This is a genomic window from Aquipseudomonas ullengensis (assembly GCF_014174475.1).
Lineage (GTDB): Bacteria > Pseudomonadota > Gammaproteobacteria > Pseudomonadales > Pseudomonadaceae > Aquipseudomonas > Aquipseudomonas ullengensis.
In genome coordinates this window covers 849271-961769 of the sequence record NZ_JACJUD010000001.1, presented here as the reverse complement: position 1 = coordinate 961769, position 112499 = coordinate 849271, and the positions used below count along the sequence as shown (strand labels likewise).

105 protein-coding genes and 1 riboswitch (2 of these 106 only partly in view) are annotated in these 112499 nt (G+C 64.6%); of the genes, 60 read left to right on the top strand and 45 right to left on the bottom strand.

Annotation, left to right across the window (positions count from 1 at the left end):
- The 4 genes from H3H51_RS04305 to H3H51_RS04290 form a co-directional block, all read left to right on the top strand.
- Positions 1–63 carry the final stretch of a siderophore-interacting protein gene (locus tag H3H51_RS04305; protein ID WP_183087771.1) on the top strand. Its footprint begins 723 nt before the window's first position, so only the last 63 of its 786 coding nucleotides appear in the window; its start codon lies off the left edge, out of view; its stop codon occupies positions 61–63.
- A gap of 349 nt (positions 64–412) precedes the next feature.
- A complete protein-coding gene (locus tag H3H51_RS04300) occupies positions 413–793 on the top strand; it encodes a DUF2946 family protein (protein WP_183087770.1) in 381 nt (126 codons plus the stop codon).
- Between the two features lie 91 nt (positions 794–884).
- On the top strand, positions 885–2249 hold the full coding sequence (locus H3H51_RS04295) for a PepSY-associated TM helix domain-containing protein (RefSeq protein WP_183087769.1): 1365 nt from the start codon (positions 885–887) through the stop codon (positions 2247–2249).
- 34 nt (positions 2250–2283) lie between these two features.
- Positions 2284–2754 carry a copper chaperone PCu(A)C gene (locus tag H3H51_RS04290; protein WP_183087768.1) on the top strand — a complete coding sequence of 157 codons (471 nt, stop codon included), beginning with the start codon at positions 2284–2286 and terminating at the stop codon, positions 2752–2754.
- Positions 2755–3114: 360 nt separating this feature from the next.
- Here H3H51_RS04290 and H3H51_RS04285 read toward each other — a convergent pair whose 3' ends face one another.
- Complete coding sequence (locus H3H51_RS04285; protein WP_183087767.1) at positions 3115–3591, bottom strand: acyl-CoA thioesterase; 477 nt, start codon at positions 3589–3591, stop codon at positions 3115–3117.
- 260 nt (positions 3592–3851) lie between these two features.
- On the bottom strand, positions 3852–4829 hold the full coding sequence (locus tag H3H51_RS04280) for an AraC family transcriptional regulator ligand-binding domain-containing protein (protein WP_183087766.1): 978 nt from the start codon (positions 4827–4829) through the stop codon (positions 3852–3854).
- A 70-nt stretch (positions 4830–4899) separates the two neighbouring features.
- Here H3H51_RS04280 and H3H51_RS04275 point away from each other — a divergent pair, with 70 nt between their 5' ends.
- Positions 4900–5757 carry a sterol desaturase family protein gene (locus tag H3H51_RS04275; RefSeq protein ID WP_183087765.1) on the top strand — a complete coding sequence of 286 codons (858 nt, stop codon included), beginning with the start codon at positions 4900–4902 and terminating at the stop codon, positions 5755–5757.
- Positions 5754–6344, top strand: coding sequence for an NADPH-dependent FMN reductase (locus H3H51_RS04270; RefSeq protein ID WP_183087764.1), 591 nt, complete (start codon positions 5754–5756; stop codon positions 6342–6344). Before H3H51_RS04275 ends, H3H51_RS04270 begins: the two co-directional genes overlap by 4 nt.
- Before the next feature lie 154 nt (positions 6345–6498).
- Here the strand turns inward: H3H51_RS04270 and H3H51_RS04265 are convergent, their stop codons facing one another.
- Both H3H51_RS04265 and H3H51_RS04260 read right to left on the bottom strand, forming a co-directional pair.
- Positions 6499–7866: a glutamine synthetase family protein gene (locus tag H3H51_RS04265; RefSeq protein WP_183087763.1), complete on the bottom strand. Its 1368-nt coding sequence runs from the start codon at positions 7864–7866 to the stop codon at positions 6499–6501.
- 105 nt (positions 7867–7971) lie between these two features.
- Positions 7972–9363 carry an aspartate aminotransferase family protein gene (locus H3H51_RS04260; protein ID WP_183087762.1) on the bottom strand — a complete coding sequence of 464 codons (1392 nt, stop codon included), beginning with the start codon at positions 9361–9363 and terminating at the stop codon, positions 7972–7974.
- A gap of 131 nt (positions 9364–9494) precedes the next feature.
- Between H3H51_RS04260 and H3H51_RS04255 the strand changes: the two genes are divergently transcribed.
- The 3 genes from H3H51_RS04255 to H3H51_RS04245 all read left to right on the top strand — a co-directional run bounded on the left by H3H51_RS04255 (position 9495) and on the right by H3H51_RS04245 (position 12971).
- Entirely contained in the window at positions 9495–10256 is a 762-nt protein-coding gene (locus H3H51_RS04255) for an SDR family NAD(P)-dependent oxidoreductase (protein WP_407926462.1), read from the top strand.
- A gap of 120 nt (positions 10257–10376) precedes the next feature.
- A complete protein-coding gene (locus H3H51_RS04250; RefSeq protein WP_183087760.1) occupies positions 10377–11042 on the top strand; it encodes a GntR family transcriptional regulator in 666 nt (221 codons plus the stop codon).
- A gap of 165 nt (positions 11043–11207) precedes the next feature.
- Positions 11208–12971, top strand: coding sequence for a cation:proton antiporter (locus H3H51_RS04245; RefSeq protein WP_183087759.1), 1764 nt, complete (start codon positions 11208–11210; stop codon positions 12969–12971).
- Positions 12972–13056: 85 nt separating this feature from the next.
- Here H3H51_RS04245 and H3H51_RS04240 read toward each other — a convergent pair whose 3' ends face one another.
- The 3 genes from H3H51_RS04240 to H3H51_RS04230 all read right to left on the bottom strand — a co-directional run bounded on the left by H3H51_RS04240 (position 13057) and on the right by H3H51_RS04230 (position 14933).
- On the bottom strand, positions 13057–13464 hold the full coding sequence (locus H3H51_RS04240; RefSeq protein ID WP_183087758.1) for an SMI1/KNR4 family protein: 408 nt from the start codon (positions 13462–13464) through the stop codon (positions 13057–13059).
- Positions 13465–13543: 79 nt separating this feature from the next.
- Complete coding sequence (locus H3H51_RS04235; protein ID WP_183087757.1) at positions 13544–13975, bottom strand: hypothetical protein; 432 nt, start codon at positions 13973–13975, stop codon at positions 13544–13546.
- Between the two features lie 106 nt (positions 13976–14081).
- Entirely contained in the window at positions 14082–14933 is an 852-nt protein-coding gene (locus tag H3H51_RS04230) for a Tim44 domain-containing protein (protein WP_183087756.1), read from the bottom strand.
- Between the two features lie 157 nt (positions 14934–15090).
- Between H3H51_RS04230 and H3H51_RS04225 the strand changes: the two genes are divergently transcribed.
- On the top strand, positions 15091–15732 hold the full coding sequence (locus H3H51_RS04225; RefSeq protein ID WP_183087755.1) for an FMN-binding negative transcriptional regulator: 642 nt from the start codon (positions 15091–15093) through the stop codon (positions 15730–15732).
- A 241-nt stretch (positions 15733–15973) separates the two neighbouring features.
- Here the strand turns inward: H3H51_RS04225 and uvrD are convergent, their stop codons facing one another.
- A complete protein-coding gene (gene uvrD, locus H3H51_RS04220; RefSeq protein WP_183087754.1) occupies positions 15974–18184 on the bottom strand; it encodes a DNA helicase II in 2211 nt (736 codons plus the stop codon).
- A 219-nt stretch (positions 18185–18403) separates the two neighbouring features.
- On the opposite strand from uvrD, the gene H3H51_RS04215 reads away from it, so the two are divergent.
- Complete coding sequence (locus H3H51_RS04215; RefSeq protein WP_235981297.1) at positions 18404–21250, top strand: putative bifunctional diguanylate cyclase/phosphodiesterase; 2847 nt, start codon at positions 18404–18406, stop codon at positions 21248–21250.
- 153 nt (positions 21251–21403) lie between these two features.
- On the opposite strand, the gene H3H51_RS04210 is transcribed toward H3H51_RS04215, so the two are convergent.
- The 9 genes from H3H51_RS04210 to zwf form a co-directional block, all read right to left on the bottom strand.
- Entirely contained in the window at positions 21404–21613 is a 210-nt protein-coding gene (locus tag H3H51_RS04210; protein WP_183087752.1) for a hypothetical protein, read from the bottom strand.
- A gap of 51 nt (positions 21614–21664) precedes the next feature.
- Positions 21665–21976, bottom strand: a complete 312-nt coding sequence (locus H3H51_RS04205; protein WP_183087751.1) for a hypothetical protein — start codon at positions 21974–21976, stop codon at positions 21665–21667.
- A gap of 61 nt (positions 21977–22037) precedes the next feature.
- Entirely contained in the window at positions 22038–22454 is a 417-nt protein-coding gene (locus H3H51_RS04200) for a hypothetical protein (protein ID WP_183087750.1), read from the bottom strand.
- A 53-nt stretch (positions 22455–22507) separates the two neighbouring features.
- Positions 22508–22858, bottom strand: coding sequence for a hypothetical protein (locus H3H51_RS04195; protein WP_220790812.1), 351 nt, complete (start codon positions 22856–22858; stop codon positions 22508–22510).
- An 830-nt stretch (positions 22859–23688) separates the two neighbouring features.
- Positions 23689–28629 carry an RHS repeat-associated core domain-containing protein gene (locus tag H3H51_RS04190; RefSeq protein WP_183087749.1) on the bottom strand — a complete coding sequence of 1647 codons (4941 nt, stop codon included), beginning with the start codon at positions 28627–28629 and terminating at the stop codon, positions 23689–23691.
- The gene (locus H3H51_RS04185) at positions 28626–29369 is read right to left on the bottom strand and encodes a DUF4123 domain-containing protein (RefSeq protein WP_183087748.1); all 744 of its coding nucleotides are present in this window, start codon (positions 29367–29369) and stop codon (positions 28626–28628) included. Before H3H51_RS04185 ends, H3H51_RS04190 begins: the two co-directional genes overlap by 4 nt.
- Positions 29359–31419, bottom strand: a complete 2061-nt coding sequence (gene tssI, locus H3H51_RS04180; RefSeq protein ID WP_183087747.1) for a type VI secretion system Vgr family protein — start codon at positions 31417–31419, stop codon at positions 29359–29361. Before tssI ends, H3H51_RS04185 begins: the two co-directional genes overlap by 11 nt.
- 157 nt (positions 31420–31576) lie before the next feature.
- Positions 31577–32095: an Hcp family type VI secretion system effector gene (locus H3H51_RS04175; RefSeq protein WP_183087746.1), complete on the bottom strand. Its 519-nt coding sequence runs from the start codon at positions 32093–32095 to the stop codon at positions 31577–31579.
- Positions 32096–32374: 279 nt separating this feature from the next.
- Positions 32375–33802, bottom strand: a complete 1428-nt coding sequence (gene zwf / locus H3H51_RS04170; RefSeq protein WP_407926461.1) for a glucose-6-phosphate dehydrogenase — start codon at positions 33800–33802, stop codon at positions 32375–32377.
- A gap of 114 nt (positions 33803–33916) precedes the next feature.
- Between zwf and hexR the strand changes: the two genes are divergently transcribed.
- Together hexR and H3H51_RS04160 are read left to right on the top strand one after the other, a co-directional pair.
- Positions 33917–34795, top strand: a complete 879-nt coding sequence (hexR, locus tag H3H51_RS04165) for a transcriptional regulator HexR (protein WP_183087744.1) — start codon at positions 33917–33919, stop codon at positions 34793–34795.
- A gap of 150 nt (positions 34796–34945) precedes the next feature.
- Positions 34946–35158 (top strand): PA3496 family putative envelope integrity protein, encoded by a 213-nt coding sequence (locus tag H3H51_RS04160; protein WP_183087743.1) that lies wholly within the window; start codon positions 34946–34948, stop codon positions 35156–35158.
- Here H3H51_RS04160 and H3H51_RS04155 read toward each other — a convergent pair.
- Positions 35106–36062 carry a LysR family transcriptional regulator gene (locus tag H3H51_RS04155; RefSeq protein ID WP_407926460.1) on the bottom strand — a complete coding sequence of 319 codons (957 nt, stop codon included), beginning with the start codon at positions 36060–36062 and terminating at the stop codon, positions 35106–35108. The genes H3H51_RS04160 and H3H51_RS04155 overlap by 53 nt on opposite strands.
- A 189-nt stretch (positions 36063–36251) precedes the next feature.
- Between H3H51_RS04155 and H3H51_RS04150 the strand changes: the two genes are divergently transcribed.
- Positions 36252–37667: an acetyl-CoA carboxylase biotin carboxylase subunit gene (locus H3H51_RS04150; protein ID WP_183087742.1), complete on the top strand. Its 1416-nt coding sequence runs from the start codon at positions 36252–36254 to the stop codon at positions 37665–37667.
- 11 nt (positions 37668–37678) lie between these two features.
- The gene (oadA, locus tag H3H51_RS04145; RefSeq protein ID WP_183087741.1) at positions 37679–39487 is read left to right on the top strand and encodes a sodium-extruding oxaloacetate decarboxylase subunit alpha; all 1809 of its coding nucleotides are present in this window, start codon (positions 37679–37681) and stop codon (positions 39485–39487) included.
- Between the two features lie 206 nt (positions 39488–39693).
- Here oadA and H3H51_RS04140 read toward each other — a convergent pair whose 3' ends face one another.
- Entirely contained in the window at positions 39694–39894 is a 201-nt protein-coding gene (locus tag H3H51_RS04140; protein WP_183087740.1) for a DUF1127 domain-containing protein, read from the bottom strand.
- A gap of 390 nt (positions 39895–40284) precedes the next feature.
- Between H3H51_RS04140 and H3H51_RS04135 the strand changes: the two genes are divergently transcribed.
- Both H3H51_RS04135 and H3H51_RS04130 read left to right on the top strand, forming a co-directional pair.
- Complete coding sequence (locus H3H51_RS04135; protein WP_183087739.1) at positions 40285–41322, top strand: threonine aldolase family protein; 1038 nt, start codon at positions 40285–40287, stop codon at positions 41320–41322.
- Between the two features lie 139 nt (positions 41323–41461).
- On the top strand, positions 41462–41899 hold the full coding sequence (locus H3H51_RS04130; protein ID WP_183087738.1) for a CBS domain-containing protein: 438 nt from the start codon (positions 41462–41464) through the stop codon (positions 41897–41899).
- A gap of 48 nt (positions 41900–41947) precedes the next feature.
- On the opposite strand, the gene H3H51_RS04125 is transcribed toward H3H51_RS04130, so the two are convergent.
- The 10 genes from H3H51_RS04125 to H3H51_RS21135 form a co-directional block, all read right to left on the bottom strand.
- Positions 41948–43048, bottom strand: a complete 1101-nt coding sequence (locus H3H51_RS04125; protein ID WP_183087737.1) for a polyamine ABC transporter substrate-binding protein — start codon at positions 43046–43048, stop codon at positions 41948–41950.
- Positions 43049–43072: 24 nt separating this feature from the next.
- Positions 43073–44101, bottom strand: a complete 1029-nt coding sequence (locus H3H51_RS04120; RefSeq protein WP_183087736.1) for a histone deacetylase family protein — start codon at positions 44099–44101, stop codon at positions 43073–43075.
- A gap of 259 nt (positions 44102–44360) precedes the next feature.
- Positions 44361–45353: an AraC family transcriptional regulator gene (locus H3H51_RS04115; protein ID WP_183087735.1), complete on the bottom strand. Its 993-nt coding sequence runs from the start codon at positions 45351–45353 to the stop codon at positions 44361–44363.
- A 113-nt stretch (positions 45354–45466) separates the two neighbouring features.
- Positions 45467–46249: a MetQ/NlpA family ABC transporter substrate-binding protein gene (locus H3H51_RS04110; protein WP_183087734.1), complete on the bottom strand. Its 783-nt coding sequence runs from the start codon at positions 46247–46249 to the stop codon at positions 45467–45469.
- A gap of 103 nt (positions 46250–46352) precedes the next feature.
- The gene (locus tag H3H51_RS04105; protein ID WP_183087733.1) at positions 46353–47033 is read right to left on the bottom strand and encodes a methionine ABC transporter permease; all 681 of its coding nucleotides are present in this window, start codon (positions 47031–47033) and stop codon (positions 46353–46355) included.
- The gene (locus H3H51_RS04100; RefSeq protein WP_183087732.1) at positions 47030–48037 is read right to left on the bottom strand and encodes a methionine ABC transporter ATP-binding protein; all 1008 of its coding nucleotides are present in this window, start codon (positions 48035–48037) and stop codon (positions 47030–47032) included. Before H3H51_RS04100 ends, H3H51_RS04105 begins: the two co-directional genes overlap by 4 nt.
- Before the next feature lie 271 nt (positions 48038–48308).
- Positions 48309–49193, bottom strand: a complete 885-nt coding sequence (locus H3H51_RS04095) for a hypothetical protein (protein WP_183087731.1) — start codon at positions 49191–49193, stop codon at positions 48309–48311.
- Positions 49194–49246: 53 nt separating this feature from the next.
- Positions 49247–50035, bottom strand: a complete 789-nt coding sequence (gene znuB, locus H3H51_RS04090) for a zinc ABC transporter permease subunit ZnuB (RefSeq protein ID WP_183087730.1) — start codon at positions 50033–50035, stop codon at positions 49247–49249.
- A complete protein-coding gene (znuC, locus tag H3H51_RS04085) occupies positions 50035–50826 on the bottom strand; it encodes a zinc ABC transporter ATP-binding protein ZnuC (protein WP_183087729.1) in 792 nt (263 codons plus the stop codon). Before znuC ends, znuB begins: the two co-directional genes overlap by 1 nt.
- Positions 50823–51323 (bottom strand): Fur family transcriptional regulator, encoded by a 501-nt coding sequence (locus tag H3H51_RS21135; protein ID WP_235981273.1) that lies wholly within the window; start codon positions 51321–51323, stop codon positions 50823–50825. Before H3H51_RS21135 ends, znuC begins: the two co-directional genes overlap by 4 nt.
- Positions 51324–51386: 63 nt before the next feature.
- On the opposite strand from H3H51_RS21135, the gene znuA reads away from it, so the two are divergent.
- Positions 51387–52301, top strand: coding sequence for a zinc ABC transporter substrate-binding protein ZnuA (gene znuA, locus H3H51_RS04075; protein WP_407926459.1), 915 nt, complete (start codon positions 51387–51389; stop codon positions 52299–52301).
- A 123-nt stretch (positions 52302–52424) separates the two neighbouring features.
- Here the strand turns inward: znuA and H3H51_RS04070 are convergent, their stop codons facing one another.
- On the bottom strand, positions 52425–53375 hold the full coding sequence (locus H3H51_RS04070; protein ID WP_183087727.1) for a homoserine kinase: 951 nt from the start codon (positions 53373–53375) through the stop codon (positions 52425–52427).
- Positions 53376–53409: 34 nt separating this feature from the next.
- Positions 53410–53697, bottom strand: coding sequence for a DUF2782 domain-containing protein (locus H3H51_RS04065; protein ID WP_183087726.1), 288 nt, complete (start codon positions 53695–53697; stop codon positions 53410–53412).
- 74 nt (positions 53698–53771) lie between these two features.
- Between H3H51_RS04065 and polA the strand changes: the two genes are divergently transcribed.
- A complete protein-coding gene (polA, locus tag H3H51_RS04060) occupies positions 53772–56594 on the top strand; it encodes a DNA polymerase I (RefSeq protein WP_183087725.1) in 2823 nt (940 codons plus the stop codon).
- 301 nt (positions 56595–56895) lie between these two features.
- On the opposite strand, the gene yihA is transcribed toward polA, so the two are convergent.
- Positions 56896–57546, bottom strand: a complete 651-nt coding sequence (gene yihA, locus H3H51_RS04055; protein ID WP_183087724.1) for a ribosome biogenesis GTP-binding protein YihA/YsxC — start codon at positions 57544–57546, stop codon at positions 56896–56898.
- 183 nt (positions 57547–57729) lie between these two features.
- Here yihA and H3H51_RS04050 point away from each other — a divergent pair, with 183 nt between their 5' ends.
- The 3 genes from H3H51_RS04050 (at position 57730) to glsB (ending at position 59784) form a co-directional block, all read left to right on the top strand.
- Complete coding sequence (locus H3H51_RS04050; protein WP_183087723.1) at positions 57730–58023, top strand: c-type cytochrome; 294 nt, start codon at positions 57730–57732, stop codon at positions 58021–58023.
- Positions 58024–58069: 46 nt separating this feature from the next.
- Complete coding sequence (locus tag H3H51_RS04045) at positions 58070–58687, top strand: c-type cytochrome (RefSeq protein WP_183087722.1); 618 nt, start codon at positions 58070–58072, stop codon at positions 58685–58687.
- A 173-nt stretch (positions 58688–58860) separates the two neighbouring features.
- Positions 58861–59784: a glutaminase B gene (gene glsB / locus H3H51_RS04040; RefSeq protein ID WP_183087721.1), complete on the top strand. Its 924-nt coding sequence runs from the start codon at positions 58861–58863 to the stop codon at positions 59782–59784.
- A 108-nt stretch (positions 59785–59892) separates the two neighbouring features.
- Here the strand turns inward: glsB and H3H51_RS04035 are convergent, their stop codons facing one another.
- The 3 genes from H3H51_RS04035 to H3H51_RS04025 form a co-directional block, all read right to left on the bottom strand.
- Positions 59893–60885 carry an asparaginase gene (locus H3H51_RS04035; RefSeq protein ID WP_183087720.1) on the bottom strand — a complete coding sequence of 331 codons (993 nt, stop codon included), beginning with the start codon at positions 60883–60885 and terminating at the stop codon, positions 59893–59895.
- Positions 60886–60889: 4 nt separating this feature from the next.
- Entirely contained in the window at positions 60890–61336 is a 447-nt protein-coding gene (locus H3H51_RS04030; protein WP_183087719.1) for a GNAT family N-acetyltransferase, read from the bottom strand.
- A 103-nt stretch (positions 61337–61439) separates the two neighbouring features.
- The gene (locus H3H51_RS04025; RefSeq protein ID WP_183087718.1) at positions 61440–62885 is read right to left on the bottom strand and encodes an alanine/glycine:cation symporter family protein; all 1446 of its coding nucleotides are present in this window, start codon (positions 62883–62885) and stop codon (positions 61440–61442) included.
- A 191-nt stretch (positions 62886–63076) separates the two neighbouring features.
- Here H3H51_RS04025 and H3H51_RS04020 point away from each other — a divergent pair, with 191 nt between their 5' ends.
- Complete coding sequence (locus tag H3H51_RS04020; RefSeq protein ID WP_183087717.1) at positions 63077–63889, top strand: helix-turn-helix domain-containing protein; 813 nt, start codon at positions 63077–63079, stop codon at positions 63887–63889.
- Positions 63890–63965: 76 nt separating this feature from the next.
- Positions 63966–64673, top strand: a complete 708-nt coding sequence (locus H3H51_RS04015) for a hypothetical protein (protein WP_183087716.1) — start codon at positions 63966–63968, stop codon at positions 64671–64673.
- Between the two features lie 114 nt (positions 64674–64787).
- Here the strand turns inward: H3H51_RS04015 and H3H51_RS04010 are convergent, their stop codons facing one another.
- Entirely contained in the window at positions 64788–66218 is a 1431-nt protein-coding gene (locus tag H3H51_RS04010; RefSeq protein ID WP_183087715.1) for an aspartate ammonia-lyase, read from the bottom strand.
- 233 nt (positions 66219–66451) lie between these two features.
- On the opposite strand from H3H51_RS04010, the gene H3H51_RS04005 reads away from it, so the two are divergent.
- The 5 genes from H3H51_RS04005 to H3H51_RS03985 all read left to right on the top strand — a co-directional run bounded on the left by H3H51_RS04005 (position 66452) and on the right by H3H51_RS03985 (position 70075).
- Positions 66452–67372 (top strand): LysR substrate-binding domain-containing protein, encoded by a 921-nt coding sequence (locus H3H51_RS04005; RefSeq protein ID WP_183087714.1) that lies wholly within the window; start codon positions 66452–66454, stop codon positions 67370–67372.
- A 157-nt stretch (positions 67373–67529) separates the two neighbouring features.
- Positions 67530–68021: a 5-(carboxyamino)imidazole ribonucleotide mutase gene (gene purE / locus H3H51_RS04000; protein ID WP_183087713.1), complete on the top strand. Its 492-nt coding sequence runs from the start codon at positions 67530–67532 to the stop codon at positions 68019–68021.
- 4 nt (positions 68022–68025) lie between these two features.
- A complete protein-coding gene (locus H3H51_RS03995; protein ID WP_183087712.1) occupies positions 68026–69108 on the top strand; it encodes a 5-(carboxyamino)imidazole ribonucleotide synthase in 1083 nt (360 codons plus the stop codon).
- Between the two features lie 103 nt (positions 69109–69211).
- Complete coding sequence (locus H3H51_RS03990) at positions 69212–69457, top strand: GlsB/YeaQ/YmgE family stress response membrane protein (RefSeq protein WP_183087711.1); 246 nt, start codon at positions 69212–69214, stop codon at positions 69455–69457.
- Between the two features lie 78 nt (positions 69458–69535).
- On the top strand, positions 69536–70075 hold the full coding sequence (locus tag H3H51_RS03985) for a DUF3299 domain-containing protein (protein ID WP_183087710.1): 540 nt from the start codon (positions 69536–69538) through the stop codon (positions 70073–70075).
- Between the two features lie 53 nt (positions 70076–70128).
- Here the strand turns inward: H3H51_RS03985 and H3H51_RS03980 are convergent, their stop codons facing one another.
- A complete protein-coding gene (locus H3H51_RS03980) occupies positions 70129–71028 on the bottom strand; it encodes a D-hexose-6-phosphate mutarotase (RefSeq protein WP_183087709.1) in 900 nt (299 codons plus the stop codon).
- A gap of 105 nt (positions 71029–71133) precedes the next feature.
- Positions 71134–71535 (bottom strand): acyl-CoA thioesterase, encoded by a 402-nt coding sequence (locus H3H51_RS03975; RefSeq protein WP_183087708.1) that lies wholly within the window; start codon positions 71533–71535, stop codon positions 71134–71136.
- A gap of 469 nt (positions 71536–72004) precedes the next feature.
- On the opposite strand from H3H51_RS03975, the gene H3H51_RS03970 reads away from it, so the two are divergent.
- Positions 72005–73294, top strand: coding sequence for an MFS transporter (locus tag H3H51_RS03970; RefSeq protein ID WP_183087707.1), 1290 nt, complete (start codon positions 72005–72007; stop codon positions 73292–73294).
- Positions 73295–73388: 94 nt separating this feature from the next.
- Here the strand turns inward: H3H51_RS03970 and H3H51_RS03965 are convergent, their stop codons facing one another.
- Positions 73389–74693: a PQQ-dependent sugar dehydrogenase gene (locus H3H51_RS03965; RefSeq protein WP_183087706.1), complete on the bottom strand. Its 1305-nt coding sequence runs from the start codon at positions 74691–74693 to the stop codon at positions 73389–73391.
- Between the two features lie 153 nt (positions 74694–74846).
- Here H3H51_RS03965 and H3H51_RS03960 point away from each other — a divergent pair, with 153 nt between their 5' ends.
- The 6 genes from H3H51_RS03960 (at position 74847) to H3H51_RS03935 (ending at position 82738) form a co-directional block, all read left to right on the top strand.
- Entirely contained in the window at positions 74847–75812 is a 966-nt protein-coding gene (locus H3H51_RS03960) for a PstS family phosphate ABC transporter substrate-binding protein (protein ID WP_183087705.1), read from the top strand.
- Positions 75813–75987: 175 nt separating this feature from the next.
- Positions 75988–78270: an ABC transporter permease subunit gene (locus tag H3H51_RS03955; RefSeq protein WP_183087704.1), complete on the top strand. Its 2283-nt coding sequence runs from the start codon at positions 75988–75990 to the stop codon at positions 78268–78270.
- 11 nt (positions 78271–78281) lie between these two features.
- Complete coding sequence (gene pstA / locus H3H51_RS03950; protein WP_407926458.1) at positions 78282–79952, top strand: phosphate ABC transporter permease PstA; 1671 nt, start codon at positions 78282–78284, stop codon at positions 79950–79952.
- A gap of 65 nt (positions 79953–80017) precedes the next feature.
- A complete protein-coding gene (gene pstB / locus H3H51_RS03945) occupies positions 80018–80851 on the top strand; it encodes a phosphate ABC transporter ATP-binding protein PstB (protein ID WP_183087703.1) in 834 nt (277 codons plus the stop codon).
- A gap of 130 nt (positions 80852–80981) precedes the next feature.
- The gene (gene phoU / locus H3H51_RS03940) at positions 80982–81710 is read left to right on the top strand and encodes a phosphate signaling complex protein PhoU (protein ID WP_183087702.1); all 729 of its coding nucleotides are present in this window, start codon (positions 80982–80984) and stop codon (positions 81708–81710) included.
- A 122-nt stretch (positions 81711–81832) separates the two neighbouring features.
- Positions 81833–82738, top strand: a complete 906-nt coding sequence (locus tag H3H51_RS03935) for a response regulator (RefSeq protein ID WP_183087701.1) — start codon at positions 81833–81835, stop codon at positions 82736–82738.
- 153 nt (positions 82739–82891) lie between these two features.
- On the opposite strand, the gene H3H51_RS03930 is transcribed toward H3H51_RS03935, so the two are convergent.
- Positions 82892–84385 (bottom strand): acetyl-CoA hydrolase/transferase family protein, encoded by a 1494-nt coding sequence (locus H3H51_RS03930; protein WP_183087700.1) that lies wholly within the window; start codon positions 84383–84385, stop codon positions 82892–82894.
- A gap of 240 nt (positions 84386–84625) precedes the next feature.
- Between H3H51_RS03930 and H3H51_RS03925 the strand changes: the two genes are divergently transcribed.
- The 14 genes from H3H51_RS03925 (at position 84626) to H3H51_RS03860 (ending at position 97908) form a co-directional block, all read left to right on the top strand.
- Positions 84626–85522: a peptidoglycan DD-metalloendopeptidase family protein gene (locus H3H51_RS03925; protein ID WP_183087699.1), complete on the top strand. Its 897-nt coding sequence runs from the start codon at positions 84626–84628 to the stop codon at positions 85520–85522.
- A 69-nt stretch (positions 85523–85591) separates the two neighbouring features.
- Positions 85592–86350 (top strand): substrate-binding periplasmic protein, encoded by a 759-nt coding sequence (locus H3H51_RS03920; RefSeq protein ID WP_183087698.1) that lies wholly within the window; start codon positions 85592–85594, stop codon positions 86348–86350.
- A gap of 151 nt (positions 86351–86501) precedes the next feature.
- Positions 86502–88292: a sensor domain-containing diguanylate cyclase gene (locus H3H51_RS03915; RefSeq protein ID WP_183087697.1), complete on the top strand. Its 1791-nt coding sequence runs from the start codon at positions 86502–86504 to the stop codon at positions 88290–88292.
- Between the two features lie 253 nt (positions 88293–88545).
- Positions 88546–88649, top strand: a riboswitch (guanidine-I (ykkC/yxkD leader).
- 44 nt (positions 88650–88693) lie between these two features.
- Positions 88694–89701: an ABC transporter substrate-binding protein gene (locus H3H51_RS03910; RefSeq protein ID WP_235981272.1), complete on the top strand. Its 1008-nt coding sequence runs from the start codon at positions 88694–88696 to the stop codon at positions 89699–89701.
- A 198-nt stretch (positions 89702–89899) separates the two neighbouring features.
- The gene (locus H3H51_RS03905; RefSeq protein WP_183087696.1) at positions 89900–90922 is read left to right on the top strand and encodes a fatty acid desaturase family protein; all 1023 of its coding nucleotides are present in this window, start codon (positions 89900–89902) and stop codon (positions 90920–90922) included.
- 4 nt (positions 90923–90926) lie between these two features.
- Positions 90927–91700 (top strand): SDR family NAD(P)-dependent oxidoreductase, encoded by a 774-nt coding sequence (locus H3H51_RS03900; RefSeq protein WP_183087695.1) that lies wholly within the window; start codon positions 90927–90929, stop codon positions 91698–91700.
- A complete protein-coding gene (locus H3H51_RS03895) occupies positions 91697–92461 on the top strand; it encodes an SDR family NAD(P)-dependent oxidoreductase (RefSeq protein ID WP_235981271.1) in 765 nt (254 codons plus the stop codon). Before H3H51_RS03900 ends, H3H51_RS03895 begins: the two co-directional genes overlap by 4 nt.
- Entirely contained in the window at positions 92461–93348 is an 888-nt protein-coding gene (locus tag H3H51_RS03890; RefSeq protein WP_183087694.1) for a DMT family transporter, read from the top strand. Before H3H51_RS03895 ends, H3H51_RS03890 begins: the two co-directional genes overlap by 1 nt.
- Positions 93345–94109, top strand: a complete 765-nt coding sequence (locus H3H51_RS03885) for a creatininase (RefSeq protein WP_183087693.1) — start codon at positions 93345–93347, stop codon at positions 94107–94109. The genes H3H51_RS03890 and H3H51_RS03885 overlap by 4 nt, the downstream gene beginning before the upstream one ends.
- Positions 94106–94732 carry a cysteine hydrolase family protein gene (locus H3H51_RS03880; protein WP_328803613.1) on the top strand — a complete coding sequence of 209 codons (627 nt, stop codon included), beginning with the start codon at positions 94106–94108 and terminating at the stop codon, positions 94730–94732. Before H3H51_RS03885 ends, H3H51_RS03880 begins: the two co-directional genes overlap by 4 nt.
- Positions 94732–95493 (top strand): hypothetical protein, encoded by a 762-nt coding sequence (locus H3H51_RS03875; protein WP_183087692.1) that lies wholly within the window; start codon positions 94732–94734, stop codon positions 95491–95493. Before H3H51_RS03880 ends, H3H51_RS03875 begins: the two co-directional genes overlap by 1 nt.
- A complete protein-coding gene (locus H3H51_RS03870; protein WP_183087691.1) occupies positions 95490–96326 on the top strand; it encodes an ABC transporter permease in 837 nt (278 codons plus the stop codon). The genes H3H51_RS03875 and H3H51_RS03870 overlap by 4 nt, the downstream gene beginning before the upstream one ends.
- Positions 96327–96331: 5 nt before the next feature.
- Entirely contained in the window at positions 96332–97174 is an 843-nt protein-coding gene (locus tag H3H51_RS03865) for an ABC transporter ATP-binding protein (protein ID WP_183087690.1), read from the top strand.
- A 350-nt stretch (positions 97175–97524) separates the two neighbouring features.
- Positions 97525–97908: a VOC family protein gene (locus H3H51_RS03860; RefSeq protein ID WP_183087689.1), complete on the top strand. Its 384-nt coding sequence runs from the start codon at positions 97525–97527 to the stop codon at positions 97906–97908.
- Between the two features lie 49 nt (positions 97909–97957).
- On the opposite strand, the gene H3H51_RS03855 is transcribed toward H3H51_RS03860, so the two are convergent.
- Entirely contained in the window at positions 97958–98206 is a 249-nt protein-coding gene (locus H3H51_RS03855; protein ID WP_183087688.1) for a hypothetical protein, read from the bottom strand.
- 345 nt (positions 98207–98551) lie between these two features.
- Between H3H51_RS03855 and H3H51_RS03850 the strand changes: the two genes are divergently transcribed.
- The 5 genes from H3H51_RS03850 to H3H51_RS03830 all read left to right on the top strand — a co-directional run bounded on the left by H3H51_RS03850 (position 98552) and on the right by H3H51_RS03830 (position 102998).
- Entirely contained in the window at positions 98552–99907 is a 1356-nt protein-coding gene (locus H3H51_RS03850; RefSeq protein ID WP_183087687.1) for a flavin-containing monooxygenase, read from the top strand.
- The gene (locus H3H51_RS03845; protein ID WP_183087686.1) at positions 99907–100326 is read left to right on the top strand and encodes a RidA family protein; all 420 of its coding nucleotides are present in this window, start codon (positions 99907–99909) and stop codon (positions 100324–100326) included. The genes H3H51_RS03850 and H3H51_RS03845 overlap by 1 nt, the downstream gene beginning before the upstream one ends.
- A 127-nt stretch (positions 100327–100453) precedes the next feature.
- The gene (locus H3H51_RS03840) at positions 100454–101128 is read left to right on the top strand and encodes a DUF1028 domain-containing protein (protein WP_183087685.1); all 675 of its coding nucleotides are present in this window, start codon (positions 100454–100456) and stop codon (positions 101126–101128) included.
- 81 nt (positions 101129–101209) lie between these two features.
- Complete coding sequence (gene argE / locus H3H51_RS03835) at positions 101210–102367, top strand: acetylornithine deacetylase (RefSeq protein WP_183087684.1); 1158 nt, start codon at positions 101210–101212, stop codon at positions 102365–102367.
- A 79-nt stretch (positions 102368–102446) separates the two neighbouring features.
- Entirely contained in the window at positions 102447–102998 is a 552-nt protein-coding gene (locus H3H51_RS03830) for a YdeI/OmpD-associated family protein (RefSeq protein ID WP_183087683.1), read from the top strand.
- Between the two features lie 31 nt (positions 102999–103029).
- On the opposite strand, the gene H3H51_RS03825 is transcribed toward H3H51_RS03830, so the two are convergent.
- From H3H51_RS03825 to H3H51_RS03815, 3 genes are all read right to left on the bottom strand, one after another.
- Positions 103030–103443 (bottom strand): MAPEG family protein, encoded by a 414-nt coding sequence (locus H3H51_RS03825; protein ID WP_183087682.1) that lies wholly within the window; start codon positions 103441–103443, stop codon positions 103030–103032.
- 91 nt (positions 103444–103534) lie between these two features.
- On the bottom strand, positions 103535–103978 hold the full coding sequence (locus tag H3H51_RS03820) for an MAPEG family protein (protein ID WP_183087681.1): 444 nt from the start codon (positions 103976–103978) through the stop codon (positions 103535–103537).
- A gap of 200 nt (positions 103979–104178) precedes the next feature.
- The gene (locus H3H51_RS03815) at positions 104179–104946 is read right to left on the bottom strand and encodes a DUF2971 domain-containing protein (RefSeq protein WP_183087680.1); all 768 of its coding nucleotides are present in this window, start codon (positions 104944–104946) and stop codon (positions 104179–104181) included.
- A gap of 733 nt (positions 104947–105679) precedes the next feature.
- On the opposite strand from H3H51_RS03815, the gene H3H51_RS03810 reads away from it, so the two are divergent.
- Positions 105680–106606 (top strand): autotransporter outer membrane beta-barrel domain-containing protein, encoded by a 927-nt coding sequence (locus tag H3H51_RS03810; protein WP_220790810.1) that lies wholly within the window; start codon positions 105680–105682, stop codon positions 106604–106606.
- Between the two features lie 97 nt (positions 106607–106703).
- On the opposite strand, the gene H3H51_RS03805 is transcribed toward H3H51_RS03810, so the two are convergent.
- Positions 106704–107624 carry a LysR family transcriptional regulator gene (locus tag H3H51_RS03805; RefSeq protein WP_183087678.1) on the bottom strand — a complete coding sequence of 307 codons (921 nt, stop codon included), beginning with the start codon at positions 107622–107624 and terminating at the stop codon, positions 106704–106706.
- A gap of 412 nt (positions 107625–108036) precedes the next feature.
- Here H3H51_RS03805 and H3H51_RS03800 point away from each other — a divergent pair, with 412 nt between their 5' ends.
- The 4 genes from H3H51_RS03800 to H3H51_RS03785 all read left to right on the top strand — a co-directional run.
- Positions 108037–108837, top strand: coding sequence for a carbon-nitrogen hydrolase family protein (locus tag H3H51_RS03800; RefSeq protein WP_183087677.1), 801 nt, complete (start codon positions 108037–108039; stop codon positions 108835–108837).
- A 419-nt stretch (positions 108838–109256) separates the two neighbouring features.
- Complete coding sequence (locus H3H51_RS03795; protein WP_183087676.1) at positions 109257–110747, top strand: aldehyde dehydrogenase; 1491 nt, start codon at positions 109257–109259, stop codon at positions 110745–110747.
- A 31-nt stretch (positions 110748–110778) separates the two neighbouring features.
- A complete protein-coding gene (locus H3H51_RS03790; RefSeq protein ID WP_183087675.1) occupies positions 110779–112161 on the top strand; it encodes an aspartate aminotransferase family protein in 1383 nt (460 codons plus the stop codon).
- Positions 112162–112448: 287 nt separating this feature from the next.
- Positions 112449–112499 carry the start of an ABC transporter substrate-binding protein gene (locus H3H51_RS03785; RefSeq protein ID WP_183087674.1) on the top strand. It continues 939 nt past the right edge of the window, so 51 of the gene's 990 nt are visible here — the first part of the coding sequence; its start codon is at positions 112449–112451; its stop codon lies off the right edge, out of view.

Below are 112499 nucleotides of genomic sequence, written 5' to 3'. Positions count from 1 at the left end.
GTCAATGAAGACTTCCTCAAGGCCGCCGGTTACTGGAAGCTCGACGACTCCAGCGAGGACTGACCGACCCCGCGTCCTGCCACTTGGCCAATACCCAGGGATTCCTGGGCATTGGCGCGTCATTCAGCAAGCCTGTTTCATCGCACAGACGGGTCAGGTGCAGACATGCCTTGTCTCGACCCTGCGGCGCCTTTGTTTCCACGGCCCGCTGCCATTCCGCGAGGGCGGGCGTTGCCTGTGCCTGTGAGCTGTCGTGCAGCGCGCATGGCCGCATCGCCCACCCACGGGTGAAGTTCGAGGCCAGCCGCCTGCCGTAGCCCGCCTGCGGCGATTGGCAGCAGCGGCTATGCTTCTGCCCGCCATGCCGCTGGTTTAGCATGCGCAGCCTTTTCACTCTTGCCGGGGCCGCTTTTTGACCCATCGCAGACACTCGCAATTCGGCGCACGACTTGGCCTGCTGGCCATGTGGCTGCTGCTCGTCATGCCGTTGCTGTCGCACACTACGCAGGTCGATCAGGCTGGCCTGCCAACCTGGCTGAGCGAGCTGAGTTGCAGCAGCGAACAGGATGCGCAGTCTCACCAGGTGCCGCTGCAACACGACCTGCCCTGGGCCAAGTGCGGTTACTGCACCCTGTTGCTGGGCTCGCCGGCGCTGTCTTCTGCAGCGGTTGCCAGTACCACCTTGCTGCCTTTGGCCGGGGCGCCTAAGCGGGCACTGGCGAGCCGCACGCCACAGCTGGCCAGTCCTTTCCCAGCCGCTCATCCGCGCGCTCCACCGCTGTCCTTGAGTTGACGAGTCTGCCGCTGCGCATGTGCTGCGGCTTTCTGCCCGTTGTGCGCGAGAGCGGCCACGGGTGCCAGATCGTTCAACGCAAGGGGCGCTTATGACCCGCACGGTTTCCTTCTACAACCTGGCCTGGCGCTGGCACTTCTATGCCGGCCTGTTCGTCATTCCGTTCATGATTCTGCTGTCGCTGACCGGGATCATCTACCTGTTCAAACCGCAGCTGGACCCGCTGATGTACCCGCACCTGCTGCAGGTCGAGGCACGGGGCACGCCGCTGTCGGCCGATGCGCAATTGCGGCATCTGCAGCAGGCCTATCCCCAGGCCCAGGTGAGCCAGTACCTGCCGCCGGTGGATGCGCACCGCAGCGCACAGTTCGTCGCCAGCCAGGATGGGCGCACGCTCAATCTGTTTGTCGACCCCTACAGCGGCCAGGTGCTGGGCAGCCAGGATGCCGAGCGCAACCTGCAGGCCATCGCCCGCGCGCTGCATGGCGAATTGATGATCGGCACCCTCGGTGATCGCCTGATGGAGCTGGCCGCCGGCTGGGGCGTGGTGCTGGTGGTGTCCGGCCTGTACCTCTGGTGGCCGCGTGGGCAAGGCAGCGCCGGGGTTCTGTGGCCGCGCTTGAATGCCCGTGGTCGTCTGCTGTGGCGCGACCTGCATGCGGTGACCGGCTTCTGGGGCTCGGCCCTGCTGCTGTTCATGCTGCTCACCGGGATGACCTGGACCGGCTTCTGGGGCGAGAAATTCTCTGGCGCCTGGAACCACTTCCCGGCGGCCATGTGGGACGCGGTGCCGACGTCCGATCAGCAGGCGCGCAGCCTCAACAGTGCGGCCACGCAGACCGTGGCCTGGGCGGTGGAGAACATGCCGCTGCCGGTTTCCGCACATGCCGCGCACCAGGGGCATGTAGCCGCGGCGCCTGTCGCGGTGGCCGAGCGTGTCAGCCTGCAGCAGGTGGTCGACATCGCCCGGGCGCGCGGCGTGGTGCCCGGCTACAGCGTGACCTTGCCGAGCACGGCGGATGGTGTGTACACCGTGGCGATCTTTGCCGATGACCCGCGCAACGACGCCACCCTGCACCTGGATCAGTACAGTGCGGCGGTGCTCGCCGATATCCGCTGGGCCGATTACGGTGGGGTGGCGCGCGCGGTGGAGTCCGGCGTGATGCTGCACGAGGGCAAGATGTTCGGCCTGGCCAACCAGTTGCTGATGCTCGGCGTGTGCCTGCTGATCCTGCTCAGCTCGGTCAGCAGCCTGGTGATCTGGTGGAAGCGTCGTCCGCAAGGCAGCCTCGGCGTGCCGCCGCTGCGTCATGACCTGGCGCTGTGGAAAGGCGGCGTGGCGATCATGTTGGTGCTGGGGGCGTTGTTCCCGCTGGTGGGCGCCTCGCTGCTGCTGATCTGGGTGTTGGACTGGCTGCTGGCGCGCCTGCGTGTGGCCCAGCCGGTGCTGGACTGAGTACCAATTTTTCAACCTGAACGGAGAGTGATCCATGCGTCAGATACTGCTTGCCTGCACCGCCTTGCTGGCCCTGTCCGCCACGGCCCAGGCCCATGAATATCAGGTCGGTTCGCTGCATATCGATCACCCCTGGACCCGTGCGATGCCGCCCGGCGCGCCCACTGGCGCGGCCTACCTGGTGGTGCACAACCGTGGCGAAACCGCCGACCGCCTGCTCGGCGCCGATACGCCGGCCGCGGACAAGGCCGAGGTGCATGAACATGTGCATCAGGACGGGCTGATGAAGATGCGCCAGGTCGAGGGTGGCCTGGCCATTCCGGCGGGCAGCGCAGCGGTGCTGGAGCCGGGCGGCACGCACCTCATGTTGTTCGGCTTGAAGCAGCCCCTGGAAGACGGCACGCGCTTCCCGCTGACCCTGCACTTCGAGAAGGCCGGTGACCTGCAGGTGGAGGTGGCGGTGCAGAAGGACGCTCCGGCTGCGGCCAGCGAACATCAGCACTAAGGGTTGTCTATCCTGTCGTCCTCGCGAACGCGGGGACCCAGAGGGCTTCCGCCGGTTCGGTGACACAGGAACGTACCGAGTGGCTTGTTTCTGGTTCCCCGCCTGCGCGGGGATGACGGGTAAAAAGGTTGGGTGATGCGCTGTAGCGTCAGTCTGTAGGAGCGAGCTCTGCTCGCGAACCGAGGACGCGCAAGAAGCTTCGCGAGCAGAGCTCGCTCCTACGGGGGGAAATCTGCGTGTTCTCACCAGAAAAAACGCCGCGACTCTGCACCTGGAGTCGCGGCGTTTTTCTTACTGTGAACCGCAGTGGGGTTCAGTGGGCCTGGGCCCGATCACGGACGCCAGGGCTGCTGAGGCCACTCAGCTGACCAGCGACTTGTAGCGCTCTTCCAGCTCCTCGCGGATCGCTCGGCGCTGCTTGGCGTGGGTGAAGCGGCGCTGTTCGTCTTCGTCCTTGGGCTGCAGCGGCGGTACCACCAGCGACTGACCGCGATCATCCACCGCGACCATGGTGAAGAAGCAGCTGTTGGTGTGGCGCACCGAGCGTTCGCGGATGTTCTCGGTGACCACCTTGATGCCGATCTCCATCGAGGTGCGGCCGGTGTAGTTGACCGAGGCAAGGAAGGTCACCAGCTCGCCGACGTGGATCGGCTCGCGGAAGATCACCTGGTCCACCGACAAGGTCACCACGTAGCTGCCGGCATAGCGGGCGGCGCATGCATAGGCGACTTCATCGAGGTACTTGAGCAGGGTGCCGCCGTGGACATTGCCGGAAAAATTGGCCATATCCGGGGTCATCAGTACGGTCATCGAGAGCTTGTTGGTTCCGAGTTCCATGGGTTTCTCATAGGCAAATAGGTCGGTGCTGGCATCTGCAGTCCTGCGGTCTGCTTATTCTTATAGGTGCTGCGATCAATCTTCGCTGAGCCAGCCGGGTTGGGCATGCAAGTTTCGTGGCCGCACGGCTATGACGCGCCCAGCCCGGAGAACTGCACGTTTTTCCTGCACGAATACCCAAACAGCGTCGTTACCGCCGGCGTGTCCTGCTCTCTTTCCGTGCCCTGTGCACTGCTGCGGCGCAGTGGATCGCGGAGGGATCAGGCTTCGCCCGGTTGCCAGCGCTTGCGCGCATGCAGGTAGGCGGCGCTGTCGGCATAGCCGAGCTGCGTGGCGATCTGGCTGCGATTCAGGCCTTGCAGTTCCAGGCTCTGCTCCAGCTCGGCACGTACCGCGTCGAGCACTTCGCGAAAACCCAGGCCCTGTTCCTGCAGACGCCGACGCAAGGTGCGCGGGCTCTGGTGCAGCGCGCTGGCGGCTGTTTCCAGGCTGGGTGGGCGGCCGTGCTGGAGGTCGGCACGGATGCTCTGGCCGACCTTGGCCGCCCAGCCATTGAGCTGTTGCAAGCGCGCCAGGCGCCGATCGAGGCTCTCGCACAGCAGTTCTACCAGCACTGGATGGTGTTGCTGCATGGGCAGCGCCAGGCAACGGGCATCCAGGCAGAGGCAGGTGTGTGGGGCGTCGAACTGTGCGCGGCCGAACCAGGGCGTGTACTGCGCGTGGTAGCTCGGCCGAGGGTGCTGGAACTGCGCATCCAGCAGTTGGATCGCGCTGCCAGCGCCCAGGCGCAGCATGCTGATGGCCATCACCGAATAGTGTTCAGTGAGAAAGCGCATCAGCGTGTGCGGCGCATCGATCTGCAGTTCGATGATCAGGCGGTCGCCGTCATGCTGCAGGCGTACCTGCTCCATGTCCGAGGCCAGGCGCGCATAGCGTTGCCAGTTCTGCAGCGCCTCGCCGACGCTGGCGCTGAACTGCGCCAGGTGCAGCAGCACGTGCCAGTCACCCGGGGCGAACTGGGCGAAGAGGTTCAGGCCGATCGCCGGGTCGAGCTCGGCGGCCTGCAGCCACAGCTGCTCCAGGTGCACCAGGCTGTACTCCTGCTGCGGTCGGTGCTGGCTGAGGTAGCGTTGCAGCACCCGGCCCAGAGGGCCGCGATGGTAGCGCTGGGCAGTCGGCGGGGAGGTATCCGCTGACACATTGGCCGCTTCGAGCAAACTATTGTCCGTTTCGCGCATGGTGGCTGTGGTCGGCTTGGCATCTGATACAGGCAACCCGGTAAGCCGGGATCAACAACAAGAGGTTGCCATGAACCCCAGTGCCATCGTCAACAATCCTATTGCCGTGGTTTCACTCATATTCCTCGGTTTTATCCTGCTGGAACTGCTGCTCGGCTGCTTCCGTCAACCGCGTGGCCAGCGTCGCGACGTGCTGATCGAGGTGATCGGTTCCAGCTTGCTGCTGGGGGCGACGTTCCCGCTGATCATGTTCCTCGCCGATAGCGGCCTCGACACCCTGGTGCCCCAGGCGCGTGGTGCCCTGGCTGGCCTGCCGTTCGTGGCCGGCTTTGCCCTGTTCCTGCTGTTCGACGACATGACCCAGTACTGGTGGCATCGCCTCAGCCACAAGGTGCCGTTCCTCTACAACCTGCACCGCGCCCACCACTCGGCGCCGTACATGAGCATCCGCATCGTCTACCGCAACAACAGCTTCTACTACCTGCTGATGCCCGGCATCTGGTTCTCTGCGGCGCTGATCTACCTGGGCCTGGCGCCGGTCTACTACGTCTACCTGATCCTCAAGATGTGCGTGATCTTCGGCGCCCACAGCAGCGTGGCCTGGGACGACAAGCTCTACCGCATCCCGGTCCTGCGCCCGCTGATGTGGCTGCTGGAGCGGACCATCTCCACGCCGTCCACCCACTCCGCCCACCACGGCCTGAATGCCGACGACGGCGTCACCAACTACAAGGGCAACTACGGCAACCTGCTGTTCTTCTGGGACGTGCTGTTCGGCAGCGCCAAGATCACCCGTCGTCGCCCCGCGCAATACGGTATCGAGGACATGGCCCCGGTGAGCTGGCAGAGCGAGCTGTTCTGGCCGCTGGTGCGTGCGCCCAAGGCCGAACCGGCTGCTAGCGATGAACTGAAGGAGCTGGCCCGATGAGCCTGAATATTGCCCTGGTCGCCGGCTCCAGCCGCAGCGACAGCCAGACCGCCAAGGTTGCCGCCTACCTGGCCGCGCGCCTGCAGCAACGCGACGTGCAGACGCAGCTGATCGACCTGGGGCACAGCACTTTGCCGCTGTGGCCGGCGGACGATGGCCACGACCACTGGCCGGCCATGGCCGAGCAACTCAAGCGCGCCGATGCCGTGATCGTGCTCAGCCCGGAATGGAACGGCATGGCCAGCCCGGCGCTGAAGAACTTCTTCCTCTTCGCCGGGCGCCATGAGCTGGCGCACAAGCCGGCGCTGCTGGTGGGAGTGTCGTCGGGGCAGGGCGGCGCTTATCCGCTGTCCGAGCTGCGTGCGTCCAGCTACAAGAATTGCCGCATCTGCTTCATTCCCGAACAGCTGATCGTGCGTCAGGTGGAGGCGGTCATGAATGACGCCGCCGCCGTCGATGCCGATGACCAGCGTATCCGCGAGCGCGCCGACTGGGCGCTGGAAGTGCTGCTGCAGTACGCCGAGGCCCTGCGCGGCCTGCCCCAGCGCATCGATTGGAGCGAGCCGCAGTTTGGCAATGGCATGTGAAAGGGGCGGTCGCCACGGGGCGAATTAAGACCTGGCCCGCACAAGCCTGATCGATTCCATGGGGGTAACGGCTTCGCAGCTTTCCACCCGACCCGGGCCTGCCAGCCCGGTAGGGTGGATAACGCTCGGCTTATCCACCGAGCGCAGTAGCCTCTCACGCGTGGGTCAGATACCAGCGCCAATCCTGCTCACCGACTTCGCCCATGAACTGGCGGAACTCGTTCCATTTGATCGCCAGGAACACCTTGAGGAATTCCTCGCCCAGCGCCTGCTTGGCCCAGGTTGAGTTTTCCAGGGCACGCAGGGCTGTCAGCCAGTCGGTGGGCAGGGTCTCGCGGGCTTGCTCGTAGCCGTTGCCGATGATTTCCTCGCCCGGATCGATCTGGTTCTGGATGCCGTGATGGATGCCGGCAAGGATCGCCGCCGCCGCCAGGTAAGGGTTGGCGTCGGCGCCGCAGATGCGGTGTTCGACGTGCCGGCTGTTGGCCGGGCCGCCCGGTACACGGAACGACACGGTGCGGTTGTTCACCCCCCAACTCTTGGCCAGCGGCGCGTAGCTGTTGGCCTGGAAGCGGCGGAAGGAGTTGGCGTTGGGGCAGAAGATCGCCAGCGAGTCGAGCAGCGTGGCCATCATCCCGCCGATGGCATATTTCAGTAACGGCGTGCCTTGTGGGTCTTCGCTGGCCATCAGGTTGTTGCCCTGTTCATCGGCCAGGCTGACGTGCATATGCAGGCCGCTGCCGGCCAGGTCGCCGAACGGCTTGGCCATGAAACAGGCCTGCAGCCCGTGCTTGTTGGCCACGCCCTTGACCAGGCGCTTGTAGCGGATGCCTTCGTCGATGGCCTGCAGCGCATCGAAGCGGTGCTCCAGGGTCAGCTCGACCTGGCCGGGGGCGTATTCGGAAATCGCCGTGCGCACCGGCAGGCCCTGCACTTCGCAGGCGGCGTAGAGGTCGTCGAGGAATGGCTGCAGCTGCTCCAGCTCGTACACGCCATACACCTGCGGTGCCTGCGGGCGCACGCCGTTGGCTTGCAGCGCCGGCTGCGGGCGGCCGTTGGCGTCGCGCTGTTTATCCAGCAGGTAGAACTCCAGCTCCACGGCCATTACCGGGTGGTAACCGTCGGCCTTGAGCCGGTCGATCACCCGCACCAGGGCGTGGCGCGGATCGGCCGGGCTGGCCGGCAGGCCCTGGGTCGGGTGCATGCTCACCTGCAATTGTCCGGTGGGCGTGGTGCGCCAGGGTTGCAGGGTCAGGCTGCCGGGCAGCGGGTAGGTCCAGCAGTCGGCGTCGGCCACTTCCCAGACCAGGCCGCTCTCTTCCACGTCCTCGCCCTGGATGGTCAGCGCCAGGATCGAGCTGGGCAGCGGTCGGCCGTTCTCGTAGATGGCCAGCAGCTCGTCGCGGTGCAGCAGCTTGCCGCGTGGGATGCCGTTGGCGTCGATCAGCATCAGCTCGATGCTGCGCACTTGCGGGTGGGCGGCGAGGAAATCGCGAGCTTCCTGGGGATTGGCGAATTGCATAGTTGCGGTCTCTGTAGGGTGGATGACGCTTTATCCATCCACCGTGGGAATCGGTTGTCGGTGCGGCATGTTGGTGGATGAAAAGAGCGTCATCCACCCTACAAATCATTCGCGGGCGCCGGGGATGGCCAGCAGCTCGGTCAGGGCCTGGTCGAGCATGCCGATCAGCTTATCCACATCGTCCGCCGTGGTGCTCGGGCAGCACAGGGTCATGTTGTGGAACGGGGTGATCAGGATGCCGCGGTTGATCAGGTACAGGTGCAGGGCCATCTGCAGCTCGTCGTGGAAGGCGGCCTCGGCCTCGGCGCCGGTCTTCGGCGATACCGGACAGAACTGGAACTCGCTACGCGCGCCCAGCTCGGTCACCGACCACTTCAGGTCGTGTTTGCCGATCAGGCTGCGGAAGCCATCGGCCAGGCGCTTGGCCAGCGGCAGCATGTGCGCGTAGGCGGCCGGGGTCATCACCTGTTCCAGGTTGGCGCGCATGCAGTGCATGGCCAGGGCGTTGGCCGACAGGGTAGTGCCCATGCCGCTGTGACCGTGGCCATGGCTGCCTTCACTGGCGCGTTTGCGCGCGGCGGTCATGGCTTCGGCCATCGCCGCGCTGCAGCCGAAGATGCCGCACGGCACGCCGCCGGCAATCGGTTTGCCGACCACGAAGAAGTCCGGGTCGAGGTTCCACAATTTAGTGCAGCCACCCATGTCGGTGGAGATGGTGTGGGTTTCGTCGATGATCAGCAGCGCGCCGTATTTACGCGTCAGCTCGCGGCACTTCTGCATAAAGCCCGGCTCGGGCAGGACCATGCCGATATTGGTCATCGCCGGCTCGCAGAGCAGGGCGCACACATCGCCTTGGGCCAGTGCGGCTTCCAAGGCAGCCACGTCGTTGAACGGGATCGAGCGGCTGTACTGGGTGAGGTCGTAGGCCTGGCCGACCAGGCCGGAGCGCGGCACGGTTTCGCCGTCGATGCAGCGCACCATCACGTCGTCCACGGTGCCGTGGTAGCAGCCGTCGAACACCAGCAGGGTCTTGCGCTCGGTGATCGCGCGGGCCCAGCGCAGTACATAGCGGTTGGAGTCGGTGGCGGTGGCGGTGACCTGCCAGAACGGCAGGCCGAAGCGTGCGGCCAGCAGCTCGCCGCAGACCACCGCGTCCTCGCCCGGCAGCATGGTGGTCAGGCCGTTGTTGCCCTGCTCGGCGATGGCCTTGGCGATCGGGTCCGGCGAGTGGCCGAACATGGTGCCGGTGTCGCCCAGGCAGAAGTCGATGTACTCGTGGCCGTCGACGTCATAGAAGCGTGCGCCCTTGGCGCGTTCGACGAACAGCGGCACCGGCGTCGACCAGTCGGCCATCCAGTGCATCGGCACGCCGCCGTACAGGGAATTGCGTGCGCGCTCAGCCAGGGCCACGGATTTGGGGTTGCGCGCGATGAAGCGCTCCCGCTCGCGGCTGGCGAAGGTTGCTACGGCGGATGGGCTGATGCCACTGGCAGTCATGTTGAACACCTCGTTCGAATTTCTGCACATGCTCTTTTGTGATCACAAATAAGTCAAGTGATGCCTTATAGGCGGTATTCAGGTAGATTTTCCTTAATTTGTGATCACAGGTTGTATGTGCAATGGACAATATGCAGCAAATCGCCCTGATCAGTGGCGCGGGCAGCGACAGCGGCATTGGTATGGCCATCGCCCGTCGCCTGGGTCGCCAGGGCATTCGCGTGCTGCTCACCGCCAGCAGCGCACGGGTCGAGACGCGCGCCGCAGAACTCTGCGCTGAAGGTATTCAAGCACGTGCCTACTCGGCCGACCTGACCGATGAGCAGCAAGTGGCCGAGCTGGTCGCCTGGGCGCAGGCGCAATGGGGGACGATCGACATCCTGGTGAACAACGCCGGCATGGCCATGCAGGGCAGCCCGGAGCCGTTCACCACGTTGGCGAGCATGGACCTGGCCACCTGGAACCTGTCCATCGCGCGCAACCTCGGCACCGCCTTCCTGCTCACCCGCGCCGTGCTGCCCGGCATGCAGGCACGTGGCTACGGGCGCATCGTCAATATCAGTTCCACCACCGGCACCCGCGGCAGCAACCCCGGCGAGGCGGCCTACAGCGCGGCCAAGGCCGGCATGCTCGGCCTGTCCATGGGTCTGGCGCTGGAAGTGGCCAAACAGGGCATCACGGTAAACAGCGTGGCGCCGGGCTGGATCGCCACTGGCTCATCCACCGAGGAAGAGCGGCATGCCGCCGAGTACACGCCCATCGGCCGCGCCGGGCGCCCGGATGAGGTGGCCGCTGCCGTGGCCTTCCTGGCGTCCCGCGAGGCCAGCTACATCACCGGCGAGGTGCTCGTCGTGGATGGCGGTAACTGCCTCATAGAAAACAAGGCTCCGTAAGCCATTAGAATCCCCTGCGCCGCTCTACAGCGGCCCTCTCAGCCAAAGGAATCCTTTATGCGCAACTGCTCGCTGACCCTCGCCCAACTGCCCGCGCCACCGCAACGGGGCTGAACGACCATGGCCGATAATCTGCAGGAACAGCTCTACCAACGAATTCGTGAAGGCCTGCTGGCCGGGCGCTTCCAGCCTGGCGAGCGGCTGAAAATCCGCGACCTGGCCACCGAGTGGGGCACCAGCCCGATGCCGGTGCGTGCCGCGCTGCAGCGCCTGGTGGCCGAGGGCGCGCTGGAAGGCGAGCCGCAGCGCTCGGTGCGCGTGCCGCCGATGACTCGCACGCGCTTCCAGCAGATCTTCCAGGTGCGCCTGAACCTGGAAGGCCTGGCCGTCGAGCTGGCCACGCCGCACCTCGGCCCGCCGGACCTCGACCTGCTGCGCGCCCTGGTGGTACGCATGGAGGCGGCCATCGAGCAGCGCCAGGTGCAGGACTACCTCAGCGCCAACAGCCAGTTCCACCTGCAGCTCTACCGCGCGTGCGGCAACCCGGTGCTGCTGCGTTCGATCGAGTCGCTGTGGCTGCAGGTCGGGCCGTTCTTCAACCGCCTGTTCACCGGGGCGGATTTGTCGCTGCGCCTCAATGACTTTCACGAAGACGCGTTTGCTGCCATCGAGGCCGGCGATGCCAAGGCCGCGCGCCAGTTCATGGAGCAGGACCTGATCTATTTCGCCCAGTTTTTGCTCAATCTGCTGGACCTGGAGGCCGGCGAGGCGCGCCTGCAGCGCTAACTGTTTCCCGATATTGCCGACGCCCGGTCCGCCCATTGCAACTGTTACCCTGTGTGCGCAAAAGCCCGCCGTTGTGGGCTTTCACCGTCCATAGCCAGCCGGCTCATCCGCAGCCAAGCGAGTGCTCGTAGCGATTCGATCAGCAACAACAGGAGACCCCAGGCCATGCATGCCATCAGTTTCATTCAGGATTTGGCAGTGCTCATGTTGGTGGCCGGGGTGGTCACGGTGCTGTTCCATCGCTTCAAGCAGCCGGTCGTGCTCGGCTACATCCTCGCCGGCTTCATCATCGGCCCGCACACCCCGCCGTTCGGCCTGATCCACGACGAAGAAACGATCAAGATCCTCGCCGAGCTGGGGGTGATCTTCCTGATGTTCTGCCTGGGCCTGGAATTCAGCCTGCGCAAACTGTTCAGCGTGGGTGCCACGGCCTTCATCGCCGCCGGGCTGGAAATCGCCCTGATGCTGTGGATCGGCTACGAAATCGGCCAGTTCTTCGGCTGGAGCAACATGGATTCGCTGTTCCTCGGCGGCATCCTGGCGATCTCCTCGACCACCATCATCATCAAGGCGCTGAGCGACCTGAAGATGAAGAACGAGCGCTTCGCCCAGCTGATCTTCGGCGTGCTGATCGTCGAGGACATCCTCGGCATCGGCATCATCGCCCTGCTCTCGGGCATCGCCCTGAGTGGCTCGGTGGAAACCGGCGAGGTGTTCTCCACGGTGGGCAAGCTCAGCCTGTTCATGGTCGTCGCGCTGGTGATCGGCATCCTCCTGGTGCCGCGCCTGCTCGCCTACGTGGCCAAGTTCGAGAGCAACGAGATGCTCCTGGTCACCGTGCTCGGGCTGTGTTTCGGCTTCTGCCTGCTGGTGGCCAAGCTGGAATACAGTATGGTGCTGGGCGCCTTCCTGATCGGCGCGATCATGGCCGAGTCGCGCCAGCTGGTGCAGATCGAGCGGCTCATGGAGCCGGTGCGCGACCTGTTCAGCGCGATCTTCTTTGTCACCATCGGTCTGCTGATCGACCCCACGGTGCTGGTCGAATACGCCGTGCCGATCTTCGTCATCACCGCCGCGGTGATCGTCGGCAAGGTGATTTCCTGCAGCCTCGGCGCCTTCATCGCCGGCAACGACGGACGCACCTCGCTGCGCGTCGGCATGGGCCTGTCGCAGATCGGCGAGTTCTCTTTCATCATCGCCGCGCTGGGCATGACCCTGCAGGTCACCAGTGACTTCCTCTACCCGGTGGCGGTGGCCGTGTCGGCCCTCACCACGCTGAGCACGCCGTACCTGATCCGCGTTGCCGACCCGCTGTCGCAGCGCCTCGCCGGCTGGATGCCGCTGCGTTTCGCGCGGGTCTTCGCGATGTATGGCGACTGGCTGCGCAGCATCCAGCCGCAGGGCCAGAGCGCGCTGCTGATGGCGATGATCCGCAAGATCTTGCTGCAGGTGTTGATCAACCTGGCGCTGGTGGTGGCGATCTTCTTCGGCGGTGCCTACTTCGCCGCGACCCTGGCCGGCTACATGGCGCCCTGGGTGAGCCATGAAAACCTGCAGAAGGCGCTGATCTGGGGCGGGGCACTGCTGCTGTCGCTGCCCTTCCTGATCGCCGCCTACCGCAAGCTCAAGGCCCTGGCCATGCTGCTGGCGGAAATGGCGGTGAGCCCGGAGAAGGCCGGGCGCCACACGGTGCGCGCACGGCGGGTGATTTCCGAGCTGATCCCGCTGCTGGCGCTGGTCGGCATCATGCTGCTGCTGATGGTGCTGTCGGCGAGCATCCTGCCCACCGGCGAGCTGCTGCTGGTGATCGGCCTGGTCGCCGCAGTGGTCATCGTGGTGCTGTGGCGCTGGCTGATCCGCCTGCATTCGCGCCTGCAGATCGCCCTGATGGAAACCCTGGAGCACAGCCAGGATCAGCCGCATCACTAAACCCTACGGCTGCATACAACCGTAGGGCGGGTGCAACCCGCGTGGTTAAACGACGCGGACTGCACTCGTCCTGCGATGTTCGAGCTCAGCTTTCCAGCCAGACGTCCCGTGCCCAGTGCCAGACCGAGTCCCAGACCTCGTCAGTCATTTCGCACTCGTCGCCGTCCCACAGCGCCACCTGGCCTTCCACATCCACCGCGTAGTAGTCGCGGCCGTCCTGGCACAGTGGCACCAGGTCGCGTGGCAGGCCGAGGTCCCAGGCCACCGAGGCGACTTCCGGCAGGTAGGTGTGCGATTGCGGGTCGCTGGCGGTGACCGGCTCCAGGCGGCCGTAGACCACGTCGCTGACCTTGAGCAGGAACTCGCGCAGCTCGAATGGCAGGTGGATCAGCAGCTGTTCCTGGATTTCCACCAGGGTTTCCTCTTCCGGCAGCTCCAGGGGTACCGGCACCGGTTCGTTGAGTTCACGCAGTTGTTCGATGACTTCTTCCACGGTAATGGCTCCGCTGCAGGACTAGATTCGGCATCAGGGTAGACGATGGGGGCGGATTTTTACGCTGACTGGCGGGCGGCTACAAGCCGGCACGGCTCATCAGCCGTGCATCGAGCAGCGCGTGATGGGGAATGGCGGCCTCGTCCAGGTCGCTGAGCAGCGTGCGTTCCTCGCGGCAACTGACCTGCGGCGGCAGGCCGGCGGGGCCGAGCAGGTCGAGCAGCAGCGGCCAGTCCCAGTCTTGCGCATCGCTGATGATCTCGACCTCGGCATAGCCATCGAGGAAGGCGCGCAGCGCCTGTGCAGCCTCGACGCGGCTGCGCCCGTGGCGAGCCAGATCGAGTTGCGGCAGGACGATGCGATGAACGAACTCGGAGCACTCGGCGGGGCTCCAGCCGTCGCTGAGTTCGACATAGAACTCGGCGCCCAGTGGGTCAACCAGGGCCAGGCTGATCAGGCGATAGGAGGGGCTGAGGGTGGTGAATTCGGTGTCGAAATAGAGGCGGTGCATGCGGCGCAATCCGTGCGGCGGGGAGATGCCGCGACTCTAGCAGAGCAAGCGCCCCTTTCGTTGCGAAAGAGGCGCCGTAGAGCGATCCGCGTGACAGCGGTGGCGTTTAGCCGTTCTGCCGGATACCGGCCACCAGCCACGGCTGGTTGTCGCCGTTGCTGCGCTCCATGCGCCAGCTTTCGCTGAAGGCTTCACCCTGGTCGAAGCGCGAGGTCTTGGCCACGCCACGGAAGGTCAGGGTGGCGACGGTCTTGTCGGCCAGCTCGTCGATACCGTCCAGCTGCGCTTCGAGGTCGTCGATGTAGGTGGACTGGAAGCCTTCGCCCAGGTCAGCACGTTCGGCCTTGAGGAAGCTGAGCATCTGCGGGGTGACGAACTCGGCGATCTTGTCCATCTCGGCCGCATCCCAGTGTTGCTGCAGGGCCAGAAAGTGTTCGCGGCCGGCTTCGATGAAGCGCTGCTCGTTGAACCAGCTCGGCGCGTTGATCACACGCGGTGCGGCAGTGGCGCTGGAGCCGCCGAAGATGTTCTGCGGCGCCTGCGGCATTTCACGCTGGTAGGGCGCATGCCCGGCGGCGGCCGGCTGACCCGACTGTGCAGCCTTGCGGGCGGCGATGAAGCGGAAGATCACGAAGGCGATCAGGCCGATGATCAGGAAATCGAAGATCTGCATGCCCTGGAAGCCGTCACCCATGAACATCGAGGCGAGCAGGCCACCGGCGGCGAGGCCGGCCAGCGGACCGAGCCAGCGCGACGCACCGCTGGCAGCCGGACGAGCGGCGGCGGCAGCACCGGCAGCGGCCGGTTGGTTGGCCTTGGGCGCTTCGGCCTGGCGGGTCTGGTGGGTCGGCGTGGAGCCGAAGGATTTGCCCCCGCCCATGCGCTTGGCGGCGCTGGCGTCGAGGCTAACGGTCAGGCCCAGACACAGGACCAGGGCGATGCTGAGAAAACGTTGCATGGAGTGATTTCCGCTTGGGAGAGGTACGCGTGTCATGCTGCCCAGTCGCGCCGGCAAAGACCAGCCGCAGAGTGTTTCCGGATTTATGCACAGCTGTATCTGTTCGTCGCCGCGGCCTTGGGGTACATCTGCCAGGTCACTGCCACCGAGGTGCGCCATGTATATCCCCAAGGCTTTCGCCGTCACCGACCTGGACGCATTGCACGGGTTGATCGAACAGACGCCACTGGCGCTGCTCGTCAGCCAGGGCGAACAGGGCCTACAGGCCAGCCATCTGCCGTTGCTGCTGAAACCGGACGAGGGCGAGTTCGGCACGTTGTACGGCCACTTCGCCCGCGCCAACCCGCAGTGGCGCAGTCTGGCGGCCGGGGCCGAGGTGTTGCTGGTGTTCCAGGGCGCCGATGCCTATATCAGCCCGAGTTTCTACCCGGCCAAGGCCGCGCACGGCAAAGTGGTGCCCACCTGGAACTACCAGGCGGTGCATGCCCATGGGCGGGCGGAGGTCTTCGAGGATCGTGAGCGCCTGCTGGCGCTGGTCAGCGCCCTCAGCGACCGCCACGAGCAGCGCCGTGAGCGACCCTGGGCGGTGAGCGATGCCCCGACCGACTACATCGACAGCATGCTGCGCGCCATCGTCGGTTTCGCCCTGCCGATCAGCCGCATAGAAGGCTCGTTCAAGCTCAGCCAGAACAAGGATGCGGCCAACTTCCAGGGTGTGCAGCAAGGCTTGCAGCAGTCCGAGCGGCCGACCGAGCGGCAGCTGGCGCAGGCCATGGCGGCCCTACCACCCGACGCGTGACCGCTCTTGTAGGAGCCAGCTTGCTGGCGATCCGCTGATCCGCGCTGCACCTAAACACCGAGTCGTTCCCGCGTAGGCGGGAACCCAGTGGGGCCCTCCTGGATTCCCGCCTGCGCGGGAATGACGGGCAACCCCAGTGCGCTCTGATCGCCAGCAAGCACTAGGCGCGCCCCTGGCTCCTACAGGTGTGGGGATACAGCCGTAGGGCGGGTGCAACCTGCAGGTTTCTCCGCCCTACGGATCAGAGCGCTTCCAGCTTGGCGTAGCCGAGCATCAGCCACTTGCTGCCTTCGGCCTCGAAGTTGACCTGCACCCGTGCCTGGGCGCCGCTGCCTTCGAAGTTGAGGATCACCCCGTCGCCGAACAGCGCGTGGCGCACATGCTGGCCGAGACGGAAGCCGGTATCCGGGACTTCGGCGTTGGCGAACATGCTCATGCTGCTGGTGCTGCCGCCACTGCTACTGCCGCTGCCATAAGGGCGGCTGACGCTGTTGCTCAGGCGTACTTCCTGGATCAGCGCCGGCGGAATCTCGCGGACGAAGCGCGACACCTTGTTGTAGGTCTCACTGCCGTACAGGCGGCGGGTCTCGGCGTAGGTCAGCACCAGGTGCTGCATGGCGCGGGTCACGCCGACATAGGCCAGGCGGCGTTCTTCTTCCAGGCGGCCGGGCTCTTCCAGGCTCATCTTGTGCGGGAACAGGCCTTCTTCCATGCCGACCAGGAACACCATGGGGAATTCCAGGCCCTTGGCGCTGTGCAGGGTCATCAGCTGGATGCTGGCCTCGTGCTCGTCGGCCTGGGTGTCGCCGGCTTCCAGCGAGGCGTGGGTGAGGAAGGCCGCCAGCGGCGTCATTTCCTCTTCCTCGTTGTTCTCGAAGTTGCGCGCGGCGCTGACCAGTTCCTCGAGGTTTTCCACCCGCGCCTGGGCCTTCTCGCCTTTCTCGGCCTTATGCCAGGCGATTAGCCCGCTCTGCTCGATGACGGTCTGCGCCATCAGGTGCAGCGGCATGTCCAGCACCTTGGCGGCGAGATTCTCGATCAGCTCGACGAAGGCGGCCAGGGCGCCGGCCGCGCGACCGGGCAGGGCCTTGTTGGCGAGCAGCTGCTGCATCGCCGCCCACATCGACAGCTCGCTGTGGCGCGCGTGCTCGCGGATCGCCTCGATGGTCTTCTCGCCGACGCCGCGGGTCGGCACGTTGATCACCCGCTCCAGCGCGGCATCGTTGTGCCGGCCTTCGAGCAGGCGCAGGTAGGCCACCGCGTTCTTGATCTCGGCGCGCTCGAAGAAGCGCTGGCCGCCGTAGATGCGGTAGGGGATCTTCTCGCGCAGCAGGGCTTCTTCCAGCACCCGTGACTGGGCGTTGGAGCGGTAGAGGATGGCGATTTCGCTGCGCGACAGGCCAGTCTTCAGCGCGCGCTCGATGCTTTCGACCACGTAACGGGCTTCGTCGTGCTCGTTGAAGGCGGCGTACAGGGTCAGCGGCTCGCCGTCGTCGCCGTCGGTCCACAGTTCCTTGCCCAGACGGCCGTTGTTGTTGGCGATCAGGGCGTTGGCGGCCTTGAGGATGCCGGCGGTGGAGCGGTAGTTCTGCTCCAGGCGGATCATCTGCGCGTCGGGGAAGTCGCTGCTGTACTGCTGGATGTTCTCGATCTTGGCGCCGCGCCAGCCGTAGATCGACTGGTCGTCATCGCCGACCACCATCAGGCTCTCGCCGCCCTTGGCGAGGAAGCGCAGCCAGGCGTACTGCACGGCGTTGGTGTCCTGGAACTCGTCGACCAGGATGTGCTTGAAGCGCTGCTGGTAGTGCGCCAGCAAGCCCGGGTTATCCCGCCACAGGTCGAGGGCGCGCAGCAGCAGCTCGGCGAAGTCGATCACCCCGGTGCGTGCGCAGGCCGCTTCGTAGGCCTCGTAGATCTTCAGCATGGTGGCGAGGAACAGGTCGCCGCCGGCCTGGATGTTCTTCGGCCGCAGGCCTTCGTCTTTCTGCCCGTTGATGAACCACTGCGCCTGCTTGGCCGGCCAGCGCTGCTCGTCCAGGCCCAGCTCGCGGATCACCCGCTTGACCAGGCGCTGCTGGTCGTCGGAATCGAGGATCTGGAAGTTCTCGGCCAGCCCGGCTTCCTGCCAGTGCGCACGCAGGATGCGGTGCGCCAGGCCGTGGAAGGTGCCGACCCACATGCCATTGGGGTTCAGGCCGAGCATCTGCTCGATGCGCTGACGCATCTCGGCAGCGGCTTTGTTGGTGAAGGTCACCGACAGGATGCTGTAGGGCGAGGCGTTGATGATCTGGATCAGCCAGGCGATGCGGTGCACCAGCACACGGGTCTTGCCCGAGCCGGCGCCGGCCAGCACCAGCTGGCGGCCGAGCGGGGCGGCCACGGCCTGGCATTGCGCATCGTTGAGGGAGGCGAGGAGAAGTTCTGGGTCGAAAGAGGCGGGATCATTTTGCATCGCGGCATTCTACGGGCCGGGGTAAGGAGCGGCAAACCGTGACCGGATCGAACCGATCGGTCAGTGAACAGTCGTGCTGCCACTGGTCGATAGGGGCGACCAAAAAGCCAGCATAAGGCTTGGGCGAGCCCTCTAGCTCGGGTATGCTCGGGGAAATTTAGGCAAACCATTACAAGAAAATCGCCTATGACCAATCCGCTAAAGGGCTCTGCGGCCGCTATGCCGCAGGACGATTCGCCTGCCATTCGTCAGCAGTTCGCCACCGAGATCGCGGTCGAGCGGACCCGTCTGCTGTATCAGGGCTCCCAGGTCCCCACTTTCTTCATGCTGCTCAGTGCCCTGGCCTGCGCCTGCCTGCTCTGGCACCCGCAGGAAAGCCTGGTGCTGGCCGGCTGGCTGGTGTGGGTGGTGCTGCTGGCCGTGCTGCGGCTGATCCAGATGGCCGCCTTCAACGCCGCGCTGCCGTCGCGCCAGGCCAATCCGCAGTGGCAACGCATGTTCCTGATCGGCGCCGGCGCGTCTGGCCTGACCCTGGCTTTTGCCGCGATCTTCCTGGTGCCGCCGGATAAATTCCTGCAGCAGGCCCTGGTCTACGGGCTGATCGCAGCAGCGATTCTCTCCGCGAGCATGGCCTATGCAGTCAGCCGCGCGGCCTTCCTGGTGTTCTCCCTGCCGTGCCTGCTGCCGGCCATCGCTTACCTGCTATTGAGCGACAACGGGCGCCAGCAGGGCTGGGGTGCATTGGGCCTGATCCTGCTGCTGAGCCTGTGGGTGGTGGCCTGGCAGGTCAATCGGCTGGTGCAGCGCAGCCTGCTGCAACGCTTCCAGAACCAGGCGCTGATCGAGGGCCTGCAACATGCCCGCGAGAGCGCTGAAGGGTTGAATCAGGAGCTCGCTCGCGAAGTGGAACAGCGCCGCCGCGCCGAGCGTGATCTGCGCAAGGCCCATGGCGAGCTGGAAATCCGCGTGGCCCAGCGCACCCTGGAGCTGGATGACACCAGCCACGCCCTGGGCAAGAGCGAGGCGCGCCTGGACCTGGCCCTGCAGGCCAGCGAGCTGGGCCTGTGGGACTGGAACCTGCAGACCGACGAGGTGCACCACAGCCACCTGGAAAGCATCTTCGGTATCAGCCAGGACGAGGTGAAGGGCGTGCTCAGCCACCTCAAGCCGCGCCTGCACCCGGATGATCTCGGCGTGCTGCGCCGCGCGCTGGTCGAGCACCTCAAGGGACGCACGGACGACTACTGCGTCGAATACCGCGTGCGCCATGCCGACGGCCGCTGGCTGTGGGTCGAGGACCGTGGCCGCGCGGTCGAACGCGACGAGCAGGGCCAGGTGCTGCGCATGCTCGGCACCCGCCGCGACATCACCGGGCGCAAGCAGCGTGACGAGCAGCAACGCCTGGCCGCCACGGTGTTCGAGGCCGCCAGCGAAGGCATCGTGATCCTCGATGCCGATTACCTGCTGCTGTCGGTCAACAACGCCTTCAGCGCCGTCACCGGCTACCGCAAGGACGAAGTGCTCGGGCGCAGCGTCGCTACCCTGATCAGCAGCCGTGACGTGCGCCGCCAATACCAGTTGATCCGCCTTGAGCTGGAGCACAGCGACAGCTGGCGCGGGGAAGTCATCGACACGCGCAAAAACGGCGAGCTCTACCCGCAGTGGTTGCAGCTCAACGTGGTGCGCGATACGCGGGGCAAGGTCAGCCATATCGTCGGCTTCTTCTCTGATCTGTCGTCGCGGCGGCAGACCGAGGAGCGCCTGCGCTACCTCTCGCACTATGACGAACTGACCGGCCTGGCCAACCGCACGCTGTTCCGCGAGCGCCTGCACGAAGCCTGCGAGCGTGCGCGCCAGGAGGGCAGCCCTCTGGCCTTGCTACACATCGACCTGGACCGCTTCAAACTGCTCAACGACAGCCTCGGCCATGAAGTCGCCGACCAGCTGTTGCGGCAGATGAGCCGGCGCCTGACCCAGGCCGCCTCCGAGGCGCACACCATCGCGCGGCTGTCCGGCGACGAGTTCGCCATCCTGCTCGACGACTACGGCAGCCTCTCGGGCCTGGCGCGCACCGCCAGCCGCCTGCTGGCCAAGCTGCGCACGCCGATGGATGTCGGCGGCCACGAACTGGTGGTCAGCGCCTCTATCGGCATCAGCCTGTTGCCGGACAACGCGCGAGAAATATCCGCGCTGATCAGCCAGGCCGGCATGGCCATGCAGCACGCCAAACACCTGGGCGGCAACACCTTCCAGTTCTACACCGACAACCTGCAGGCCTGCACCCTGGAGCGCCTGCAACTGGAGAACCAGCTGCGCAAGGCCATCGTCGAGGGTCAGCTGGAGGTCTTCTACCAACCCAAGCTGTGCCTGGCCGACGACAGCCTCAACGCCGCCGAGGCGCTGGTGCGCTGGCGTCATCCGGAGCTGGGCCTGGTGGCGCCAGGTGAGTTCATCCCGCTGGCCGAAGAAACCGGGCTGATCGCGCCAATCGGCGAATTCGTCCTGCGCCAGGCCTGCCTGCAGGCCCGCGAGTGGCAGCTTCAGGGCCTGGCCGACCTGCGGGTGTCGGTCAACCTGTCGGTGCATCAGCTGCGCCAGGGCAACCTGGTGACCCTGGTGCATCAGGTGCTCGACGAAACCGGCCTGCCGTCGCACTTGCTCGAGCTGGAGCTGACCGAGAGCCAGTTGCTGGACAACGTCGAGAACGTCATCACCACCTTCCAGCAGCTGCGCGACATGGGCGTGAAGCTGGCGATCGACGACTTCGGCACTGGCTACTCCTCGCTCAGCTACCTCAAGCGCTTCCCGGTGGACTACGTGAAGATCGACCAGACCTTTATCCGCGACCTGTCGGTAGGCGGCGAAGATGCGGCGATCACCCGCGCGATCATCGCCATGGCCCACAGCCTGGACCTCAAGGTGGTGGCCGAAGGCGTGGAAACCCAGGCGCAGATGGACTTCCTCAAAGCCCAGCGCTGCGACGAGATCCAGGGCTTCCTGCTCAGCCCGCCGGTGCCGGCGGAACAGTTCGCCCAGTTGCTGCGCGAGCATGCGGCGATGTGTTGAGGCGCCGCTGCACGGCATGACTGCGCGCGTTATCTAGCGGGGGTAACTCGCGTAACAGTCTCTGATCACAGGAGAGCTCGCCGCTGGCCTGGCTCGGCGCCTGGAGCTGCACCAGGGGCGGATGCAGGCGCCGGGTCTGGTCCAGTGCCGCCTTCAGCGAGAGGGCGAGCGGATCAGCCAGAGTGCGCCGAGCACCAGGGACAACCCCAGCAGGACCTTGGCGAGAAAGAACAACACACCGACCGCGCCACCGACCTGCCCGCCACCAGTAACCGCACCGGCTACGCCGGCACCGCCGAGCAGGAAGCAGAGAAGCGACAGGGCCAGTGCCGCCAGTGTTGCGATGAGAATGGGGCTTTTCATGGATTCCGTTCCTTGGAAATCGCAAGTGATTCAGGTGGTTTTGCTGTTTCGCTAATAGGCGATGGTTCTGGGCTGACCGATGACGTCAATTAGTTTGTTGAGGAAGTCGTTTTCGTCACTAAAAGTATTCAGGTTCAGAAAATCCAGAAACCACTCGGCATTTAGCTCAACGAAAATATCCTGCCATTTAGCTAATGACGCGCTGTCCTGGCTGACTTCTCCGCCCATAAGGCCATGCCCCTTACCCTCCATGAACAGAAATTCTCTATAGATGGGGTTGTAGCCAATAATTTTTGGCCACGCTGAACTATGGGGTTCGGAAGGGGTGAGGTCTTTTTCTGCAATTACGTAGTAATTCTGCATGGATATTATCGATGATCCCGAGGGGTGGTTTAGCCCCGCTTCGCCAGTTTGAATATTGCAGCTATTTATTGTTGAAATCTTCAGTCATCTTTAATGAGCCATCCCAGTCTGGTGGGGTTTTCCAGTCTGGATTGATTTTTCGGCCTATAGAGACACCAATCAACTCTTGGCCAGTTGTAAAATAAATTCGCCCGGACCAATGAGGGCTGTCTATGAAGCGCATGGTAATTGGTGCATCAGGACTCATATTGGCCATTGCCATGGAAAGCTCTTCAATGCCGAGCACTGAAACCTCTGAGTCAGCGGCTATCTTTCTTTGCAAGCATATTTCATTGTAATAATTGGAGCTGGTCTTGGTGATTGCGTATTCGTTCTTGTAAGTAAACTCTTCTTGCGTCATCTCGCTAATAATTTGTATGTGTTGATGCAGGTAATCTGAAAGGCTTATTGATTTTGATAAAACACCCAATAGATCCATGGTTTATAAATCTCTTGTTTTTCTCGTGTTCTCACATGAAGTTGGGTTATCAATTATTCGCTATTATTTTTAGTTGGTTGATTTTTCTTGAATCTGTGGATCTGTAGCTCGCTTTCGAGCCTGTATCCAATGATGAAATTCGAGATGCTGGTGTTGTTCAAGTCGTACCATCCTGCGGGTACGGTGCCAATATCGCTATTGAAGTTAATCCATTTTGCTTGGGGGTAAGGTCGATCTGGGCTGTAGAGACCGGAGACCATTGCTATATCTTTTGTACACATTTCAAACTCGGGCGAGAGTCCATATATTTCCCCAGATGCTGTTTTTATCAACAATAAATCTGTGCCCTGATTGTAGTTGCTGATAAATGCCTCGGTAACGTAGTATATTTTTTCTATGGTCATAAATCTAAATACCACCTAAGAAATATCCTACATTTGGTTTAAAATGTGTGCCGCTAGGCGGGATCGTTAGGGTTAACGTTTTCCACGGGTAATGCCGTGAGCAGCATGCCTGTGGTGTGTCTGTAAAGTTTAACTTGTACCCCCTTCATATCTTAGGGGGTTGCGGGTTCCGCCTATTTGATTTGTACCTTCTGCCAGCTCCTGATGCTTCAATCCTAACTGCCGGGTTCTCTTTACCGTCAAGTTCCTTGTGAAAGTAGGAAGGAAGAGATTTATTTTCTAGTAGCATGCGATATGGGTTGTCCGCCAATAATTCTGCCCCATTCGCTGCCCTGTAATTGGGCTTTCGGTGAAGTAAATGAATAGGGCGCGTTACTCGAGGGGGCAGTTGAAAGTCGTGGTCTGATTGTTGTTGGATTTGTTATTTATATAGTCTATTCAGATAGTGACTGTATCCATTTCTTGAAGAAATTACGCTGCTCTGTGACGGAGACTTCGCTCTCCACAGAGTCCGGAGTAAATATATTTACTAGGTTGCTCCGTTTTGCTTGGGATCCTAGTGATAGTTCATATGCAATCAATCCGCCCCCCATCTGACTTGACATTCTGGAGGGGTGAACATTGATCTTTGATCCCTTGCATTGAAAAATATAGCCGGGCAATGTTTCGCGTAAATTTAAGAAAGATGAGAATATATCTGCTCCTGTGCCAGTAAACTTTGACCCGTCAGCGAAGGCTACGCTAACTGATGCAGGTTGCTCGGAATAAGTTAGCTCTACTTTTTCTATCTTATTATTGAAGACCACTTCTAGGCTTACGTTTTCCATTTCCTATTTTGCCTTGGGGTTAGGGATTGAGTAGCCAATATAGCTTCCATCGGCGTTCAGCGGTGTAACTCCTAGAATGTCTTTGCTGCCCACGCCGCCAGGAATAGCAATTTCTTTTTCTTCGGGGAATGGCACGGCTTTCCCTAATTCCTTATTTACGTCCCGGCCATCTACTCTCCGAAGTATATAAAGGTATCCTTTCTTTGTCCGGTATGCGGTTCCGAAATCAATTCCCACATCTTTGTCGGTAGATGTGCTTACAAATATGCTGGGGGGAGTTTTGTTGTCATAAACATGTGCGTTCAAATCTTCACTGACTCCTAGAGGTCTAAACCCTTCTTCAAATATAACCTCCGGTTTGCGCGTGTCACCCCTGTATAAATACCCGTTTTCACCTTCAGGTGTGGGTGTGTTTGGAGAACCATCATTTGCTGCTGCATTTTCTAAAGGATCATCAGTAACCCCTCGACTATTTCCATTTACTTCTGGGCAGTTGTTTAGGCCCAGCGGATCCACCCACCCCGTCGGATTAGGCACGTACCGGTAGTTATTGAGCCCACCCGCCAGCTTGATCGGGTCCGGCGTCAGGAACGATCCCGTGCTGGGATTGTAGTAACGGTGGCGGTTGTAGTGCAGGCCGGTTTCGGCGTCGAAATACTGGCCTTGGAAGCGCAGCGGGTTGTCGAGATCGGCGATTTCCAGTTTGGCGACGTTGCCGTAGGCACGGTATTGCGCCGACCAGAGGATTTCACCGGCAGTGCTGGTGAGTTCCAGCGGGGTGCCAAGGTGGTCGAGCTGGTAGTAGAAGGGTTCGGCCGCTGCGCCTTCACCCTGGAGCATGACCAGGGGGCGGAAGGTGCCAGGTTCGTAGATATAGCTGCGGTAGTGCGCCGGGCCGCTCTCGGCGATCAGGCGTTCGCCTTGCCAGAGAAATTCGCTGATCTTGCCGTCGACGACCTTGGCGATGCGTCGGCCGAAGGCGTCGTAGCGGTATTGCACCTGGCTGCCGTTGGGCAGGCTGGCGCCGATCAGGCGGTGCTGACAGTCGTAGCGGTACTCGGTGACCAGCTTCTGCCCGGCGCCCCGGCGTTCACGCACGAGGTTGCCGTAAACGTCGTAGTCGTAGTGGCTATCGCCCTGCATCAGCAGGCGGTTGCCTTTGACGTTGGCCAGGTTGCCGGCGTGGTGGCTGGTCTGCGCCAGCAGGGTACCGGCGGGGTCGTGGGCGAAGCTTTCCGGGATATCGCCGCGCACCGCTACCAGGCGATCCAGCGGGTCGTAGTGGTAGCTTTTGCTGCCCTTGCGGGAGTCGTCGATGCCGGCGAGGTTGCCGTTGGCGTCGTAGCGGTAATGGCGCTGCAGGAGGTCGCGTTGCTCCTGGCGAACACTGTGGGCGAGTAGGCGGCCCTGCTCGTCGTACTGGTATGTGCTGAGCAGCGCGCCTTGCTGGCGGAATTGCTCGCGGCCACCGACGCCGTACTGGTGGGTCGTCAGCGGGTGGCCGTTGAGGTCGATGCCGACGAGGTTGCCGCCAGCCTGGCGGCGATAGTCCAGGCGACTGCCGTCCGGTAGCCGGCAATGGCTGAGCTGGCCGGTGGCGTCGTACTCGTAGCGCAGGGTGCTCCAGCCCTGGTGCTCCTCGATGAGGCGATCCTGCAGGTCGTAGCCGTAGGCCAGCGGCCATTGGCCGTCGTCGACGCTGACCAGGCGGCCGAGGCTGTCGTAGGCGTAGTGGATCTGCTCGCCGTCGGCCAGGGTTTTAACCAGCAAGCGACCGTCGCCGTCGCGCTGGTAGGCGGTGATGCGTTCGCTGCCGTCCTCGGCGTATTCCTTCTTCTCGATCAGATGGCCGTTGAGGTCATAGGCGTAGGCGGTGGTGCGGCCGTCGAAGGCAGTTTCGCGCTGGATCAGGCCGTTGGGGTAGTAATCCAGGCTGTAGTGCTCGCCGCGTTCGTTCTCGATGCCGGTGAGCAGCAGGCGGGCGTTGTCGTAGCGGTAGCGCAGTTGGCTGCCGTCGGGGTTGATGCGGCGGCTGACCAGGTGCAGGCCATCGGCATATTCGTAGCGGGTCACGCGGCCGAGTTCGTCGCGCTCGCCGGTGACCTTGCTGTAGGCGTTGTAGGTGTAGGCGCGGGTAGCGCCACCGGGCAGGGTGAGCTGGTTTAGACGGCCGACGGCATCCCACTGGTAGTGGGTGATGGCGCCGCTCTCGTCCTGACGGGTGATCTGCCGGCCCATGGCGTCGTAGCGGTAGCGGCGCTCGCCGCCATTGGGCAGGCGCTCTTCGATCAGTTGACCTTGTGGGTTCCATGTCAGGCAGTGCTGGCTGCCGTCGGGATGGCGGATATCCAGCAGGCGACCCTGAGTGTCGTAGCGGTAGTGCGTGGTGTGGCCATGCGGGTCGGTTTGTTCGGTAATGTCGCCCTGGTCGTTGCGCTCGTACTTCCACAGCGCCTTGCCACGGCGCACGGTGCGTACGTAGCCATCGAAGTAGCTGAAGTGGGTGGGCTCGTCTTCGGCAGGAATCACCGTTTCCAGGCGGCCGGCCTCGTCGTAGCGGTATTCGGTGATGGCGCCGAGCGGGTTCTTCTCGGCGATCAACTGGCCCTTGTCGTCATAGGCTTTGAGGGTTTCCGCACCGTCCGGATCGACCTGCCGTACCAGACGGGCATTTTCGTCGTGGACGTAGGTTTCCTCACTGCCATCGGCGTTGCGCACAGTGACGCTGCCCTTGTCGTCCCAGGTGTAGCGGGCATCCATCTGGCTGAAGTTGGCCCAGTGATGCACGCAGCGCGCCTGCTTGCCTTCGCCCTGCCATTGCCAGAAGAACGCGGCGCCGCCCGCCAGCTGGCGCTGGAGGATGACGTTGCGGTTGTCGTAGCGGTAGTGCTCCGTCTCGTCCAGGGCGTTGCTGGCTTCGAGCAGCTGGCCGGCTTCGTTGTAGCGATAGCGCACCAGTGTCTGCACCGTTTGCCAGGAGGCTTCTTCGGTGTCGGACGGGCGGCGAACCTGGTAGTCGACGGCGGCGATACGCCGGCCCTCGTAGCGCAGCAGCAGGGCACGGCCGCCGTTGTTGCTGAGGCGGTGCAGACGGCCAACCAGATCGCGACTGAGCTGCAGACGATTGCCGTAGGCATCGCTGATGGCGATCAGGTAACCGCCCTGGGCGTCGCGGCGGAAGTGGTAGAAACGTGGGACCTTGCCGGCTTGCGCGAGGATCAGTTCGGTGGGGTCTTCGCCTAGATAGATGGCGGCCCGCGACAGGCGATTGGTAATTGCCGGGCGCTGCTCGCTGGGTACCGGGAAGGTGGTGCGGCGATTCTCGTGGTCGGTCCAGACCAGGCTGTCGCCTTGCAGATCCAGGCGGTGCGCCAGGCTGTGGCTCCAGCCATAACCCAGGCCGCTATCGATCTCGGCGGCACTGGTGCGGTACAGGCGCGCCCAGGGGAAGGCCAATACGCCGTCCAGTTCACCGTCGGTGAGGGTCAGCAACTCCTCGCCGGTAACCATGGACACCGGGCAGTTGTTGGTGCAGGTCTTGTCGGCATGATCCGCCGGTTTGTCGTTGGGTGTCTTGGCGGGGCTGGAGGCGTCGTCGACATGCTCCACCTGCTTGAGACTGGTGGCGTTCTGTGGCTTGTTGCGGGTGTGTAGCGAGGCGTCCGGCTCAATCTGTCCGGTTCCGCCACTGGGTTTGGTGGCAGGCGTCGAAGGTTTGCCCGGTGCGCTGGCGGCACTGCGCCCAGCAGGCTTGCTCACGCCACCGGAACCTGGCTTGGCCGGAGGTGTAGCACTGGTCGCGGGTGTCGCGGGCTTGATCTCCACGGTGGCCTTGCGCGCTGGCTGCATAGCGCCGCTGCCATGGGCAAGCAGGGGCTTGGAGGCGGTCGCATGGGGGGCCGAGTGGCCCTTGCTGATGTTCATCAGCATGGCGGTGAAGTCTTCGATCAGCTTGAGCACTTTGCCGCCTTTCGCGGCCTTCAGTGCCTTGGTCCCGACGCGTACGGCCAGGCCGATGCCGCCGGTGAGTACGACCCCGAGAAGGATATTCAGCAGCACTTCGCCGCTCAGCTCGGCGAGCACCTCGATGCAGGTCTGTGGCGGCAGCATCTTGATCCAGGCGACGATGGCGGCAATGTAAATCCACATCAGCGGTTCGTCGCTGGCGATCAACAGTGCGTTATGCAGCGCGTCCTTGGAGGCGTTGTAGATGCGCTTGATCTCTTCCTCGGTGAAGAACTTGCGCAGCTTTTCGTAGTTTTCCCGTGGGTGGGCGATCAGGTTGTAGAGGCTCTTGATGTCATCCCACAGGCCCATGATGACCTTGAGAAAGCCCTTCCATGCGGCTTCCATCTGTTGCCGCACGCGCGCGTCCATATTGGCGTTGTTGTGCGTCTGCCAGAGCGGGAGAAAGTCTGTGCTCCACTCGGTTTGCAGCCAGCCTTGCAACTGGCCGATCACGCCCTGGTAGGAGTTGAACAGCGTGTCGACCTGGGCCCGCGTCGGGTTAGGGAAGAAGGTGATCTTGTACTGTTGCCCGGGCTTGCAGTTATCGATGACCTTGATACCGGTCGGGCCGATGGTGGTGTGGATGACCGGCCCCAGCGTGTCGTCATAGGCCCAGCCTTTCTTGACGGGGACCAGTTGCACGGGGGTATTGCCGATGGGCACGAAGCGGGCGGCCTCGAAGCTGTGGATAAGGGTGAGCTTGCCGTTGGCCGGGCAGGTGGCATAGAGGATGGCCGGATCCTTGCCGTCCTTGTCCTGGGTGTCGACCTCATCACCGACCTTGAACTGCTGGTCGGCATCCAGCACGCCGCCGTACCAGGCCTCGGAGATATCGCGGTAGTCCGTCAGGCAGGTCTTGAAGTCCCCGAGGATCTCCTTGATGTCGGGTTGCGTGGCAGTCAGGCTGCCGAATAGGGAACCGATCACAAAGCTCATTGGGTAGCCTCATCTTCCAGATGGGCTATCAGGCGCCCGGTGTAGTTGTCTTCCGTGAGGGCGGTACGACGCACGAAGCGCTCGACCTTTTGCCGCAGGTTGCGTTCCGGTGCGGTGAAATACAGTTCGGCATGCTCTTCCTGCAGCCACTGCATGAGGTTGTCGATGACGGTGCTGGGGTCTGCCGCGGTGAGTGCATCCATCATTGCCTTGGGCACTTCCCACCAGGGGTATTTGCGTGCAGCCGGCAGCGGCGGAAGGCTGATGGCCAAGGCAGTGCCGTTGATCAGGTAGTGGTCGAACACCGGCAGCAGGCCAGTGGCACTACTACCCAGATGCTGCAGGATCGGCAGCAAGTGACGACCGTCCCAGTGGCGGAAGAAGACCTCTGTGCCGTCAGGCATGCGGGCCTGAGTCAGGCTGCGCAGATGATCGAGGACGACCTCTGGGGAATAGGGCGAAGTTGCCAGCCAGCCCCAGTCCTGCAGGGATTCGCTTTCGGCCCAGTCGAGAAAGCTGCTGTTGCTGCCTAGCTCACCCAGATACGGCATCACGTCGTGCCAGCCCTCGTAGGGCGTGCCGCCCCAGATGGGTAGAGGGGCGATGATGGAGTGTTGCTGGTAGTAGGCTTGCAACGGATTGGCGTCGCTGGCGTTGCCTATCACCACATACAGGTGACGGTCAGCGCCGAGGTCTTGCTGGTTCAGCCAGTCGCGCAGGTTTTTGGGCTCAGATCGCACAGGCGCCGTCCTTGCACTTCGCGCATTCTTCGCAGAACGGCGCGTTGCGCTTCAGGGTCTGGACCTGTGCCGGTGTAAGCAGGGCGCCTGCCTTGTCTGTGGCAGCCTGCTGCACTTTGCCGGGCAGTATGGGAGCTGCCCCCGAACCGCTCCCTGGACTGCCTCCCGAGTTGATCTTCACCGTCGCGCCGCTGAGGGTGATGCCGCTGGCATCCAGTTTGACGAAGCTGCCGCCGGCCTTGAGGGTCAGTTCGCTGCCGGCTTCGAGGACGATCTTCAGGCCGGCGTTGAGGTGGATCTCGTTGCCGGCTTCGACGAACTGGCCGGTGCCGATCTTCACGTGCTGGTTGTTGGCCACGCTGAGGTGGTCGTTGGCGCGGATTTCCACCTTGCGGTCGGAGTGGGTGGTGCGGTGTTCCTCGGCCTTCAGTTCGGTGTAGCTGTTGGCTTCGACCGTGTCGTGGCGCTCGTGGCCGATGCGGATCTTCTGGTCGTGCTCGACGTTTTCGTCCCAGTCCTTCTGCGCGTGCAGGTAGATCTGTTCCTGGCCTTTGCGGTCTTCGATGCGCAGTTCGTTGTAGCCGCCACCACCGGGCGAGCTGAGGGTCTTGAACACCGTGCGGGTCTTGTGCGCCGGCAGGTCGTAGGGCACCACATGTTCGGCGTGGTACAGGCAGCCGGTGAGCAGCGGCTGGTCGGGATCACCTTCGAGGAAGGTCACCAGCACTTCCATGCCCACTCGCGGAATGGCGATAGCACCGTAGCGGTCGCCGGCCCAGCTACTGGAGACGCGTAGCCAGCAGCTGGTCTTGTCGTCGGCCTGGCCTTCGCGGTCCCAGTGGAACTGCACTTTCACCCGGCCGTACTGATCGCAGTGGATCTCCTCACCTTTGGGGCCGGTGACCACGGCGCTCTGGCTGCCGAGGATGCGTGGCTTGGGATGTTGCAGGGGCGGGCGGTAGGGAATGTCCCAGGGGGTGGCACTGAAGCGGTTGCGGTAGCCCTGGTGGAAGCCGTCCTCGGCGCCTTCTGTTTCCTTGCGCGCGCCGAGGAAGCTGGTCACCGACTCTTCCAGCACCTGCGGCTGTTTGCCTTCGTGGTGGATCTCGTTGAGCAGCCACAGCTGGTTCCAGTCGCTGCGCGGGTGGCTGGCCAGTTCGAGGAAGTGGCCGCTGAGCAGCAGGGGCTGGTCGCTCTGGCCTTCGGCCAGCTGGTAGTCGGCGCGGTGGCGTTCCAGGCTGCGTTGCGCCAGGTGCTTGCCGCGGGGGCGCTCGGTGAAGCGGCCGGGGTAGTCATAGTCTTCCAGGTCGAGTTTGGCCTCGCCCTTGTGTGCAGCCTCGAGTTGCAGTCGCGGTTTCTCGAAATCGTAGTCACGGCGGGTGACGCGGCTGGTGCGAGTGGCCAGGCGCAGGCCAAAGCGCTTGATCACCGGCTCATCGGCGACCAGGCCGGAGTCCTGCTGATAGGCCACCGGGGCCAGGCGCGGGAAGGCGGTCTGGTCGTCGGCGAAGACCAGCACATGGCCGTCCTGGCTGTGCTGGAAGTGGTAGTGGATGCCTTCTTCCTCGCACAGGCGCTGGATGAAGTGCAGGTCGCTCTCGTCGTATTGCACGCAGTAGTCGCGTTTGGGATAGCTGGCGCCGAGCTGGAAGCGGTAGGCGCCGCGCTGGATGCCGTGTTCTTCCAGAATCATGGCGATGATTTCGGCCACGCTGAGCTGCTGGAAGATGCGCTGGTTGTTGCGATGGGCCAGGTAGGCCAGTTGCGGGCGCAGGACCAGTTGGTAGCGGTTTAGGCGTTTGCCGGATTCGCCGCGTCCCACCTGCTGGATGTAGCCGTGGATGCCGCCGCCCTGGGCGGACAGGGCAAGGAAAGCGCGCTGGTGCAGCAGGCTTTGCAAATCGAGATCAGGCTGTTCGCTGACCAATTCCAGGTTGAACGTGAAGGGCTGGCTGAGGGCTTCATGCCCGGTGAATTCGAGCACCTGTAGATCGTGCGCGACGCCGTCGATGCTCAGGCTGAAATGGGTCTGGTTGGCGGGGGCGAACATCCTTGTTCCTCTTGCCGAAATGGCAGCGGCCAGGAGGCCTGGCCGCTGCGGGTGTTACGGTCTGCTTCCCTGCAGTCCGGTGCATTCTCGACGACTGCGTGGTGCGCTGCGTTGATGCGGGGCGCAAATTTACGCTGTCGCCGAGAGGCGACCGGAGTCAGGCGGAGATCGGCGAGCGCCAGTCGTCGGAGCCCGAAGTGCCAGACACTTCGTGGGTCCAGACGATCTTGCGGTAGGTGAAGTAGACGTCTTCCAGGTGGGTGAAGTGGGCCATGCCCGGGTCCTGGCAGTTGGGCATGCGCGACTGCACGTCGACGATCACCGCGTCTTCCAGTTCGATGGTGTAGTAGTGCTCCTGGGTACCGGTGGAGGAGGTGCGATACCACTCGATGCGGCACTTGTTCAGGCGCTCGCCGGAGGTCAGCGAGTTGAAGATCAGTGGCGAGGATTTGTCGAACACCTTGGTGATCATCAGCGGCTTGTGCACGCGCTGGCCGGTCGGCTGGCCGGACTGCGGGTCACGCGGGATGATCACCTGGTGGTTGAAGGCCTGTACCAGCACCTGGTCTTCATGACCTTCCTGGAAAATGTTGCCGACCGAGTCCTCGGTGAAGGTGCCTGCAGTGATCAGGCCCTGCTTGGTGCCTTCGAGGGTCATATACGCGGGTGTTGGCATGAGTGCGCTCCTTGCTTGGGTCATGGACCGTGTCTGGTCCGGGAGTCAGTGGCTTTTCAATCCGTGTGCCATAAATAAATTATCTTTTAATAACAATAGGTTGGGCCGTTAGTAGGGTGGCGCGGAAGAGGCCCTGCGAAATGCCGCACGGAAAGCTGGGCAACAGCTTGCGCAAGGCTGCGCAGAAAGCTGCGCAGCCGCCTGCGGGGCTTGATTGACGGGGCTCGTCGGGAAGGGCGGGTGTCTTGCGGGGATACAGCTGTGCAGCAACTGGCGCAGTCAGTCCCGCCAGCTGCGGCCTTGCAGTTCCAGCAGGCTCTGCGCCTGTTCCGGGCCATTGCTGCCGGCCGGATAGGGGCGTGGATTCTGGTAGTACTCACGCCAGCCCTTGAGGATCGGGTCGACCCAGGCCCAGGCCGCTTCCACTTCGTCGCGGCGCATGAACAGCGTCGAGTCGCCTTCGATCACATCCAGCAGCAGGCGCTCGTAGGCGTCCCAGCGGCGCTTCTGCGGGAACACCTGTGCCAGGTTGAGATCCAGGTCCATGGGCGTCAGGCGCATGCCCTTGCCCGGACTTTTGCCCATCAGCTGCAGGCTGATGCTTTCTTCCGGCTGCAGGCGGATCACCAGGCGGTTGGCCTGGCTGCTTTCGAACAGGCGGTGCGGCACCGGCTTGAACTGGATGACGATCTCCGAGCTCTTCTTGGCCATGCGCTTGCCGGTGCGCAGGTAGAACGGCACGCCAGCCCAGCGCCAGTTGTCGATCTCCACCTGCAGGGCGGCGAAGGTCTCGGTGTCGCTGTCGTTGTCGACCTGCTTCTCGAAGTAGTAGGCCGGCACTTCCTGGCCGCCGATCTTGCCGGCGGTGTACTGGCCGCGCACGGTCTTGTCCTGCACATCCAGGCCATTGATCGGCTTGAGCGCCTCGAGGATCTTCAGCTTCTCGTTGCGTACCGATTCGGCGTCGAAGCGCACCGGCGCTTCCATGGCCACCAGGCACAGCAGCTGCAACAGGTGGTTCTGCACCATGTCGCGCATGGCACCGGAGTGGTCGTAGTAGGCGCCGCGATTCTCCACGCCGAGTGTTTCGTTGACGCTGATCTGCACATGATCGATATGCCCGGCACGCCAGATCGGCTCGAACAGGGCGTTGGCGAAGCGCAGCGCCATCAGGTTCTGCACCGTCTCCTTGCCCAGGTAGTGGTCGATGCGAAACACCTGGGCTTCGCTGAACACCGCACCGATCGCCGCGTTGATCTCGCGGGCCGACTCCAGCGAATGGCCGATGGGTTTTTCCAGGACGATGCGCGTGTTGTCCCCGGCCAGGCGGGCGATGGCCAGGTTTTCGGTGATGGCTTCGAACAGGTTGGGCGCGGTGGCCAGGTAGTAGATGCGGCCGCGCTGGCTGGCGTCGGCACCCAGGAAGCGCGCCAGGCGGCCAAATTCGGCGCTCTGCGAGGCATCCATGGCGAAGTAGTCGAGGCGTTCGGCGAAGCTGGCCCAGGTGGCGTTGTCGAAATCCTTGCGCGCTACCTGGGCGCGGCAGCGGCGCTCGGCCAGGGCCTGGTACTCGCCGCGGCTGAGCACGTTACGCGCCACCGCCTGGATGCGCATGTCGGCGTGCAGACGGCCGTCACGATGCAGGTGGTAGAGCGCTGGCAGCAGCTTGTGCAGGGCCAGGTCGCCTGTGCCGCCAAAGACCAGCATGTCGCAAGGGGTGTTCAACAAAAGGACTCCGGCGGGGTTTACCTGTGCGGCTGGGACGCTCATGTAGTATAACTACAAGGCCACTACAGCCCGATCATAACCCGAGTCCCTCCTGTGAATCTGCTGCAGCATATCGCCCAGTCCCGTCACCTGCTCCGCAAGTCCGAACTCAAGGTCGCCGACCATGTCCTGCAGGACCCCTCGGCGGTGATGCACAGCTCCATGGCCGACCTGGCCCACGAGGTCGGCATCAGCGAGCCGACCATCGTGCGCTTCTGCCGCGCTATCGGTTGCGGCGGTTTCCAGGACCTCAAGCTGAAGCTGGCGCAGAGCCTGGCGGCGGGGGCCAGCTTCGGCCAGTTCGCCATCCATGAGGATGACTCGGTCACCGACTTCAGCCTGAAGATCTTCGACACCACCCTGCACACCTTGATGGAAGTGCGCGAGCGCCTCGACACCCAGGCCCTGCAGAAGGCGATCAACGCCATTGCCCATGCCCAGCGCATCGAGTTCTACGGCTTTGGTGCATCCGGCGCGGTGGCGGCGGATGCCCAGCACAAGTTCTTCCGTCTGCTGCTGACCGCGGCGGCGTACTCCGACCCGCACATGCAGGCGATGAGCGCGGTGACGCTCAAACCCACCGACGTGGCCATCTGCATTTCCCAGTCGGGGCGCTCCAAGGACCTGCTGATCACCGCCAACCTGGTGCGCGAATCCGGCGCCACGCTGATCACCCTGTGCCCGGGGCAGACGCCTCTGGCCGACCTGTCGACCGTCAACCTGGCCATCGATGTACAGGAAGACACCGAGATCTATACCCCGCTGACCTCGCGCATCGCCCACCTGGTGGTGATTGACGTGCTGGCGATGGGCGTGGCCATGGCGCGCGGTCCGAGCCTGGTCAACCACCTGAAGAGTGTGAAGCGCAGCTTGCGCAGCCTGCGCCTGTCGCCGAAGTCGGTGAAGAACACCGATGAAGGCCGCGCCGACTGAGCCTCCGGTTCCACGAAAAGCCCGCCCTGTGCAGACAGCGCGGGCTTTTTTGTGGCCGTTTGGTCATCGCTTGTTCATCGTCCTGGCACGTAATTGTCGTGTGCCGCGCCCATGCTGGTGCTCCCCGAATCCATTGCTGGGAGACCTGAAATGGCTACTTATCTGGATGAACCCCATTCCGCGAACAAGTCCCGCCGTCAGCAGGAAGACCTGCGCCGCATGCAGTTTCGCCGGGCGATCGAGGATTACTCGGAGCGGCGTCGGCTGAGTGACGAGATCAGCAATTTCCCCGAGCAGCTCGCGGCCGGCATCATGGCTGCGGCGCCACTTGCAGAGCGGCGAAGCGCTCGCCCAATGCACTGATCTGCGCCCGCTCGGTGCGGATGAATTCGAGGAACGCCTGGGCCACCGGCGACAGGCGTTTGCCGCGGGTGTGCACCACGCACCAGCTGCGCTGTAGCGGCAATTCCTCGACCGGCAGTTCGCGCAGCAGGCCGGCGGCCAGCTCCAGGCGCACCGCGTGGCGCGGCAGCAGGGCCAGGCCGAGGCCGGCGATCACCGCCTCCACTTGCGATTCGGTGGAGCCGACTTCCAGGGTCTGGGCGAAGTGCGCGCGCTTCTGGTGGCAATACTCCTCGCAGGCCTTGCGTGTGCCCGAGCCAGCCTCGCGCACCAGCAGCGGGAATGCACCCAGATCCGCCAGGCGCAGCCGCTGCAGCGAGCACAGCGGATGGCTTGGCGGCGCCACGGCGACGATCGGATTGTTGAAGAACGGAAAGAAATCCAGCGCCAGCTCGCTCGGCACCTGCGACATGATCAGCAGGTCGTCGCGGCTCACCGACAGGCGTCGCACCGCCTGCGCATGATTGACCACCACCAGCTGCAGGCTGACCTCCGGATGCTGCGCGCGAAAGGCGGCGAACAGGTGCGGCACCAGGTACTTGGCGCTGGATTCCACTGCCAGGCTGAGCTGACCCTGCAGCGAGCCCTGCAGGTCGGAGAGCTGCATGTCGAGGCTTTCCAGGCGGCCGAAGACATCTTCGCTGGCCTTCAGTAGCACCTCGGCGGCGGGCGTCAGGTAGAGCTTCTTGGCCACGTAATCGAACAGCGGCTGGCCGATCAGCTCTTCCAGCTGGCGAATCTGCAGGCTCACGGCCGGTTGGGTCAGCGCCATTTCTTCTGCCGCGCGGCTGTAGGAACGGCTTTCGCACACCGCGCGAAATACCTGAAGCTGACGAAATGTCATGCGCATCAGTGATTTACGCATGATTGGCACCTGTATGAGCGACTGAAGTAGCTCAACTATAAGTCTTGGCTAATGGCTAACCCAACAAATATTGATTTTGGTTAATCAACGCACGGGCGTAGGGTTAAGCCAAGACCGCCGCGGGCTGTGCGGTCACCCGCCGACCGCTCTGCTGCGGTCGTTTGTTCACGTGATCGAGGAACCAGGCTCGTGATCAAGAAAATCCTGATTGCCAACCGCGGCGAGATTGCCGTCCGCATCGTGCGCGCTTGCGCCGAGATGGGCATCCGCTCGGTGGCGGTCTACTCCGAAGCCGACCGCATGGCCCTGCACGTCAAGCGCGCCGACGAAGCCCACAGCATCGGCGACGATCCGCTGGCCGGCTACCTCAACCCGCGCAAGCTGGTGAACCTGGCCGTGGAGACCGGCTGCGATGCCCTCCACCCGGGTTACGGCTTCCTCTCGGAGAACGCCGAGCTGGCGGATATCTGCGCCGAGCGCGGGATCAAGTTCATCGGCCCGAGCGCCGAAGTGATCCGCCGCATGGGTGACAAGACCGAAGCGCGGCGCAGCATGATCGCCGCCGGCGTGCCCTGCACCCCGGGCACCGAGGGCAACGTGGCGGATGTCGCCGAAGCGCTGCGCGAAGGTGATCGCATCGGCTACCCGGTGATGCTCAAGGCTACCAACGGCGGTGGCGGTCGCGGTATCCGCCGCTGCAACAGCCGCGAGGAACTGGAGCAGGCTTACCCGCGGGTGATCTCCGAGGCGACCAAGGCCTTCGGCCGCGCCGAAGTGTTCCTCGAAAAATGCATCGTCAACCCGAAGCACATCGAGGCGCAGATTCTCGCCGACAGCTTCGGCAATACCGTGCACCTGTACGAGCGCGACTGCTCGATCCAGCGCCGCAACCAGAAGCTGATCGAGATCGCTCCCAGTCCACAGCTGACCCCCGAGCAGCGCGCCTATATCGGCGACCTCGCTGTACGCGCGGCCAAGGCGGTGGGCTACGAGAACGCCGGTACCGTGGAGTTCCTGCTCGCCGAGGGCGAGGTGTACTTCATGGAGATGAACACCCGGGTGCAGGTGGAACACACCATCACCGAGGAAATCACCGGCATCGACATCGTCCGCGAGCAGATCCGCATCGCCTCGGGCCTGGAGCTGTCGATCAAGCAGGAAGACATCCAGTACCGCGGCTTCGCCCTGCAGTTCCGCATCAACGCCGAGGACCCGAAAAACAACTTCCTGCCCTCGTTCGGCAAGATCACCCGTTACTACGCGCCCGGTGGCCCCGGCGTGCGCACCGACACGGCGATCTACACCGGCTACACCATTCCGCCGTACTACGACTCCATGTGCCTCAAGCTGATCGTCTGGGCACTGACCTGGGAAGAGGCGATGGACCGCGGCCTGCGCGCGCTGGACGACATGCGCCTGCAGGGGGTGAAGACCACCGCCGCCTATTACCAGGAAATCCTGCGCAACCCCGAGTTCCGCAGCGGCCAGTTCAACACCAGCTTCGTCGAAGCCCACCCGGAACTGACCAACTATTCGATCAAGCGCAAACCGGACGAGCTGGCCCTGGCCATTGCTGCCGCCATCGCCGCCCACGCCGGCCTGTGAGGAACTGAGAAATGGCTAAGAAAATCACCGTTACCGACACCATCCTGCGCGACGCCCACCAGTCGATCATCGCCACCCGGATGCGCACTGAAGACATGCTCCCCATCTGCGACAAGCTCGACAAGGTCGGCTACTGGTCGCTGGAAGTCTGGGGCGGCGCGACCTTCGACGCCTGCGTGCGCTTCCTCAAGGAAGACCCCTGGGAGCGCCTGCGCCAGCTCAAGGCCGCGCTGCCCAACACCCGCCTGCAGATGCTCCTGCGCGGGCAGAACCTGCTCGGCTACCGCCACTACAGCGACGACGTGGTGCGCGCGTTCGTGGCCAAGGCCGCGGTCAACGGCATCGACGTATTCCGCATCTTCGACGCGATGAACGACGTGCGTAACCTACGCGTCTCCATCGAGGCGGTGAAGGCTGCCGGCAAGCACGCCCAGGGCACCATCAGCTACACCACCAGCCCGGTGCACACGGTCGAGGCCTTTGTGAAGCAGGCCAAGGCCATGCAGGCGATGGGCATCGACTCCATCGCGATCAAGGACATGGCCGGCCTGCTCACGCCGTTCGCCACTGCTGAACTGGTCAAGGCGCTGAAGGCCGAGATCGACCTGCCGGTGTTCGTGCACAGCCACGACACCGCCGGCATGGGTTCGATGTGCCAGCTCAAGGCCATCGAGGCCGGTGCCGACCACATCGACACCGCCATTTCCAGCTTCGCCTGGGGCACCAGCCACCCGGGCACCGAGTCGATGGTCGCCGCCCTGCGTGGCAGCGAATACGACACCGGCCTGGACCTGCCGCTGATCCAGGAAATCGGCATGTACTTCCACGCCGTGCGCAAGAAGTACCACCAGTTCGAGAGCGAGTTCACCGCCGTGGACACCCGCGTGCAGGTCAACCAGGTACCGGGCGGGATGATGTCCAACCTGGCCAACCAGCTGAAGGAACAGGGCGCGCTGAATCGCATCAACGAAGTGTTCGCCGAGATTCCGAAAGTCCGCGAAGACCTCGGCTTCCCGCCGCTGGTGACGCCGACCTCGCAGATCGTTGGCACCCAGGCGGTGTTCAACGTGCTCGCCGGCGAGCGCTACAAGACCATCACCAACGAGGTGAAACTGTACCTGCAGGGCCGTTATGGCCAGGCGCCGGGCAAGGTCAACGAGCAGCTGCGCAAGCAGGCGATCGGCAGCGAGGAAGTCATCGATGTGCGCCCGGCCGACCTGATCCCGCCGGAGCTGGCCAAGCTGCGTGCTGAAGTCGGCAGCCTGGCCAAGTCCGAGGAAGATGTACTGACCTATGCCATGTTCCCGGACATCGGCCGCAAGTTCCTCGAGGAGCGCGCCGCCGGCACCCTGACCCCGGAAGTGCTGCTGCCGATTCCGGAAGCGGGTGGCGTCGCGGCGGTGGGCGGCGAAGGCGTGCCGACCGAGTTCATCATCGACGTGCACGGCGAGAGCTACCGCGTGGACATCACCGGCGTGGGCGTGAAGGGCGACGGCAAGCGCCACTTCTACCTGTCCATCGACGGCATGCCGGAAGAAGTGGTGTTCGAGCCGCTCAACGACTTCGTCAGCGGTGGCGGCAACAAGCGCAAGCAGGCCAGCGCGCCGGGCGATGTCAGCACCACCATGCCGGGCAACATCGTCGATGTGCTGGTGAAAGAAGGCGACAAGGTGAAAGCCGGCCAGGCCGTGTTGATCACCGAGGCGATGAAGATGGAAACCGAAGTGCAGGCGCCGATCGCCGGTACCGTCAAGGCCATCCATGTGGCCAAGGGCGACCGGGTCAATCCGGGCGAAGTATTGGTGGAAATCGACGCCTGATCGGCTAACGAGCAAGTCCCTGTGGGGAGCCGCGAGGCTCCCCTTTTTTATGCCGGCCAACCAGGTCTGGGCAGTCCGTAGGGAGGGTGTAACCCGCGACACGGGCAACGCGGGTTTCACCCGCCCTACTCGTATGCCCTGCGCGCGGATCGCAGGCACAAAAAAGGGAAGCGCTTGGCTTCCCTTTGGGCGGTAACGCAGATGACTCAGCGCCAGAACGGCTTGCTGATTTCCGCTTCACGCTCGTACAGGCTGATGCCGGCGTCGGTCAGCAGGCGCTCGTCGAGGCGGGCCAATTCACGGCGGCTGACGATGCGGCGCTGCCACAGCAGCAGGGTTTCGAGTACGCGTGGGGTGCTCGAGGAGTGGTCTTGAAAGATCAGGTCGGAACTGAGGGTACGTTCCATGGTGGCGCTTCCTTCCGCTTGTGGCGGGATGAGAGGGTGTTCTACTGGAAGGCTATTTTCCTGACTAAGTGGTCGACTTTGTAGGCACAGCTGAGCAAAATTGCCGGGCTATTCATTAGCCTGCTTGGTAACTGTTCTGCTTTTATGCGCACAGCTGTATCTGTCATCAGTGGAAAGTCCTGCTAATTCTCTAACTGCGGGATTAACACCGAGAACTATCTGCCAATCACGGCAGTTTCATGGCGGTACAGTTCTTAAGCTGAGCGGATCACAGCCGATCTGTTTTATGTCGAAAAGCAGACCTTGTCTGTCGTCCTTTCGGCGGCAGCCAGGCCAGCAGGCGGCGTACAGTAACCTCACTCGACCCCTGGGATGCCGAAGGAAATCCACATGACCGACCAGACCCAGCAATTCGCCAGCGACAACTATTCCGGCATCTGCCCGGAAGCCTGGGCCGCCATGGCTGAGGCCAACCAGGGCCATCAGCGCGCCTACGGTGACGACCAGTGGACGGCGCGTGCGTCCGATCATTTCCGCCAGCTGTTCGAAACCGATTGCGAGGTGTTCTTCGCCTTCAACGGCACCGCCGCCAACTCCCTGGCCCTGGCCTCGCTGTGCCAGAGCTACCACAGCGTGATCTGCTCGGAGACCGCCCACGTCGAGACCGACGAATGCGGCGCGCCGGAGTTCTTTTCCAACGGCTCCAAGCTGCTCACCGCGCGCACTGAGAGCGGCAAGCTGACCCCGGATTCGATTCGCGAGATCGCCCTCAAGCGCCAGGACATCCACTACCCGAAACCGCGCGTGGTGACCCTGACCCAGGCCAGTGAAGTCGGCACCGTCTACAGCCCCGAAGAGGTCCGCGCGATCAGCCAGACCTGCAAGGAACTCAACCTCAACCTGCACATGGACGGCGCGCGCTTCTCCAACGCCTGCGCCTCTCTGGGCTGCAGCCCGGCCGAGTTGACCTGGAAAGCCGGGGTCGATGTGCTGTGCTTCGGCGGCACCAAGAACGGCATGGCGGTCGGCGAGGCCATCCTGTTCTTCAACAAGGCCCTGGCCGAGGACTTCGACTACCGCTGCAAGCAGGCCGGCCAGCTGGCCTCGAAGATGCGTTACCTGTCGGCGCCCTGGGTCGGCCTGCTGCAGGACGATGCCTGGCTGCGTTACGCCGGCCACGCCAACCAGTGCGCGCGCCTGCTGGCCGAGCTGGTGGCGGACGTGCCGGGTGTCAGCCTGATGTTCCCGGTACAGGCCAACGGTGTGTTCCTGCAGCTCTCCGAGCCTGCGCTGGAACGCCTGCGCGACTGGGGCTGGCGCTTCTACACCTTCATCGGTGCCGGTGGCGCGCGCTTCATGTGCAGCTGGGATACCGAGGAAGCGCGGGTGCGCGAACTGGCGGCGGACATCCGCCGGGCCATGGCCTGAGCCGGTACTGTGGGGCGGCACGCTGGGTTGAGTGAAAGTTTCAATCGAACCCATGCAATACCCTGCTTGGTCGAGTAGCGCCCACTTGTTCGATCCTTGCCGTCACTGAGCTCACCGCATGATCGAACAAGGGGATTGCATGAAAACCGTGGCACAGATTCTCCAGGCCAAAGCGCACCAACACGTCGTCCACAGCATCGCGCCGGGGGCAACCATGCTGGACGCGCTGCGGGTGATGGCCGAACACAATGTCGGGGCGCTGCTGGTGCTCGACGAGGGGCACCTGCTGGGCATCGTCAGCGAGCGCGATTACGCCCGCAAAGGCGTGCTGCAGGGCCGCTCATCCATCGGGACCCTGGTCAGCGAGATCATGAGCGTGCCGGTGATCAGCGTGTCGCCACGCCAGAGCATCCGCGAGTGCATGACCTTGATGACCGACCGCCACCTGCGCCACCTGCCGGTGCTGGACAACGGCGAACTGCTCGGGCTGCTGTCGATCGGCGACCTGATCAAGGAAACCCTGGCCGAGCAGGATGGGTTGATCCAGCACCTGGAGCAGTACATCCGCGGGGAGTGAGCAAAAAAAGACCGGCCAATTGGCCGGTCTTTTTATTGGCGCGGGGTATCAGTTACCGGTCTTCACCTTGCTCCACGCCCGGGTACGCGCACGTTCGGCGGCACGCGGTAGTGGTTCGAGGGTGTAGAGGGTCTTCAACGCTTCGGCTGTCGGGTAGAGGTTGGGGTTGGTGCGGATCGACTCGGCCACCAGGGCGGTAGCGTCCTTGTTCGGGTTGGGGTAGCCGACGAAGTCGCTGATCGGCGCGATCACCTGCGGCTGCAGGAGGAAGTTGATGAACTCATGGGCTTCCTCGATGTTCTTCGCGTCTTTCGGGATGGCCATCAGGTCGAACCAGATCGGCGCGCCTTCCTTGGGCAGACGCATGTCCACGGTCACGCCGTTCTTCGCCTGCTTGGCGTTGTTGGCGGCCTGGGAGAAGCTGCCGGAGTAGCCGACGGCCACGCAGATCTCGCCGTTGGCGATGTCGCTCATGTACTTGGAGCTGTGGAAGTAGCGCACGTACGGGCGCACCTTGCTCAGCAGCGCTTCGGCCTTGGCATAGTCGGCCGGCTCCTGGCTGTTGGGCGGCAGGCCGAGGTAGTGCAGGGCGATCGGCAGGATCTCCGACGGCGAGTCGAGCAGGGCCACGCCGCACTGCTTGAGCTTGCTGATGTTCTCTTCCTTGAAGATCAGGTCCCAGCTGTTCACCGGGGCATTGTCGCCGAGGGCGGCCTTGACCTTGTCCGGGTTGAAGCCGATCAGCACGGTGCCGTACATGTAGGGCACGGCGAACTGGTTGCCCGGGTCGTTGGCCTCGATCAGCTTCATCAGCTGCGGGTCGAGGTGCTGCCAATTGGGCAGTTTGCTGCGGTCGAGCTTCTGGAACACGCCAGCCTCGACCTGCTTGGCGAGGAACACGTTGGACGGCACCACCAGGTCATAGCCGGAGTTGCCGGTGAGCAGCTTGGCCTCCAGCGCTTCGTTGGTGTCGAAGATGTCGTAGGTCAGCTTGATGCCGCTGTCCTGCTTGAACTTGGTCAGGGTCTCGGGGGTGATGTAGTCGAACCAGTTGTAGACCTTGAGCTCGCGCTCGGCCGCCTGGCTGGCGCCGCTTAACAGGGTGGCGCCGCACAGGGCGGTGGCGATCAGTTGCTGGAGTTTGTTCATTGTTGTTCTCCTGTGCAGGGCGCGTCAGACGCCCTGGAAACCTTCGAGTACGTTGACGGCGTTGATGCCGATTTCCGCCACGGCGTAACCGCCCTCCATGACGAACAGGGTGGGCTTGCCGAGGGCGGCGATGCGCTGGCCCATGCGCAGGTAGTCCGGGCTGTCGAGTTTGAAGCTGGAGATCGGGTCGTCCTTGTAGGTATCGACGCCGAGGGACACCAGCACCACGTCGGCGTCGTAGGCGGCAATGCGCTGGCAGGCGGTGTCCAGGGCGGTGCCCCAGACATCCCAGGCACTGCCGGCGGCCAGTGGCAGGTTGAGGTTGTAGCCCTCGCCCGCGCTGGCACCGGTCTCGTCGGCATAGCCGAGAAAGTGCGGGTACTCGAAGCTCGGGCTGCCGTGGATGTTGGCGACGAACACGTCGGCGCGCTCATAGAAGATCGACTGGGTGCCGTTGCCGTGGTGGTAGTCCACATCGAGGATGGCCACGCGCTTGGCGCCCTGGTCGAGGAAGGCCTGGGCGGCGATGGCGACGTTGTTCAGGTAGCAGTAGCCGCCCATCACGTCGGCACTGGCATGGTGGCCCGGCGGACGGCACAGGGCGAAGGCGCTGCGCGCACCGGCGGCGACTTCACGCTGGGCGGTGAGGGCGACCTGGGCCGAGGTGTACACGGCCTGCCAGGTGCCGGCGGTGATCGGCGCGAAGCAGTCGAAACTGTGGAAACCGTACTGGCCGTAGAGATCGTCCGGACGCTTGGCGCGCATATGGCGGGCCGGGAACACGCCGGGCAGGAAGTCGGCCGTATTGCCCTGGGCGGCCCAGCCGGCCCAGGCCTTCTGCAGGAAATCCAGGTAGTCGGCGCTGTGGATGCGGGCGATCGGCGCCAGGCCGAAGTCCTGCGGCTCGCGGATCTCTCCGAGCTGCTGCGCCTTGACCCGGGCCAACACGTGGTCGGCGCGTTGCGGCATCTCGAAGCAGGGCTGGAATTCGCCGCCGACCATTTCGCCCTGGGCGTGGTGCAGGCGGTGGTCGTCGCTGTAGAGGGTGAGCATCGTGTTGTTCTCCGGACAGGGCGTCTGCCTGCATTGTTGGCAGGCCCGGGCGTGCGGGAGAACGACCGGAATGGCCAAGATGGGATAGATATGGCCAATTTATGCAGGGCATGGCGGCCATATTTCTCTCATTTTCTGCTGTAGCTCGGATCAATCTCAGTGGTGGAAAACGCTGCGCGGTTTTCCACCCTACTCAGGCCTGCGGGCGCCGTAGGGTGGATAACGCTTTGCTTATCCACCAGTGCTAGAGAACGAGCGCTTAACTGCGAAAGCGACTCGGCGGTAACCCACTCCAGCGCTGGAAGGCATGGCGGAAGCTGGCGGTTTCGCTGTAGCCCATGGTTTCGGCGATCAGGTGGATCGGCAGTTCCTGCTCCAGCAATTGCCGGGCGCGTTCGAAGCGTAGTTCGTCGAGCAGGCGCTGGTAGCTGCTGCCGGCTTCCTGCAGGTGGCGGCGCAGGCTGCGGGGTGAGCAGTTGAGCTGGTTGGCCAGGCCTTCCAGGCCCGGCGGGTTGTGCAGTTGCGCGGCAAGCGCCTGGCGGCAGCGGGTCAGCAGGGTCTGACGGCTGACGAACTCGCTGTTCAGGCGCTGGCAGCGCTCGCGCATGTCGCGCTGGGTCACCGCGTCGGCCAGCGGCAGGCGCCGTTGCAGCCAGGCGGCGTCGAAGACGAAGGCGTTGCGCGCGGCATCGAACTGGCGTGGGCAGGCGAAGCTGGCGTGGTACTCGTGCTCGTAGGCTGGCGCGGCATGGCGCAAGTGCGCGGCGCGCAGCTCCAGCGGGCGCCCGAGCAGGTCGTCGCAGACCAGCTTGAGCGAGGCCAGGCAGAACTCGACGTTGAAGGTCTGCAGCTCGGGCAGGTCGCGATAGCCATCGGCGCACAGCCAGACCTGATCATCCTCGCGTTGCAGGCTCAGCTCGAAATAGGTGCCGAGCAGGGCGGGGAACTGCAGTGCCAGCTCCAGCGCATCGCCCAGGGTGGCGCTGGACAGCAAGGCATAGCCGAGCGGGCCGTAGGACGACACATGCATGCGCCGGCCGAGCACCAGGCCGAGCTCGCGGCAATGGGCCAGGGCATTGGCGCACACGCGCATTTCCTGGGCGGTGGTGATGCGGATGTCGGCGCGCTGCAGATCGGCGAGGCGGATGCCGCTGCCGTGCAGCAGCAGGTCGGCGGGCACGCCGCGTTCCTGGCCGATGCAGTCGAGGACCAGGACGATGGTGTGCAGGGTGGTCAGGTGTGAATGCAGCATGGCGCAACGGTGTCAGCAAAGCCCGAGGCAGGCAAGCCCGATGCTGGATCGCAGATGCAGCAAGGGGCGCTTGAGCGCCCCTTGTGCGGTACTACAGGCTGTAGCAGCGGCGATCAGAACGCCGGCACCACGGCGCCTTTGTACTTGTCGTTGATGAAGGCTTTGACTTCGGCACTGTTCAGCGCCTTGGCCAGCTTCTGCAGGGCCGGCTTGTCCTTGTTGGCTTCGGCTACGACCAGGATGTTGACGTAAGGCGAGTCGCTGCCTTCGATGGCCAGGGCATCCTTGGTCGGATTGAGGCCGGCTTCCAGGGCGTAGTTGGTGTTGATCAGCGCCAGGTCGACCTGGGCCAGCACGCGCGGCAGGGTAGCGGCTTCCAGTTCACGCACCTTGATGCCTTTCGGGTTCTCGGCGATGTCCTTGACGGTGGCGGTGATGCCGGCGTCGGCCTTGAGCTTGATCACGCCGGCCTTCTGCAGCAGCAGCAGGGCACGGCCGCCGTTGGTGGCGTCGTTGGGGATGACCACGTTGGCGCCTTGCGGCAGGTCGGCCAGGTTCTTGATCTTGCTCGAGTAGGCGCCGAAGGGCTCGACGTGCACGCCGGCGATGCTCACCAGCTTAGTGCCGCGCGAGGCGTTGAACTCGTTCAGGTACGGCTGGTGCTGGAAGAAGTTGGCATCCAGACGGCCTTCGGCAACCTGTACGTTGGGTTGCACGTAGTCGGTGAAGACCTTGATCTTCAGCTCGACGCCTTCCTTGGCCAGTACCGGTTTGACCACTTCGAGGATCTCGGCGTGCGGCACGGCGGTGGCGGCGACGCTGATGGTCTCGGCGGCCTGGGCGGCAGCGCTGGTCAGGGCGGCCGCAGCGGCCAGGGCAGTCAGCAGTTTTTTCATGGTGCAGCTCCTTGTGGGATTTTGGCGCGGGGTCCCGTGGGTAACGGGTCGCCCGCTGTTCTATGGGGTAGGGCGAATTTAGTCAGTTATTTGCGCGAGCTTTTTATTTCCTAGAAAAATGCACCACCAGCTTGTCGCCGACGGTTTGCAGCACCTGCACCAGGATCAGCAGGAGGATCACGGTGACGGCCATCACGTCCGGCTGGTAGCGCTGGTAGCCATAGCGCACGGCCAGGTCGCCGAGGCCGCCACCGCCGATCAGGCCGCTCATGGCGGTGTACGAGACCAGGGTAATCGCGGTCACGGTGGCAGCGGCGATCAGCCCCGGCAGCGCTTCCGGCAGCAGGGCGCGGAAGATGATCTGCAGGGTGGTCGCGCCCATCGCCTGACTGGCCTCGATGATGCCGCGATCGACTTCGCGCAGGGCGGTTTCCACCAGGCGCGCGAAGAACGGCGTGGCGCCGACCACCAGCGGCGGAATGGCGCCGGCGACGCCCAGCGAGGTGCCGGTGATCAGCACCGTCAGCGGGATCATCAGGATCAGCAGGATCACGAACGGCACCGAGCGCAGCACGTTGACCAGCAGCGACAGCACGCCGTACAGCGCGCGTTGCTCGAACATCTGCCGCGGCCCGGTAAGGAACAGCAGCACGCCCAGCGGCAGGCCGAGCAGCACGGTGAACAGGGTGGCGCCGCCGAGCATGTTGAGGGTGTCGAGGCTGGCGTAGCCGATCTCCGCCCAGTCGACGTTGGGCAGCCAGCGGGCCAGTAGGGACTCGATCATCGCAACACCTCCAGGTGCACGTCGGCGGCCTGGAAGCGCGCCAGCGCGGCGTCGATGTCACCGCCGGTGAGGGCCAGGGTCAGCTGGCCGTAGGGGTTGTCCTTGATGCGGTCGATGCGCCCGGCAAGGATGCTGTAGTCCACCCCGGTCTCGCGGGCCACGGTACCCAGCAGCGGCGCATAGGTGGCTTCGCCCTGGAAGGTCAGGCGCAGGATGCGGCCCTGCACATGGGCAAAGTCGTCGCGTTGTTCGTCTTCGTCGACGTGCTCGTCTTCCTGGACGAAGCGCTTGGTGGTGGCGTGCTGCGGATGCAGGAACACCTGGGCCACCGGGCCCTGCTCGACGATGTGCCCGGCGTCCATCACCGCCACCTGGTCGCAGACCCGGCGAATCACGTCCATCTCGTGGGTGATCAGCACGATGGTCAGCTTCAGCTCGCGATTGATCTCGGCCAGCAGCTTCAGCACCGAGGCAGTGGTCTGCGGGTCGAGGGCGCTGGTGGCCTCGTCGCACAGCAGGATCTTCGGCCGGGTGGCCAGGGCGCGGGCGATGCCGACGCGCTGCTTCTGCCCACCGGAGAGCTGCGCCGGGTATTTGTTGGCGTGTTCGCTGAGGCCGACGCGGGCCAGCAGTTCGGCCACGCGCTGCTCGACCTGGCTGCGCGACAGCTCGCCGCTCAGCTCTAGCGGCATCGCCACGTTGGCGGCGACGGTCTTCGACGACAGCAGGTTGAAGTGCTGGAAGATCATCCCGACCTGGCGACGGAAACGGCGCAGGCCATTGGCGTCGAGGGCGGTAACGTCCTCGCCGTCGACCGTGATGCGGCCGCCGCTGGGTTCTTCCAGGCGGTTGATCAGGCGCAGCAGGGTGCTTTTGCCCGCCCCGGAATGGCCGATCAGGCCGAACACCTGGCCGGCGTCGATGCGCAGGCTGGTGGGCTGCAAGGCGGGCACATCGCGCCCGGCAACCTTGTAGGTCTTGTTGACGTGGTGAAACTCGATCACAGAGCGAACCTTGTGGGTACGTGGGAGCGACTGCCGCAATCCGATGGGCGCGGCGACTCCTTCTAGCCTAGGCGGTTAGCCGAAAGGCGCGCATTTTAGCCGGTTTGTTTATGCGTTCTTAGTCTTTCTTGGCCTGGATTGCTTGCGCGCAGGCATAAACAAGTAGGGCGGGTGCAACCCGCGAAGCTCGGCTACGCGGGTTGCACCCGCCCTACGAATATCGCGGAGCTGGCGAGCTAGAGCCTGGCCGACGCGCAGCAACGGCGAAGGGTCAGCCGTTGCTTTGCGGGCTCAGGACCAGCCGCGGCTCCTGATCCGGCTTGAGCACCGGGGAGAACTGCGGGGTGAAACCGGGTTCGAGCTTCTTGATCCGCGCCGACAGCAGGGCGGCGACGAAGGGGTAGTCCTTGGCCTCGCGCACTTCCAGGCGCACTGCGCAGTTGAAGGCCACCACGTCGGCGGCGACCACGTCGAGCAGCTTGCGCAGGGCGTCGCGGTCCTGGGCGTCGAGCATCGGCATGGGCACGCTGCTGCTGGCGGCGCTGGGGTCGATCAGCTGTGCACGCGGCGCAGCGGGCGCGGCCTTGGCGACTTCCACCGGTTTGGCTGCGGCAGCAGCGGCTTTGGCCTGGGCAGCCTTCTGCGCGGCGGCTTCGCGTGCGGCGGCGGCTTTTTCAGCGGCCAGTTTCTGCTGCTGGGCGCGTTCGGCCTGCTGCTTGGCCAGCACGGCCGGGTCGGGCTGGGCCGGCGCACTGGCAACCGCTTTGGCGGCAACCGGTGCGGCCTGGGTGGCGGCCAGGCTCTGCTCGAACTGGCCTTGCAACGTCGGGGCGGCAGCCATGTACGGCTTGGCCTTGGCCAGGGAGTCGGCGGCGGCAGCGGTGTTTTTTGCGGCCAGCTGCTGCTGGCCCTGCTTCAGGTAGGCGCCGGCCAGCTCGCGCTGATATTGCTCGAGGCGCACATCACTCTTGTCGACGTTCTGCTGCAACGCAGACAGCGCGTGTTCGGCCGCCTGCAGGTTGCCGCTATCGATCTGCGCCGAGACACCGTTGAAGCCTTTGACCAGCTCGTCGGTGGTCCAGTATTCGGCGTGGGCCTGGCCCAGCAGCAGGCTGAGGGCGAGCGTGGCAAACGCGTGCTTGGTGCTGAAATTCATTTTGTGACCCGCTGGTTCTGTGGCGTTTCAGGCTGAGCAAAAAACGGCCAATACTAGCGGGCTCGGCGCGGCAGCACAAAGCTCAGCAGAAAAAGACCGGCGGCGGCCACCACGATGGACGGCCCGGCGGGTGTGTCGTGGAACCAGGAAAGGCTCAAGCCCGTGCCTACCGCGAGCATGCCGAGCAAGCTGCCACCAATCGCCATCTGTTCCGGCGTGCGTGCATGGCGCTGGGCGGCGGCGGCCGGAATGATCAGTAGCGAGGTGATCAGCAGCACGCCGACGATCTTCATCGCCACCGCAATCACCACCGCGATCAGCAGCATCAGTGCCAGGCGTAGGGCCGCCACGGGCAGGCCTTCGACCCGCGCCAGCTCCTCGTGCACGGTGACCGCCAGCAACTGGCGCCACAGCGGCAACAGCAGGGCCAGCACCAGCGCGCTGCCGCCAAGGATCCAGGCCAGGTCGTTACCGCTGACCGCCAGCAGGTCGCCGAACAGGTAGCCCATCAGGTCGATGCGCACGTTGTCCATAAAGCTCAGGACGACGAGCCCTAACGACAGGGTGGTTGGCGCGAGGATGCCGAGCAGGGTGTCCGAGGCCAGCGGCTGACGCTGCTGCAGGGTCACCAACAGCACCGCGAGCAGCAGGCAGCCGGCAGTCACCGCCAGGGTCGGGCTGATGTCGAGGAGAAAACCCAGGGCCACGCCGAGCAGGGCGGCGTGCGACAGGGTATCGCCGAAATAGGCCATGCGCCGCCAGACCACGAAGGAGCCGAGCGGGCCGGCGACCAGGGCCAGGGCCAGGCCGGCAAGCAGTGCGTTGAGCAGGAAATCGGGCATCAGTGTTTGCAACCTGGGCCGTGGACATGGGCCGGACCGTGGATGGTCAGGCCGGGCTGGTCGACCACCGCGCCGTGCAGGTCGTGGCTGTGGTCGTGATGGTGGTGGTAGACGGCCAGGCTCTTGGCGTCCTGGCCGAACAGTTCGACAAAGGCCGGGTCGTTGCTGACCTGTTCCGGGTGGCCCGAGCAGCACACGTGGCGATTCAGGCAAACCACCTGGTCGGTGGTGCTCATCACCAGGTGCAGGTCGTGGGAGACCATCAGCACGCCGCACTGGTGGCGGTCGCGCAGGCGGGTGATCAGGCGGTACAGCTCGGCCTGGCCGGCGACGTCGACGCCTTGGACCGGCTCGTCGAGCACCAGCAGTTCCGGCTCACGCAGCAGGGCGCGGGCCAGCAGCACGCGCTGCAGCTCACCACCGGAGATGCTTTGCAGCGGGCTGTCGATCACCTGTTCGGCGCCGACTTCTTCCAGTGCTGCTTGCGCTGCGGCGCGGTCGACGCCGGGCACCAGGCGCAAGAAGCGCAGCACCGACAGCGGCAGGGTGGCATCGACGTGCAGCTTCTGCGGCATGTAGCCGATGCGCAGGCGCGGCTTGCGCTGCACGTTGCCGCGATCCGGCTTGAGCAGGCCGAGCACGGTACGCACCAGGGTGGTCTTGCCGGCGCCGTTGGGGCCGATCAGGGTGACGATTTCCCCGGGGCGCACGGTCAGCTGCACCTCGTTGAGCACCGCCTGGCCGGCGAAATCGACGCCCACGCCGTCGAGCTGGATCAGCGCCTGGCTCATGCGGCCGTCCGGCAGCCGGCGCACAGGCCGACGATTTCCACGGTCTGGCTTTCCACCACGAAACCGACCTGCTGGGCGCTGTGCACGATGGCGTCGCTGATCGCCGCCTGCTCCAGCTCGATGGCCGTGTGGCAGCTCTTGCAGATGAGGAACTGGCCCTGGTGCAACTCGCCTGGATGAATGCAGCCGATAAAGGCGTTGAGCGAGGCGATGCGGTGTACCAGGCCGTTTTCCAGGAGGAAGTCCAGCGCCCGATAGACGGTCGGCGGCGCGGCGCGGCGGCCGTCTTCCTCGCTGAGCACGCCGAGGATGTCGTAGGCACCCAGCGGCTTGTGGCTGGCCCAGACCAGCTCCAGCACGCGTTTGCGCAGGGCGGTCAGGCGTGTGCCCTGCTTGGCGCAGAGTTGCTCGGCTTCGGCCAGGGCGCTGCTGACGCAGTGCGAATGGTCGTGCGGCAGGCAGGCCAGGGGCGTGGTGGTGGTCAGTGGTTTGAACATGACGAGGACGTCCGGGTGAAGAGACGTTATTCTATAACTCTTTTCCCGCCGAGTGTTGCTGTCGTGTCGCGTCTGTCCGCCCTTGTCCTGCTGTGCCTGTTTTCCCTTTCCGCCCGCGCTGAAGTGCAGGTGCTGACCAGCATCAAGCCGCTGCAGCTGATTGCCGCGGCCGTGCAAGATGGCGTCGGTGCACCGGGTGTGCTGCTGCCGCCGGGGGCTTCACCGCACAACTTCGCCCTGCGCCCGTCCGATGTGCGCCGGGTGCAGAGCGCCGACCTGTTGTATTGGATTGGCCCGGATATGGAGACCTTCCTGCCGCGCGTGCTGGCCAGCCGCCAGGCACCGGCGGTGGCTGTGCAGGGCTTGCCGGGGCTGACCCTGCGTCACTTCGGCGAGGCAGAGAGTGGTGAGGACGAGCATGAGCACGAACATGCCGACCACGACGAACATGACCACGACCACCAGCCCGGCAGCCTCGATGCCCACCTGTGGCTGCTGCCGGCCAACGCGCGAGTGATTGCGGCGAAGATGGCCGCCGACCTGTCCGCTGCCGACCCGGCCAATGCCGCGCGCTACCAGGCCAACCTGCAGGCCTTCGGCCAGCGCCTGGATGCCCTGGATGCACAGCTGAAGACGCGCCTGGCGCCACTGGCCGGCAAGCCGTTCTTCGTCTTCCACGAGGCCTTCGACTACTTCGAGGCGGCCTACGGCCTGCAGCATGCTGGGGTGTTCAGCGTGGCGACCGAAGTGCAGCCCGGCGCGCGGCATGTCGCGGCCATGCGCGAGCGTTTGCAGGAAGCCGGCAATGCCTGTGTATTCAGCGAGCCGCCGCTGCGCCCGCGCCTGGCGCAAACCCTGTCCGACGGGCTACCGGTGAAGCTGGCCGAACTGGACGCCTTGGGCGCTCAGGCGCAGAGCTACGAGCAGTTGCTGGACAACCTGGCCGGCCAACTGGCGGGGTGCCTGGAAGGTCTGTAGGGGTTCTGGATTGATCCCGCGCTGGGCCTGGATGCGTAGGCTGGCGTAGAGCGCAGCGAAACCCAGCGGCTACGCTGGATTTCGGTAAAAAGCACCGCTACCCAGCCTACAAACCTTCACCGTTCAAAGCGCGAAGGGCAGGGCCACCGCTACGTGCTGACGCTGCGCTAACCGGCGCTGGAACTCGTTCGGATCTTTCACCAGCACATCTCGCCCCTGGAAGCGCCGGGCGGCGATTAGTCGCGACAGCCAGAAACGCAGGCAGGCGATGCGCAGCATGGCCGGCCACAGCTCGGCCTCGCGGGTGGTGAAGGGCCGCAGCGCGGCATAGGCGCCGAGCAGGGCGCGGGCGCGGGGCAGGTCGAGGCTGTCGTCGGCCTGCGAGCACCAGTCGTTTAGGGTGATCGCCAGGTCGTAGAGCATCGGCCCGGAGCACGCGTTGTAGAAGTCGATCACCCCGGCCAGCTGGTTGCCGTCGAACAGCGCGTTGTCGCGGAACAGGTCGGCGTGCAGGTTGGCGCGCGGCAGGGCGAGGATGCGGGCTTTCAGTTCGGCCACTTCGTGCAGGCTGTCGCGCAGCAGCGGCAGTTGCTCGTCGTGCAGCTCCAGAGCCAGCATCGGGCCCTCTTCGAGCATCCAGTCGAGGCCACGGTCGCTGCGCCGTTCGAGGATATCGTCACGGGTGGCCAGGTGCAGACGCGCCAGCCAGCTGCCGATTTCCGCGCAATGGTGGGCGTTGGGCTGGCTGACATGCTTGCCGGCCAGGCGCGGTTGCAGAATCGCCGGCTTCTCGGCCAGCTCGCGCAGCGCCTCGCCACTTTGCGTCGGCACCGCGTAGGGCACCGGCAAGCCGGCCTGGTGCAGGCGCTCAAGCAGGCCGATGAAGAACGGCATGTCGGCCCGCGGGCCGCGTTCGACCAAGGTCAGGACGAACTCGCCGCCTTCCAGACTGATGAAGAAGTTGCTGTTCTCGGTGCCGGCGCTGATGCCCTGGAAATCCTTCAGCCGCCCCAGGCCGTAGGGCTGCAGGAAGGCTTCCAGTTCGTGGCGTTCCAGCGGGGTGAAGACCGACATGGCGTGGCGTCCGATGGTCAGAGGGTGGGCAGGCTTACCACTTAAAGATTTCCCAAGCCGGGATCAGCATGTCCGGGTTGTCCGAGCGGATGAAGTTGCCATCGCTGCCGTCGGCGCGCACCAGGAAGTAGGGCTTGCCGTTCTTCGGGGTGACTTTGATCGCGTAGAGGAAGCCGTTCTGGCGGTATTCCTGGATGGTCTTGTCGCCGTCCTGGCGGATGGTTACGTCTGGGTCAGCATCCGGCGCATCGTCGGCGGCGATCGCATACAGCGGGCTGATAGCCAGCAGGCTGGTGAGCAACAGGCGGTTGAGTACGCGCATGGTAACCTTGTCCCTTTGTCGTCAATGGTCGGTTCAGTTTACCCCCGACCCTCAGGAAAAGGTTGATCCTGCGCATGTCTAACGCCCCTCTGGTTCTGGTCGACGGTTCTTCTTACCTGTACCGCGCCTTCCACGCCCTGCCACCGCTGGCTACCTCCAAGGGCCTGCAAACCGGTGCGGTGAAGGGCGTGCTGAACATGCTCAAGAGCCTGCGCAAGCAGTATCCGAACAGCCCCTTCGCGGTGGTCTTCGACGCCAAGGGCGGGACCTTCCGCGATGCCATTTTTGCCGACTACAAGGCCAACCGCCCGCCGATGCCGGACGAGCTGCGCGGCCAGGTCGAGCCGCTGCACGCCAGCGTGCGTGCCCTCGGCTACCCGCTGTTGTGCGTCGAAGGTGTAGAAGCCGATGACGTGATCGGCACCCTGGCCCGGCAGACCGCCGCGCTGGGTCGTGACGTGGTGATCTCCACCGGCGACAAGGACATGGCCCAGCTGGTCTGCCCGCACGTGACCCTGGTCAACACCATGACTGGCAGCGTCTACGACATCGCCGGGGTGAAGGAAAAATTCGGCGTCGGCCCGGAGCTGATCATCGATTACCTGGCGCTGATGGGCGACAAGGTCGACAACATTCCCGGCGTGCCGGGGGTTGGCGAGAAGACGGCGCTGGGCCTGCTGGTGGGCATCGGCGGCGGCCTCGACGTGCTTTACGCCAACCTCGACAAGGTGCCGGAACTGCCGATCCGTGGGGCCAAGACCTTGCCGGCCAAGCTCGCCGAGCACAAGGACATGGCCTACCTGTCCTACGAGCTGGCGACCATCAAGCTCGACGTCGAGCTGGATGTTGGTGTCGATGACCTGCATCCCGGTGAGCCGGATCGCGAGGCGCTGGCCACTCTTTATACCGAGCTGGAATTCAAGAGCTGGCTGGATGACCTGCAGCGTGAGCAGGCGCGCAGCAAACCGGTGGCCAAGGCAGTCGCCAAGCCGGTGGTGAGCACTGGCGGGTTGTTCGATGAGCCCGAACCGGTAGCGGTCGAGCCCCAGGAGCAAGAGCCGGAGCAGCCTGCGGGCAGCGAATCGCGTTACGAAACCGTGCTGGAGCAGGCGCAGTTCGATGCCTGGCTGCAGAAGCTGCAGGCCGCCGAACTGATCGCCTTCGATACCGAAACCACCAGCCTCGATCCGCAGCAGGCCCAGGTGGTTGGCGTGTCTTTCGCCGTCACCGCCGGCGAGGCCGCCTATGTGCCGCTGGCCCACTCCTATATGGGCGTGCCGGCGCAGCTGGACCGCGACGCGGTGCTGCGTGCGCTCAAGCCGCTGCTCGAAGACCCGGCCAAGGCCAAGGTCGGCCAGCACGCCAAGTACGACATGAACGTGCTGGCCAATGCCTCGACGCCGATCATGGTGCAGGGCGTGGCGTTCGACACCATGCTCGAATCCTATGTGCTGGATTCCACCGCCACGCGCCACGACATGGACAGCCTGGCGATGAAATACCTCGACCACAGCACCATCCGTTTCGAGGACATCGCCGGCAAGGGCGCCAAGCAGCTCACTTTCGACCAGATCGCCCTGGAACAGGCCGGCCCTTACGCGGCGGAAGACGCTGATGTGACCCTGCGCCTGCACCAGTGCCTGTGGCAGAAGCTCGAAGCCACGCCGTCGCTGGCCAAGGTGCTGCGCGAGATCGAGATGCCGCTGGTGCCGGTATTGGCGCGTATCGAGCGCCAGGGCGCACTGGTCGACGCCAAGCTGCTCGGCGAGCACAGCGTCGAGCTGGGCGAGCGCCTGGTCGAACTGGAGCGCCAGGCCTTCGCCATCGCCGGCGAGGAATTCAACCTGGGCTCGCCCAAGCAGCTCGGCGCGATCCTCTACGAGAAACTCGGCCTGCCGGTGATCAGCAAGACCGCCACCGGCCAGGCCTCGACCGCCGAAGCGGTGCTGGCCGAACTGGCCGAGCAGGACTACGAGCTGCCCAAGGTGCTGATGCAGTACCGCTCCTTGAGCAAGCTGAAAAGCACCTACACCGACCGCCTGCCGGAGCAGATCAACCCGCGCACCGGGCGCATCCACACCAGCTACCACCAGGCGGTGGCGGCGACCGGGCGGCTGTCTTCGACCGATCCGAACCTGCAGAACATCCCGATCCGCACTGCCGAAGGCCGGCGTATCCGCCAGGCGTTCATCGCGCCCAAGGGCTACAAGCTGATGGCGGCGGACTACTCGCAAATCGAGCTGCGCATCATGGCCCACCTGGCCAAGGACGAAAGCCTGCTGGATGCCTTCCGCCACGGCCGCGACGTACACAAGGCCACCGCGGCCGAAGTGTTCGGCGTGTCTCTCGACCAAGTGACCAATGATCAGCGCCGCAGCGCCAAGGCGATCAACTTCGGCCTGATCTACGGCATGAGCGCCTTCGGCCTGGCCAAGCAGATCGGCTGCGACCGCAAGCAGGCGCAGGCCTATATCGACGTGTATTTCCACCGCTATCCCGGCGTGCTGGCCTATATGGAACGCACCCGCGAGCAGGCTTCGCAGCAAGGTTTTGTCGAGACCCTGTTCGGCCGCCGCCTGTACCTGCCGGATATCCACGCGAAGAACCCGTCGCTGCGCAAGGGCGCCGAACGCACCGCGATCAACGCGCCGATGCAGGGCACCGCGGCGGACATCATGAAGCGCGCCATGATTGCCGTGGACGCCTGGCTGCCGCAGTCCGGCCTGGATGCCAAGGTCATCCTGCAGGTACACGACGAACTGGTGCTGGAGGTGCGCGACGATCAGATCGACGCGCTCAAGGCTGGCCTGCTGCCGCTGATGAGCGGTGCTGCCGAGCTGGATGTGCCGTTGCTGGTCGAGGCGGGAGTAGGCAACAACTGGGATGAGGCGCACTAAGCGCACCACAGGCTGCGGCATAGGGTCGCAGTCGGTCCTGTTTTAGAAGCGTTTAAGCATTAGCGATCAGCTGTTTATCGCAACGCGGTTTAAAAAAATCTGAACTATCTGCCAAAAGCACCGGTCAGAGTTTACGAATGGCAAGCAAGCCCTTCGATGCTCCTATGTGTGTTTAGTGTTGGCAGATATCTGAACCCCGCCCTAGCGGTTCAGAATTGAACCCCGGTCTTCTCCCTCCCCATACGAAGTCCGGGGTTTTTTTTGCCTGCGATTTGCTGCGCGCAAACGCATCAACCCAGTCTTACTCGGCCGACTCCTGGTCTTCCTCTGCTTCCTTGAGCAGCTCCATCCAGCCGGCCAGCACGGCCTGCGCCTCCTCCACGCCCTGACGCTTGGGTGCCGAGAACAGCTGGATGCTGACGTCTGTGCCCCAGCCCTTGTGGATCTCCTGGCGAACCTTGAGCAGGGTGTTTTTGGCCGCGCCGAAGGTCAGCTTGTCGGCCTTGGTTAGCAGGATGTGCAGGCGCATGCCGCTGGCTTGCGACCAGTCGAGCATCATGAGGTCGAACTCGGTCAGCGGATGACGGATATCCATCATCAGCATCAGCCCGACCAGGCTCTCGCGGCTGCTCAGGTAGGCTTCCAGGTGGCGCTGCCAGTGCTGTTTGAGCGGGATCGGCACCTTGGCATAGCCATAACCGGGCAGGTCGACCAGACGGCGATCTTCGTCCAAGGTGAAGAAGTTGAGCAGCTGGGTGCGGCCCGGCGTCTTCGAGGTGCGGGCCAGGCTGGCGTGGGTCAGGGTATTCAGCGCACTGGATTTACCGGCGTTGGAGCGCCCGGCGAAGGCCACTTCGTAGCCTTCGTCCGGCGGGCACTGGTCGACCTTGGCCGCACTGATCATGAACGTAGCCTGTTGGCACAGACCGATGATGGGATTCTTGGGTTGCATGGGGAGGTTCCGGTTGGGGCGGGCGCCGCGTGAGGCGCGGCATGGTGTCGCTTCCGTTTCAGCGTCGCCAGTATATAATGCCGCAGATTTTGTGTGCGCTTTGTCCCGTCCGTTGTTCCGGGAACGCCATATTCAGCTGCGCAATAGAACGCAGATCGTTCCCGACCCTGATGAGGTTGGCCCATGAAGAAAGTATTGGCTGTAGCTGTCGCGTTGTGTGCCTTATCCGGCACGGTACAGGCGGCACAGGATGCAGAAGCGGTCTATGCCAGGTCCTGTTCGGCCTGCCACAATGGACAATTGCCGATGGCGCCCAAACGTGGCGACAAGGCAGCTTGGGAACCGCGACTGGCCAAGGGGACTGATGCCCTGGTACAGAGCGTTACCAACGGTTTGAATGCCATGCCACCTCGTGGCCTGTGCATGGATTGCACTGCCGAGGACTACCAGGCCGTCATCAAGTTGATGAGCGAGTAGTCCCGTAAAAAACTCTTTATACCCCTAGCCGTTATTGGATTAGCTGATGAACAAACTACTCGTGAGCCTGCTGTTGACCCTGGGTGTCTCCGCTGCCGCGCATGCCGCCGACGCGATCGTCGGCGATGCCAAGGCTGGCCAGGCCAAGACCGCCGTGTGCGGTGCCTGCCACGGTCCGGACGGCAACAGTGCCGCGCCGAACTTCCCGAAACTGGCTGGCCAGGGCGAGCGTTACCTGCTCAAGCAGATCCATGACATCAAGGGCGGCAAGCGCCAGGTGCTGGAAATGACCGGCATCCTCGACAACCTGAGTGAGCAGGATATCGCCGATATCGCTGCCTACTTTGCCAGCCAGAAGATGAGCGTTGGCGCTGCCGACCCGAAACTGGTCGACGCCGGTGAAGCGCTGTTCCGCGGTGGCAAGGTCGAACAAGGCATGCCAGCCTGCACCGGTTGCCATTCGCCGAATGGCGCCGGCAACGCCGCTGCCGGCTTCCCGCACCTGGGTGGCCAGCATGCGACCTACGTGGCCAAGCAGCTGACCGACTTCCGCGAAGGCAACCGCAGCAACGACGGCGACACCATGGTCATGCGCGCCATCGCCGCCAAGCTGAGCAACAAGGATGTCGCTGCGGTATCCAGCTACATCCAGGGCCTGCACTAACAGCAGGTTCGCCATCCGGCGGCGCAAGCCGTAGCGGTGGGCAAATAAAAAGGGTGGCCTAGGCCACCCTTTTTCATGCCCGCGAAAAGTCCTGGCGCTGTGATTAGCGGGGCGCCGGCGACGTCTCTTGGCGATGGCCGGACATGTCGTCCGCGATGGCGCTGAGTACCACGATGCAGGCACTGCTAGACGATATTCTCGAACAGGTACGGCCTCTGCTGGGCCAGGGCAAGGTGGCTGATTACATACCTGCGCTGGCCGAGGTGCCGGCCAATCGCCTGGGTATCGCCGTGTTCGGCGTGGATGGCAGCCTGTACACCGCCGGTGAGGCACGGCAGGCGTTTTCCATTCAGAGCATTTCCAAGGTGTTCAGCCTGGTGCAGGCGATTCAGCATTCGGGCGAGGAGATCTGGCAGCGCCTCGGCCACGAGCCATCCGGCCAGCCGTTCAACTCGCTGGTGCAGCTGGAGTTCGAGCGGGGGCGGCCGCGCAACCCGTTCATCAATGCCGGTGCCCTAGTGATTTGCGATATCAACCAGTCGCGCTTCGCTGCGCCGGCGCTGTCCATGCGTGATCTGGCCCGGCGCCTGTCCGGTAATGCCCGCGTGGTGGCAGACGCCAAGGTGGCCGAGTCGGAATACCAGCACCGTGCGCGCAATGCCGCCGCGGCCTACCTGATGCAGGCCTTCGGCAACTTCCACAATGAAGTCGAGACGGTGCTACGCAGCTACTTCCACCACTGCGCCCTGGCCATGAGCTGCGTGGACCTGGCGCGTGCCTGCGGTTTCCTGGCCAACCAGGGGCGCTGCCCGCAGAGCGGCGAGGCGGTGCTGACGCCGCGGCAGACCCAGCAGGTCAACGCCATCATGGCTACCAGCGGGCTGTACGATGAGGCCGGCAACTTCGCCTACCGCGTCGGCCTGCCGGGCAAGAGCGGAGTCGGCGGTGGCATCGTCGCGGTGGTGCCGGGGCGCTTCAGCGTCTGCGTGTGGTCGCCGGAGCTGAACTCCGCCGGCAACTCGCTGGCCGGCATGGCGGCGCTGGAGCTGCTCAGCGAGCGCATCGGCTGGTCGGTGTTCTCGCCGCTGAATGCCTAGTGCCTGGCTTTTGTGGGAGCGGCTTTAGCCGCGATGCCCTTCAGGTTAAACGGCATCGCGGCTAAAGCCGCTCCTACAGGGGGAGACGGCAGGCCTGGGACTTATTCGTTACTCGGCCAGCTCGCCGCACAGGTCGAGGGCGAACAGGCGCTCCACCTCGGCCTGGGACAGGCCCGCGCCGAGCAGGCTGAACAGTTTGCCCAGGGCCGCCTCACGGCCCATGCCGGCGCCGCTGACCAGGCCGGTGGCGGCCAGGGCGCTGCCGGCGGCATACACGCCGAACTCGACATGGCCTTGCGGGCACTGGCTGATCGCCGCCAGCACCACGCCACGGGCGTGGGCTTCGCTCAGTGCGGCGAGGATCGCCGGGTTGTCCGATGGCCCGGTGCCGCTGCCGTAGCATTCCAGCAGCACGCCCTGCACGTCGCTGCTTAGCAGGGCGCGCAATTGTTCGGCAGCCAGGCCGGGGAACAGCGGCTGCACGGCCAGGCGCACCGGTTGGCGCGGCTGGCGGTAGTGCAGGGCGGCCGGTAGCTCGTTCAGGTGGCGGCCGTGGCGCGGGCGCTGATGGTCGGCAAAGGCGTCGAACGCCTCGCTCTTCAGCTTGCTGGCGCAGGCGCCATGCAGCAGTTGGCCATTGAAGTACAGGTGCACACCAGGCGCCACGCCATGGGCCAGCAGCGCCAGGGCGCCGAACAGGTTGGGCCAGGCATCGCTGCCGGCCACGCCAGCGGGCTGCATCGAGCCGGTCAGCACGACCGGCACGTTCAGGCCGAGCAGCAGGAAACTCAGGGCCGCCGCGCTGTAGGCCAGGGTGTCGGTGCCGTGCAGCAGCAGCACGGCATCGCAGCCGTCCTCGTCTACCGCGTGGACGATCGCATCGCGCATCGCCAGCCAGTTGGCCTGGGTCATGTTGGCGCTGTCGAGCGGCGGCAGCAGTTCGCCGAAGCGCCAGGCCGGCACCGGTCGCTCGGGGTGGGCGGCCTGTTCGGCACGCAGGCGCGCTTCGAAGCCGGAGGCCGGAGCCAGGCCCGCCTCGCTCATCTGCATGCCGATGGTGCCGCCGGTATACAGCACCAGCAGCTTTTGGGTCGGATTCATGGGGTCAACCAAACAAGTGACGGTATTGGATAAAGCCGGAGCGGCTGGCAATCCGGTCGTACAGCAGGCGCGCCTGGGCGTTGTCTTCCTGGGTCAGCCAGTGCACGCGGCTGGCGCCGGCGGCCTGGGCGGCGGCATACACATGCTCGATCAGGGCGCGGCCATGGCCACCGCCGCGCACGCCTTCGGCGACGTAGAGGTCCTGCAGGTAGCAGTAGTCGCCGACCGTCCAGCACGAGCGATGGAAGATCCAGTGCACCAGGCCGACGGCCACGCCGTCCTGCCAGGCGATGGCGGCATGCATCGGCTCGTTCGGGTCGAGGAAGCGTTGCCAGGTCACGGCGCTGACCTCGGCCGGAATGTCGCTGTGGTAGAAGCGCTGATAGCCCTGCCATAGCGGCAGCCAGGCGGCGTGATCGGCGGCGGATACGGGGCGGATTTGCAGGGACATCGGCGGCTCCTTGCGCGCAGTTTCGCCCGAGTGTAACGGCGAAACAGCAGCGATTGGGCAAGAAAAAGGGGGCCTAAGCCCCCTCATCCTTGAGTGCGCGGACTCAGCGCTGGTGCGCGGTGTGAGCCAGCTCGGCACGGGCGTCGGCGCTTTCGCCCTTGGCCTTGCTCGGCCAGGCGGCCGGGTCGAGATCCAGGTCGGCATAGGCCTGCGGATCCAGTACCGGCGACTGCACGCCCGCCTTGCGCTGGCTGTCGTAGTCACGCATCAGGCGCAGACCGGTCTTGAACAGCAGGAACACGGCGGCCAGGTTGACCAGGGCCAGCAGGCCCATGGTCACGTCGGCGAAGCCGAACACGGTGGACAGGTCCTGCATCGAGCCCCACAGCACCAGGGCGATCACCAGCACGCGGTAAACCTGCACCAGCCAGCGCTTGCTGCTGAAGAAGCCCAGGGCGTTCTCACCCAGGTAGTAGTTGTACACCAGGGTGGTGAAGACGAAGAGCAGCAGCGCCATGCTGACGAACACGCGGCCCCACTCGCCCACCGAGGCGGCCATGGCCGTCTGGGTCAGGACCACGCCGGCCATTTCGCTGCCTGGCTGGTAGACGCCGGAGAGCAGGATGATCAGCGCGGTGCTGGTGCACACCAGAATGGTGTCGATGAACACGCTGAGCGACTGCACGATGCCTTGGGCGGCCGGGTGCTTGACCTCGGCCACGGCGGCGACGTTCGGCGCGCTGCCCAGACCGGCTTCGTTGGAGAACAGGCCGCGCTTCACGCCCATCAGGATGGCCGCGCCAATACCGCCGGCGAAGGCCGGCTCCAGGCCGAAGGCGCTGCGCACGATCAGGGACAGGGTTTCCGGCACTTCAGAGATGTTCATGCCCAGAACGATCAGCGCCATGCCGATATAGGAGAAGGCCATGATCGGCACCAGCACGTCAGCCATGCTGGCGATGCGCTTGATGCCGCCAAAGATGATCAGGCCGATCACGCAGACCAGCGCCAGGCCGCTGACATAGGTCGGCAGGCCGAAGGTGTCATGCAGCGAGGTGGCCACGGTGTACGACTGCACGGCGTTGAAGCCGAAGCCGAAGGTCACCAGCAGCAGGATCGAGAAGATGATCGCCAACCAGCGCTGACCCAGGCCATGCAGGATGTAGAAGGCTGGGCCGCCACGGTAGGTGCCATCGGCCTCGCGGCGCTTGTACAGCTGCGCCAGGGAGCATTCGAAATAGCTGGTGGCCATGCCGAGCAGGGCCACCAGCCACATCCAGAACACCGCTCCCGGGCCGCCGAGCATGATCGCCACCGCCACACCGGCGATGTTGCCGGCGCCGACGCGGCCGGCCACGGAGAGCATCAGCGCCTGGAACGAGCTGAGCTGGCCCGGCTGGCGCTGGAAGGCTTCGGCGAAGATGCTGAACATGTCGCCGAAGTAACGGAATTGGACGAAACGCGAGCGAATCGAGAAGTACAGGCCGAGACCGACAAGAGCGACGATAAGGACCTTGCTCCAGAGCAGGTCGTTGAGAAGATCAAGCATGGCAGTGCACCTGAGCGGATGGATCTTGTTATAGGGACGGCGGTACTGCGTCGGAACCCTGTCGGGTCTGGGCCACCGAGTGAACTTCAATATGGTTGGACAAGGCATGGCGCGGGGCAATTTCGCGGTTTGCGGCGAAGTGATGCGAGTAGATGCTACAGTTGCATCACTCGCATCATCCTGGCGGCCCCATGTCGGAACATCTCGGCGACAACCTCAAACTGCTCTGCAGCCACTACCGCTCGATTGCCGAGGTGTGCCGCAAGCTGGCGATCAACCGCGCGCAGTTCAACAAGTACCTTAGCGGGCAAAGTCGGCCGACGGCCTACAACCTCAAGCGTATCTGCGACTTCTTCGGTGTCGAGGATTACGAGCTGGGCCAGCCGGCGGAGCAATTTGCCCGTCTGATCGGCGCACGCGGCGCCACGCCGGGCAAGGCCAGCGAAGGCGATCCGCTGCTGGAACTGCTGCAGCCGCTGCGCGACAACGCCGGCAATCTCAGCCGCTACTGCGGTTACTACTTCGAATACTCCAACTGCATGTCGGTGCCGGGCTTCATCCTGCTGTCGCTGGTGCACCTGCGTCAGGAGCGCGGCACCTTCCTGTTCGAGCGCCAGGAGCGTCAGGAGCGGGGGCGCAGCGGCGAGGCCGAGGACTGGGTGCGCTGCCGTTACCTGGGCGCGGCCTTCGCCCTGCAGGATCGTTTGTTCCTGTTGGACTACGAGTCGCTGACCGTCAACGAGATGAGCCAGACCATCCTCATCCCCAGCTTCAAGAGCCGCATCACCCGCCTCAATGGCTTGAAGACCGGCGTCTCCAGCGCCGACGGGCGCAACCCGGCCTGCACCCGGGTGGTGTGGGAGTTTCTGGGCGCGGAGATCAACCGGGTCAACGCCTACCGGCAGATCGGCCTGTACCGCCCGGACGACCCGCGCATCGATGCCGACATCCGCCTGCGCCTGACGGTGGAACCGCTAAAGAACGGCTTGTTCGAGATCGAGTAGCGCCCGGCGAAACTATCCGCGTGGCTGAGGTCGAACGACGAGCCAAGCCGGCCCCTGCATCATGGAGCGATACCCTGTGTCTCACCTTCTCGTAACCAGGACGCCATGGGCGATCCTGCGCATCAGTGCGGCTTTGTTGGCAGCGCTGGCCCTCGTCGGTTGCAGCAGCCTGTCAGGCAAGGGCTACCTGTCTACCGAAAACAGCCAGCCACTGCAGCTGAGCGATGCGGTGGTGCTCAAGCAGGGGCATATGCGCCTGCAGTTCGCCCCAGACCCCTGGTTGCTCGGTCGACTCAAGCTGCATAACGCAACGGCCGATTTCAGCACCTGGGTCTCGGCTGGCGACTATGCCGGCAACTCCTTCTTCATCGACAGCACGGACAGTGGGTTGGCCTACGACATCCAGGCCCGCTGGCGCGAAGTGCAGGCGGAAACCAGCGAGCGAAATGGCCAGGAGAGTTGCACCACTTCTGGCTTCTGCAGCAAGACGGTGAAACGCTTGGATTGCGGCCGCAAGAGCTACCGGGAGGGCTCTGAGGCTTATGGAAAGCATGAGGATGACGACAGCTGCGAGGAAGATTCCGCGCTCGAGACGGGCAACTTTCCCGACTGCCCCGGCACTCGCACAACGCGCCAGCGCTATCAGGTATTCAAGCTGATGGTGACCCTCGACTTCCTTGACCCTTATGCGCAGAAGGCGCCCGTCGCGGTGTTCGACGGTGAGTCGCAGTACCGCGAGCGCCTGCTGGAAACCCTGGATGAGGGGCAATGCGAGGTGCGTTGACAGCCTCGGCAGGTATTCCCGTCAGCGGGTTGCGCCAGGCAAAAAAAGGGATGGCCGAAGCCATCCCTGGAAGGCAAGAGGCGAGGGAGCCTCTCGGTCGATGTTGCGAGCGGATCAGGCCGTGGCGCTGAGCGGCACCAGGCGCGGGGCGATCATGTTTTCCGGGCGCAGGATGTCGGCCAGGGTAGCGTCGTCCAGCAGCTTCTCCTCGCGCACCAGTTCCAGTACGCCGCGGCCGGTTTCCAGCGCCACCTTGGCGATGCGGGTGGCGTTCTCGTAGCCGATGTAGGGGTTGAGTGCGGTGATCAAGCCGATGGAGTTTTCCATCAGCTCGCGGCAGCGCTGTTCGTTGGCGGTGATGCCGTCGATGCACAGCTCGCGCAGCATATCCATGGCGCGGGTGAGCAGGCGGATCGAGTCGAGGATCTTGTAGGCGATCAGCGGCTCCATCACGTTCAGCTGCAACTGGCCACCTTCGGCCGCCATGGTCAGCGCCAGGTCGTTGCCGATGACTTCGAAGGCCACCTGGTTGACCGCTTCCGGGATCACCGGGTTGACCTTGCCCGGCATGATCGAGCTGCCTGGCTGGCGCGCCGGCAGGTTGATTTCGTTGATGCCGGTACGCGGGCCGCTGGAGAGCAGGCGCAGGTCGTTGCACATCTTCGACAGCTTGACCGCGGTGCGCTTGAGCATGCCGGAGAACAGCACGAAGGCGCCCATGTCGGAGGTGGCTTCGATCAGGTCGGCAGCCGGCTTGACCGGGTGGCCGCTGATGATCGCCAGGCGCTCGACGGCCAGTTGCTGGTATTTCGGGTCGGCGTTGATGCCGGTGCCGATCGCCGTGCCGCCCAGGTTCACTTCGGTGAGCAGAGCCGGGGCGAGCATTTTCAGGTGCTGCAGGTCTTCGCCCAGGGTGGTGGCGAAGGCGCGGAATTCCTGGCCGAGGGTCATCGGCACGGCGTCCTGCAGCTGGGTGCGGCCCATCTTCAGCACGTGGCCGAACTCCAGGCCCTTGCTGGCCAGCGACTGGATCAGCTTGTCGAGGGCGTTGAGCAGGCTGTCGTGGCCGAGCAGCAGGCCGACGCGGATGGCGGTCGGGTAGGCGTCGTTGGTCGACTGCGCCATGTTCACGTCGTTGTTCGGGTGCAGGTGCTTGTACTCGCCCTTTTCATGGCCCATGGCTTCCAGGGCGATGTTGGCGATCACCTCGTTGGCGTTCATGTTGGTCGACGTGCCGGCGCCGCCCTGGATCATGTCGACCACGAACTGCTCGTGGAACTCGCCCTGGATGATGCGCGCACAGGCCGTGCTGATCGCCGTGTGCTTGGCGGCGGACAGGTGGCCCAGCTCGCGGTTGGCGTCGGCGGCGGCCTGCTTGACCATCGCCAGGGCGATCACCAGCTTCGGGTAGTGCGACAGCGGTACACCGGAGAGACGAAAATTCTGCACGGCTCGCAGGGTCTGAATGCCGTAATAGGCCTCAGTGGGGACTTCCAGGGTGCCGAGCAGGTCTTTTTCGATGCGCGATGATGCAACAGGGGACATGATGAGAGTCATCTCGTGGGAATACGGCAAGCGCCGCGATGCCCAATAGACTAGGGCTTTGTTCCGTTTGTCGGCCAATGCTGTTAGCGGCTATGGTATGCACGAACGGCATAATGTCGCAGTGACCTGGGGTGAATGTCGCTCGTGCATAATTTCAAACACAAACCGGCCCATGATCATTCCCCGCGTCGCGTGGAAGCTATCGACGTAGGCGGGTAATAAGGGGAGGTCCAATGAATCTGGAAACCAAGTGGCTGGAAGATTTCGTCACCCTGGCCGCCACCCGCAGTTTTTCCCAGGCGGCGCAGAAGCGCTTCGTGACCCAGCCGGCGTTCAGTCGACGCATCCGCAGCCTGGAAGCAGCACTGGGCCTGACCCTGGTCAACCGCTCGCACACGCCGGTGGCGCTGACCGAATCCGGCCAGCTGTTCCTGGTCACGGCGCGCAGCATGGTCGAGCAGCTTGGCGAGGTGGTGCGCCACCTGCACCACCTGGAAGGCCAGCAGGGCGAAGTGCTGCAGATCGCCGCCGCGCACTCGCTGACCCTCGGCTTCTTCCCGGAATGGATCGCCCGCTTGCGCCGCGAAGGCCTGCCGCTGAACACGCGCCTGGTGGCGAGCAACGTCGGCGAGGCGGTACACGCCCTGCGCGAAGGCGCCTGCGACCTGATCCTCGCCTATTACGACCCGGACGCCGCGCTGCAACTGGCGCCGGAGATCTTCCCCTCGTTGCACCTAGGCGCCACCTCGATGTTGCCGGTGTGTGCCGTGGATGAAGAGGGCGCGCCGCTGTTCGACCTCGACGGCGGGCAGAGCGTGCCGCTGCTGGCCTACAGCGCTGGGGCCTTCCTCGGTCGTTCGGTCAACCTGCTGCTGCGTCAGCGCGCGCTGCGTTCCAGCACGGTGTACGAAACGGCGATGGCCGACAGCCTGAAAACCATGGCCATGCAGGGCCTCGGCGTAGCCTGGGTGCCGCGTCTGTCGGTCACCGCCGAACTGGCCCGTGGCGAACTGGCCATCTGCGGTGGCGAACACTGGCAAGTACCGCTGGAGATCCGCCTGTACCGTTGCGAACTGTCGCGCAAAGCAGCAGTGCGCCTGCTCTGGCGTAAGCTCAAGGAGGGCGTGGGGGCGGATGGCGTGACTGCCAGCTGACAAATGGTCACGCCAGGGGCGCGGCATCCCTGCCTTTCCGGTATAATGCGCCGCCTCCAGGCCCCCTGCGGCCTGACCCGCACATAACAAGCCACGCCCAATGCGTGGCTTGTTGGTTTTTGTCGCGCCGACAGGCGCCCAAGCTAGAGGCAAAACGATGAGCGCACTGGTTGGCGTGATCATGGGCTCCAAGTCCGATTGGAGCACCCTCAGTCACACCGCAGACATGCTGGACAAGCTCGGCATTCCGTACGAAGTGAAGGTGGTTTCCGCCCACCGTACTCCGGACCTGCTGTTCCAGTACGCCGAACAGGCCGATGGTCGTGGCATCCAGGTGATCATCGCCGGTGCCGGTGGCGCGGCGCACCTGCCGGGCATGTGTGCAGCCAAGACCCACCTGCCGGTGCTTGGCGTGCCGGTGCAATCGGCCGTGCTGTCGGGCGTCGACTCGCTGCTGTCGATCGTGCAGATGCCCGCCGGCATCCCGGTCGCCACCCTGGCCATCGGCAAGGCCGGTGCGGTCAACGCCGCCCTGCTGGCCGCCAGCATCCTCGGTCACCAGCACCCGCAATTCCACGAGCGTCTGAAGCAGTTCCGCGAAGAACAGACCCAGACCGTGCTCGACAACTCGGACCCGCGCGAGGCCTGATCCCATGAAAATCGGCGTAATCGGTGGCGGCCAACTGGGCCGCATGATGGCCCTGGCGGGCACTCCGCTGGGTATGAGCTTCGCCTTCCTCGACCCGGCGCCGGATGCCTGCGCACAGGCCCTGGGCGAACACATCCGCGCCGATTACAGCGACCAGGCACACCTGCGTCAGTTGGCCGATGAGGTCGATCTGGTGACCTTCGAGTTCGAAAGTGTGCCGGCCGAGACCGTGGCGTTCCTCTCGCAGTTCGTGCCGGTCTACCCGAGCGCGGAAGCTCTGCGCATCGCCCGTGACCGCTGGTTCGAGAAGTCGATGTTCAAGGACCTCGGCATCCCCACTCCGGCTTTCGCCGATATCCAGTCGCAGGCCGACCTCGACGCTGCCGTGGCCGCCATCGGCCTGCCGGCGGTGATGAAGACGCGCACCCTGGGCTACGACGGCAAGGGCCAGAAGGTCCTGCGTGCACCTGCCGATGTAGTCGGCGCCTTTGCCGAACTGGGCAGCGTGCCGTGCATCCTCGAAGGTTTCGTACCGTTCACCGGTGAAGTGTCGCTGGTGGCCGTGCGTGCCCGCGACGGCGAGACGCGCTTCTACCCGCTGGTGCACAACCGCCACGACAGCGGCGTGCTGGCCCTGTCCATCGCCAGCACCGACCACCCGCTGCAGGCCCTGGCCGAAGACTACGTCGGCCGCGTGCTCAAGCAACTGGATTATGTCGGCGTGCTGGCCTTCGAGTTCTTCGAGGTCGACGGCGGCCTCAAGGCCAACGAGATCGCCCCGCGCGTGCACAACTCCGGGCACTGGACCATCGAAGGCGCCGAGTGCAGCCAATTCGAGAACCACCTGCGCGCCGTTGCCGGCCTGCCGCTGGGTTCCACGGCCAAGGTCGGTGAGAGCGCCATGCTCAACTTCCTTGGTGAAGTTCCAGCGGTGGAGAAGGTGGTGGCGATTGCCGACTGCCATCTGCACCACTACGGCAAGGCCTTCAAGGCCGGGCGCAAGGTCGGCCACGCCACCCTGCGCTGCCAGGACATGACAACCCTCAAGGCGCGTATCGCCGAGGTCGAGGCGCTGATCAAGGCCTGAACCGCTGGGCTATGCTCTGGTCAGAACAAGGCGTGCATAAGCACGCCTTGTTCGTTTTAGAGTCTTTGAACGGGTTCTTAGGCCACTTATCAAGGAGCATCGCATGGGCATTATCGGAACCATCTTCATCGGCCTGATCGCTGGCCTGCTGGCGCGCTTCCTCAAACCGGGCGACGACAGCATGGGCTGGATCATGACCATCCTGCTCGGCATCGCCGGTTCGCTGGCCGCGACCTACGGTGGTCAGGCGCTGGGTATCTACCAGGCGGGCGAAGCCGCCGGTTTTATCGGCGCGGTGGTGGGGGCGGTGGTGCTGCTGGTGATCTACAGCCTGGTGAAGAAAAGCTAACGCCCACGCTGCCCGGGGTAGGAACCGGCGGATGTGCCCGGTAGTCTGAATGGCCCGTTTTGCCGAGAGTCCTGCCCCATGCTGCGTTTTATCCTGGTCGCCGTGCTCATGCTCGGCTCCTCCCTGGCCCATGCCGAACTGGCGGAAACCGACTGGCTGGAGCTGATGCCCGCCGAGGACCAGAAAGCCCTCGAGGCCATGCCGGAAATCAGCCACGACAGCCCTGAGGCCGATGGCAACTTCGGCAACCAGGGCGGCTTGAAGCAGCAAGACAAGGATTTGCCCGCGGTGATGTATTCGGCCAGGACCGTGGCCGCGCTGAACGGCAAGGCGATTCGCCTGGGTGGCTATCCGGTGCCGCTGGAAAGCGACGCCAAGGGCCGCAGCACGCTGTTCTTTCTGGTGCCCTATCCGGGTGCCTGCATCCATGTGCCGCCACCGCCGCCGAACCAGATCGTGCTGGTGCGCTACCCCAAGGGCATCGCCCTCGACGACATCTACGCGCCGCTGTGGGTGGAAGGTCCGTTGAAGATCGAGCCGGTCAGCAATGACCTGGCCGACGCCGCCTATGCCCTGGACGCCAGCCTGGTGCGGGCGGTGGAAGAGGATGATCTGTAAGGGCTAGGGCGTGGTGGTCAGCGCGGGGTCACCCGCCCTACGTCAGGCCAGCCCTACGCCGGCTCGCCCCATAGACTGAGCGTGAGGCTGTGGCTGGCGCCCGGCGCCAGTTCCACGCAGTCGTCCCAGACATTCGCCGTCTCGATACACAGCATGCGCTGCCAGGCGTCGTCGGCGAAGTGCGACAGGCGCTGGGCCTTGTCGATCCACGGATTCCACAGCACCGCCGAGCGCGAATCCTGCGCTTCCAGGTGGATGCGCCGTTGCCAGCCGGTATCGTGCAGGGTCACGCGTGGCGGCACGTCGAGGTAGATTCGGTCGGTCTCGCCGGCGAAGCTCAGGGCGCCCTGTTGCGTGCGCTGCTGCCAGTCTTCCAGGGTTTCTATATAGCGGCAGCCGTCCAGCCCCTCGACGCTGACCTGGCGGATGTCGCTGACCGCGAAATAACTGTGCAGCGCCTGGCTCAGGGCCAGCGGCTGGTCGCCCAGGTTGCGGCTGGTCAGTTGCAGCTGCAGGCGCTGGTCAAGGCGAATGCGCAATTGCAGTTCGGCGGCATGCGGCCAGTCGGGCAGGGCATGCTGGCGGCTGTCGAAGCTGAACAGCAGTTCCACTGCGTCGCCGAGGTTGTCGATGCCCTGCAGCTGCCAGTCGAGGCCGCGCACGCCGCCGTGGGCCGGTGCAGTGGCCGGGTTGCCGTGCTGCGCCTGCAGCGCCGCCGGGTTGCGTTGCAGATCCCCAAACCACGGCCAGCACACCGGCACGCCACCGCGTACCGACTGGCCGTGCTGGTAGCCGGCCTGCTCGCTGAGCCAGATCAGCGGTGGCTGGCCGGCGCGCTGGTAATGCAGCACTTGCGCGCCCTGTTGCGCGATCAAGAGCTCGGCGTCACCCAGGTGCACGCGCCAGCAGGTCAGCTGGTCCAGTTCGACTCGTTCGATTTGCGCTTGGCTCATGGCCGGACTCTCCAAAGGCTTTGCCTTATTTGACGCCAGACGCCGGCAAAGGCCAAGCACCAAGAAAAACCCCGACTCGCGGTCGGGGCTCTCTAGAACGGCTATTCAGCGGCGCGGCGGAACAGGGCGGGTGCGCCCGCTGCCGTCGATGGCGACGAACACGAACACCGCTTCGGTGACCTTGCGCCACTCGCTGGACAGCGGGTCGTCGCTCCACACCTCGACCAGCATCTGGATCGAGCTGCGGCCGATTTCCAGGGCCTGGGTATAGAAGGACAGCTGCGCGCCCACGGCCACCGGCACCAGGAAGGCCATGCGGTCGATGGCCACGGTGGCGACGCGGCCGCCAGCGACCTTGCTGGCCATGGCGGTGCCGGCCAGATCCATCTGCGATACCAGCCAGCCGCCATAAATGTCGCCGAAACCATTGGTTTCGCGCGGCAATGCGGTGATCTGCAAGGCGAGGTCGCCTTGCGGTATCGGGTCTTCCTGTTCGAGTTCGATCATGTGGACGGGCCCCGCTCCCAGTTTCTTATGATTAGCCGTGGTCGGTGGGAAACTCTGCAAAAATCTCGCCGCTTAGCCGAGGTTTTTGCACAGTTTCCGCCAGCCCGTTGCCGGGCCGAGCGCAGTATATCGGGCCGAGCGTCATACGACGACCGCCCAGTATCGTAAATCCCTACAACCTAAAAACCGCCTCGAATCTCTTGATCGTCGGCCATGCTGCGTTGAAATAGGACTCGGACTGCTCATTTACACTTCGTAAACTCCGCGTCCTCGTCCTATTTACTCGCTGGCGCTCACCCTTCGGGCCAGCCTACGGCTGTTACTCACGCTGGTCGTTGCGCCTTGCCTGGCTCTAGCTCAAAAGATTCCCGGCAGGTTTTTGGGGAGGCTGCGCGCCAGTCGTGCAATTTGCTATGGTTCCGCGGCTGCCTGCAGCCTCCCGCCAAACTCCCGAATGAAGCCAGACCCGATGCCCGCCGAGCTTTCCAGCAGTGCGCCCGTGGCGCGCCCATTGACCCGCAACGACTTCAAGACCCTCTCGCTGTCCGCCCTGGGCGGTGCGCTGGAGTTTTACGACTTCGTCATCTTCGTGTTCTTCGCCACGGTGGTCGGCAAGCTGTTCTTCCCGGCGGAGATGCCCGAATGGCTGCGCCTGATGCAGACCTTCGGGATTTTCGCCGCCGGCTACCTGGCGCGGCCGCTGGGCGGGGTGATCATGGCGCACTTCGGCGACCTGCTCGGGCGCAAGAAGATGTTCACCCTGAGCATCTTCATGATGGCGGTGCCGACGCTGTTGATGGGCCTGCTGCCGACCTATGCGCAGATCGGCATGGCCGCGCCGATGCTGCTGTTGCTGCTGCGGGTGATCCAGGGCGCGGCGATCGGCGGTGAAGTGCCGGGCGCCTGGGTCTTCGTCGCCGAACACGTACCGGCCCGGCACGTCGGCTTTGCCTGCGGCACGCTGACCTCGGGGCTGACCTTCGGCATCCTGCTCGGCTCGATGATGGCGACCCTGATCAACAGCTTCTACACCCCGGCCGAAGTGCTGGACTGGGCCTGGCGCGTGCCGTTCCTGATTGGCGGGGTGTTCGGCCTGTTTTCCGTGTACCTGCGCCAGTGGCTGCACGAGACACCGATCTTCGCCGAGCTGCAGGAGCGCAAGGCACTGGCCGCCGAGCTGCCGCTGAAGACCGTGCTGCGCGAACACCGCGCGGCGGTGGTGCTGTCGATGCTGCTGACCTGGATGCTTACCGCCGGCATCGTCGTGGTGATCCTGATGACCCCGACCCTGCTGCAAACCCAGTACGGCTTCGCCGCCGCCACGGCGCTGAAGGCCAACAGCCTGGCCATCGTCTGCCTGACTTTCGGCTGCATCGCCTCCGGCTTGCTGGCCGATCGCTTTGGCGCCGGGCGCACCTTTATCGTCGGCAGCCTGGTGCTGGCGGCGCTGTCGTGGAGCTTCTACAGCAACCTCAAGGCACACCCGGACTGGCTGTTCCCGCTGTACGCGCTGACCGGCCTAGCGGTTGGGGTGATCGGCGCGGTGCCCTATGTGATGGTCAAGGCCTTCCCGCCGGTGGTGCGCTTCTCCGGCCTGTCGTTCTCCTACAACCTGGCCTACGCCATCTTCGGCGGCCTGACCCCGATGCTGGTGACCCTGCTGCTCAAGGCCAACCCGCTGGGCCCGGCCTATTACGTCATGGCCCTGTGCGGCCTGGGCCTGGCTGTGGGCCTCTACCTGTTCAGCCAGCGCCGCTGAGCGCACAAGTCGTAGGGTGGATCACGCTTCACCGATCCACCGAGCGGGTCCAGTGGTGGATGAGCAGAGCGTCATCCACCCTACATGAAGCGCTTTACCGCTTTGGCGTGACCCGCCAGACGATGTTGCCGACATCGTCGGTCACCAGCAGGGCGCCCTGGCTGTCCTCGATCACATCCACCGGGCGGCCCAGCGCTTCGCCGTCCGCGCTGAGGAAGCCGGTCAGCACGTCCACCGGCATGCCATCCGGCGTGCCTTCCTTGAACGGCACGAAGATTACCTTGTAGCCACTGTGCGGCTTGCGGTTCCACGAGCCATGCTGGCCGACGAACAGGCCTTCTTGCATGCCCGGCAACGCGCTGTTGCGCACGAAGCGGATACCCAGCGAAGCGGTGTGCGGGCCGAGGGCGTAGTCGGGGACGATGGCCTTGGCCACCAGGTCGGGATTCTGCGGCTGCACGCGCTCGTCCACGTGCTGGCCGTAATAGCTGTAGGGCCAGCCATAGAAGCCGCCGTCCTTGACCGAGGTGATGTAGTCCGGCACCAGGTCGCTGCCGATCTCGTCGCGTTCGTTGACCGCCGTCCACAGCGCGCCGCTGCGTGGCTCCCAATCCAGGCCGTTGGGGTTGCGCAGGCCGCTGGCGAAGATGCGCTTGCTGCCGCTGGCCGGGTCGACTTCCCAGATCGCCGCGCGACCTTCCTCGATGTCCATGCCGTTCTCGCCGACGTTGCTGTTGGAGCCGACGGTGACGTAGAGCTTGTTACCGTCGGGGCTGGCGATGACGTTCTTGGTCCAGTGATGGTTGATCCCGGCGGGCAGCTCGGTGACCAGCGTCGGTGTGCCGCTGATCTGCGTTTGCCCGGCGCTGTAGGGGAAGCGCACCAGCGAATCGGCGTTGGCTATATAGAGGTCATTGCCGACCAGGGCCATGCCGAACGGCGAGTGGAGGTTTTCCACGAAGGTGGTGCGTAGGTCGACCACGCCATCGTGGTTGCTGTCGCGCAGCAGGGTGATGCGGTCGGCGCTGGCCACGCCGGCACCGGCGCGCTCCATGATCTTGCCGGCGATCCAGCCTTTCACGCTGAAACCATCGCCACGCGCCGGCGCGTTGCTTTCGGCCACCAGCACGTCGCCATTGGGCAGCACGTACAGCCAGCGCGGATGGTCGAGGCCCTCGGCGAACACGCTGACCTGGGTGCCGGCTGCGGCCGTGGGTTTGCCGCCGGCGGGCCAGCCCACGGCGCGGGCGATGTTCACCGTCGGCAGCAGGGTCTGGTTTGGCGCCGGCAGTTGCGGGTTGGGCCCGGTGCCGGCCTCCACGCTCAGTGTGGCTTCTTCGGCGGTGGCGGCGCAGGCCAGGGCGAGCAGGGCGAGTGGCAGAAAACGAAGGCGTGTCATCAACAATCTCCCGGTGGGTTTTGCCACAGCATACAAAACTGCAGGCCATGCTGGCCTTTCATCCAATTGTCACAATCCAGTCATAGAGTGGTCATGCGGCCTGCAGATACTTGGGCCCGTTCCATCACAACCCCTTCCTGCTAGGAGCAAGGCATGAAACTCAAGCGTTTGATGGCGGCCCTGACCTTTGTCGCCGCTGGCGTAAGCGCCGCATCTGCGGTGGCTGCTATCGACCCGGCTCTGCCGACGTACCAAAAGACTTCCGGTGTATCGGGTAACCTGTCCAGCGTCGGTTCCGACACCCTGGCCAACCTGATGACCCTGTGGGCAGAGGATTACAAGAAGCTCTACCCGAACGTGAACATCCAGATTCAGGCTGCCGGTTCTTCCACCGCGCCGCCCGCGCTGACCGAAGGCACCGCCAACCTCGGCCCGATGAGCCGTCAGATGAAGGACAACGAGCTGCAGGCCTTCGAGCAGAAGCACGGCTACAAGCCGACTGCCATCCCGGTCGCGATCGACGCCCTGGCCGTGTTCGTGCACAAGGATAACCCGATCAAGCAGCTGACCATGCAGCAGGTCGACGGCATCTTCTCCGCCACCAACCTGTGCGGCGGTAGCAGCATCAAGAGCTGGGGCGACGCCGGTCTGACTGGCGAGTGGGCTGGCAAGCCGATCCAGCTGTTCGGTCGTAACTCGGTATCCGGCACCTACGGCTACTTCAAAGAAGAAGGCCTGTGCAAAGGTGACTTCAAGGCCAACGTCAACGAGCAGCCGGGTTCGGCTTCCGTGGTCCAGTCGATCAGCTCCTCGCTGAACGGCATCGGCTACTCCGGTATCGGCTACAAGACTGCCAGCGTTCGCGCTGTGCCGCTGGTCAACAAGAAAGGCGAAGTCGAAGAAGCCAACGAGAACAACGCCCTGTCCGGCAAGTACCCGCTGGCGCGCTTCCTCTACGTCTACGTGAACAAGGCGCCGAACAAGCCGCTGTCGCCGCTGGAAGCCGAGTTCATCAAGCTGGTCCTGTCCAAGCAAGGCCAGGAAGTGGTGGTCAAGGATGGTTACATCCCGCTGCCGTCCAAGGTTGTCGAGAAAGTGCTGAAAGAAGCCGGCCTGTAACCCCAGGTCTGCCTCGGCGCCGCGGCTACCCGCTGCGGCTGCCGGCCGACACGCCCGCCCTCTTCTGGAGTGGTGGGCGTTGTCATGTCACCCGCCTGTAATCTTTCTGTCACACAAGACGGATAGATTGAAGATCCTGCATATCGAGCGGCCTGTGTCCGCCTGAGATCCCCTCATGAACGATTTGGCCAACAACAGCATGAGCGCTCCTTCGACCAGTAACCGCCTGGACTTCAACACCCCGGCAATGCAACGCAAACGCCGCACTCGTGCCCTCAAGGACCGTCTGGCGCGTTGGTACGTATCGATCGGTGGCCTGGCCGTGCTGGCCGCCATCACCCTGATTTTCTTCTACCTGGTCTACGTCGTGCTGCCGCTGTTCTCCGGCGCCGAACTGGAGGCCCGCGAGGCGCAACAGCCGAGCTGGCTGACCGGGCAGAACGAAGCCTTGCTGCTGGCCGTGGAAGAGCAGAACAAGGTCGCCATGCGCCTGGATCGCAGCGGCCTGGTGCAGTTCTTCAGCCTCAAGGACAGCGCCCCGCTGAACAGCCTCCAGCTGGCGCTGCCGGCCGGTGCCAGCATCGCCTCGGTCAGCCAGGACCAGCCCGGCAGCCGTCGCGTCGCCCTGGGCCTGTCGAACGGCCAGGTGCTGGTGTTCCAGCATGACTACACCGTGAGCTATCCGGACAACGTCAAGACCATCACCCCTTCGCTGAGCTACCCCTTCGGCGCCACGCCGCTGGTGCTCGATGCCCACGGGCATGCGATCGAACACGTGGCGGTCAGCGAGAACGACGACACCCTGCTGATCAGCGCCTCCAGCGGAGCCGAGCTGCAGCTGCTGTCGATCACCCGCGAAGAAAACCTGATGACTGGCGAAACCAGCCTGGACGAGCAACGCATCGTCCTGCCGCAGATCGCCGAACCGATCAAGGCGATGGTCATCGACCCGCGCCAGCAGTGGCTGTTCGTGATCAACGGCAAGGCCACCGCGGATGTCTTCGACCTGCGTGAGAACAGCCTCAACGGCCGCTACAAACTGGCCCACGGCGATGCCGAAGTCAGCACGGTCAGCGCGTTGCTGGGCGGTATTTCGCTGATGGTCGGCGACAGCCAGGGCGGTATCGGCCAGTGGTTCATGGTCCGTGATGCCGACGGCAAGGCGGCCCTGACCCATATTCGCGGCTTCAAGCTGGGTAGCGCGCCGATCACCCAGATCCTTTCCGAAGAGCGCCGCAAGGGCTTCATGGCGCTGGACGCCGACGGTCGCCTGGGCATCTTCCACAGCACTGCGCACCGCACCCTGCTCACTGAAAAGGTCGCCGATGGCGCCGCTGTTGCGGCCCTGTCGCCGCGTGCCAACCGCCTGCTGGTGGAGTCGTCCGGCCAGCTGCAACGCTTCGCCGTGCATAACCCGCACCCGGAAATATCCTGGAGCGCGCTGTGGGGCAAGGTCTGGTACGAGAGCTACGACGAGCCCAAGTACATCTGGCAGTCGACGTCGGCCAACGGCGACTTCGAACCCAAGATGAGCCTGGCGCCGCTGACCTTCGGCACCCTCAAGGCGGCTTTCTACGCCATGCTGCTGGCCGCGCCGCTGGCCATCTGCGCGGCGATCTACACCGCCTACTTCATGGCCCCGAGCATGCGCCGCAAGGTCAAGCCGGTGATCGAGCTGATGGAAGCGCTGCCGACGGTGATCCTCGGCTTCTTCGCCGGCCTGTTCCTCGCACCGTATGTGGAAGGGCATCTACCGGGCATCTTCAGCCTGCTGCTGCTCACGCCGGTCGGCATCCTGCTCGCCGCCTATGGCTGGAGCCGCCTGCCGGAGCGCATCCGCCTGCTGGTACCGGATGGCTGGGAAGCGGCGCTGCTGGTGCCGGTGATCCTGCTGGTCGGTGCCGGTTCGCTGGGCATGAGCGGTTACCTGGAAAACTGGTTCTTCGGTGGCGACATGCGCCTGTGGATCAGCAATGACCTGGGCATCGCCTTCGACCAGCGCAACGCCCTGGTGGTCGGCCTGGCCATGGGTTTCGCGGTGATCCCGAACATCTTCTCGATTGCCGAAGACGCCGTGTTCAGCGTGCCGAAAAGCCTCACCTTCGGCTCCCTGGCCCTCGGTGCCACGCCCTGGCAGACCATGACCCGCGTGGTGCTCCTCACCGCCAGCCCGGGCATCTTCTCGGCGCTGATGATCGGCCTCGGCCGTGCGGTCGGCGAAACCATGATCGTGCTGATGGCCACCGGCAACACGCCGATCATGGACATGAACATCTTCGAAGGCCTGCGCACCCTGGCGGCCAACGTGGCGGTGGAAATGCCCGAGTCGGAAGTCGGCAGCAGCCATTACCGCGTGCTGTTCCTCTCCGCGCTGGTGCTGCTGAGCTTCACCTTCGTCATGAACACGCTGGCGGAAGTGATCCGTACTCGCCTGCGCAAGAAATACGCCTCGCTCTAAGGTAGCTATCCGTGAAACAGCAGAATCTGAAATCCTGGTTCAAGAGCGGCGCCCCCTGGGTGTGGATGACTGCCGGTGGCGTGTCCATCGCAGTGATCATGACCGTTGGCCTGCTGGCCGTGATCGCCACCCGTGGCCTCGGCCACTTCTGGCCGGCCGATGTCATCGAAGCCGACTTCCGCGTACCCGGCGAAGCGCCGCGCGTGGTCGCCGGTGAGCTGGTGCAGAAGGAAGAAGTGCCGCGCGCCCGCTTGGCCGCCGCCGGTTTGCCGGTGGATGTGCAGGGCGGCGAGTTCATGACCCGCGAACTGTTCAAGGTCGGCAACCGCGAGATCTTCGGCGCCGACTTCAACTGGGTGGTCGCCGAGTGGCTGAGCAACCCGCGCCAGCCGGCCAACCTGATGACCATGGAACGCCGCGAGTGGGGCAACTTCTACGGCTACCTGGTCAACGTCAAGGAAGACGGCAAGGTGGTCGCCGAGGGCGATGCCGCCTGGACCGAGCTGCAGCAGCGCACCGCGCGCAACAGCGAGCTGTACGAGGAAATCGAGAGCCTGCAGAAGCGCGACATCGGCCATATCAACCACGGCCTCGAACAGCTGCGCCTGACCAGCCGCAAGCTGGAGCTGGAGAACCGCCTGGACGCTACCGCGCAGGCCGATCTGGCCGCCCAGCGCGCCCAGCTCGATGCCGAGTACCAGGTGCTGGAAGCCAAGCTGACGGCGATCAGCCAGCAGTTCAACCGCGACAGCGTGACCGTGCGTACGGTCGACGGCCGCGAAACCGAAGTCAGCCTGGGCAAGGTGGTCCGCAGCTACCAGCCGAACGCCATGGGCGTGACCGAGAAGCTGGGCTTCTACTTCGCCAAGCTGTGGGAGTTCCTCGCCGACGACCCGCGTGAAGCCAACACCGAGGGCGGCGTATTCCCGGCCATCTTCGGCACCGTGATGATGACCCTGATCATGGCCGTGATCGTCACCCCGTTCGGCGTGCTGGCGGCCATCTACTTGCGCGAATACGCCAAGCAGGGCCCGCTGACCCGGGTCATCCGCATCGCGGTGAACAACCTGGCTGGCGTACCGGCGATCGTCTACGGCGTGTTCGGCCTGGGCTTCTTCGTCTACGTGCTGGGTGGCTCGATCGACCGCCTGTTCTTCGCCGAAGCGGCGCCGGCACCGACCTTCGGCACGCCGGGCCTGCTGTGGGCCTCGCTGACCCTGGCGATTCTCGCCGTGCCGGTGGTGATCGTCGCCACCGAGGAAGGCCTGGCACGTATCCCGCGGGCCCTGCGCGAAGGCTCCCTGGCTCTCGGTGCGACCAAGGCCGAGACCCTGTGGAAGGTGGTGCTGCCAATGGCCAGCCCGGCGATGATGACCGGCATGATCCTCGCCGTGGCACGCGCCGCCGGTGAAGTGGCGCCGCTGATGCTGGTAGGTGTGGTCAAGCTGGCGCCGGCGCTGCCGCTGGACGGCAACTACCCGTACCTGCACCTGGACCAGAAGATCATGCACCTGGGCTTCCATATCTATGACGTCGGCTTCCAGAGCCCCAACGTCGAGGCGGCCCGTCCGCTGGTGTATGCCACCGCGTTCTTGCTGGTGCTGGTGATCGCGCTGCTCAACCTGAGCGCGGTGTTCCTGCGTAACCACCTGCGCGAGAAGTACAAGGCACTGGATCACTAATCAATTACGCCGCTGCGGCACCGGTCGCGGCGGCTTGAACGAATTGTCAGCGTAGGGAGCATCCCATGCAGCACGAAGTACACACCCACGGCATCGACCTGGCCGCGCTCGGTCGGCAGAAACAGGGCCTCAATCTGGCCGAGGAAAGCGTGGCGCTGGAAGTGCCCGGCCTCAACCTGTTCTACGGCGACAAGCAGGCGCTGTTCGACGTCAGCATGAACATCCCCAAGCAGCGCGTGACGGCCTTCATCGGCCCGTCCGGTTGCGGCAAGTCGACCCTGCTGCGCACCTTCAACCGGATGAACGATCTGGTCGACGGCTGCCGCGTGCAGGGTGAAATCCGCCTCGACGGCGAGGACATCTACAAGAAGGGCGTGGAAGTCGCCGAGCTGCGTCGCCGCGTCGGCATGGTGTTCCAGAAGCCCAACCCGTTCCCCAAGAGCATCTACGAGAACGTGGTCTACGGCTTGCGTATCCAGGGCATCAACCAGAAGCGCGTGCTCGACGAAACCGTCGAGTGGGCACTGAAAAGTGCAGCGCTGTGGGATGAGGTCAAGGACCGCCTGCACGACTCCGCCCTCGGCCTCTCCGGTGGCCAGCAACAGCGTCTGGTGATCGCCCGCACCGTGGCGGTACAGCCCGAAGTGCTGCTGCTCGACGAACCCTGCTCGGCCCTCGACCCGATCTCCACGCTCAAGGTTGAAGAGCTGATCTACGAGCTGAAGAGCAAGTACACCATCGTCATCGTTACCCACAACATGCAGCAGGCCGCGCGGGTTTCCGACTACACGGCGTTCATGTACATGGGCAAGCTGATCGAGTACGGCGACACCGACACCCTGTTCACCAACCCGGCCAAGAAGCAGACCGAGGACTACATCACCGGCCGTTACGGCTAGTGCGAACAGTCCCCTCTCCCCCTGGGAGAGGGTTAGGGTGAAGGGGATCCGGACCGCTCCGGGTCTCCCTCACCCCCGGCCCCTCTCCCGGCGGGAGAGGGGGGCGTAAATCTCGGCTCAGGACTCTCACATGATCAACAAAGACAGCCTCACCCATCACATCTCCGCCCAGTTCAACGCCGAACTGGAGGAAGTCCGCAGCCACCTCCTGGCGATGGGCGGCCTGGTCGAGAAACAGGTCAATGACGCGGTCACCGCGCTGATCGACGCCGACTCGGGCCTGGCCCAGCAGGTGCGCGAGATCGACGACCAGATCAACCAGATGGAGCGCAACATCGACGAGGAGTGCGTGCGCATTCTCGCCCGCCGCCAGCCGGCTGCCTCCGACCTGCGCCTGATCATCAGCATCTCCAAGTCGGTGATCGACCTCGAGCGCATCGGCGACGAGTCGGCGAAGATCGCCAAACGCGCCATCCAGCTGTGCGAGGAGGGCGAGGCGCCGCGTGGTTACGTCGAGGTGCGCCACATCGGCGACCAGGTGCGCAAGATGGTTCAGGAGGCGCTGGACGCCTTCGCCCGTTTCGACGCCGACCTGGCGCTGTCCGTGGCGCAATACGACAAGACCATCGACCGCGAGTACAAGACCGCCCTGCGCGAACTGGTCACCTACATGATGGAAGACCCGCGCTCGATCACCCGCGTGCTGAGCATCATCTGGGTGCTGCGTTCGCTGGAGCGCATCGGCGACCACGCGCGCAACATCGCCGAGCTGGTGATCTACCTGGTGCGCGGCACCGATGTGCGCCACCTCGGCCTGGCGCGCATGCAGGAAGAAGTGCAGGGCACTCGCAGCGAATAAACCCCGCGCCAAGGCGGCTGGCAACGGGCCGGCCGTCTGCTCGGGAATCGCCGGAGTCGAGCGGGTTGGCTATGGGCCAGTATCCGCAGCTATGCTTGTCAGCATTCTGTCGGGAGTGGTCGATGAGCAAAGTCAGTGTACTGGTAGTGGACGACGCTACCTTTATCCGCGATCTGGTGAAGAAGGGGCTGCGCGACAACTTCCCCGGCGTGCAGATCGAGGAAGCCGTCAACGGGCGCAAAGCCCAGCAGCTCCTCGGTCGCACCGCCGTCGACCTGATCCTGTGTGACTGGGAGATGCCGGAAATGTCCGGCCTCGAACTGCTCACCTGGTGCCGCGAGCAAGACGCGCACAAGACCACCCCGTTCATCATGGTCACCAGCCGTGGCGACAAGGAAAACGTCGTGCAGGCGATCCAGGCCGGTGTTTCCGACTACATCGGCAAGCCGTTCTCCAACGAGCAACTGGTCACCAAGGTGAAGAAGGCCCTGCACCGTGCCGGCAAGCTGCAGGCCCTGGCCGCCAGTGCGCCGCCGAAGATGCTCAGCTCCGGCGCTTTCGCCAACGATTCCCTGGCTGCCCTCACCGGCGGCAAGGCCGAAGTGGTCAAGCCGGCGGCCAAGGCGGCCGCACCGGCGCCTGCTCCAGGCTTCGCCAAACCCGCAGCAGCGGCTGCCAGTGCCGCGCCCACCGGCCGTGGCCAGGGCCAGCTGCGCCTGCCCGGCGGCACCATGTCCTGCGTGATCAAGGCGTTGAGCCTCAAGGAAGCGCTGCTGGTGGTGAAGCGTGCCGAGCTGCTGCCGCAGGTGCTGGAAAGCGCTGTGCTCGACCTGGAACAGGGCGAGGCCGCCGAAACCGCGCGCCTCAACGGCTACCTGCACGCCGTGGCCGCGCTGGAGCCGAAGCCGGACAGCGAGTGGCTGCAACTGACCTTCAAGTTCGTCGACCGCGACCCGCAGAAGCTCGACTACCTGTCGCGCCTGATCGCCCGCGGCACCACGCAGAAGCACTTCAGCCCCGGCGCCTAGGTCGGACAGCGCGGCTGTAGGAGCCAGCTTGCTGGCGATCCCGGGCCGAGCTGATCGCCAGCAAGCTGGCTCCTACAGAAAGGCCGTTGCCTCGATGCAAAAAGCCGCTTCCCCTGGTCAGGTGGAAGCGGCTTTTTTGTGGGGCCAGCTACCTCAGCCGGCCAGCATGCGCCCGCATTCTTCCAGGTTGATGTGCCACTGCATGGCTTCGCGCAGGATGTGTGGGGTGTGGCCACCTTTGGCGCAGGCGCGCTCGAAGTAGTCGTTCAGCGCGCCCCGAAAATCCGGGTGCACGCAGTTGTCGATGATTACCCGCGCGCGCTCACGCGGGGCCAGGCCACGCAGGTCGGCCAGGCCGATCTCGGTGACCAGGATGTCGACGTCGTGCTCGGTGTGGTCGACGTGGCTGACCATCGGCACCACGCTGGAAATTGCCCCACCCTTGGCGATCGACTTGGTGACGAAGATCGCCAGGTGCGCGTTGCGGGCGAAGTCGCCGCTGCCGCCGATGCCGTTCATCATCCTGGTGCCGCCGACGTGGGTCGAGTTGACGTTGCCGTACAGGTCGAACTCCAGCGCCGTGTTGATGCCGATGATGCCCAGGCGGCGCACCACTTCCGGGTGGTTGGAGATTTCCTGCGGGCGCAGCACCAGCTTGTCCTTGTACGCCTGGAGGTTGCCGAACACGCTGGCGCCCCGGCGTTCGGAGAGGGTGATCGAGCTGCCCGAGGCGAAGCGCAGCTTGCCGGCGTCGATCAGGTCGAAGGTCGAGTCCTGCAGCACTTCGGAGTACATGCTCAGGCCCTCGAACGGCGAGTCGAGCAGGCCGCACATCACCGCGTTGGCGATGCTGCCGATGCCGGCCTGCAGCGGGCCGAGGCTGTTGTCCATGCGCCCGGCGGCGACTTCGGCCTTGAAGAAGTCGATCAGGTGGTCGGCGATGCCCTGGGTCTCGGCGTCCGGCGGCAGCACGGTGGACGGCGAGTCAGCCTGGTCGTTGATGACGATGGCGACGATCTTCTCCGGTGGGATCGGAATCGCGCCGCTGCCGATGCGGTCGTCCACGCGGGTCAGCGGGATCGGCGTGCGGGTCGGTCGGTAGGTGGGGATGTAGATGTCGTGCAGGCCCTCAAGATTGAGGTTGTGCGCCAGGTTGATCTCGACGATCACCTGCTTGGCGAAGATCGCGAAGCTGGCCGAGTTGCCCACCGAGGTAGTCGGCACGATGTGCCCGTCCTCGGTAATGGCGACCGCCTCGATCACCGCAATGTCCGGCAGCTTGAGCTGGTGGTTGCGCAGCTGCTCGACGGTTTCCGAGAGGTGCTGGTCGATGAACATTACCTCGCCCGCGTTGATCGCCTTGCGCAGGGTGCTATCCACCTGAAAGGGCATACGCCGGGCCAATACGCCTGCCTCGGTAAGCTGTTTGTCGAGGTCGTTGCCCAGGCTGGCGCCGGTCATCAGGCTGATCTGCAGCGGCTGGGTCTTGGCCCGCTCGGCGAGGGCACGCGGCACGGCCTTGGCCTCGCCGGCGCGGGTGAAACCGCTCATGCCGACGGTCATGCCGTCTTCGATCAGGGCGGCGGCATCGGCCGCACTCATCACCTTGCCCAGCAGCTCAGGCCGGCGCACGCGCTCAGGGTACATGGAGGCATTCCTCGGACAGCGAAAACAGGCCCGGAAGTCTAGGGACTCGCCGCCCGGGCGCCTGTTCGACCAAGGTCGGATTGAGCGCGCCAGGGGTGCCTTCTGTCGGATAGCCGGGTTTTCCCGGCCTCGGCTGTGCCGATTGCTGCACAGCACGGGCGGCAGATGCTCGCCGCTGGCGGGACGCGCTGCTAGTCTTGCCAACCTCGGATACCAATAAACCATTAAATCCGTGAGCTTATGCTAGGGCGTTCACTCATTTTCTCCGCGCTGCTGCTGATGGCGAGCCAGGCCAGCGCGTTGACCATCTACAAGTATGTCGACCAGAACGGCGTCGTGACCTATAGCGACAAGGCCGTGGCTGGCGCACAGGTGTTCGTCTTCCGCGACCGCATGGTCGAGCGCCTGGACAACCTGGTGAAGCTGGAAACCAAGAAGCACGACGCCGGCGAAACCCTGATGATCCGCAACGACCTCTACGCCCCGGTGGAGATCGAACTGAGCCTGAAGAATGTGGTGAACGCCGTTGGCGCGCCCGAGCAGCCGATCCGCTGGGTGCTGCCGCCGCGCAGCCATATCCGCCTGGCCACCCTGGCGCCGCGCGATGCCAGCCAGCCGATGCGCTACAAGACCCGCCTGCGCTACGCCATGGGCGACCCGCGGCCGCAGCCGCAACTGTTCCACTATCCGTTGCCCTGGCGTGGCGGGCCGTTCCGCCTGAGCCAGGGCGCCAACGGCAAGTACAGCCACTTCACGCCCAAGGGCCGCTACGCCCTGGATATCGCCATGCCGGTGGGCACGCCGATTGTCGCGGCGCGCGGCGGCACGGTGGTCAAGGTCGAGAACCACCAGAGCGGGCGCGGCAACAACCCGTCGGGCAACTTCGTGCGCATCCTGCATGACGACGGCACCATGGGCGTCTACCTGCACCTGACCCGCGGCTCGGTGCGCGTGCAGGAAGGCCAGCACGTGGCGGAGGGCGATGCCCTGGCGCTGTCCGGCAACACCGGCAACAGCACCGGGCCGCACCTGCACTTCGTGGTGCAGCGCAACCTCGGCCTGGCGCTGGAATCGATCCCCTTCGACTTCGCCCAGCCGGTAGACAGCCTGCCCAACTTCGCCGTGGGCGGGGAATAGCGCGTACGGCGTCACTGCTTGCAGATCGCCGGCTTCATCGACAAGCACATGCCGTGCGAGGGAAGGCCCATGCGCTGTAGCGCGATACTGCTGTACGCCGGACTGTTGCTGAGCACCGCAGCGGGGGCGACGGAAGAGATCACCCTGGCCTCGCCCGAGTACTGGTGCCCGTTCAGTTGCACGGCGGGGCAGGCGCGCGAAGGTTTCACCGTCGAGATCATTCGCGCCATCTTCGAGCCCCAAGGCATCCCGGTACGCCTGGTCAACGAGAACTACAGCCGGGCCCTGAGCAATGTGCGCGCCGGGCTCTACACCGCTACACCCTCGACCCAGCGCGAGGAAGCGCCGGACTTCACCTACCCCGCCGAGCCGGTGTCGCTCAACCGCTTCTGTTTCTACACCCAGGCCCAGGACAACTGGCAGTACAAGGGTGTGGACAGCTTGCCCGGGCGCAGCCTGGGGATCATCCAGAACTACTCCTACGGCCCGCAGCTGGATGCCTACATTCGCGCCAACCCCCAGGCCTTTCGGCGCCAGGCGGGCGATGGCCTGACCCTGCGCCTGCTGCGCCAACTGCAGGTCGGCCGCTACAACACCTTTATCGAAGAGCGCAATCTGGTCGCCTACACGCTGCTCGGCAATCCCGCCCTGACGGCGCGCCTGGCCGGCTGCGAGTCGGGCAGCTACTCCTATATGGCGATTTCCCCGCTGCACCCACGGCGCGCCGACTATGCGCGCCTGTACGACGAAGGATTGCGCGCCCTGCGTGCCAGCGGTGAGCTGACGCGGATCCTGGCGCGTTACGGGCTGAGCGACTGGCAGGAATAAGCGGGGCTGACGGATGGCTGCTCCGGCCGGGGCTCTGCCCGATATGCCGTCAGTGCCGGGCGCAGCCGGCGTGCTAGCCTGTTGAACAGGAAAGCCGGCGCAGATAGAAGTCCGGCTGCAATACAGGGTTTCGTCGAGTCGAGGGTCGTCAGTGCGAACACGCGTACTAGCCTTGCTGATTGTCTGCCTACTGCCCGCGCTGGTGCAGGCGTCTCTGATCGAGCTGCGTGACGAGCACCCGAGCCTGCGCCTGGGCCAGCAGCTTGAATACCTCCTGCCGGCACAACCCCTGGACTTTGCGCAGGCGGCCGCTGCCAGCGATTGGCAAGCGGTGCGCGGCTCATCCTTGAGCCTGGGTTATCAGAAGCAGGCCGCCTGGGTGCGCCTGAACGTGCGCAACCTGGCGCAGACCCGCGACTGGCGCCTGCTGGTGGAGTGGCCGATTCTCGACCGCGTGGACGTGCGCCTGTACTTCCCCGCCAGCGCCACCTGGGGCCCGCCAATGGCGGCCGGTGACCACCTGCCGTTCACCACCTGGCCGCTGGCCGAACGGCAACTGGTGTTCCCGCTGCAGCTACCGCTGGGCGAGGACGCGCAAATCTACCTGCGCGTGCGCAGCGAGGAAAACCTCATCCTGCCGATGCAGCTGCTCACCCAGCCGGCCTTCGAGGTGCAGGAAAAAGACCTGCGCCTGCTGTTCGGCCTGTTCTTCGGCGCCATGCTGGCCATCCTCCTGTACAACGCCAGCCTGTACCTGTTCACCCGTGACAAGAGCTACATCTGGTACCTGGTCTACCTGCTCGGCGCGATCGTCTACGAGCTTTGCCTGAGCGGCATCGGCCCGCTCTACCTGTGGCCCGAGCTGGGGGAGCCGGCGCGCCTGATCTACGCCTTCTCGGCAATGTGGAGCTTCCTGTCGGCCTCGTTGTTCGTGCGTTTCTTCCTGCGCCTGCCGGATTACCGCGGCTGGATGCTGTGGAGCAACACCCTGATGCTGGTCTACTGGAGCGTGGCGCTGCTGCTGGTGCTGATCGAGCCCCAGTGGCTGCACAGTATCGGCGCCAACCTGATGGCCCTGTTCTCCTGCATCCTGGCGCTGGTGGTGGCGATCAACCTATGGCGTCGCGGCAACCCTTCCGCGCCGCTGTTTGCCCTGGCCTGGGGCTTCCTGATTCTCGGCACCTTTATCCATGTGGCCGCACTGGAAGGCCTGTTGCCGATCAACCAGATCACCCTGCGCACCCAGACCCTGGGCTTTTTCGTCGAGTTCATCCTGCTCTCGGTGGCCCTGGCTGACCGCATCAACAGCGAGCGCGCGGCGCGCATCCGCGCCCAGCAGCAGTTGATCGACGTGCAGAAAAGCGCCAACGAGGACCTGGAGCGGCATGTGCGTGAGCGCACCGCCGCGCTGCAACAGGCCACCCAGGAGCTGGAGCAGGCCAATGGCGAGCTGACCCGCCTGAGCAACACCGACGCGCTGACCAAGCTGGCCAACCGCCGTTACGTCGACCAGCAGTTCACCCAGGTGCAGGGCTCGTCGCTGGCGGTGCTGATGATCGACATCGACCACTTCAAGCAGATCAACGACTCCTTCGGCCACCCCTTCGGCGACCAATGCATCGCCGCCGTGGCCGGGGTGCTGCGTGAAGGCGCGCGGCGCAGCGGTGACCTGGCCGCGCGTTACGGCGGTGAGGAGTTCATCGTGCTGCTGCGGGATATCCCGCAAAGCGTGGCCGAGGTACTGGCCGAACGCATCCGCGCCGCCGTCGCCGCCCTGGCCCTGGAATGCCGCGGCGCGCCGGTGTTCCTGAGTGTCAGCATCGGCCTGGCCTATTCCGCGGCCGACCGGCCGTTGAATGAGCAGGCCCTGCTGCACGCGGCCGATCAGGCCCTGTATGCGGCCAAGCAGGGTGGTCGCAATCAGGTGTGCTGCGCGCCCTGACGCCTTGCACTGAAAACAGGCGGCTTGCGTGCCACTGGTGCAGTACCCATCGACTGCGGGTGTTCCCCGGCCCGCGGTCGCTCTTCGCGACTACCAGCAAGTGACTGAATAACGGCGACTTTCCGGCTGCCCCTGGCGACTTGTCCGGTACTGGCATCGGACTTGCTACATACCCTTGTGAACGGGATGAGTCACCGCGTCTGGCAGGGTTACACGCCACCGCGCTCATGACGCTTGGCACATTGGAGCTACACCAGAGGCGAACTAGGGTTCCGGTTCACGCGAGTGAATGGCTGGTCCGAGAGTTTTCCGGCCCTAAGGATCAGGGCTACACGGCGGGAGAAAAGCCCGGGAGACGTGACGTCATCCCGTGCCGATTTCTAACGTGTAGGAGCAATGCCATGACCATGCCGCTTTCCCCGCGTTTCCTGCGCAAGACCCTGCTCGGTGCCTGTCTGGCCACTGCTGCCATCGTCCTGCCTTTCTCCGCGCAAGCCATCGAGAAAATGAAGATCGGCACCGTTGTCTGGGCCGGTTATGCGCCGTTCTACGTCGCCGATGAGCTGGACCTGTACAAGGCGCACAACCTCAAGGTCGAACTGCAGTTCTTCAACGATCCGGCGCTGATCCCCTCGGCCATGGTTGGCGGCGCCCTCGACGGCGGCATGCTCACCTATGACCAGGTGGTGGGTGGCGCGGCCAAGGGCCTGAGCCACAAGGTGGTGATGCCGGTGGACTTCTCCAACGGCGGTGACGCCATCGTTGCCGACAAGTCGATCACCTCGGTGAAGGACTTCAAGGGCAAGAAGGTCGGCTTCAACCCGCTGTCGCCGTCCGATTTCCTCCTCGCCTACGCCCTCAAGAGCAACGGCATGAGCGACAAGGACATCACCCCGATCAACATGACCCCCGAGGCCATCCCCGGTGCCATGGCGTCCGGCAGCCTGCCGGTGGGCGTGACCTACGAGCCCAACGTGTCGCAGATCCTCGGCATGCCGGGTGACAAGTACCACGTGGTGTATTCGTCCAAGGAAGCGCCAGGGCTGATCACCGACGTGCTGGCCTTCGACGACAAGGTCATCGCCAAGCGCCCGGAGGCGATCAAGGCGCTGATGCAGGGTTACCTGGACGCCCTGGCCTTCATGCAGAGCAACCCGGATGAGGCGGCCAAGATCATCGGCAAGGTGCTCGGCGTCAGCCCGGAGGAAGCCAAGGAGCAGATGAGCGGCGTGTACAACATCCCGCTGGCTGAGATGGCCTCGAATTTCGAGAAATCCGATTCGACCAAGTCCTTCTTTGGCAGCGGCGCGGTGATTGCCCAGCTGCTCAAGGACAACGGCCAGATCCCGGTGATCCCGGACTTTGCCGCCACTTTCGACGCGCAGTTCGTCGAGGCCCTGGCCAAGTAACGGCCGAGGCTTGCCCGCTAGCCGTCCTGCCCCGTCGTCCTCGTGAAGGCGGGGACCCAGCCAGGCAACGCACTGGATGATTCCCCTTCGGGCCAGCGCAAGCGCTGTTCAGCGATAAAGCCGCTGTCCCGCCTGTGGGGAATGACGAAGACGGTTACCCCCGTCGCCCATGACTCCACCCGGAACCCGGAGGAACCCATGTCCGCCCAGATATTCCGCTATGCCGATGGCAAGCTCGCCAACAGCCTGGCCCTGACCTATGCCTTCGCCGGCTATGCCCTCGGCTTCGCCCTGCTATTCGCCGACAGCTGGTTGCTGAATGCCGCCGGTACCCTGCTGCTGGGCCACGCGATGATCATCGCGGCCTACCTGATCCACGAATTCGCCCATGGCACCATTTTCGCCAAACCGCTCAACAACGAGCGTTTCGGCGAGCTGTGCAGCTGGCTGTGTGGCAGCTGCTACGCCGGCTTCCAGGACCTGCGCAAGAAACACATGCGCCACCACGTCGACCGTGCCGACGTGATCACCTTCGACACCAAGGTCTTCCTCAACCGTTGCCCCGCCTGGTTCCGCAAGCTGGTGCTGGTGGCTGAATGGGCCTATGTGCCGGCGGTCGAGCTGATCATGCATTACTACGTGATCCTCCTGCCGTTCATCACCAGCAACCCCAAGCACCGCGCTAACCGGCGCAAGGTCGCCCTCACCCTGCTGGTGCGCGGGGTGTTCTTCACCCTGGTCGCGCTGGTTTCGCTCAAGGCCGCGCTGCTGTACTTCGTTGCCTGGTCGATCATGCTCACCGTGCTGCGCTTCACCGACGCCTACCAGCACACCTACGACGCCTTCGCGGTGCTCGAAGACGGCGGCAAGATCCCCGACGACAAGCAGCGCGACCGCACCTACGAGCAGATGAACACCTTCAGCAACGTGGTCTCGGTGCGCTGGCCGGTGCTCGACCTGCTGCTGCTCAACTTCGCCTACCACAACGCCCACCACGAAAAGCCGGTGGCGCCCTGGTACCGCCTGCGCAAGCTGCATGCGGAGCTGTACGGCGACACCTACGGCCAGGTGCTGCCCATGCACCTGCTGTTCAAGAGCTTCCACCAGCACCGCTTGCGCCGGGTGATCGACGACAACTACGGCGAAGTGGCGCCCGCGGGCGAGCGGCGTGCCGATGGCTTCTATGGCGCGGTGGGCGTGTCCTTCCTGACGGCGGTATGAGGCGATGATCGACTATCGAGGCAAACGCGTACTGCTCACCGGCGCGGCCAGCGGCATCGGCCGAGGCCTGGCGCGGGCATTCGCCGAGCAGGGTGCGAGCCTGGAACTGCTCGACCGCAACGCTGAGGCGCTGGCCGTGGTGGTGGCTGAACTGGCTCCGCTGGGCGAGATCCACAGCGCGGTGGTCGACCTGGCCGACAGCGCGGCCATCGCCGCCTTCGTCGCCCAGCGCGGCGAGCGACCGCTGGACGTGCTGATCAACAACGCCGGGGTCGAGTACGCCACGCCGCTGGCTGAGACTGGCGCCGAGGCCGACGCCCACTGGCAGGCGCTGCTGGATAACAACGTGGCCTCGATGCTGCGCCTGACCCGTGCCCTGCAAGGCCAGCTCAAGGCCGGCAGCAGCGTGATCAACCAGGCGTCGATCTGGGGCCTGAAAGGCGTGCCCGGTTTCTCCGCCTACGTCGCCAGCAAGCACGCGGTCATCGGTCTGACCCGCTCGCTGGCCTGGGAGCTGGGTGCGCGGCGGATTCGCGTGAATGCCGTCTGCCCCGGCTGGATTGGCACCGAGGCGGCGATGCGCTCGCTCAAGGTGATGGCCGCCGCCAACGGCCGCAGCGAATCCGCCGAACTGGCGCTGATTCTCTCCGCCCAGGCGGTCCCCGAATTGCTCACCCCGGCGGACCTTGCCGGCACCTTCCTGTTTCTCGGCAGCCCGCTGGCCACGCCGATTACCGGCCAGGCGTTGTCGGTCAGCCACGGCGAGGTGATGAATTGAACCCTCCAGCAGAGCGGCCTTTGCACGGCCAGGTCGCCCTGGTCACCGGCGCCACCCAGGGCATCGGCCGCGCCATCGTGCTGGCCCTGGCCGAAGCCGGCGCGGAAGTCTGGATCAACCACCTCGACCAGCCGCAGGCCGCCAGTGATCTGGTGGCGCGGATCGTCACCAGTGGTGGCAAGGCCCATGCCGTGCAGGCCGATGTGGCTTCGGTGGAGCAGGTGGCGGCGATGTTTGCGCGCATCTTCGCCGCCGGCGACCTGCATATTCTGGTCAACAACGCCGGGATCATCCTCGAAAAACCCTTCCTGCAGACCGACGAGGACGACTGGGCCAACCTGCTCGGCGTCGACCTCAGCGCGGTCTACCGTTGCTGCCGGCATGCCCTGGCGCATATGCAACCGCGTGGCACAGGCAGCATCGTCAACATCGCCTCCGAACTGGGCCAGCTGGGCCGCGAACACTACGTCGCCTACTGCACGGCCAAGGCCGGGGTGATCGGCCTGACCAAGGCGCTGGCCCGCGAGTTCGCCCCGGCCATCCGCATCAACGGCGTGGCACCGGGGCCGGTGGACACGCCGATGGTTTCGGTCGAGCACATGAGCGCCGAGATGATCGCCAAGGAAAGCGCGATTCCCGCCGGCCGCCTCGGCCGCCCGGAAGAAATCGCCGCTGCCGTGCTGTTCCTCGTCTCGCCCGGTGCCAGCTTCTTCCACGGGCAGATGCTCGGCGCCAATGGCGGCGCCTGGATGGGTGGCTGATGAGCATTCAGGTGAAGCCCGAGCTGGTGCTGCTGCTCGGCGCCAGCTTCTGGGGCCTGGGCTGGATTCCGCTGGATTACTTCGCCGCGCGCGGGCTGTCCGGCATGCCGATCGTGTTCTACACCTACGGCCTGCTCAGCCTGCTGGCGCTACCCCTGCTGTGGCTGCAGCGCGCGGCCTGGTGGCCGCAGCGCGGAGCATTGCTGGCGATCTGCATCTGCGGCGGCTGGGGCACGGCGGGGCTGGTGGGCGCGTTGTCCGAGGGCGACGTGGTGCGCGCCATGCTGCTGTTCTACCTGGCGCCGGTGTGGGGCCTGCTCGGTGGCTGGCTGCTGCTGGGTGAGCGGCTGACCGCCCTGCGCGTCGGTGCCTTGCTGCTGGCCATGCTCGGCATCGCCCTGACCCTGGGCATCAGCCACGATACGTTCCGCCCGCTGACCACCGCCGACTGGCTGGCGCTGTCTGCCGGCCTGGCCTTCGCCCTCAACAACCTGGCCACCCGCGCCGCCGACCAGGTGCCGCTGGCGAGCAAGGCGACGGTCGCCTTTGTTGGCAGCGCGCTGCTGGGTGGCCTGTTCTGCCTGCTGCAAGACACGCCGTTGCCCGCGATCAGCACGCCGCAATGGGGCCTGATCGCCCTGTTCGGGCTGTTCTGGCTGACCGCCATGAGCGCCGCGCAATACGGTTTCAGCCATGTCGAGGCGAGCCGCGCGGCAGTGCTGGTGGTGGTCGAGCTGGTGGTCGCGGTACTCACCGCCGCCTGGCTCGGCGACCGCGAGCTGGGCCTGCGTGAATGGTGCGGTGGCGCCCTGGTGCTGGCCGCCGCGCTGATCGCCGAGCGCCCTGGCCGTGAATCCCCTTCTTCTTTCTGCGAGGCCAAACCATGACCGTACGCATGGACCAGCTCAGCTGGGTCGAATACGAGCGCCGCGTGCGCGAACAATCGCCGGTGGTGTTCCTGCCCTGCGGCGCCACCGAACAGCACGGCCCGCACCTGCCACTGGGCACCGACGCGCTGCTCGCCAGCGCATTGTGCGAGGACGTCGCCGCGCAGGTCGATGGCCTGGTCGCCCCGGCCCTGTCCTACGGCTACAAGTCGCAGCCCAAGTGCGGTGGCGGCAACCATTTCTGCGGCACCACCAGCCTCGACGGGCAGACCCTGATCGCCCTGGTGCGCGACGCCGTGCGCGAGTTCGCCCGTCACGGCGTGACCCGCCTGGTGCTGGTCGACGGCCACTACGAGAACCAGTGGTTCGTCACCGAGGGCATCCAGCTGGCCCTGCGCGAGCTGGGCCCGACGACCAAGCTGGAAGTGATGCGCCTGGAGCACTGGGACTTCTGCACCGAGCAGACCCTGGCGGCGGTGTTCCCCAACGGCTTCCCCGGCTTCGCCTTGGAGCACGCGGCGGTGATCGAGACCTCGCTGATGCTGCACTACCTGCCCAGCCTGGTGCGCATCGACCTGATTCCCGACGAGCCGCCGGCCGACTTCCCGCCCTACGACATGTACCCGACCCGCACCGAGTGGGTGCCGGCCTCCGGCGTGCTGTCCTCGGCCAAGGGCTCGACGGCGGAGAAGGGCGCGCGCATGGCGGCCGACATCACCGCCGGCATCGCCAGCGCGGTGCGCAAGGAATTCCAACTGTGAGCAGCGCGCTGATTGTGATCGACATGCAGCGCGACTTCTGCGCCACCGGTGGTTACGCCGATCAGGCCGGGCTGGATATCGGCCTGCTGCGCGCGCCGATCCCGGCGATCCAGCGCCTGCTGGCCAGCGCCCGCGTGCGGGGCCTGCTGGTGCTGCACACCCGCGAAGGCCACCGCGCCGATCTCGCCGACCTGCCCGAGCCCAAACGCCTGCGTGCGGCCAATGCCGGCGCGGCCATCGGCAGCCAGGGCCCGCTGGGCAAGCTGCTGGTGCGCGGCGAATACGGCCACGATCTGATCGACGAGCTGCAGCCGTTGCCGGGCGAACCGGTGATCGACAAGCCCGGCTACAGCGCCTTCGCCAGCACCGACCTGGACCTGCTGCTGCGCAATCGCGGCATCACCGAGCTGATCATCTGTGGCGTCACCACCGAAGTCTGCGTGTCCTCGACCCTGCGCAGTGCGGTCGACCGCGGCTACGCCTGCACCCTGGTCAGCGACGCCTGCGGCTCGGCCTACCCCGAGCTGCACGCCGCCGCCCTGGCGATGGTCGATGTCGAAGGCGGCCTGTTTGGCCGGGTGTGCGACAGCCGCCGGCTGGTCGACGAGTGGGAGGGGCGCTGATGAATACGCCGCCGGTTCCCGCACACTACCGCGGCGTCTGGCATCGCACCCTGCTGACCACCACCCGGGGCCTGTGCGACACCACCACCCAGGTCTACTGGCTGCAGACCGCGCAGCTGTTCGCCGACCTGCGTATTCCGCAGCCGGCGCCGCAGGGCCCGGCGCAACTGGCAACCCAGGCCGGCTTTGCCGGGCTCACCGCGATCAGAGGCGATATCTGCCAATGGCACCGCGCCATCGACTTCCAGCCGCCGAGCGGCAGTGAAGACATTGGCCGCATGACCTTCGAACGCCCGGACTACCTGCTCGAAGATGGCCTCGACGGCAGCTACCACGAAGTCTGGGAGCGCCTGCCCGAATCGCTAGGGCGCAACTGGGGCACCTGGCTGGTGGCCTTCGATGGTCGCCAGGGCTGCCTGCTGCTGGCTGGTGACTACTTTCTCTTCGCCGCCGGGCGTGCCCAGGCGCTGCCGCCGGCCGAATCCCTGGCGGCGCTGCTCGCCCACGACGATGCACCGGCGGCGCTGCTCGATTTCGAACTGTCCTTCGGTCGCCACGGCCAGGGCAGCCAACCCTGGCACATCGAACTCTCGACCCTGCCCGGTCGCGCCGGCCAGGCGCTGCTGCCGGCAGGCATAGACCCCGACCAACCTGAGCAACTGCTCGCCCCGACCGTGCTCAACAGCCTCGGCGCCACGCCGCCGCTGGGCGGCTGGCAGGTGCGTGCGCTGCCGGTGTTTTCCCAGGAGGTAACCCCATGACTGCCCATCAACCCTTGCCCCACACCGACGTGGGCAAACCGCCGGCCCGCCCCAGCTGGTGGGTGATCCGTGGCGAACTGCCGCGCGGCGCCATTTGGGGCCTGGCCGGTGCCGGCCTGCTGCTGCCACTGCTGGTCTGGTGGGCCTGCAGCGCGCTGGGCCTGAGCAACCCGATGTTCATGCCCGGCCCGGACGCAGTGCTGGCGCGGGTCGGCCGCTGGTGGACGGAAGAAGGCCTGCTCGCCGACATCGGCATCAGCGTCTACCGGGTCATGGCCGGCTTCGCCGCCTCGGCGCTGATAGCCCTGCCGATCGGCTTGTACATTGGCACCTACCGCCCAGTGCAGGCCTTCCTCGAACCGCTCACCGACTTCATTCGCTACATGCCCGCGGTAGCCTTCATCCCGCTGATCATGCTCTGGGTCGGCATCGACGAAGGCTCGAAGATCCTCATCATCTTCATCGGCACCTTCTTCCAGATGGTGCTGATGGTCGCCGAGGATGTACGCCGCGTGCCCATGGCGCAGATCGAGGCGGCGCAGACCATGGGCGCCTCGCGCAGCGAGATCGTCAAGCTGGTGATCCTGCCGTCGGCGCGCCCGGCGCTGCTCGACACCCTGCGCATCACCTGCGGCTGGGCCTGGACCTACCTGGTGGTGGCCGAACTGGTGGCCGCCAACTCGGGCCTCGGCTACGCGATTCTCAAGGCCCAGCGCTACATGCACACCGACAAGATCTTCGCCGGCATCATCCTGATCGGCGTCATCGGCCTGCTCACCGACCAGGCGTTCCGCTGGCTCGGCCGCGTGGCCTTTCCCTGGATGAAGAGGTAAGCGCCATGACTGACAGCAAGATCCAGATCCGCCACGTCGGCAAAGTGTTCAACAGCCAGGGCCGCAGCGTGCAGGCCCTGCAGGACGTCAGCCTGGACATCCAGGCCAACGAATTCATCACCTTCGTCGGCGCTTCCGGCTGCGGCAAGTCGACCCTGCTGCGCAGCATCGGCGGCCTGGAACAGCATAGCGTTGGCGAAATCCTCGTCGACGGCCGCGCGGTCAACGGCCCCGGCATCGACCGCGCCATGGTCTTCCAGCACTACAGCCTGTACCCCTGGCTGCGGGTGATGGAGAACATCAAGTTCTGCCGCCAGCTCAAGGTGGTGTCCGACACCGTGCGCGGCGATGCCGACGTCGAAGTCGCCAGCGGCCGCGCCGATGCCCTGCTGACCCTGATGGGCCTCTCGGCCTTCGCCAAGGCCTACCCCAACCAGCTCTCCGGCGGCATGCAGCAACGCGTGGCGATTGCCCGCGCACTGATGCCCAAGCCGGAAATCCTGCTGATGGACGAACCCTTCGGCGCCCTCGATGCGCAGACCCGCGAGGTGATGCACGACCTGATCCGCCATGTGCACCGGCTGGAGAAGAGCACGATTTTGTTCGTCACCCACGACGTGGAAGAGGCGATCTACCTTGGCGGCCGCGTGGTGCTGATGGCGCCACGTCCGGGACGGATCGACACCATCTACGACGTACCGCTGCCGGCCGAACGCAACCAGGACATGAAGCTCTCGGCGGAATTTCTCAGCCTCAAGCGCGAGATACTCGCGCGCATCCGCGAGACCTCGGGGATGAACACTGACCTGGAACTGCTGGAGCAGCTGACCCGCACTGTGCCGGCCTGATAAACCCCGTCATCCCCGCCTTCGCGAGGACGACGGAGGTAGGGAGTCTCGTAGGGTGGATAACGCTCTGCTTATCCACCGGGATGTGCAGACAGGCAGCTTCATCCGTGTTGGATTGACCTTGAATATTTCCAGCCCGTCATCCCCGCGCAGGCGGGGATCCAGTGGCCGGCAGCACCGTGCATATCGGTATCTACGCGCTGCCTGCAACATTTCTGGGTCCCCGCCTTCGCGAGGACGACGAAGGTTCGGGGTGACAATCAACCGCAGCGCCGCGGCAAAGTGGCCACCCATGACAAAGCACCAGCCCTGCGCTAGCGTCTGCGCACCCTCACCAAGGAGTTCCACCGATGATTGGTTACGTGATGCTAGGCGTCGACGATCTGTCCAAGGCCCGCGAATTCTACGACCCGCTGCTGGCCAAGCTGGGCGCCATCCCCGGCGACTGGAGCAGCGAACGCAGCACCTTCTATGTCAGTCAGCCGGGCAAGCCGATGTTTGCCATCACCAAGCCCTACGACGGTGAGCCGGCCAGCGCCGGCAACGGCACGATGGTCGCCTTGCCCTGCGCCTCGCCGGCGCTGGTCGATGACATCTACGCCTGGGTGCTGGCCAACGGCGCCAGCGACGAAGGCGCACCGGGCGAGCGCGGCGGCGAGGGCAGCGGCTTTTACGGCTGCTACTTCCGCGATGCGCTGGGCAACAAGCTCTGCGTGTTCAATTACGCCGCCTGAACGGGCGCCGGATCAGGGCGCAACGCCCTGATCCGGCTTTGGCCAGGCGCTAGTTCAGCGCCCGGCCACGGTCCAGATGCTGGTCCACCAACCATCTGCCGTGGGCCAGGGCGGCGTGCTGAGCGTTGTCCAGCTCGGCGAGAAAGCGCTGGTTCAACGGCAGCGCCAGGCGCCGGCTGGTCTGCCCGTCGGGCTGGGTGATCTGGCAAGCCGCGGCCCAGGGCGTGGGAATGCCGGGATGCTCGACAACATCGGCGCGGATGGCGTGGTTGCGATGGGTGCATTGCAGCGTGGTCATGGCCGTACCTCCTGCAGAGCCGCGAATGGGCGGCATGGGTGTCAGACCCACCATAAAACAGCGCGGCCGCACGCTCGCCCGGACCTGACGAAGGGCATTTTTCTGCCATCAGCGTGCCAGTGCCGTACGCCAGCCAATTTGTCGTGCCTGAAGCTAAAAAACCTATAGCCAGCGCCTGTTGCCCGGCGGGCCTGGCCGTTTTCGCCTGGGCACGCTTTTACCTTGCCAGCGACTACAAAAATCATAATTTCGCGAATGCCTGGCTCTGAACAGAATGCGTCCATCACCCCACGTAGATGGCCGCGACAGAAGTACACCTCTGTTCTGGATCTGAGGAGGCAAGCCATGACCGACCTGAATCAAACCGTCTTGCAGACGTTCACCGGCAAGCCGGGTGAAAAAACCATCATCGACACGCTCATCGTGGGCGCAGGTCAGGCGGGTGTGGCCATGAGTGAGCACCTGAGCAAGCTCGGCGTGCCGCATCTGGTGCTGGAGCGCAATCGCATCGCCGAAGCCTGGCGCACCGGGCGCTGGGATTCGCTGGTGGCCAACGGCCCGGTCTGGCACGACCGCTTCCCGGGGCTGGAATTCGACCTCGACCCCGATGCCTTCGCGCCGAAGGACATGGTGGCGGGCTATTTCGAAGCCTACGCCCGCAAGTTCAACGCGCCGATCCGCACCGGTGTGGAAGTCACCCGCGTGGTACGCAATGCCGACAGGCCGGGCTTCACCGTGGAAACCTCGGCCGGGGTGATCGAAGCCACCCGTGTGGTGACTGCCACCGGGCCGTTCCAGCGTCCGGTGATCCCGCCGATCGCGCCCCAGGGTGGCAACATCCTGCAGATCCATTCCGCCGCGTACCGCAATCCGCAGCAGCTGCCCGAAGGCGGCGTGCTGGTGGTCGGCGCCGGTTCATCCGGGGTGCAGATCGCCGATGAGCTGATGCGTGCCGGCAAGCCGGTCTACCTCTCGGTCGGCGCCCACGACCGGCCGCCACGCGCCTACCGCGGCCGCGACTTCTGCTGGTGGCTGGGCGTGCTCGGCCTGTGGGATGCCGAGGCCGCACAACCGGGCAAGGAACACGTGACCATCGCCGTGAGCGGCGCCCATGGCGGCAAGACCATCGATTTCCGTGAGCTGGCCAACCAGGGCATGACCCTGGTCGGCCTGACCAAGTCCTTCGCCGATGGCGTGGTGAGCTTCCAGACGGACCTGGCCGACAACCTGGCGCGGGGCGACGAGAACTACCTGTCGCTGCTGGATGCCGCCGACGCCTACATCGCCCGCAACGGCCTCGACCTGCCGGAAGAGCCCGAGGCGCGCCGCGTGTTCCCCGAGCCCGAGTGCGTGCGCAACCCGCTGCTCGAACTGGACCTGGCCAAGGCCGGCGTCACCTCGATCATCTGGGCCACCGGCTATGCCGTCGACTTCAGCTGGCTGCAGGTGGGCGCCTTCGACGACAAGGGCAAGCCGCGGCACCAGCGCGGCGTGTCCAGCGAGCCGGGGGTGTATTTCCTCGGCCTGCCGTGGCTGTCGCGCCGGGGTTCCACCTTCATCTGGGGGGTGTGGCACGACGCCAAGCACATCGCCGACCACATCGCCACGCAGCGCACCTACGCCGACTACCGCGATGCCGCGCAGCGCCAGGCCGATGCCGACGCGCCCGTTCAGAAAGTCAGCCTTCAGGGAGTCAATTGATGCCGACCCATACCCGCATCCGCATGTTCAACACCAAGGACACCTACCCCAACCAGACCCTGGACAACGACCTGTGCCAGGCCGTGCGCGCCGGCAATACGGTGTATGTACGCGGCCAGGTCGGCACCACCTTCGACGGCCAGCTGGTTGGCCTCGGCGACCCGCGCGCCCAGGCCGAGCAGGCCATGAAGAACGTCAAGCAACTGCTCGAAGAAGCCGGCAGCGACCTCAGCCACATCGTCAAGACCACCACCTACCTGATCGACCCGCGCTACCGCGAGCCGGTCTACCAGGAAGTCGGTAAGTGGCTCAAAGGCGTGTTCCCGATTTCCACCGGCCTGGTGGTGTCCGCCCTCGGCCAGCCGCAGTGGCTGATGGAAATTGACGTAATCGCGGTTATCCCTGACGACCAGTTGTAAGCAGGGCGAGTAGGGTGGACGGCGCCTTTTCCGTCCACCGAGCGGGCTCATGGTGGATGGGAGAAGCGTCATCCACCCTACGGCGCGCATGGGCCACAGGATCGAATAGCGCTTCCAAGGAGTGTGCATGACCTTTTCCATCGTTGGCCGTTGTGCCGAAACCGGGCAACTGGGTATCGCCATCAGCTCGTCGAGCATCGCCGTTGGCGCGCGCTGCCCCTGGCTGCGCGCCGGGGTGGGTGCGGTGGCCACGCAGAACGTCACCCTGCCGGCCCTCGGCCCGCAGATTCTCGATCTGCTGGAGTCCGGCGCCAGCCCCAGCGCGGCGCTGGACAAGGCCCTGGGCAGCAACGGCTATGGCCAGTTCCGCCAAGTCACGGTGATCGACAGCCACGGCGCCACCGCGCTGTTCACCGGCAGCGAGGCCCTCGGCCTGCACAACGCGGTGGCCGGCGAGCAGTGCGTGGCGGCCGGCAACCTGCTGTCCGATCCGGCGGTGATCGCGGCCATGGTGGCTGCCTTCGAACAGGCCGGCGGCTGCCTGGCCGAACGCCTGCTGGCGGCCATGCAGGCGGCGATGGCCGCCGGTGGCGAGGCCGGGCCGGTGCATTCGGCGGCGCTCAAGGTGGTCGACGAGCTGGTCTGGCCGGTGATCGACCTGCGCGTCGACTGGGCCGAACATGACCCCATCGGCGAGCTGGCCGGCCTGTGGAAGGCCTACCAGCCGCAGATGCAGGACTACATCACCCGCGCCCTCGACCCGACCCAGGCGCCGAGCTATGGCGTGCCAGGCGACGAGTAAGCACTCTACGGACTACCCCCTCTCCCTCCGGGAGAGGGCTGGGGTGAGGGGTAACCCCTGCCTATTACAGAGATACCTGCCATGCCCGACAGCCGCGCCCTGCTGGAAAAACTGATCGCCTTCGACACCACCAGCCGCGAGTCCAACCTGGCGCTGATCGAGTTCGTCCGCGACTACCTGGCCGGCTTCGGCATCGCCAGCCAACTGCTGTTCAACGCCGAGCGCACCAAGGCCAACCTGCACGCGCGCCTGGGCCCGGCAGGGCCGGGCGGAGTGATGCTCTCAGGGCACAGCGACGTGGTGCCGGCCGATGGCCAGGCCTGGAGCGTGCCGCCATTCAGCATGACCGAGCGCGACGGCAAGCTTTACGGCCGTGGCACGGCGGACATGAAGGGCTACATCGCCTGCGTGCTGGCCACCGTGCCGGCCTTCCTCGCCCAGCCGCTGCGCCTGCCGCTGCATATCGCCATCTCCTACGACGAGGAAATCGGCTGCCTGGGCGTGCGCAGCCTGGTCGAACAACTGCGCGCCAGCCCGGAGCGCCCGGCCATCTGCCTCATCGGCGAACCGACCGCGATGCGCCCGGTGCTCGGCCACAAGGGCAAGCTGGCGATGCGCTGCCAAGTACACGGCGCGGCCTGCCACTCGGCCTACGCGCCGCAGGGAGTCAACGCCATCGAATACGCCGCCCGGCTGATCGGCCGCCTCGGCGAGATCGGCGAACGCCTGGCTGCGCCCGAACGCCAGGACACGCGTTTCGATCCGCCGTACTCGACCGTACAAACCGGCACCATCAGCGGCGGCCGCGCCCTGAATATCGTGCCCGCCGAATGCCAGTTCGACTTCGAAGTGCGCGCCCTGCCGGCGGACGATCCGCAACAGGTGGCGGATGAACTGCAGGACTACGCCGAGCGCGAACTGCTGCCGCGCATGCGCGCCGTGCAGGCCGACACGGCGATCCGCTTCACCCCGCTCAGCGCCTACCCCGGCCTGTTCACCGACGCCCGCAGCGAAGCCGCCGAACTGCTGGCCCTGCTCAGCGGCTCGCGGGATTTCTCCACCGTGGCCTTCGGTACCGAAGGCGGCCTGTTCGACGAAGCCGGCATCGCCACCGTGATCTGCGGCCCCGGCAGCATGGACCAGGGCCACAAGCCGGACGAATACGTCAGCCTCGACCAACTGGCGCAGTGCGACGCCATGCTGGCGCGGCTGGTGGGGTGGCTGCAGCAGACGGCCTGAACCGATCACCTGTAGGCTATTCGCAGCTAGGCTTGCTGCTGTCCATCACCCGGGACGGCCCATCGGCTGCGGATGCGCCATGACTACCAACGAAAACCGCTCCACCTTCAGTGCAACCTTGCGCCGTCCCGCCAAGCCCGATGGCGATGCCTTCTGGGCCTTCGTCGTGCTGCCCGAGGCGGTGAGTGCCGAGTTGCCCCGCCGTGGCCGGGTAACGGTGGCGGTGTCGCTCGACGACCAGCGCTTCCAGGCCACCCTCGAGCCGGACGGTCAGCTCGGCCACTGGTTGCCGCTCAGTCGGCAGCTGTGCGAGGCCGCCGGGGTGACGGCCGGTGACAGCGTCACCCTGGAGGTCATGACGCTGCCGCAGGAGCCGGAGCCGGCGGTGCCCGACGACCTGCATGAGGCGCTGCAGGCCGCCCCGGCGGCGCTGGCGGTGTGGCAGTCGACCACCCCCATCGCGCGCCTGGACTGGATTCACTGGATCACTTCCGCCAAGCAGCTTAAGACCCGCGCCAAGCGCATAGCCGATGCCTGCGACATGCTGGCCTCCGGCAAGAAGCGGGTGTGCTGCTTCGATCCTTCCGGCTACTACAGCAAGGCCTTTTGCGCCCCCGAAGCGGCGGAATAGGCCGCTGCAGAACTGTGCGGCTGGCGCCTGGTTAGACGGCTGATCCAGCCAGTTGCGCCTGCAGCAGCACCGCCCACAGCCCGAGCACAGCCAGAAAGTTGATGGTAAACACCAACCCGCGCAGGCGGATGTTGCCGGTGAAAACCTGCACGCCGCTGTGGATCAGGCGCCCGGCAATAAAGCCCCATGCCAGCAGCACCGCCACCGCGCTATCCACCTGCCCCTGGATCAGCAGCAGGCAAGCCGCATAAAAGAACAGCGGCCACTCGAACTGATTGGACAGGTTGGCGCTGATGCGCGGCTCGATGGTCGCCCAGGGGTTGGAGCCATCTGCCCGCTGGCCAATGCCCCAGATCTTCGGCGCACGGGCCACGGTGAGCAGCACGTAGAGCAGCGCGGCGAGGGCGACGTGGGCAGCCATGGGCAGAAGCAGGGGATGCGTCATGCAGTCTCCGGGTCGTCAAACAGTAGGGTGTGATGTTGTGCATGGCCCGCTCCACGTACTGGAGAGCAAAGCGAACCGCTTCAACCCGTTGTTATGCCGCGCTCGGCGCATTCAACAGTGCAATAACGGCCATATAAGTCAGTGCGAACAAGGGGATGTTCGACAGGGCAAACAGTAAAAAGCGGATTTCGATTTTATTGACCAGGGTTTGTAGCAGGCTATGCCCGATTCGCAGGACGACATACGCCCAGGCAAACAGCAGGCAGGTGGGAGATTGCACACCCAACAAGGCCAGCGAAATTGCCAGTGCATAGAACAGTGTTGGCTGCTCCAGCAAATGATTGTAGTTATCCGCCTTCCAGCGCACGCGCGCAGGCAGCGAAGACATTTGCTCACCTCGCGGGGCATTTGAATCGGGCTTCATGCTCGCCGCACGCATCGCGGGAAGCCGTGTAGCGTACATCCACAGCCACATCACCATTGTCCATGCAACCAACGCGATTACTGGGCCAAGTAGTTGCACGGATATTGTCATAGAGGGCTCCATGCTTTCTCGAATTATCTAGTGATGCGTAACTTTTGGTTAACGGGCCGGCTTTAGCCGGTCCCGAGTGAGCGAGGCGAGTGGTTTAAACCAGTTGTTAGGCCGCGCTAGGATGGGGATGCTAGCTACAGAAACTCGATGCTCCATCTTTGCTGCGCATGGCGGTTGTACATGCTTGTGCGAATGTTGGTCTAGTAAAATGGCAGGGATTTCATTTGTGACCATTCTAGCCTCGGCGACAAGGATGGGCACATAGCTGCGAGAACTGCTTTAACCGCCTCGAAGTAGTAGGTTGGTGCATATGGATCGACATAAATGCGGTCGGCATAGACTTGGAGGTCCCAGGGTATTTTCGAACTCTCGGGGGATACCTCAGGCTCCGGTGGAGACATGGAGAAATGAACCAGCCTAACTTCATGCTCATGAGAGAATGATGCTCTCTTATGCATGCATGGGCTAAAGGTGTTCGCGTCGGGAAACATGCCTTCGGTGTAGTCAATATAACGAACTAGGCCGATGTGAACATCGTATTGGTGCTCGATTGAATTGACTAATTTGGAATAGGTTGTTTGAACTGCTACGCCACTGGCTGACCCACAGTACAAGCGCCACATAGCTTCAGATTCATGATCATTCGCGTGCCAGCATGAGGCGAAGGTTTCCATTCGACTTTTCTTAAATATTTCGCGCAGCTCTTCAAAACCATTTGACGAGCCCAATTGCTTGAGATGGGCTTCTATCCCAGCGGCTGTGCGGGCAGTGAGAGTTCCCTCGTATGGATCAGAAAATTTATCAACACGGGTTAGATAGAGAGACTTAGTTTCAAGAAGCGAAATGAGTTTGGCCAGGCTCATGTAGCGCCAGACTTTTACGTCTCTTTCAGGTTGAGGAAAGCTCGGGTGTGCAAGTCGGACGGAGAGCTTGCCCGAATGTGAAACCTGATTCGTTGATTCGATCATGGATGGCCTAACGATTTAGATAATGGGCCGGCTTCGCCGGTTTCAGCGAGCGAAGTGAGCGCTTTGATCGCATTTTTAGGTTTACCACTTCCGGACAAAGCGACTTCTGACCGTTGTCGAAATATAAGAATTCAGACCATGTCCTTGGACAGCTAGAGCCTTCATGCGGTCGACGACGAGCTTTCCTGGGCGCAGTGAGTTGTAGAGGTAATTCCGAAAGCGACCCGATTTGAAGCGAACATGAATTGCATCGTCGGTTATGTCAAAAGACTCGACGTTGGAGTTTCCGTTGTTGTTTTTGTATGGCGTCATGTGCAGGCTCTTTTTTCTGAGTGGAACCTAATTACTATTAGGCGGCATAAGTGTCGAATAACATTCCTTGTCGTTAACTCAGTTACTGCGCACTTAGGGCCAACACCACAGCCCTTGCAAGTAAGCGCATCCAGCACGACAAGCCCGCTAGCCAAGCAACTGCTTGGCCGTTAATGTCTGACGCTACTGTTTTGCCATCAGGCTGTCCACCGGGTGCCGGGTATCTCGCCGCGCTGCTAGCCGCAGCGGTTTTGCCCTTGGCTTGTTTTGCCGTTCGTCTCGCAATGGGTGGGCGTAACAATGTCGGCGAAGGGCTCCGCTATCCTGCGGTAAGCGCCTTTTCTCCAGGGCGAGGAGGCGCGGCCTGGGTGGCCAGGAATTGTTCGCAAGGGGGATGGGTATGCACAGGCGGGCACGCGGTATGGGCAGATGCCTTGGCGGGTTGGGCTTGCTGGTGGCGCTGGAGGCGCAGGCTGAGCCGCTGCGGCTGTCGCAGGTTGATCTGGAGGAGAAGGTCAACGGCGTGCTGGCCTTGATGTCGTTCTCGGTGGTGCCGGACCTGGCGTCCAGCTCGCTGAGTTTCAACGATGCGCAGAGCGACAATCCGAACCTGACCCTGGTGCAGTTCGGCGGTGGCGCCACCATGAGTGACGACTTCCCGCTGTACCTGGAAGGCTCGGCCGCCTACAGCCGTTATGACCCGCGCTTTGTCCTCAGCGACGGCCAGGATTCGCGGCGGGTGCCACTCAAATGGACCACGGTGTCGGCCACCGGCGGCATCGGTTGGGACTTCCCGCTGAATGACGAGTGGGTGGTGCGGCCCATCGCCAACTTCTCGCTCGGCTATATCAGTAGCGACGTCAACCTGGCCCGGGTCTTCATCAACCAGCGTTTCGACCGCGACATCGAGTTCCTCGATGACGGCCACATGAGTGTCGGCGGGCTCGGCGGTTCGCTGATGCTGGACTGGGAGCGCGTGCGCCCCGATTACGAGGTCGACCTGGAGCTGCGCTACAGCAACATCGAGCTGCACAACATCGGCGGCGACAAGGCGATCGAGGGTTCGGCCAGCGCCGAAGCCACCAACCTGTGGGCGCGCTGGCGGGCGCCGACCGGTTTCGTGGCGCTGCAGCGGCCGGTGCGTTATGTGCTGGAGCACTCGTATTCCGAATACCTGGGCGACCAGCGCGGGGCGCTCGGTTTCGATCGGCTGTTCACCGTTGGCGCGGGCCTGGAGCTGGACTCCAGCGCCTATGACGTTTTCATCACGCGCACCCGCCTGGTGTTGCGCTACATGTGGGGCGACAACGTGTATGGCTCGTCACTGGGGCTGGCCATGAGCTTCTAAGCGCTGCCTCTATGGCGCTAGGCAGGCGGTCCACTGCATTCCCACGCGGGCGGTTCGACGCCTCGACGTGGGAACGATCAACACGATCAGTAAGCCCTTACTCGGCTTTGGCGGCGACCGGCGCCAACTGCTCTTTGCAGTATTCGACAAACAGCCGCGCCGGCTTGGTCAGCTGGCTGCGCTTGAGCCAGCCGGCGACCAGGGCGGAGCCGGTGATGTCTTCGCTGATGTTGACGCAGACCACGCGCTTGCCGTCGTAGGTGCATTCCGAATGTGGCTTGGTGACCAGCACCGAGAAGCCGAAACCCTGGCCAACCATGCCGCGCACCATCTCGATCGAGGGTGAGCTGAAGACGATGTTCGGCGTCAGGCCCAGTTCCTCGAAGATGCTCACGAAGTAGGTACGGCTCGGCAGCACGTCGAGCAGGATCATCGGCTCCAACGCCAGGTCGCGCAGCGATACCTGGCTCTGGCTGGCAAAGCGGTGGCCTTCGGGCAGCAGCGCATAGGGGCGCTGCGGCGGCATCAGCGATTCGGTTTCGATGGTGCTGTCGAGGTCGTGCTCGTAGAAGATCGTCAGGTCGAAGCGCCCGCCGGTCAGGCCTTGCACCAGCTCCTGCTGCTCGCCGTCGTGCAGGCGGATTTCCACACCGGGGAAGCGCTCGCGAAAGCCGGCGATCAGGCGTGGCAGGTACAGCGGGGCGACGGTCTCGAAGCAGCCGATGTCGATCTGCCCGGCCACCACGTCGTTGTCGGCCAGGGCGTTCTGTTCGAACTCCTTGGACATGCGCAGCAGCTCCTGGGCCTTGCGGTAGAAGCGTGCGCCACTGGGGGTCAGCGATACGCCCTGGGCGTGGTGACGGATGAACAGTTGCACGCCGAAACTTTCTTCCAGGCCCTTGATCGCAGTGGAAATGGACGGCTGGGCGATGTACAGCTTGCGCGACGCTTCGGCGACGCTGCCGCACTCGACGGTGGTGACGAAATACTTCAATTGACGCAGGGTGTAGGAAGCCACAGCAGATCTCGACAAATGATTGCAGCCAGCACCATACCCCGTTGCGGGGCTGGGTGGCTGGCGTGGTTGATGAACATTTTTCTCGCTTGCAGGGATATTTTTCATGGCCTGCGGTGTTCGTTAGAGCCTGTTTAATGTCGCGAAGAACCCGACACAGGCGGGCGTAGACACACTTGATGACTACGCGCGTGACTGCCGAGCGTCGTCGCTACGCGATTCCACCTTCCCCCGTCGTCCTCGCGAAGGCGGGGACCCAGAGTGCTATAGCCAACTCGATGAATCGGGAATGCACCGAGTGGCTGTTTCTGGATCCCCGCCTTCGCGAGGATGACGGGCTGGGAAGGCCGGGTGCGATTCGTGCTACGCATTGGCCGAATACTCTGCAAAACCCATACACGATCAGGAGAACACGATGCGCTTGGCCCTATGGCAAACCCAAGGCTTTCCCGGCGATGTAGCCGCCAACCTGCAGGCACTCGAAGCCCAGGTGCGCGCGGCGGTGGCCAGCGGCGCGCAGCTGCTGTTGTGCCCCGAACTGTGGCTGGGTGGCTACAACCTGCCGGCGCAAATGGCCGCCCTGGCCGAGGCGGCCGATGGCCCGGCGGCGCAGCGCATTGCCGCGCTGGCGCGCGAGCATGGCGTGGCCATCTGCTACGGCTATGCCGAACGGCACGAGCAGGGCGGCAAGCCCTACAACTCGGCGCAGTTGATCGATGCCCAGGGGCGTAGCCTGGCCAATTACCGCAAGACTCACCTGTTCGGGCCGATGGAGCGCGAGCTGTTCACGGCGGGCGACAGCCTGCAGGCGCCGGTCGAGTTCGCCGGCTGGCGGGTCGGCCTGTTGATCTGTTTCGACGTGGAATTCCCGGAGAACGTGCGCACCCTGGCCCTGGCCGGCGCCGAACTGGTGCTGGTGCCCACCGCGCTGACCCCGGAATACACCGCCGTGCCGGAGCTGATCGTGCCGGCGCGGGCGGTGGAGAACCAGGTGTTCGTCGCCTACTGCAACCACAGCGGCGTGGAGGAGGGTTTGGCCTTCCTCGGTGGCTCCTGCGTGGCCGCGCCGAATGGCCAGCGCCTGGTGGTGGCGGCCGGTGGCGAGGCGCTGCTGGTGACCGATCTGTCACGCGCCAACAGTGCGCAATGGCGCGAGGTTTTCCCCTATCTGCAGGATCGCCGCCCGGCCTTGTATGGGGCGCTGACGGGCGACTGATTCATCCGCGCCAGGGCCTGCCGGGTGCCCCGCGATGGGGCATTAGTGGGTGCGTGGCGGGCGTTTCTCGCCTGTTTCCCGTGGCGCGAGCGAACACGCCGTGCGGGTGCTCGGCGCGTGCGTTGCTGGTCTGGCGCTGCTGGTGCGGAGCCAGGCGCCATGCGGTATCCAGGCCGATTCTGAGTGACGGCTCCGGCGCTGCGTCGGGGCGCTAACGGCGTGCCGTTGCAGCCACTCCAGGCAGGCTGGACGACGCCAATTCCGCAGGTTGCACAACAAGCCGGCAGGCTGCGCGAAAGTGGTGCGGGGCAAGGCAGCTTTTTCGTATGTCCCGATGACATTTTTAATAATTTTCCTATCCCCCCGCTTCGGCCACCATCAGTCCGCAACAACCATTCAATCGGTGGAAGGGGATAGCGGTGTACGAGCTCAGTGACTGGCAACAACGGGCACAACAGCAACGCTTCATCGATCGTGCTCTGATCGGCGGGCGCCTGGTCGCCGCCGAGTCGGGCGCGACCTTCGCGTCGTTCAACCCGGCCACTGGGCAACTGCTGAGCAACGTTGCCGCCTGTGGCGCCGCCGAGGTCGACCTGGCCGTGCGTGCCGCGCGCCAGTCCTTCGAGGCCGGGGTGTGGTCGCAACGCACACCGGCCGAGCGCAAGCAGGTGTTGCTCAAGCTCGCCGACCTGATCCTCGCCCACCGCGACGAACTGGCCCTGCTCGATTCGCTGAACATGGGCAAGCCGGTGATGGACGCCTGGAACATCGACGTGCCGGGCGCGGCCGGGGTGTTCCGCTGGTACGCCGAAAGCATCGACAAACTCTATGACCAGGTAGCGCCCAGCGCCGGCAATGTACTCGCCACCATTACCCGCGAAGCCCTGGGCGTGGTCGCCGCCGTGGTGCCGTGGAACTTCCCGCTGGACATGGCCGCCTGGAAACTCGCGCCGGCCCTGGCCGCCGGCAACTCGGTGATTCTCAAGCCCGCCGAGCAGTCGCCGTTCTCCGCCCTGCGCCTGGCCGAACTGGCCCTCGAAGCCGGGATTCCGGAGGGCGTGTTCAACGTCGTGCCGGGCCTCGGCGAAAGCGCCGGCAAGGCCCTCGGCCTGCACCCGGACGTGGACTGCCTGGTGTTCACCGGCTCCACCGAGGTGGGCAAATACTTCATGGCCTACTCGGCGCAGTCCAACCTCAAGCAGGTCTGGCTGGAGTGCGGCGGCAAGAGCGCCAACCTGGTGTTCGCCGATTGCCAGGACCTCGACCTGGCGGCGGAGAAAGCCGCCTTCGGCATCTTCTTCAACCAGGGCGAGGTCTGCTCGGCCAACTCGCGCCTGCTGGTGGAACGCTCGATCCACGACGAATTCATCGAGCGCCTGCAGGCCAAGGCCCGCGACTGGCAGCCGGGTGACCCACTGAACCCGGCCAGCCGCGCCGGCGCCATCGTCGACGAGCGCCAGACGGCACGCATCATGGACTTCATCCGCAGTGCCGAAGGTGCCGGCGTGCAGCGCGTCTGCGGCGGCCGCCAGCTGAGCTTCAACGGCTCCAGCAACTTCATCGAACCGACCATCTTCACCGGCGTGCAGGCGGACATGCGCCTGGCCCGTGAGGAAGTCTTCGGCCCGGTGCTGGCGGTGACTGCATTCGACAGCGAAGAGCAGGCCCTGCGCCTGGCCAACGACAGCATTTACGGCCTGGCGGCCTCGGTGTGGAGCGATGACCTCAATCGCGCCCACCGCGTGGCGCGCCGGCTCAAGGTGGGCACCGTGTCGGTGAATACCGTGGACGCCCTCGACGTCAGCGTGCCCTTCGGTGGCGGCAAGCAATCCGGTTTTGGCCGCGACCTGTCGCTGCACTCGTTCGACAAATACACCCAGCTTAAAACGACCTGGTTCCAACTCCGTTGAGTTGCGTACCGGCATGCCAGGAGACCTTGCGATGACTGCCCAGATCACCCCGACCCGTTCCACCCAGGATTACCAGGCGCTGGATGCGGCGCACCACATCCATGCCTTCCTCGACCAGAAGGCGCTCAACGAGAAGGGCGCCCTGGTGATCACCAAGGGCCAGGGGCTGAATCTCTGGGACAGCAACGGCAAGCGCTACCTGGATGGCATGTCCGGCCTGTGGTGCACCGCGCTGGGCTACGGCCGCGCCGACCTCAACGCCGCCGCCAGCCGCCAGCTGGAAGAGCTGGCGTACTACAACCTGTTCTTCCACACCACTCACCCGCGGGTGATCGAGCTGTCCGAGCTGCTGTTCAGCCTGCTGCCGGCGCACTACAGCCACGCCATCTACACCAACTCCGGCTCCGAGGCCAACGAGGTGCTGATCCGCACCGTGCGCCGCTACTGGCAGATCCTCGGCAAGCCGCAGAAGAAAATCATGATCGGCCGCTGGAACGGCTACCACGGCTCCACCCTGGGCAGCACCGCCCTCGGCGGCATGGGTTTCATGCACGAGATGGGCGGCATGCTGCCGGACTTCGCCCACATCGGTGAGCCGTACTGGTACGCCGAGGGCGGCGACCTGACGGAAGAGGAGTTCGGCCTCAAGGCGGCGCGCGAGCTGGAAACCAAGATCCTCGAACTGGGCGCCGAGAACGTCGCCGCGTTCGTCGCCGAACCCTTCCAGGGCGCTGGCGGCATGATCTTCCCGCCGGCCAGCTACTGGGCGGAAATCCAGCGCATCTGCCGCAAGTACGACGTACTGCTGAGCGCTGACGAAGTGATCGGCGGCTTCGGTCGCACCGGTGAGTGGTTCGCCCACCAGCACTTCGGTTTCGAGCCGGACACCCTGACCATCGCCAAGGGCCTGACCAGTGGCTACATCCCCATGGGCGGCCTGGTGCTGAGCAAGCGCATGGCCGACGTGCTGGTGCAGCAGGGCGGTGTGTTCGCCCACGGCCTGACCTATTCCGGCCACCCGGTGGCGGCGGCCGTGGCCATCGCCAACCTCAAGGCGTTGCGCGACGAAGGCATCGTCACCCAGGTGAAGAACGACACCGGCCCGTACTTGCAGAAGCTGCTGCGCGACACCTTCAGCGATCACCCGCTGGTGGGCGAAATCCAGGGTGTCGGCCTGGTCGCCGCGCTGCAGTTCGCCGAGGACAAGGCCACCCGCAAGCGCTTCGCCAACGAAGGCGATATCGCCTGGGGCTGCCGCACCCATGGCTTCGACGAGGGGCTGATCATTCGCTCCACCCAGGGCCGCATGATCATGGCCCCGGCCCTGGTGGCGACCCGCGCCGAACTCGACGAACTGGTGGAGAAGACCAAGCGCGCGGTGGACCGCAGCGCCCGCGAACTGAAGCTGTTGTAAGCGTCACGCATTCCGTAGCCCGGACTTCAGTCCGGGAGCGGAGTCACCAGCAGGCCCCGGACTGAAGTCCGGGCTACTGGCTGTTGCTCCGCTGATCGCCAGCAAGCTGGCTCCTACAGTGCTCCACCGTTTCATTGCGTGAACCGTGGCGCCCGGCAGCGGGTGTCAGCCCAGAACAAGAACCCCGGCCCGACAGAGGCCGGGGTCACGGAACCCCTTGGCCAGTGGCCAATTACTGCCCCGCTATTCAACCAATAACTAAAGCCGTCAGGCTGTGGGAGTGTTCCATGCGCAAGTCCTTGCTCAAGCGTACCTCGCTGTCCCTTCTAACCGCGGCA

What these genes read in the sequence shown, in the direction of transcription:
- H3H51_RS04275 (WP_183087765.1), top strand. Translation starts at nt 4,900, where the DNA reads ATGAACCCCAGTGCCATCGTCAACAATCCTATTGCCGTGGTTTCACTC.
- H3H51_RS04110 (WP_183087734.1), bottom strand. Translation starts at nt 46,249, where the DNA reads ATGAAAAAACTGCTGACTGCCCTGGCCGCTGCGGCCGCCCTGACCAGC.
- znuC (WP_183087729.1), bottom strand. Translation starts at nt 50,826, where the DNA reads ATGAGCCAGGCGCTGATCCAGCTCGACGGCGTGGGCGTCGATTTCGCC.
- yihA (WP_183087724.1), bottom strand. Translation starts at nt 57,546, where the DNA reads ATGCAACCCAAGAATCCCATCATCGGTCTGTGCCAACAGGCTACGTTC.
- glsB (WP_183087721.1), top strand. Translation starts at nt 58,861, where the DNA reads ATGCAGGCACTGCTAGACGATATTCTCGAACAGGTACGGCCTCTGCTG.
- H3H51_RS03990 (WP_183087711.1), top strand. Translation starts at nt 69,212, where the DNA reads ATGGGCATTATCGGAACCATCTTCATCGGCCTGATCGCTGGCCTGCTG.
- H3H51_RS04025 (WP_183087718.1), bottom strand. Translation starts at nt 62,885, where the DNA reads ATGCTTGATCTTCTCAACGACCTGCTCTGGAGCAAGGTCCTTATCGTC.
- znuB (WP_183087730.1), bottom strand. Translation starts at nt 50,035, where the DNA reads ATGCCCGATTTCCTGCTCAACGCACTGCTTGCCGGCCTGGCCCTGGCC.
- H3H51_RS03870 (WP_183087691.1), top strand. Translation starts at nt 95,490, where the DNA reads ATGACTGCCCATCAACCCTTGCCCCACACCGACGTGGGCAAACCGCCG.
- H3H51_RS03920 (WP_183087698.1), top strand. Translation starts at nt 85,592, where the DNA reads ATGCGCTGTAGCGCGATACTGCTGTACGCCGGACTGTTGCTGAGCACC.
- H3H51_RS04045 (WP_183087722.1), top strand. Translation starts at nt 58,070, where the DNA reads ATGAACAAACTACTCGTGAGCCTGCTGTTGACCCTGGGTGTCTCCGCT.
- H3H51_RS04065 (WP_183087726.1), bottom strand. Translation starts at nt 53,697, where the DNA reads ATGCGCGTACTCAACCGCCTGTTGCTCACCAGCCTGCTGGCTATCAGC.
- H3H51_RS04160 (WP_183087743.1), top strand. Translation starts at nt 34,946, where the DNA reads ATGGCTACTTATCTGGATGAACCCCATTCCGCGAACAAGTCCCGCCGT.
- H3H51_RS04140 (WP_183087740.1), bottom strand. Translation starts at nt 39,894, where the DNA reads ATGGAACGTACCCTCAGTTCCGACCTGATCTTTCAAGACCACTCCTCG.
- H3H51_RS03815 (WP_183087680.1), bottom strand. Translation starts at nt 104,946, where the DNA reads ATGATCGAATCAACGAATCAGGTTTCACATTCGGGCAAGCTCTCCGTC.
- H3H51_RS03925 (WP_183087699.1), top strand. Translation starts at nt 84,626, where the DNA reads ATGCTAGGGCGTTCACTCATTTTCTCCGCGCTGCTGCTGATGGCGAGC.
- H3H51_RS04070 (WP_183087727.1), bottom strand. Translation starts at nt 53,375, where the DNA reads ATGTCGGTCTTCACCCCGCTGGAACGCCACGAACTGGAAGCCTTCCTG.
- H3H51_RS04175 (WP_183087746.1), bottom strand. Translation starts at nt 32,095, where the DNA reads ATGCCAACACCCGCGTATATGACCCTCGAAGGCACCAAGCAGGGCCTG.
- H3H51_RS04245 (WP_183087759.1), top strand. Translation starts at nt 11,208, where the DNA reads ATGCATGCCATCAGTTTCATTCAGGATTTGGCAGTGCTCATGTTGGTG.
- H3H51_RS04250 (WP_183087760.1), top strand. Translation starts at nt 10,377, where the DNA reads ATGGCCGATAATCTGCAGGAACAGCTCTACCAACGAATTCGTGAAGGC.
- H3H51_RS03800 (WP_183087677.1), top strand. Translation starts at nt 108,037, where the DNA reads ATGCGCTTGGCCCTATGGCAAACCCAAGGCTTTCCCGGCGATGTAGCC.
- H3H51_RS04225 (WP_183087755.1), top strand. Translation starts at nt 15,091, where the DNA reads ATGTATATCCCCAAGGCTTTCGCCGTCACCGACCTGGACGCATTGCAC.
- H3H51_RS03865 (WP_183087690.1), top strand. Translation starts at nt 96,332, where the DNA reads ATGACTGACAGCAAGATCCAGATCCGCCACGTCGGCAAAGTGTTCAAC.
- H3H51_RS04130 (WP_183087738.1), top strand. Translation starts at nt 41,462, where the DNA reads ATGAAAACCGTGGCACAGATTCTCCAGGCCAAAGCGCACCAACACGTC.
- H3H51_RS03890 (WP_183087694.1), top strand. Translation starts at nt 92,461, where the DNA reads ATGAGCATTCAGGTGAAGCCCGAGCTGGTGCTGCTGCTCGGCGCCAGC.
- H3H51_RS03970 (WP_183087707.1), top strand. Translation starts at nt 72,005, where the DNA reads ATGCCCGCCGAGCTTTCCAGCAGTGCGCCCGTGGCGCGCCCATTGACC.
- H3H51_RS04280 (WP_183087766.1), bottom strand. Translation starts at nt 4,829, where the DNA reads ATGCGCGAAACGGACAATAGTTTGCTCGAAGCGGCCAATGTGTCAGCG.
- H3H51_RS03985 (WP_183087710.1), top strand. Translation starts at nt 69,536, where the DNA reads ATGCTGCGTTTTATCCTGGTCGCCGTGCTCATGCTCGGCTCCTCCCTG.
- oadA (WP_183087741.1), top strand. Translation starts at nt 37,679, where the DNA reads ATGGCTAAGAAAATCACCGTTACCGACACCATCCTGCGCGACGCCCAC.
- H3H51_RS04120 (WP_183087736.1), bottom strand. Translation starts at nt 44,101, where the DNA reads ATGCTCACCCTCTACAGCGACGACCACCGCCTGCACCACGCCCAGGGC.
- H3H51_RS04210 (WP_183087752.1), bottom strand. Translation starts at nt 21,613, where the DNA reads ATGAAAAGCCCCATTCTCATCGCAACACTGGCGGCACTGGCCCTGTCG.
- H3H51_RS03900 (WP_183087695.1), top strand. Translation starts at nt 90,927, where the DNA reads ATGATCGACTATCGAGGCAAACGCGTACTGCTCACCGGCGCGGCCAGC.
- purE (WP_183087713.1), top strand. Translation starts at nt 67,530, where the DNA reads ATGAGCGCACTGGTTGGCGTGATCATGGGCTCCAAGTCCGATTGGAGC.
- H3H51_RS04270 (WP_183087764.1), top strand. Translation starts at nt 5,754, where the DNA reads ATGAGCCTGAATATTGCCCTGGTCGCCGGCTCCAGCCGCAGCGACAGC.
- H3H51_RS04195 (WP_220790812.1), bottom strand. Translation starts at nt 22,858, where the DNA reads ATGACCATAGAAAAAATATACTACGTTACCGAGGCATTTATCAGCAAC.
- H3H51_RS03830 (WP_183087683.1), top strand. Translation starts at nt 102,447, where the DNA reads ATGACTACCAACGAAAACCGCTCCACCTTCAGTGCAACCTTGCGCCGT.
- H3H51_RS04260 (WP_183087762.1), bottom strand. Translation starts at nt 9,363, where the DNA reads ATGACTGCCAGTGGCATCAGCCCATCCGCCGTAGCAACCTTCGCCAGC.
- H3H51_RS04215 (WP_235981297.1), top strand. Translation starts at nt 18,404, where the DNA reads ATGCCGCAGGACGATTCGCCTGCCATTCGTCAGCAGTTCGCCACCGAG.
- H3H51_RS04230 (WP_183087756.1), bottom strand. Translation starts at nt 14,933, where the DNA reads ATGCAACGTTTTCTCAGCATCGCCCTGGTCCTGTGTCTGGGCCTGACC.
- H3H51_RS03885 (WP_183087693.1), top strand. Translation starts at nt 93,345, where the DNA reads ATGACCGTACGCATGGACCAGCTCAGCTGGGTCGAATACGAGCGCCGC.
- H3H51_RS04035 (WP_183087720.1), bottom strand. Translation starts at nt 60,885, where the DNA reads ATGAATCCGACCCAAAAGCTGCTGGTGCTGTATACCGGCGGCACCATC.
- phoU (WP_183087702.1), top strand. Translation starts at nt 80,982, where the DNA reads ATGATCAACAAAGACAGCCTCACCCATCACATCTCCGCCCAGTTCAAC.
- H3H51_RS03790 (WP_183087675.1), top strand. Translation starts at nt 110,779, where the DNA reads ATGACTGCCCAGATCACCCCGACCCGTTCCACCCAGGATTACCAGGCG.
- H3H51_RS04135 (WP_183087739.1), top strand. Translation starts at nt 40,285, where the DNA reads ATGACCGACCAGACCCAGCAATTCGCCAGCGACAACTATTCCGGCATC.
- H3H51_RS04105 (WP_183087733.1), bottom strand. Translation starts at nt 47,033, where the DNA reads ATGATCGAGTCCCTACTGGCCCGCTGGCTGCCCAACGTCGACTGGGCG.
- uvrD (WP_183087754.1), bottom strand. Translation starts at nt 18,184, where the DNA reads ATGCAAAATGATCCCGCCTCTTTCGACCCAGAACTTCTCCTCGCCTCC.
- H3H51_RS04155 (WP_407926460.1), bottom strand. Translation starts at nt 36,062, where the DNA reads ATGCGTAAATCACTGATGCGCATGACATTTCGTCAGCTTCAGGTATTT.
- H3H51_RS04050 (WP_183087723.1), top strand. Translation starts at nt 57,730, where the DNA reads ATGAAGAAAGTATTGGCTGTAGCTGTCGCGTTGTGTGCCTTATCCGGC.
- H3H51_RS03850 (WP_183087687.1), top strand. Translation starts at nt 98,552, where the DNA reads ATGACCGACCTGAATCAAACCGTCTTGCAGACGTTCACCGGCAAGCCG.
- H3H51_RS03965 (WP_183087706.1), bottom strand. Translation starts at nt 74,693, where the DNA reads ATGACACGCCTTCGTTTTCTGCCACTCGCCCTGCTCGCCCTGGCCTGC.
- H3H51_RS03875 (WP_183087692.1), top strand. Translation starts at nt 94,732, where the DNA reads ATGAATACGCCGCCGGTTCCCGCACACTACCGCGGCGTCTGGCATCGC.
- H3H51_RS04005 (WP_183087714.1), top strand. Translation starts at nt 66,452, where the DNA reads ATGAATCTGGAAACCAAGTGGCTGGAAGATTTCGTCACCCTGGCCGCC.
- H3H51_RS03960 (WP_183087705.1), top strand. Translation starts at nt 74,847, where the DNA reads ATGAAACTCAAGCGTTTGATGGCGGCCCTGACCTTTGTCGCCGCTGGC.
- H3H51_RS04030 (WP_183087719.1), bottom strand. Translation starts at nt 61,336, where the DNA reads ATGTCCCTGCAAATCCGCCCCGTATCCGCCGCCGATCACGCCGCCTGG.
- H3H51_RS03995 (WP_183087712.1), top strand. Translation starts at nt 68,026, where the DNA reads ATGAAAATCGGCGTAATCGGTGGCGGCCAACTGGGCCGCATGATGGCC.
- H3H51_RS03980 (WP_183087709.1), bottom strand. Translation starts at nt 71,028, where the DNA reads ATGAGCCAAGCGCAAATCGAACGAGTCGAACTGGACCAGCTGACCTGC.
- H3H51_RS04200 (WP_183087750.1), bottom strand. Translation starts at nt 22,454, where the DNA reads ATGGATCTATTGGGTGTTTTATCAAAATCAATAAGCCTTTCAGATTAC.
- H3H51_RS04255 (WP_407926462.1), top strand. Translation starts at nt 9,495, where the DNA reads ATGCAGCAAATCGCCCTGATCAGTGGCGCGGGCAGCGACAGCGGCATT.
- polA (WP_183087725.1), top strand. Translation starts at nt 53,772, where the DNA reads ATGTCTAACGCCCCTCTGGTTCTGGTCGACGGTTCTTCTTACCTGTAC.
- H3H51_RS03955 (WP_183087704.1), top strand. Translation starts at nt 75,988, where the DNA reads ATGAACGATTTGGCCAACAACAGCATGAGCGCTCCTTCGACCAGTAAC.
- tssI (WP_183087747.1), bottom strand. Translation starts at nt 31,419, where the DNA reads ATGTTCGCCCCCGCCAACCAGACCCATTTCAGCCTGAGCATCGACGGC.
- H3H51_RS03840 (WP_183087685.1), top strand. Translation starts at nt 100,454, where the DNA reads ATGACCTTTTCCATCGTTGGCCGTTGTGCCGAAACCGGGCAACTGGGT.
- H3H51_RS03845 (WP_183087686.1), top strand. Translation starts at nt 99,907, where the DNA reads ATGCCGACCCATACCCGCATCCGCATGTTCAACACCAAGGACACCTAC.
- H3H51_RS21135 (WP_235981273.1), bottom strand. Translation starts at nt 51,323, where the DNA reads ATGTTCAAACCACTGACCACCACCACGCCCCTGGCCTGCCTGCCGCAC.
- H3H51_RS03905 (WP_183087696.1), top strand. Translation starts at nt 89,900, where the DNA reads ATGTCCGCCCAGATATTCCGCTATGCCGATGGCAAGCTCGCCAACAGC.
- H3H51_RS03825 (WP_183087682.1), bottom strand. Translation starts at nt 103,443, where the DNA reads ATGACGCATCCCCTGCTTCTGCCCATGGCTGCCCACGTCGCCCTCGCC.
- H3H51_RS04020 (WP_183087717.1), top strand. Translation starts at nt 63,077, where the DNA reads ATGTCGGAACATCTCGGCGACAACCTCAAACTGCTCTGCAGCCACTAC.
- H3H51_RS04265 (WP_183087763.1), bottom strand. Translation starts at nt 7,866, where the DNA reads ATGCAATTCGCCAATCCCCAGGAAGCTCGCGATTTCCTCGCCGCCCAC.
- H3H51_RS03810 (WP_220790810.1), top strand. Translation starts at nt 105,680, where the DNA reads ATGGGCAGATGCCTTGGCGGGTTGGGCTTGCTGGTGGCGCTGGAGGCG.
- H3H51_RS04205 (WP_183087751.1), bottom strand. Translation starts at nt 21,976, where the DNA reads ATGCAGAATTACTACGTAATTGCAGAAAAAGACCTCACCCCTTCCGAA.
- H3H51_RS03975 (WP_183087708.1), bottom strand. Translation starts at nt 71,535, where the DNA reads ATGATCGAACTCGAACAGGAAGACCCGATACCGCAAGGCGACCTCGCC.
- H3H51_RS03860 (WP_183087689.1), top strand. Translation starts at nt 97,525, where the DNA reads ATGATTGGTTACGTGATGCTAGGCGTCGACGATCTGTCCAAGGCCCGC.
- H3H51_RS03910 (WP_235981272.1), top strand. Translation starts at nt 88,694, where the DNA reads ATGACCATGCCGCTTTCCCCGCGTTTCCTGCGCAAGACCCTGCTCGGT.
- H3H51_RS03935 (WP_183087701.1), top strand. Translation starts at nt 81,833, where the DNA reads ATGAGCAAAGTCAGTGTACTGGTAGTGGACGACGCTACCTTTATCCGC.
- H3H51_RS04125 (WP_183087737.1), bottom strand. Translation starts at nt 43,048, where the DNA reads ATGAACAAACTCCAGCAACTGATCGCCACCGCCCTGTGCGGCGCCACC.
- argE (WP_183087684.1), top strand. Translation starts at nt 101,210, where the DNA reads ATGCCCGACAGCCGCGCCCTGCTGGAAAAACTGATCGCCTTCGACACC.
- pstB (WP_183087703.1), top strand. Translation starts at nt 80,018, where the DNA reads ATGCAGCACGAAGTACACACCCACGGCATCGACCTGGCCGCGCTCGGT.
- H3H51_RS03820 (WP_183087681.1), bottom strand. Translation starts at nt 103,978, where the DNA reads ATGACAATATCCGTGCAACTACTTGGCCCAGTAATCGCGTTGGTTGCA.
- H3H51_RS04010 (WP_183087715.1), bottom strand. Translation starts at nt 66,218, where the DNA reads ATGTCCCCTGTTGCATCATCGCGCATCGAAAAAGACCTGCTCGGCACC.
- H3H51_RS04295 (WP_183087769.1), top strand. Translation starts at nt 885, where the DNA reads ATGACCCGCACGGTTTCCTTCTACAACCTGGCCTGGCGCTGGCACTTC.
- H3H51_RS04290 (WP_183087768.1), top strand. Translation starts at nt 2,284, where the DNA reads ATGCGTCAGATACTGCTTGCCTGCACCGCCTTGCTGGCCCTGTCCGCC.
- H3H51_RS04235 (WP_183087757.1), bottom strand. Translation starts at nt 13,975, where the DNA reads ATGCACCGCCTCTATTTCGACACCGAATTCACCACCCTCAGCCCCTCC.
- H3H51_RS04285 (WP_183087767.1), bottom strand. Translation starts at nt 3,591, where the DNA reads ATGGAACTCGGAACCAACAAGCTCTCGATGACCGTACTGATGACCCCG.
- H3H51_RS04095 (WP_183087731.1), bottom strand. Translation starts at nt 49,193, where the DNA reads ATGAATTTCAGCACCAAGCACGCGTTTGCCACGCTCGCCCTCAGCCTG.
- H3H51_RS03930 (WP_183087700.1), bottom strand. Translation starts at nt 84,385, where the DNA reads ATGTACCCTGAGCGCGTGCGCCGGCCTGAGCTGCTGGGCAAGGTGATG.
- H3H51_RS03855 (WP_183087688.1), bottom strand. Translation starts at nt 98,206, where the DNA reads ATGACCACGCTGCAATGCACCCATCGCAACCACGCCATCCGCGCCGAT.
- H3H51_RS04190 (WP_183087749.1), bottom strand. Translation starts at nt 28,629, where the DNA reads ATGAGCTTTGTGATCGGTTCCCTATTCGGCAGCCTGACTGCCACGCAA.
- zwf (WP_407926461.1), bottom strand. Translation starts at nt 33,802, where the DNA reads ATGCTGGTCTTTGGCGGCACAGGCGACCTGGCCCTGCACAAGCTGCTG.
- H3H51_RS04115 (WP_183087735.1), bottom strand. Translation starts at nt 45,353, where the DNA reads ATGCTGCATTCACACCTGACCACCCTGCACACCATCGTCCTGGTCCTC.